Origin of the sequence: Ferroacidibacillus organovorans (assembly GCF_001642725.1) — a bacterium.
Lineage (GTDB): Bacteria > Bacillota > Bacilli > Alicyclobacillales > SLC66 > Ferroacidibacillus > Ferroacidibacillus organovorans.
Map to the genome: position 1 here is coordinate 1 of NZ_LSUQ01000002.1, position 115,343 is coordinate 115,343.

Genomic DNA, 115,343 nt, shown 5'->3' on the forward strand with positions numbered 1-115,343 from the left:
AGCCTCAAATGCGATTCGTGTACCTCAGGTCGAGGGTTTGCCTAAAGCTTCCTTCAGATTCCACCTCGCGATGGACACCCTTGCTCTTGGCTAACGGTAGGTCTGTCGCCAACCCCCGTTCGGGACTTGCACCCTAAAGATTCCGCCCATGCCGGGCGTACATCAAAAATGGATCTTGTGTGTCTTCACAAGATCCTTACAAAATCTACAAGATAGCGTGACGTAGCTTCTATAAAATAAGGGATATCTTAGTTTATCTTCCATAGCTTGCCCAGTCTTTCAAACCATACTGGAGATGATTTTTCTTCATGCCACTTCTACAAACATCTGTCGGAATTTCAAACCTGACGCGCCTCGGAATTCGTCACGCATTGGATCGCACGCATTCCAACGCAACCACTCGCCCAGACGCGGTTGGATACCTCGAAATCAGCGAGTTTTCTACGTTTGAACTTCGGCATGGACGTGTACGGACGGATGAATTCTTGAAAGAATGGACCAAACAACTCTGCAACTCATTTTCAAACGGTGATCGGGATTGCCGTGTCACGGTTTACCAAGCGCTAGATGACGGAATGTATGTCTATCTTCAAGATAGTGCTGGAGATCGCCAAACCCTAGAACAAACCTTCTATGCCGCGATTCTAAAAATCGAGCAGTCGCTCAATACCTTTTTAAAGCAATCTGAACTTCCAGAATGTCACCTGCGTTACGCCCTGGCGTTTCACGATGATTTCGTGAAAACTCACACTGCTTCAACAACCTCCGCTCCCTTTGAAGGGTTTCAGGAAGAGCTATTTCAATGGATGATCCAGGCTTACCGAGCAGCAAAGCGTCAGTCTACACCCATTCACCCGTTGGAACACGTCGAATTGTTACAAATTCTCGAACAAGGAACCATTCGGATTTTTGAGCAACCTATTCTAAACTTGCGTACTTTAGATCCGCTCGGGCATGAGTGTCTCATGAGGGGCCCGTCATTTTCACGGCTAGAGGCGCCCCTCACACTGCTTTCGATCGCCGAAAAGGCGGGGGTCATGTTGCATCTCGAAAGAATGATCCGCCAGCGCGCCATTCACAATGCAAAAGTGGATGATCGCATGAAACTGTTTATCAACATATCTCCCGCCATCATCTCAGACGCCTCTTTTCGCGCGGGAGAGACACTCCGCGAGCTCAAAAAAACCCAACTGCGACCTGACCAGATCGTTTTCGAGATCACGGAGCATCACGCGATTGCAGAGTACAGTTCCTTTCTTCACCTTGTGTCCCACTACCGTTCACAAGGATTTCAGATCGCGATTGATGATGTGGGCGCAGGTCACTCTGGGCTTGTCACACTGATGCAAGTGAAACCTGACTATGTAAAAGTAGATATGGAACTCATTCGCGACATCCACCTTGACCCCGTAAGGCAAGAAATCGCCAAGGCAATTCGCCAAATTAGCGACCGCTTCGGTGGAATCGTGATTGCAGAAGGCATTGAAACACGTGAAGAACTGAACTGCCTGCACGAGTGCGGGATTGAATACGGCCAGGGATTTTTACTCGGACGCCCATTTCCCCGTGAAAAAGAGGGTGAGTATAACGAACAAGAACGGTTTGCGATTCCAATGTGAGCGGATTTTTCTCGCCTTTTCACCCACTTCGCAAAGCCTGAAATCAACTGCCGTTCAAGCATTAGAGAGTCCTAACGAAATTATTAGAAAAAACTAACGATAATCTCATCGTTGCCTCACTCTAACGCGCTACGCTTTTTACAAATCGAAACGGGAGGTAAAGAGCACATGAGACACTCCGTTCAGCGCGGTTCTCGAAAATGGATGCGCACTTGGACCGGCGCCGCTGCGATTGTAATCGCTGGCGCTTTCACGATTCCTGCCATGGCTCAGACAGCAATTTCCGCACAACAAGCAGACCAGATTGCGCAAAATGCGGTATCTGGCAGCACGTTGATTCACACATCCGCCGATCACATGGGCAATACGCCTGTTTGGGACATCCACGTCGCGCGTGGCACACAGGTTTGGGATATCAAGGTCGATACGCAGTCAGGCGCCATATTGCTAAAACGTCTGTCATCGGAACATCATCCCACTAGCCGGGTCACCGGATCCACAGAGTTACCCTCCGCGCGTGAACACCAGCAGAGCCATGACGCACAAGATAACAAGCAACCACAGAACGGCGCAGGCTTCACACCGCTGTCTGGCACAATGGTATTCAATCAAAAGCTGACGGTTGTTCCTGCGGTGTATCAGTCCTATGTAACTCACGCTCTCAATTCCGTAGGCGGAACTCTGAAATGGGTCAAATTCAGCCGTCAAGCGGGCGGAAACATCCAAATGAACATCAAGATTCGCAAACTGGGCGGAGGTACGACCAAAGTTAAGGACACTTTCAACCATGCCGGACAGCTGGTGCTAAAAAACACTTCAGCGGACAACTGACCCACCTTGTGAAAAGGCCGCCGCAGACTGATCTGCGGCGGCCTTTTCACAAGGTGGAGATACCGGCTCTCTACAACGGCGACTCTCGTCTATCCCCTATCCATCGTATGGCGTACGCACTGCGATTCCGGCACAGTAGCGGCAATTCATGTATAATTTCAGGATGGAAGGAGTCCTTATTTTCACATGGTCATTTTAAAATCACAGAGTCAAATTGAAAAGATGGCGAAGGCAGGTCAAATTCTAGCGGCGTGTCACAAAGAGCTTGCAAAACGAATCGCTCCAGGCGTCACAACGCTTGAAATCGACCGTTTTGTGGAAGGCTACTTGGCAAAAAACGAGTGCACAGCAGAGCAAAAAGGATATAACGGTTATCCATTCGCAACATGCGCGTCCGTCAACGACGTGATTTGCCATGGTTTCCCTTCGCGCGCATCCCTCAAAAATGGTGATCTTGTGACGATCGACATGGTCGTCAACCATAAGGGATGGCTGGCAGACTCCGCGTGGACATACGAGGTGGGCACGGTTGCGCCAGAAGTTCATCGCCTGATCAGCGTTACAAAAGAAGCGCTCTACATCGGCATCGAAAATGCGGTGATCGGAAACCGGCTCGGCGATATCGGTTTTGCGATTCAATCGCACGCCGAGGCACAAGGGTTCGCCGTTGTTCGCGACTATACTGGGCATGGGATCGGCCAAAAAATGCACGAATCCCCGACCGTGCTGCACTATGGCGAGCCCGGCAAAGGGCTGCGTTTAAAAGAAGGCATGGTCATCACAATCGAACCGATGATCAATGGCGGGACGTATAAAGCAAAAACGGACGCAGATGGATGGACCGTGCGAACCGTCGACGGCTCTCTCTCTGCGCAATTCGAGCACACGGTCGCCATAACAAGCGAAGGGCCGATGATACTCACTGAGCAGTAAGTATCATCGGCAGAATTTCGTTCAAGACGCCTCACGGATGACCCTTTATTTCTTTTGCTGTTGCTTGAAATAGGCGTCGATCACCTGTTGCGCCATCGGAGCTGCGGCTCGGAAACCTTCACCGGTGACATTTGGAATCACCGCGGCGATTGCAATCTGCGGATTGTTGTAAGGCGCGTAACCGACAAAGACTGAGTTGTTGCGCCCAGGAATACCACTCTCCGCAGTTCCCGTCTTTCCTGCCACATTGACAGGGTCTGATCCGAAAAAGTACGTTGCAGTACCAAGCGTTCCGTGGGTTGCCATCTCCAAACCCTTTTGAATGATCTTTAGATAGGCTGGATTTACCTTCACTTTATCAATCACGTGCGGTTTGAACACTTTTAAGACGCGCCCTGTCGGCGACGTGATTTCATGAACCATTTGAGGCTGTACACGGTACCCGCCGTTTGCAATCGCCGCGATATACGTGGCGAGACCGATCGGAGAATACGCCTCTTCCTGCCCAATGGCGGCGGCAGGCAAGTCGTAGAGTGTCGGTGGATTCGCAAAGGTGACATACCCGGGCGCTTCGCCAGGGAGATCAACGCCGGTCAAGCTCGTCAATCCAAACTGCTTGCCCATGGCATTGATGGAGCGAAGCGCAGCCACGCGCGGGCCATTCAGCCACGCACTAATATTAGCGGGTGGATTGTTGATGTTATAGTGCCCCATGTCAAGACCTACTTGATAAAAGTAGGTGTCATCCGATACTTCGAGCGCCTCGTCGAGACCAATTGGGCCAAACCCCGCCTGGTTCCAACTGCGCATATAATACGTCCCAATCTGCAGTCCGCCCGTGTCATTAACGATCAGATTCGGCGAGATGGTATGGTTTTGCAAAGCGGTTAGTGCCGTGAGCATCTTTTGCGTGGAACCAGGCATATACAGCCCACTGACCGCTCGATTAAAACCAGCATTGCCGTTTAAATAAGACTGGTAATTCGCGGATGAAATGCCGCCGATCCACCAGTTTGGATTGTAGGAAGGGTAGCTCGCCATCGCCAACACGGCGCCGGTGTGCACATTCATCACGACGATCGCACCGGAGTGGACATTGTGCTCGCCGAGCCCGCGCAGATATGCGATACGACTCACCAGCGCCTGTTCAGCAACTTTTTCCAGTGGACCGTCCAGATTCAAGACGACATTGTTACCGGTTTTTGGCGACTGAGAGATTGTTCCTCCAGGCAATGGCACGCCTGCCGGGTTTACTGGAATCCTCTTGACTCCATTTTGTCCGCGTAGAACGGACTCATATTGCTGCTCAATGCCAGATAAACCCACTTGTGCAGACGGATAATACCCTTGCGCCTGATACGCCTGCGCCTGATTTGCAGGAATGGCTCCCGTGTAACCGATCACGTGAGCGGCGAAGCTGCCCATGGGGTAAGCGCGTTCCGGCGTTTGAATAATCTCGATCCCAGGAAGTGATTGTTTGTGCTCTTCCACGTAGGAAATTTGAAGGGGTGTCGCTTGCCGAACGAGCGTCGTGTACGCATTCCAAGAGTTTGTCTGGGTCATTTCTTTGATCAGGGCAGCCTCCGACTGACCAAGTGGATAGGCTAACCGTTTGGCGACGCCTCCAATCTTCGCGTTGTCATTCGGATAGCGAATATAAATGATGCGAAAAACCGGTTGATTTGTTGCGAGCACAGCACCTTGGCGATCCAGAATTTGTCCGCGCGGCGCTGGAATGGTAAGTGAGTCGAAGTTTTGCGCTTTGACATCCGTCGTGAATTGACTCGCCATCGCGATTTGCAGATATCCGAGCCTTAGAATAAGCAGCGCACTTCCTAAAACAATAAATGCGTAGATCCCCGCAATTCTTCTCCGAGCGATAAGCCAACTGCGCCGTTCTGAATGTTTTTTCATAAAGCATCCTCTCCCAAGTACTGAACCTTAGTATAGCGAAATTCGTTTGATATGGCTTGTGAAATTTCTTAGAGAGATGATCGATCGATAGAAAACGGTCATCCATTGGTGCGGAATGGACTGTACTTCGCATAAAAAAAGTGGGACTCTCGCACAAAACACGAGAATACCCACATCAGCTACGCTAAACACTCCTTTGGTTTCTCACTCCTTGTCCGCACGCTGATCCGCCCACTTGCGCAACCGATACTGCAAACTCTGCCGACTCACGCCGAGTTCCCGCGCCGCCGCAGAAATGTTTCCCGCGTGGATCGCGAGTACGCGCTGCACATAGACGCGCTCATACTCCGCCAACTGTCGATGCAAATCACGCGCTTTATCATCCGCCTCCACATAGAGCGCTGTTTCTCCAGCGCGTTCCCGTTCACCTTCCGCGCCACTTCGCCTTCGTCGCATGTGCAGCGGAAGATGAGACATCTCGATTTCACGCGCATCCGTAACCAGATTGAGCGCCCCTTCAATCGTGTGCTCAAGCTCGCGAACGTTGCCAGGCCAGGGATAGGACATAAAAAACGACATGACCTCCGCAGAGACGCCAAGCACACTCATGCGAAAGAGCTCGTTATACTTGTGGATAAAATAGGATGTCAGTTGCGGGATGTCCCCCGACCGCTCCCGCAGTGGAGGTAAAAACAGCGTCACCACGCTCAATCGATAATAGAGATCCTTGCGCAGATGCCCCTCTGTGATCGCGTCCAGCGGATCCTCACTGATCGTCGCAAGAATTCGCACGTCAATCTCGCGATCCACCGAATCGCCAAGTCGCCGAATCGTCTTCTCTTGGATCGCCCGCAACAACTTCGCCTGGAGCGAAAGCCCTAGTACGTTTAGTTCGTCTAAGAGAATTGTCCCGCCATCCGCCTGCTCCAAAAGCCCCGCGCGATCAAGTGCCCCCGAAAACGCCCCCTGCGTCGTGCCAAAAAGAATGCCTTCAATCAGTGTTTCTGGAAGCGCGGCGCAATTCTGCGAGACAAAAGGGCCTGCCGAACGCGGGCTCGCGTGGTGGATACTCTGCGCGAACAGCTCCTTGCCCGTCCCCGTTTCCCCGACAATCAAAATCGAAGAGTGCGTGCGCGCCGCCCGCTTTGCATCCTCGGTCACCTCGATAATCGCCGCGCTTTCACCGATCAGACTGGCAAACGTGTACCGCGTCTCGCTCCGACGCAAGATGGTCTGCTGCATTTGCTCAAGTTTGGTGATCTCACGCGCAATTTCCAGCGCTCCGATAATTTTTCCATCCTTTAAGATAGGCATCGTGCTGTTGATCGTCGTGATGACCTCACCGCGCAGATTAAAAAATGTCTGCTTGACGTTCGGTTTCGGTTCACCCGTTCGCAGCGCGCGCAAGAGCGTGCTATACCCTTCTTCTGGAAATGTAAATACGTCGAGCACCGAGCGACCCAGAACATCCTGCGGCTCCATAAACTCCATCTCCGCCATCTTGCGGTTATATATTACCGTTTTTCCAGCCGTGTCTACGACATGAATGCCCTCCTCTACTTGATCGAGAAGAAACGCATACATCGAAAGCAGATCCGTCCGATTCACAGTCACCCGAATCCCTTCCATTCTTTACGCCCTGTCACACATGTTCCTTAATCCTGAGGAATGCGCTACCATCGTACACGACTGCCCTTCCTTGTGCAAAATAATTTTGCATATGCAACAAAGATCGGCAGTTGTATTCCGCAAATGAATTTTGCACAATAGATGATGAATGATCCTATATAAATCGTTCTCACATCGACATGTACACAACCATCTTTTCATTCTAGAGGAGGCTTTTTCATGAAATCGTATGCGCCAGAACCCTTTGTCAACTTTGCGGATGAAACCGTCCGCACCCAGTTTGATCACGAACTGCAACACGTTCTTCAAAAGCTCGATCGGACGTATCCGCTAGTCATCGGTGGCCGCGAGATTTACACTGATGCACAGTGTGTGTCCTACAATCCAGCAAACCTGTCGCAAGTGATTGGCCGCGTCTCTCAAGCGACACGCGCGCACGTCGATGAGGCATTTCAAAATGCGGCAGAGACATTCAAAACCTGGTCGCGCAAGAGCGCCGAGCAGCGCGCTTTATACCTCTTTAAAGCAGCCGCGATCATCCGTCGCCGCAAGCACGAGTTCTCTTCATGGCTGCTGCTTGAAGCGGGCAAGACGCGTCCCGAGGCGGATGCAGACACGGCGGAGTGCATCGACTTTCTTGAATACTATGGTCGGCAGATCCTCACCCTCGCAGAACGTGGAAAAGAGACACTCGTCCCTTATGCCGGTGAAGACAACCAACTGCACTACATTCCACTCGGCGTCGGCGTGGTGATTCCGCCCTGGAACTTCCCACTCGCCATCATGGCCGGTATGACTGCCGCATCGATCGTCGCAGGAAACACGGTGCTCCTAAAACCGGCCAGCCAGACACCTGTCATCGCCTATAAGTTTCTTGAGGTGCTAAAAGAAGCTGGACTTCCTGACGGTGTCGTCAACTTTGTTCCAGGCGACGTGCTTGAGATCGGCGACTACCTCGTCGACCACAAGATGACTCGTTTTATCTCATTCACCGGATCACAGCGCATTGGCATGCGCATCTACGAGCGTGCGTCAAAAGTGCATGACGGTCAGATCTGGCTGAAACGCGTAATCGCCGAAATGGGCGGAAAAGACGCGATCATTGTCGATGCAGACGCAGACCTTGACGCGGCAGCCCAAGCGATCGTCGCCTCCGCGTTTAATTTCAGCGGGCAAAAATGCTCCGCGTGCTCGCGCGCCATCGTGCACGAGGCGGTCTACGACGACGTTCTCGCCCGCGTCATCGAGCGCACGAAAAACCTGAGCGTTGGCAATCCGGGTGATCCTGCCTCGATCGTCGGTCCCGTGATCGACCAAAAAGCATACGATAAGATCCAAAGCTACATTGAATTGGGCAAGACAGAAGGTCGGCTCGTATGCGGCGGAACACAAACCGCGACACCTGGCTACTTCGTAAACCCGACGATCTTTGCAGATGTTGCGCCAAATGCGCGAATTTCCCGCGAAGAGGTGTTCGGCCCCTTTCTCGCATTCACCAAAGCGAGCAGTTTCACAGAAGCGATTGAATTTGCGAATCAGACGGAGTTTGGGTTGACTGGATCTGTCTTTACACGCAACCGTGACCACATCGAAGAGGCGCGCGCAACCTTTCACGTCGGCAATCTCTATTTTAACCGCAAGTCCACAGGCGCACTCGTCGGCGTTCACCCGTTTGGCGGGTTCAACATGTCTGGCACTGACTCAAAAGCAGGCGGCCCAGACTATCTGATGCTCTTTACACAACCGAAACTCAGCTCCGAAGTGCTATAAACGAACGGCGATCGTATATGCGCGATGTGCAAAAAGGAGGAATGAGAATGTCGGCGACGCTCAATGACACGAATCACGAAGCGATGCATCTCGAAGAGACGTACGGCGCAACCAACTACCACCCGCTTCCGATTGTTCTTGCAAAAGGCGAAGGCGTTTGGGTGGAAGATCCGGATGGCAACCGCTATATGGATATGCTGAGCGCCTACTCCGCGCTCAATCAAGGTCACAGGCACCCGAAGATCATTCAAGCGCTCAAAGATCAAGCGGATAAAATTACGCTGACATCCCGTGCGTTCCACAATGACCAGTTGGGTCTCCTCTTCGAGCAACTCGCGAAGATTACCAAGAAAAACATGATTCTTCCGATGAACACGGGCGCAGAAGCGGTAGAAACGGCCGTCAAAGCGATTCGCCGATGGGCATACGACGTTAAAAAGGTGCCTGATCAGCAGGCGGAAATTATCGTCGCCTCAGGCAACTTTCACGGGCGCACGACGACGATCATCTCGTTTAGCTCAGATGAAGCGTACCAGCGCGGCTTCGGTCCACTCACTCCCGGATTTCGGATTGTGCCTTACGGCGATCTTGACGCGCTGCGCGCCGCGATCACGCCGAATACGGCGGCGTTTCTCGTCGAGCCCATCCAAGGTGAAGCGGGTATCGTCATTCCTCCGAACGGCTATCTTCAAGCAGCGTTTGAACTCTGTAAGGAAAACAGCGTACTCTTTGCCGCCGATGAGATCCAAACAGGGCTTGGTCGCACAGGCAAGATGTTCGCGTGCGATTGGGAGAATGTCATCCCTGATCTCTACATCATCGGCAAGGCACTCGGAGGAGGCGTTTTCCCCGTCTCCGCCGTGGCTGCCAACCGCGATATTCTTGGCGTTTTTGAACCCGGTTCACACGGCTCGACATTTGGCGGAAACCCGCTCGGCAGCGCGGTTGCGGTCGCTGCGCTACGCGTGATCGAAGAAGAAGGCTTGGCCGAGCGCTCACAGACGCTCGGGGCATACTTCCTGGAGAAGCTGAAGACACTGGGCAACCCGCTGATTAAAGAAGTCCGTGGTCGCGGTCTATTTGTCGGCATGGAGTTGACAGAAAAAGCGCGCCCGTACTGTGAGAAACTAAAAGAACGCGGACTGCTCTGTAAAGAGACGCACGACAACACAATCCGCTTTGCACCGCCGCTTGTCATCACAAAAGAAGAGTTGGACTGGGCATTTACCCAGATTCAATCCGTGTTTAACCCTTCGTAATGCATGCCCTTCCTCGCGACTGCAGCACTGTCGCGAGGAATTTTTATACATAGGATCAGAGCGCTTCTTACCTGACCCTTTTTGTGTGCTCGCTTAAAATAGATTCCAAGGAGTTGTCACTTCACCATGAAAGAATTGCGCATCATTGGTGTCCCGTCTGATCTTGGTCAAGGCCGACGCGGTGTCGACATGGGGCCGAGCGCCATCCGCTACGCGGGACTCTCCACCGCCCTCGAACAGCTCGGATACACAGTAAAAGATCTCGGCAACATCAATGTTCCGACACCTGAGATGAACGAGTTAAACCGCAATAGCAAATTGCGCTACCTCCACGAAGTCAAGGAAGTCGCCGAGAATTTGAGCGCGATCATACGCAGCGTAACGGAAAACGGCCACCTCCCGATCGTACTCGGCGGCGACCACAGCATCGCGATCGGCAGTCTTGCCGGCATGGCACAGTCGAGTCAAAACTATGGGGTCATCTGGTTTGACGCGCATGGCGACATGAATACGGCGGACACCACGCCGTCTGGCAACATCCACGGCATGCCACTCGCCGTCAGTCTCGGCTATGGCGATCCGTCGCTCGTTGCGCTTGGCGGTTTGACACAAAAAGTCCAAGCAAAAAACGTCGTCCTCGTCGGCATCCGCTCGATTGATTCGGACGAAGCAAACCTGATACGCGAGGCGGGCATCCGCTGCTACACGATGGCCGAGATTGATCGCCGGGGCATGGCAGAAGTCATGGCAGAAGCAATCCAGATTGCGACGGACGGCACCGATGGCATTCACCTCAGCCTCGATCTTGACGCGCTCGATCCAATGTTTGCACCGGGTGTTGGCACTCCTGTGAACGGCGGCGTCACCTACCGCGAGGGGCATCTCGCCATGGAGATGCTCGCAGCGTCTGGCGCACTTGTCTCCGTCGATGTGGTTGAGGTTAATCCGATTCTCGATGACGGAAACCGCACAGCGCAAATGGCGGTCGAACTCGTGGAGTCACTCTTTGGAAAAACGGTCTTGTGATGTCTTCTTAGAGGAGATCTGCGGGCACAGCGCGAATATTTTATAAAGCACACCATCCCGTATGGTAACGTTTCGATTGTGGGTGTTATCACTGAATCACTATAAAGGCGTGGCGATGGTACTTTTCGCCACCGTTTTCTGGGGCGTTTCTGGCACCGCCGCGCAAGTTTTGTTTCAGCAGGATCACGTGAGCCCGTATTGGCTTGTCACCGTGCGCATGAGCGTATCCGGCTTTCTCCTGCTTTTACTCGCACTCTCCCGGTTTGGCTTCGGCTCCGTTTTTTCCGTCTGGAAAAACAGGCAGGATGTTGTTCGACTCGTGCTACTCGGCTTTTTTGGACTGCTCGGCGTTCAGTATACCTATTTTGCCTCCATTCAGTACGGAAACGCGGCAACATCAACCCTTTTACAATATGTCGGCCCCATTTTCATCACCCTCTATGTCGCTTTTCGCAATCGCCGCATGCCGCGCGTGCGCGAGCTCACAGCCATCGCCTTCGCACTATTCGGCGTCTTTTTGCTCGTCACAAACGGCAACACGCGCCATTTTGAGGTCGCACCGCTCGCCGTTGTGTGGGGTCTTTTGTCAGCGCTCACTGTCGCCTTCTACACGCTGTACCCCCAAACTCTGCTCAAACGCTACGACCCGGCCATCCTGATCGGCTGGGGGATGCTCCTTGGCGGACTCGGACTCGGACTCGGCGAAAACCCGTTTCGCATGCCGATCCACACTACGCCGCTGCTTTGGTTACTTGTCAGTTTTGTCGTCATTTTTGGTACACTGATCGCATTCTATATGTATATCTCAAGCCTGAACCATATCTCCGCATCCGTCGCGAGTCTGCTCGCCTGTGGAGAACCGCTCTCGGCCGCCGTGATCGCGGTGACACTCTTGCACGTACGCATGGGTCTTCCCTCTCTTCTCGGCGCCGTCTGCATCCTGATCACTGTCACGCTTTTGGCGCAAAAAGAACGCGTGACAGAGTCACCGCCAAATATCGCCACGCCACGTTAACGCTCCTTCTTTGTATAGATTAAAGCATACCTATGCATACTTCCTATGTATTCCAAAGGAGGTGTGCGTGTGGGCAAAGGAGCTTCCGAGCAAACCGACGCGAAGGACGCTTCATCTTCCAAAGGCGACGCGCGACCACACACTTCAGAAGGATTTCTCCACTCCGAAAAATACCGTGAACATCCCATTTTTAAAGACATTGACATCAACGAAAAACTACTGCGCAAACAATTCGAAAAATGTTCCGATGTCGTTTTTAGGCCTTTTGCTCTTCTCGGCGCGCGCAAGGCGCTCATCGTCTACGTCGATGGACTCGTCGATTCAAAGGAACTTGAAGCAAACATTCTAAAGCCCCTCACCACGGCGCAGGGGGCGACTGCCTACGGCCGCGACGCGACACTCTCCACTGTCGAGAAATACATCCTGCCCATCGCAAACATCGAACCCATACAGACGCTGTCGCGCACTGTGACGATCATTTTGCGCTGGCAGGTCATGCTGTTTGTCGATGGTGAAGAAAAGGCGCTCGCGCTCAGCGTCAGCAAGTGGCCACAGCGCTCCGTCACCGAGCCAGAAACTGAAGCGGTGATTCGCGGCCCGCGCGAAGGATTCACCGAGAATGTGCGAACGTCCACCGCACTGATCAGGCGGCGCATTCACACGCCTGAACTCAAGACAGAGAGCATGCAAATTGGCCGATTGACGCAGACCCAAGTGGTGCTTTGCTACATCCAGGGGCTGATCGATGACAAGGTGGTTGAAGAAGTGAAAACAAGGCTCAAGCGCATCGAGATCGACAGCGTTCTTGAGTCGGGGTACATCGAAGAATTGATTGAAGATACACCGTGGTCGCCCTTCCCACAGATTCAAAACACTGAAAAACCGGATGTTGTCACCGCGCTTTTGCTCGAGGGTCGCTTCGCCCTCTTGATCGACGGCACACCCTTCGCACTCGTCGCGCCGATCAATCTGTGGGGAGCGCTCGCCTCCCCTGAGGATTACTATGAACGCTATTTGATCTCCACGATGATTCGCTGGCTGCGCTACACTTTCGGGCTCATCGCGCTTTTTTTGCCCGCGCTGTACGTGGCGATCACCACGTTTCACCAAGAATTTTTGCCATTCTCTCTCTTACTGTCTGTGGCGGCGGCGCGCGAGAATACCCCTTATCCAGCCGTCGTTGAGGCGCTGATCATGGAATTTACGTTTGAGGCGATTCGCGAGGCGGGCGTCCGCATGCCAAAGGCAATCGGCTCCGCGATCAGTATTGTCGGCGCTCTCGTTATCGGGCAAGCGGCCGTGCAGGCAGGGATCGTCTCGGCGCCGATGGTGATCATCGTCGCCATCACCGGGATCGCTTCCTTCACCATTCCGAGGTTTAATTTTGCGATCGCGCTGCGCATGTTGCGTTTTCCAATCATCATACTCGCAGGGCTTTTCGGTATCTTCGGTATTCTTTTTGCAACCATTTGTATCGTGCTTCACATCTGCAGCCTGCGCTCGTTTGGCATGCCCTACACCTCACCGATAACGCCCTTGTCCATTCCCAATTTGAAAGATACATTGTTTCGCGCGCCGTGGTGGGCGATGCGTCAACGTCCTTATCAATCGAGTAAAGCGAATCTCACAAGGCAGTCAACCGCCGCATCGCCCACCCATCGCATACCCGGTTTTAAGAAACAAAAAGAGGGGTCCGAATAGCATGACGTGGCGAAGCTTTCAAACTGGATTCGTTGGCATGGTTATCCTCTCCTTCTTTTGTACAGGGTGTTGGGATGCTACGGAGATCAACGAGCTTGGCATTGTCGTGGCGAGCGGCGCCGATCTCGTAAAACCGTCTGATCCACACTCAAACATAAAAGCTTACGTACAGGTCGCACTGCCAAGCCAACTCGCCGGCGGCGCGACAGGCGGCCCCAGCCCTTCGGGCAGTCAGAAAACGTTTGTGCTCGAGGAGGGCGAAGGGCCGACCGCCGCATCTGCACTCACGTCCATTCAGCAAAGAATGTCTAGACGCTTCTTTTTGCGTGACCGTCGAGTGATCATCGTGGGAGAAGCGTACGCAAAACGCGGGCTGTCTGACCTGCTCGATGAGATGATACGCAACCCAGACGCGCGACTGCGCTCCTACATACTCGTGGCGCATGGGGTCACACCAAATAAGCTCCTGAAACTCGCCTACCCACTCACGCGCCTTCCCGCCGACGCGATAGTCGAACTCGAGCAGAGCCACCAAGCGATCACGATCAACGTGGTGCAATTCGTCAAGGTGTTGACAGGAAAGAGCGATCCGTACGCGATGGGCATTCGCATGCTGAATACGTCCTCAGGCAAGCAGGGTAGGATTTTTGAATTGAATGACGTCGCCGTATTTAAAAAAGACAAGATGGTTGGCTGGCTACGTGGTGAGGCGTCTAGGGGATTTTTCTGGTTGCAGCCACAGTCCATGCAACTGCGTAGAAATTCAATGGCGGTTCCCGTTCCTGGTGGGGGGTGGGTCACATCGCAACTGGTCATCTTAAACCATGTCATTCTTCCGTCGTGGGGAAAAGCCGGTCCGCGTTTTTCGGTCAACGTAGAGATCTCCGATGACATTCTCGAGAATATGAGCCGTTTAAAGCTCGACCAGTCGCATGATGTGAAAATCGCAGAGCACGCAATCGAGCAAAGCATTCTAAACCAAATCGTAGCCCTTCTCACCACATTGAAACAGACGTATCACGCGGATATCGTTGGGTTTGGCGATCTTTTATTCGCTCGCTATCCGAAGCAGTGGAGAACGATTGAGTCACACTGGGATCAGGTGTATAGCCGCATGCCTATTCAAATCAACGTCAAGGTTCACATCGTCCGCAGCGGTCTAATTGGGGACTCTGTTCTCAACAAATCTACGTCTCAAGGAAGGTGATCTCGTGGGAATGCTCATTGTGCTACTCTTGTTTTTTGTTCTGCTGGCACTTCTCATCGATACACGCCAACTGCTGGAGACCAGATCGGTTAAGATATGGGCCGTTTATAGCCTCTTGATGCTGATCGGCGTCACCCTCGTGATCCTCTCACTGACCCCGATTCACCAAGTCAATCTGTTTTTTCCAATTGAACGGGTCATGCGTCCCGTGAGTCAGTGGGTGTTTCAACTTTGAAGACAAGCAATCGCACGGTGATCTCCAATCTTCAATACTTTTCACTGCTCGTCGGGGGAACGATCGCATTCGCCCATTTTATCTATTCCCATATCGTGATCGCTTACGCTGGGCGAGACGGGTGGCTGTCCGTCCTTTTTTTTGGCGTTCTCTGTCAGGTCATGGCGTTTGCCTTTACAAAGTTAGGCGTACTCCAAGGTGAACGTTCTCTCGTGCAACACATCACATACGTGTGGGGGAAATGGATTGGTTTGTTTCTCTCCACGCTCTACATCGTCTACTTTATCTTCATAGCGTCCCTCACGCTACACCTGTTTGCCTCCTTTCTCGGGATCATCTATCCGCGTACACCCACCGTGATTTGGCTCTTTTTCCTCACCATCGCAATCGTCTGGGCGATGTACAGCGGACTCGAAGTGATGGCGCGAAGCGTCGAGATGATCCTGCCGTTCCTATTATTCTTGGGAATCCTTGCAACCATTCTCGCGATGCCCGATCGCGACTATTCGCAACTCATGCCAATCCTCAACAACGGCCTGCTTCCGGTGTGGCGCGGTTCCCTGATTCTCGTCACAATGGTCAGTGAGATGGTCGTTTTTAATATGATTGCACCGGATGTTCAAAACCAAAAAAACCTTGTCAAGCAAGGTTTTATCATGGCATTCGTGTTAATGATTATGATGTTAGGACCGATCACGGGGCCAGTGATGATCTTTGGTGAAAAAATCGCTCAGATTCTCGCCTACCCAACCTTTGCAGAGCTTCAGTATCTCGACGCCAAACCGCTGCTTGAGCGACTCGACCTGTTTGGCGTCGTGCTTTGGACATTCGGCGCCTATTTTCGCGTCTCCATTTTCGGCATCTGTGCGATGCGCGCCGTTTCTGAAACGACAAAAACGAAGCGCTACAACGCGTATAGCATCCCAATTTCACTTGTAATTGTTGGTTTAGGCCTGGTCATGCCGATCGATCGCGCAGACGATTTTGGTTTCCTCTCAGCGACCTATCCGGTCATCTCGATCATCATGGGTCTCCTGATTCCGAGCCTTCTGCTCGTCTCGACATGGATCAAAAACGCAGTAGCGAAGCGAAAACAAATGGGGAGAAAACGCGCGCAACCGGATCCCGCATAGATGATTACCGCGCCTCATTTCATGCTACACTGATCCATCATCCTGAGAATCTACCTCGCGGATGTCGACGGCAAACGTGGCGGTCAACCTCTGCAAGTCGGCAGAAAGCCGTTCGAGCTGCGACGTTTGGCGATTCACTTGTTGAATCCACGCCAGTTGCCCGTTTGCCGTCGCGCGAACAGTGCGCAACGCCTCACTCAGCGTCTCAACGCGCAGCGCCATCCGTTCCGCCCCTTGCAACCAAACCTCGACATCCTGTTCCAATTGATGGAAGGAAATCTGATTCCCCACCCCATCCACACGAAAGAGAAGCTGCCGGCTCATCGTCACCAACTCGTCTGCCGACTGTCTGTGCGCCGTAAGCGCTTTCTCCATGTGATCCATCACGTCTGAGACATGAAGTGCGCCGCGCACCGTGGCGTCGCCGCCCGCGACGAGCGTATGAAACGCCAGCTTGAGTTGATCAGATGTCTGAATGATCCCCGACAAGATCCCCTCAAGGTGACCCGCCATCGTCTGAAAGGTCCTAGCGAGCATCCCGATCTCGTCGCCCCTTCGATCAAACGGCGCGAGATCGACCGCGAGGTTCCCTTGCGCAATATCGTTTGCCGCCGCCGTGATCAGCAGGAGTGGCCGCGATAACATTCGGCGTGCGAACACGCCGATCAACAACGCCGCAATCCCAATACCAAGAAGCCCGATGATGAGATATTTGAGCAGCAGTTGATCAATCGTCGAGAGATCGCGAACGATCGAATAGGTCACCGCAGTGCTGTAGAGTGTCACTCCGTTTACGAGAATGGGCGCGACGACGTAGAGATCATTCCCTGACAGCTTCGTCACCGTTTTTCCTTGCGTCATGATCCGCTCTACATTTTTAGGCGCGACAGAGCCAATTTTCTGCGGATTTGTAGAAGCGATGTCATAGAAATAGCCGTTTAACTTATAGATATCAAAGGCTTTGAAGTCTTGGTTTTGTTGACTGAGATGAAGTAAGATGGTCTCAAAGTCGAAATTGGACGCACCTGACTGTAAATAAGAATTGATGGTTTGGATGAGGAGCACTGTTTTTTGTTCTGCCTGCCCAATCATCAACGCACGGCTTTGCGTGTAGACAATGCCAAGCGTCGATCCCAACACGATAAACATGACGAGTAGGAAAAGTGCCATTAGTTTCTTGTATAAAGACATAGGAAAACCTCACCTCGTCATGAATGCGCAATTCTGCCGGCTCTCTCATGGTGACACGCGCGATTTCGTGATACATTGATTGAAACTCATCATATCATATCTACTTTATATTCTCGGTTTGTGTTCTTTGGCGAGGTGACTCCTGATGAAGCTCAATGTTGATGCGCCTGCGATGAGAAGGATCAATCGCGCCACCGTCCTTCATATCATTCGCAATCAACGAACAACATCGCGGATTGATCTCGCCCAAATCACGGGTCTGAATAAAGCGACTGTCTCCTATATTGTGGATGAATTGATCGAAGAACAGTGGGTTCAAGAGATCGGATACGGTTCGTCAACTGGCGGTAGAAAGCCAATTCTTCTGCGCTTTAACGCAAATGCGGCGTATGCGATTGGCATGGATCTTGAACTTCCGTTTCTAAAAACGGTCGTCTGCAATACGCGCGGTGAAGTGGTCTATAAGCAGGAGCGTATGCTTGACGCTTTGACAAATGCGGACACCGCGACTGCGGTCCTCGACGCGATCATGGAGGAGGTGCAGGCTGCCCAGGCCGCGGCACCGAAGAGCTCACACGGTTTGGTCGGTATCGGTCTCGCGCTTCCCGGTCTGATCAATGCGAAGACAGGCGCCTCCCACCACCTGCGCGGCATTACCGAGAGTGACTGGGATCTGCGCGCTGAACTCGCCGAACGCACCACACTGCCCGTCTTCATTGACAACAACGCAAACTGCGGCGCGTGGTCAGAGCTTTTGAAAAGCGCATCGCGCAAAGAAAACCTTGTGTATATCCATGCGGGATCGAGTATCAATACCGGGATCGTGATCCACGGTGAGCTTTATAAAGGCCGCTCTGGCGCGGCGGGTGAATTTGGACACATGACCATCTCCCCCATGGGACAGCGCTGCGTCTGCGGAAACTACGGGTGTTGGGAACAGTATGCTTCTGAGCGCAGCCTCCTGCAATACATCAACGAAGCGGGTGGAAACCATGCAGCGATCGACTTGCGCCGAGGGCTTATGGAGCAGATCCTGGATGGCGCTTATGCGGACAATCGCGCGTATATCCGTGCGCTAAACACGCTTGGACAGCACCTCGGCATAGGAATCGCAAACATCGTAAATGCTCTCAGCCCCGACCGGATCAGCTTGGGCGGGACGATCTCTCAGGCTTCCACTTTTATTCTCCCGGAGATTGAACGCGTTTTGCAGTATCGACTGATCGGCGCGAACAAAAACATCCCGATCTCAATCGCATCCGCACACGCCATCGCCGTCGGCGCGGCGACGCATGTGATGAATCAGACCATCTTCCTCGACGAAACGGTTACCCCTTGACCGAACCCGCCAGCAAACCGCGTACAAAAAACTTGCCAAGTAAAATGTAGACAAGCAGCGTCGGCACCGAAACGAGAAGCGCGCTCGCCATCTGCACGTTCCACTGCACAGTCTGGCTACCCGCGATATTGACGAGCGCGACTGTGACAGGTTGATCGGGCGGATTCGTGAGCGACACGGCAAACAGGAAGTTGTTCCAAATCTGCGTGAATTGCCATATGCCTGCAACGACAAACCCGGACACGGAGAGTGGCAATATGATATAGCGAAAGATCCCCCAGTATCCCGTTCCGTCGATTTTCCCCGCTTCGATCATCTCAAGCGGAATAGACGTGTAGTAATTGCGGAAGATAAGCGTCGCAATCGGAATCCCGTAGACGACATGAACAAGGATGAGACCGGCGATCGTGTTGTAGAGGCCGATGACGTCAAGCACCTTTAAAAGCGGGATCAGCACGCTCTGGTACGGGATGAACATGCCAAAAAGAATGAAGAAATAGACGACAGACGAGCCTTTAAAACGCCACTTTGAAAGCGCGTATCCATTGAGTGCGCCGATGAGCGATGAGATCAGCGTCGCCGGAATCGCCAATTCAAAACTGTTGATAAAATTGGGACCGAGTTGTGCCCACGCACTTGCAATGCTTGAAAAACTGAACACGTTTGGAAAGTTCCACATCTGCGCGAGGCTGACGGACGCGTTCGACTTTAGGCTGGTCACGACAACGACGTAGACGGGCACAAGATAAAGCGCCGCCAAGAGAATGAGAACAACGTAGAGAAGCGTTCGTGAGACACGGCGAAGTGCGAGCGTATTCATGCGTCATCCCCCTGGCGCAGCGTAACGATAAGGTATGGAACGATAAAAATGGCGATCATGAGAAGAAGGACGATCGCGATTGCGGCGCCCTGCGCGAATTGGTCGCCTTGAAAGGTCGTCTGGAACATGTTGAGACTCGGCATATCCGTGAGAAACTGTTGACCGGGACCTGTCATCGCGTAGATCAGGCCAAAGATTTTGAGTGAAGCGGCCGTCAGAATGATAATGATCGTGGTCGTCGTGCCGCGCAGTTGCGGCAGGATGATCGAGAAAAACATGCGAAAGACGCCTGAACCGTCGATGCGCGCAGCCTCTTTGATCTCGTCGGAGATGCCGCGTAGTCCAGCGAGATAAACGGCCATCGCGAAGCCTGACATTTGCCAGACGGCCGCGATCAAGACGGCGAGCAGCGCCACCGGAATGCCGATCTGAATCTGGCCGAAAGGCCAATTCGGCCAAATGGTTGTACTAAGAAACCAACTCGGCAGACTTTTCCACCCAAACGCCTTCAAGATCAGGTTGACACCTGTGCTCGGATTTAAAATCCACGACCAGACGACGCCTGTCACGACAAACGAGATCGCCATTGGAAAGAGGAAGATGCTGCGAAAGAAACCTTCCGCCTTGATTTTCTGGTCAATGAGAAGCGCCAAAAAGAGCCCGACAATCAGGCAGGCAATGATGAAAAACGCGGTGAAGACGACAATGTTTCGAAGATCCGATTGAAAGCGATAGGACGAGAAGATGATGGAGTAGTTCAAGAATCCCGCAGAATTAAAGTTTGGAATGAGACTATTCCACTGTGAAAAGGATACATACGTCGTCCAACCAATAAATCCGTAGACAAAAACGCCGAGCAAAATCAGCGAAGGAATCAATGTCGCGACGGAGGAAAACATGTCCCAGGAGAACTTTTTTCTCTTTGACGCTGGCATTTTGGGGATTGATTTTGCATTCAACTCGGTTGCCGTTTTCACGCGACACCTCCAAACTGTGAAGAGTACTTACAGAAAAGACGCGCACAGCCGAGTGCATCAGGCTGTGCGCGCACGATTGAATCGACGCTCTCGATTAGCTGAGCGGATTAGACTGCGCGGCGCTCACGATCGCGCTCACGAAATTGTTGACATTGTGATTGCTTACGAAGATTTCCATCGCATTGTTAAAGTTGTTCGTGAACCCTGGGTTGACTGCACCTTGACCAATGATCAGGACGAGTCGGTCGCGCTTGTAAGACATCATCGCAGAGCGTGAGTAGGCGTTATATTTCGCCATATTGGAGTCAAGCCGCGGCGAGAAGGTGCCTTTGAGCGGGTTGAACGTATCCTGACCCACTTTGGAACCCAGCACTTTCAAGAAGTTGATCGTCGGCGTATCGTTTTTCAGTTTTGACGGAAGTCCAAAGACGTCCGAGACTGCGCCAAACACGCCGTGGGTTTGCGGGGTCGCTGCCCAACCGAAACCAACACCTGGTTTGAGGTGCAACGCAGTCGAGAAGTAGCCTTGCGCCCAGTCGCCCATGACGTTCATGGCCGCTTTGCCTTGAGCCACAGCTTGATCCGCCTGTTGCCAGTGAAGCGCAGTGTAGTCCTTGTTCGCGTAACCGAGCATTCTTACGAACGTGTTCGCGGCTGCTTTTACGCCAGGAATGTTCCAGGAGGCGTGTCCTGTCAGCAGTTGGTCGTATTTCACTGGACCAACTGTGCCCAAGAGAACGTCACTGAAAAGAAGCGTTGCTTCCCAGTTGCCGTGGTTCGCGAGCTCCAGCGGCGTGATGCCGTGGCTTTTTAGAACCGCCGCGTCGTGGAAGAACTGCGGGAATGTTTTTGGCGCGGTGAGATGGTACTTTTTAAAGATCGTCGGATTGTACCAGAGGACGTTCGCGCGCTGCATGTCAACCGGAACACCGTAGATCTTCCCGTTAAACGTCATCAAGTTCAGAAGCGAGCGAGGGAACACTTTGTACCAACCCTCAGACTTATACAGTGCGTTGAGCGGTTTCATATCCCCCGCCTGCACCCAACTAAGAAGCGAACCGCCACCTGCGTGCACTTGGAAGGTGCCCGGTGGGTTGCCCGCCTCCATGCGTCCCGCGAGAACGGCTTTCGCGTTTGAACCAGCGCCACCCGCGACAGCGTCATTCGTGACTGTGGAACCTTTGTACTGGTGCTCATAAATCGTCATGAGTGACTTCAGTGCCTTGCTGCTGGCGACTCCCGTCCACCAACTAAAAATCTGAAGATCCGATTTGGCTGGCGCCGCCGCGAATGCAGGCAATGCGCTCCCCGCCATCGTCAGTGTCAAAAGCGCTGCTGAACTAAGTGCAATCAGACGGTTGCGTTTCATGAATAATCCCCCTTGTCGATTGTTCGTGATAACTCTTGTGAACGCTTTCAAAATTAAGTGAAAATCCATGCGCTTTAGACAAACGCCCCATGCCACGGATGTATGTAAAACCAATCAACCAAGATAACAAAATATGGGTTGATCCGGTCTAATTTCACCTATTTTGCGTCCATCAGAGATCTTACTTTGGATATTAAACTATGTATCTATGGATTGCAATCCTTTTGTAATCTTTTTCGCACGGACAATGCCAAATTTTTGCCTTTCGTCTCACCTTTTACATAAGCAAGATGACTTTGGACACCCTCTTTAGTGAATGCAGATGTACAGGAGGAGTGCTCGCTTGAAAAAAACAAATCAATTTATGTACTCTGTGTTGCTCTGTACAGCCCTTCAGCTTCCCATTGCTGTCAATACGTTCGCCGCGACACCTTCGGACGAGTACAAGGGACCTCCGAACGGCGAGATCGAGTTTCGCGTTGGCTCTCCAAAAACCACAGTCATCGCGGGCGCTCGCGTGATCGTCATCAATCCTGACGGCAAGATCCTAACGACCGGTCTGACCGATTCAACTGGAACGTTTCGCGCGAACGTCCCTTTTTATATCACAGAGTGGAATGAAAATCTGAAAACGAAGGGTATCGTTACGGCGATTGCTGTGGCAACCGGCTTCAACGGTCAGGTTGTGTTCATCGTCCCGATCACCAACCACACGGTGCAACCCATCATCTTGCAGCCAATTACTCCGAACGCGCGCAATTTTCCATCCGCGTCACTCGGCAATATCCACCAGCAAGACTTGCGCGGGTTTGTCGCGCACTATGCCGAGGAATTGAAGCTAAAACAGCAGCCGGCCATTCCGGGTGACCCTGGTTACCTGCCGTGGAGCCCAGAGCAAAAGAAATCTGGGGCAGCCAAACCATGAAGAGAGCGAAAAACACGCTTCTCGCGGGATTCATCGCAATGGGTAGCCTGTGTGTTGCCAGTCCTAGACCCGCGTCGGCACAAATGCAATCCGTCTACAACACATCGTACCCATCCGTCATTCGCGTCGCCATTCGCGCGTATAACAACCCGGTCAGCCCAATTCTCTATGTGCAAACGGTCGGCTTTGAGGAATATTGCAAAGACGTCCTGCCCAATGAGTGGTATCCAACCTGGAGTCCCGAGGCGCTCAAAGCGGGGGCCATCGCCGTCAAAATGTTCGCCTGGTATCACACGCTTCACCCCGTCACGCAGAGTGGTTTCACCTATGATGTCGACAACACGACCAATTTCCAGCAGTTCAGATATTTGAGCGGCCAAACCGTGACCGATCAGGCGGTGCAAGACACGTGGAATTATGTTTATGCGCCGTCAACGGGAGAGATCATGGAATTATCGTATCGCGCCGGGTTTCCGAATCGCGAAAATCGCGGATTTATCGGAACGAACATCATGGCGCAGTGGGGATCAGAATACTTTGGCCAAATCGCCAAAATGCTGTTCCCAAACATCCTCAATCTGTACTATCCGAGCTATCTGCTCAAATTTGTGTAAAGCAACGTCCCACGCCACGCCTCTTCGCGCTGCTAGCGATCACGGGTGTGGTATGGGATTGTCGACACGACAACATCCTGATTGCGCAAAAACCATGCCTGAATGACGAAATTCCTCTGATTGTGAAGCCCAAACTGCCACCACACGCTCGGCACCAACTGTGGCAAAAGAATATGAATATGGTCTGGCTCTCTCCCTTCACGCGTCTGCAATCGCTTGACAAGACGCGTTAACGGTTGAAGGACAGACCGATACTCATTCTTAAAGGCGAGCAGTCGGCACGGCTCTCCCCAGGCTTTCCACTTTGCTTCCACAGCGGCGATCGACTCATCATCAAATCCTATGTACACAGCGATCAAATCCTGTGCGATGCTCTTTGCAAACGAGACCGATTGCAGGGCGATGCGATCAATATCAGACAGGAGCAGCACAGAGATCACGTGGTGCTCTTCTGCCAGTTCTGTCTGCACATCAAGCGCAAGCTCACGCTCAAGCCGCGCATAGTGACGCCTGATCATGAGCGCCAAACTCACCATCAGCGGGATGGCAAAAAGCACAATCCATGCGCCTTGTGAAAATTTTGTCGCCGAAAAGACGATCGTAACAAGCGCCGTGACGACAGCGCCAACCGCATTGACAAATGCCTTCCCCTGCCAACGCTTCGTTCTAAGCTTCATCCAGCGTTTCATCATGCCGATTTGGGCGATCGTAAACGACATAAACACGCCGATGGCAAAAAGCGGAATCAGTGCATTGGTTTGCGCCTGAAAGACCACGAGCAAGACAGAGGACAGCAGTGCGAGCACCATCAAGCCGTTTGAAAACCCGAGTCGGTCACCGCGCAAACTGAGCGCTTCCGGCAAAAACTTATCCCTCGCAACCAGCGCCATGAGTTGCGGAAACCCAGTAAACGTGGAGTTTGCCGCGATGATCAAAACAAGAAATGTGCTCCACGTGATGATCTGATAGATTGGACCGTGACCGAAGTAGACGGCAGTCAGTTGGGAGAGCATCGTATTGTTCGGTTTTACGGTGATTCCTTTGACATACAACTGGTAACCAATACCGACAAGCGTGATGCCTGTGACGATCGTCATCGTGACATAGGCCTTGATTGCGCCCATTTGCTTTGGCTCCCGAAAAATGGGAACTGCATTCGAGATGGTTTCGATCCCTGTCAACGACGAACAGGCTGAACTGAATGCCTTCAATATCAGCAGCAGCGTAAAACCCTTAGGCAACACGCCAAAAGGTGGGGTTTGCGGCTGGACAAATCCGTGAGACACGTCATTCGTCACGCCCCAACCGATGAGAAAGAGCATGCATGCGGCAAATAAAAAGTTGGGCCACGAAAACAGGGTGGCTGACTCCGACACACCGCGCAGATTGACAAGCGCAATCAACGCGACGCAAATGACCGACAAGACGGTCTCATCAGGCACGAGCGCAGGATAGGCCGATGCGATCGCCAGAATCCCCGCCGAGACAGACACCGCGACGGTCAGCACGTAGTCGATCATGAGGGCGCTTGCCGCGACGAGTGAGATCCACGGTGACTTGAAGTTGTCGCGCGCAATCGAGTACCCCCCGCCTCCGTTCGGATAGGCGAGAATCCCCATGATGTAAGAGAGCACGATGATGAGAAGAAGCAATACGGTGGCGCCGACAATTGGCAGGATGAGCCACTCTGCACCTCGTCCCAAGCCGACAAGCTCCGTGGCGCCCGCCTCAGGACCATACGCGACAGACGAGTAGAGATCCGCAGACAAAATCGGTAGCGCCAGATACCAGACTAAATGTTGCTGGGCCTGGCCAAGTTCTCTCGTTTTAAGCGGTCTTCCGACGAGCAGTCGTTTGACCATGCGAAACCCCGTGATTCTCCCCACAATAAAAAGGGTGGCGATCAGAAGGAGCGCAATGAGTTGCCAAATGGGTACTCCGATATCATTCACCCCAACTGCCTGTATCGTGAAATCGCACGTGCGAGATGAGAAAAAATGCCTGCTGTATCGCGGGCATTTTTCTCACTCACACCATCTGACTCAACTATGCAGCGCTTTGTAAAGCGCCAAATTGAGTTCCAAAACGTTGATACGTGTACGTCCAAAAAGTCCCATGCTTGGTCCTAAGGTATTATTTTTAACCAATCCCGTCAAGAACGACTCACTCAAATGCGTGTATTTAGCGACGCGTGGGATCTGAATGAGCGCGGATTGCACGCTGATGTCAGGATCAAGTCCCGATCCGGAGCTCTCCACCAAACTGACAGGGATTTGACCTGTCGTCAAGCCAGGCGTCGTTTTTAGCAAATAAGCGATACGCTGCTTAATATCCGAAATCAGCGCAGAACTTGTCGGTCCATTATTGCTTGGCGCAGAGGCAAACGCGTTATACGGTTTTGCTTTACCTGTTGAAACGGACAGCGTGGCAGATGGCCTTCCCCAAAAGTAATCGGGACTCGGTTGGAAATTCTGTCCGACATGCGCCGCGCCCACCAAAACGCCGTTAACATACACGGGACTTCCCTGCGCCTGATACGGCATCACGAGATTGCTGACCCCGGTCATCACCAAGGGGAAGAGTAACCCCAACAAAACCCAAAGCAAAAGCGTGACGCCGATCATCGGTCTGAACATTCTTACCATCGATCTTCCTCCTATCTCCTCGTGATCCTTGCGCGTTACGCGAGACCAAAGATGCCAAGGACTCGATCAATCACCCATATACCCGCAAACGGAATGATGACGCCAAGCACTCCCCAATTGAAGATGTTGCGGGCGAGCATCCGATCCGCCGATTCTGCGCGATACTTGACACCGCGAACCGCAAACGGAATCAGCGCTGGGATGATCAACGCGTTAAAGATCAGAGCCGACAAGATGGCGCCGTGCGGGGTCTTTAGCCCCATGATGTTCAGCGCGCCAAGCACGTGAAGAAGAGGCACGGACGCAAACATGGCAGGAATGATCGCGAAATACTTTGCGACGTCATTCGCAATCGAAAACGTCGTCAGCGCGCCGCGCGTGATCAGGAGTTGCTTGCCGACCATCACCACTTCCAGAAGCTTGGTCGGATTTGAGTCGAGATCGATCATGTTGCCCGCCTCTTTGGCGGCCATCGTCCCGGAATTCATCGCGAGCCCTACGTCCGCTTGGGCGAGCGCCGGAGCGTCGTTCGTGCCGTCGCCCGTCATGGCAACCAATTTTCCTTCCGCCTGTTCACGGCGAATCAACTCGATTTTGTCTTCCGGTTTTGCCTCTGCGATGAAGTCGTCAACGCCCGCCTCTTCCGCGATGACCGCCGCCGTGATGCGGTTGTCGCCTGTCGCCATCACCGTGCGGATCCCCATTTCGCGAAAATCGCGAAACTTTTCTTTTAGGCCTGGTTTGACCACGTCTTTTAAACAGATGATTCCAAGCGCCCGACCATCCACGGAACAGCCAAGGGGTGTCGCACCCTGACGTGCAACGTGCTCTGCGTATTGATCGAGTTCATCTTGCGCGCCCGCGACGATCTCTTTGATGGCGCTCACCGCGCCTTTGCGAATCTGCCGACCATCGACGAGGTCGATGCCGCTCATCCGCGTGTGCGCCGAGAACGGGATCGGTTCGCCGTCCGCCTTCGGTAGCAGTTGAAGATTCAACATGCGCTGCGAAAGCTCGACCACCGAACGCCCTTCAGGCGTCGTGTCCGCAAGCGAAGACAAAAGCGCTGCGTCTGCCAGTTCCGCAAGCGTCACGCCAGAGACTGGAAAGAATTCTGTCGCCATGCGATTGCCAATGGTAATCGTTCCCGTTTTATCGAGAATGATCGTATCGATATCGCCCGCCGCTTCTACGGCGCGTCCACTCTTTGCAACGACATTCACTTGCGATACGCGGTTCATCCCAGCGATCCCAATCGCCGACAAGAGCGCGCCAATGGTCGTTGGAATGAGACACACCAGCAGCGCGACGAGTGTCGTCGTGTCCGTCGCCCCCGATCCGTAATACCCGGCAATTGGTGCCAGTGTCACGACCACGAGCACAAAGATCAGCGTGAGCACGCCGAGTAGCGCAGAGAGCGCGATCTCGTTCGGTGTCTTTTGTCGCTTGGCGCCTTCGACCAGCGCGATCATGCGATCGAGGAACGACTCGCCCGGATGCGTCGTGATCTCGATGACCAAGCGATCGGACATAAGCGTCGTCCCGCCTGTCACACTGTCTTCGACCGTTTTCACGACAGGCGCCGATTCACCTGTGATCGCTGACTCGTCGATCGACCCGATTCCCTCGATAACCATGCCATCTCCCGGAATGACATCCCCGGCTTCGACGAGACAGCGCGTTCCCTTCTCAAGGCTCGCCGATTCGACGAGATCAAAGCCGCCGTCCGCGCGCAGAATCTTCGCCTTTGTCGAAGACTTCGTCTTGCGCAAAAAATCCGCCTGGGCGCGTCCGCGCGCCTCAGCATACGCCTCGGCAAACGTCGCAAACAGGATGGTGAAAAACAGGATAACTGTCACCAATCCATTATAGAAGCGCGTTCCCGGCGTTGACGCCTGGATGGTGAACCAGAGGGTGACAAGCGTCCCGATCTCAACGACCATCATCACCGGATTACGCACCATTTCCACTGGATTCAGCTTACGAAAGGTGTCTTTTAGCACTTGCATATTGTACCCTTTGGCCAACCGCAAGTCGTTTGTCTTTGCCATGTGACTCGTTTCCCTCCCCTTTCAATCAGAACAAGTGATGGGCCAACATCAAGTACTGCTCCGCCAAGGGGCCCAGCGCCATGATCGGAAAAAAGGTCAGTGCATTCAGAATGATGATTGCCCCGAACAAAATGCCCGCAAAGAGTGGCGTGTCGGTGTGCATCGTTCCTGAAGTCTCCGGGACGGTCTTTTTCTTGAGCAGCGATTGCCCCAAGAGAAGCATGGCCATAACGGACGCATAGCGCCCAATGATCACCACAATGCCGAGCGCAATCTCATAGAACGGAAGCGCCGCGCCAAGGCCGCCAAACGCAGACCCGTTGTTGGCGGCCGCAGAGGTAAACCCGTAGAGGATCTCACCCAACCCTTGTGGCCCTCCGTTGTAGACCCCTTTGAGCCCCGCGGGCGAGTGAATCGCAATCGCCGTCCCCACCAAGATCAACAACGGGTGAATCAGAAACGCGATTGACGCCAGCGTCACTTCTTTGGTTTCAATCTTCTTGCCAAGAAACTCCGGCGTGCGCCCAACCATCAAGCCCATCAAGAAGATCGTGATGATGACAAACATGATCATGTTGAGAAAGCCGACGCCCTTGCCGCCAAACACCATGTTGAGAAACATCCCGATAAAGAAACTCAGGGATGAGAGTGGCAAAAAGCTGTCATGCGCACTGGCGACCGACCCTGTCGTAAACGCCATCGTCGCCGTCTCAAAGATCGAGGTGCCACCCATGCCAAAACGCAGCTCTTTACCGACCATGTTGCCGTGCGTCGCGAGTCCCAGACTGTTGACAATCGGGTTGCCCGCCACCTCTGGGAAGTACGCAAGCGCAAGCATGATCATAAAGAGGGATCCGGCGACTGCGGTTAATGTCCAGGCAAGTTTTCTTCTGCCCGTCATTACGCCAAAGAAATAGAAGAAACCGATCGGCAAAAGACCCATTGAAATTGTTTCGATGATGTTTGAAAACGCGCTCGGATTCTCCAGCGGATTCGCGCTGTTGGCGTTTGTAAACCCACCACCGTTTTGCCCGAGGTGTTCAATCGCTTCCCAACTCGCGATCGGCCCGCGCGGAATCAACTGTGTCTGACCACCCAAGGTGTGCGCCTGAAAGTAGGCGCCAAGCGTTTCCGGTACGCCCTGCCCGACGAGAATGAGCGTGACGACAATCGCCAAAGGAAGCAGGAGTCGCGTGCAGACAAGCGTGAGATCGACAAAGAAGTTGCCGAGTTTGCGTCCAGAGAGCGCGCGTACGACCGCGATGCCAACGGCGCCACCCGCCGCGGGAGTTACAAATTGAAGGTAAGAGAGCACGCCAAACTGCGAGAAATAAGACATCGTGTTCTCTCCCGAATACGCCTGCCAGTTCGTATTCGTCGTAAAACTGGCTGCCGTGTTAAACGCGAGCAACGGGTTGAGCCCGCTCATGTGCTGCGGATTGAACGGCAAGATATTCTGAATGCGCAGCAAGAAATAGGCGAGCAACACCCAAACCAGATTCGTGCCCACAAACGCGATGCCGTATTGTTTGGCCGTCATGTCACTTTCACGCGACACGCCGATCACACGAAAAATGCCATTTTCCAGCCAGCCGAAGGGACGATCTAAAAACGTTGGCTGATACGTAAAAACTTTCGCCATGTATTGTCCAATCGGCTTGATTGTGATTAAAAACACCGCGAGAACCACAATCCATGTCAAAACCGTCGAGAGGGACACCCGCATTCAACTCCTTATCCTGCTAAAATTTCTCTGGTCGAACGATGACAAAAACGAGATAAAGCATGACCACAATCGAAAGCGTCAATAATACCCAGTTCTCCACGTCCACTCCCCCGTTCACAGCTTGTCGAGATAGCGCATCAGCGCTAGGGAAAAGCCAAATCCAATCAGTAACAATGCGATCATGTAGAGATCGGACATAAAGCGCGACCCCCTCCCTAAATTTACAAGTCGCTTGTGCCTCACGTATTGTACCTCCCACCTCGTAAATAACTTGCTAGATAGACGGCACACAAACGTGAAAAAAAAATAAAAACGTGAACCTTTTTGGGGGTTCACGCTGTGTATCAAACTTGTGAATGGTATTTTCTTCATATCCTTCACGATTTATTCATCGTGGGCGGAAGCGTAGAGGATGTACCCGATTCCCGCAATCGTCACGAGATAGACGGGACGTTTGGGGTTAGGTTCAAGGTAAGAGCGTAGGCGGCGTACATACACCCGCAAATACTCATGCTGATCCTGATACTCTGGTCCCCAGATCTTGCCGAGCAGATGTTCGTGCGTGAGCACCTTTCCCGCGTGCTGCACCAACTCTTTCAAAAGGTTCCACTCGGTCGGCGTCAGCCTTGTCCGCTGTTCGAACGCTTCGACCTCACGCGTCTCATGCAGAAGGCGAAACGGTCCGCACGTCAGTTCCTCCTCAATGAGCAGGCTCTGACTTCTGCGCAGCAATGCGCGAATCCTCGCCATCAGTTCTTGGAGCGAGAATGGTTTTGTCATATAATCATCCGCGCCAAAATCAAGCGCGTGAATCAGATCAGACTCCGTGTTGAGCGCTGTCAGCGCCAAAATCGGAACGGACGTTATCTTCCTGAGTCGCTTGCAAAGCTCGAATCCATCCATCTCAGGCATCCGCATGTCGAGCACGACGAGACTTGGCTCTCGCTCAAACACCTGCTCAAGCGCCGCGTGGCCGTCACCGACTGCCGTCACGCGGTACCCTTCGAGTTCGAGATTCATCGAGAGCAAGCGACGGTATCTCTCTTCGTCCTCCACAATCAAGATCGACTCTGCCTGCTGCACCATTTTCTCCACCTTTTACACCATGGGTATTTCAAAGCCGACTTCAAAGCCGCTCTTCGTATTTTGCGCAAAGACCCGACCGTTGTGTGCCTCAATAATCTCTTTGACAATGCTAAGCCCTAGCCCCGATCCGCGAATCTCAGAGCGGGCATGCTCATCGCCGCGATAAAAACGCTCAAAGATTCGCTCAAGGTCTTTACCCTGAACGCCTTTTCCGCAGTCCCGCACGCGGACGCGCAGGGTATCCGGGCGCATTTCAATGAAAAGATCAATGTGATCCGCCGAGTATTTCAGTGCGTTATCAAGCAGGTTAAACGTTGCGTCCATCAATTCATCCGGGTCGCCCAAGAGGAATTCCCCGTGTTCATCGCAAAGGTGCAACGCGACACGCGTTTGCGTCGAGAGTCTCTTTTGGATGCGTTTGATCCACTCGGCGCCGAGAAACGGACGTTTTTGAAGATGCGCGCCCGTCGCTTTCCACGTGGAGACTTTCAAGAGTTTATCAATCTGATTCTCTAATTGTACACTCTCATCTACGATGAATTGCGCAAACTCTGCATGCTGGTCTTCAGACAGCCGTTTTCCGCGATACACGAGCGTCTCCGCATACCCTTGGATCAACCCGAGGGGCGTCCGCAGTTCGTGCGAGACGTTTGCGAGCAAATCCGATCGCAGACGGTCCATCTCGCGATAGCGCGCAACATTCGCCGCATCCTCTTCCATCGCTCCATAGGTGAGAAGCACCGCGATCTCACGCGCAATAATCGCGAGCAAATCCGAGAGTTGAGCGTTCCACTGGCCCCCGTGCCCGCGCAAAACCAAGACACCGCGCGCGCGGTCGCGATCGATGAGCGGGTACACTGCCGTGTTGGGAATGCGAATTCCCGGCAGGATGGTGCCCACCTCAGCGTAGACTCCACTGTACCAGACCCTTCGCGTGCGCATGACTTCGTTGATCGCGCCTGCCTCGACATGCAAAAGCGCGTTTGGGATCTCGCGAATCGAGTCAGAAATAAGTGGACCACTTCTGCAGTATGAGCGCAGAGACACCCCGTCCTCCCCTTGAACCTGCTGTAACACCTCCGCAGAAGAGAGATCCGTGTAGATGGTCACCTGCTCAAGGATGTGTGTCATCACTTCTTTGACGCTGCCCGGTTTTACCGTCGCCAGCATCCAGCCGCCCGAGATGGCCAGTAGCTTATCGCGAAGCAACTCCTGCTCGCGGATCAGTCGCGTAAGTTTCTTCTCTTTTACGATGTAAACCATCAGCACAAGGAAAATCGCGATCATCCAACTAGCCTGCTCTGCAATTACGGCGCTGGGCGACGCGATCGCTCCCGCTTGCGCGATGGCGATGCGCTCCAAGGATGAAACATCATAGGTTAACGGCCCGCGAAAGGACGCGCCAAGCGCCTGGTTTGCCGCGCGCAACAGGTGCGTCACAAGCGCTGGATGGTGAAGTTCGCGCTGTCTCATCGCTTCAAACAGGCAGAGGAGTGCAAAATGGGATGCCCGCAGTCGCTCTGTCGCCACACTCCACGCGTCAGAAATCTTCCAGACGATGATGGATACGGTGACGACAAGCGCCAAGGTCATCCATATACGCTGCGTTCCTTGTTTCGACATTCTTCTTACCTCTTGGCGATTGTGATATGATTTCATGATATCACGGTGCAAGGACAAGGCAATCTTGACGTTGATGGAAAGCGGATGTTCAAAAAGGAGACGTCGCGATGTCGAGTGACCCCTTCCGGAGAAAATCACATGCAGAAATCATGGAGGAGATGTCCTTTCTTAAGAAGGGACACCTTAAAATCTACTTAGGCGCGGGTAGTAAAACGGGCAAAACCTACACGATGCTTCATGACGGATACGATCTGCTCGCATCCGGAATGAATGTGGTACTCTCTGGCGTCAGTGAAGAGCATCCACTTGAGGAATTTGTGAATGAAGCGCCCCTCTCCTCGATCCCGATCATCAAGGCAACAGCCCATGAGGCATCCGCAGATCTCGACGTTCAGGCGATTCTTGCGCACAAGCCAGATCTCCTGCTTGTTGATGATCTGGCGCACGCAAATCAACCGAGTGCGCGTTTCCCGACGCGTCTTGATGATGTAACCTTTTTGCTAGAGCATGGCATCCATGTGATGACGACCTTGAATATCTATGACATTGAAGAATTGCGACAAAACATCAAAAAATTGACAGGCATTGAAGTCAGGCATACGGTGCCGCTGTCCGCAGTGGCAGGCGCACACGAGATCAAACTGATCGATGTCGACCCCGAAGCGGTCCTCAAACGGCTGGAAAAAGAAAAAAAGGGCGACGCGCGCCTCACACCCGAGTTGAGCCAGGATGCGCTCTCGATTCTGCGAGAGTTTGCGCTGCGGCTTATCGCGGACGATGTGAATGAACGATTAGAACAGTACCGCAAGACGCACGCCCTGCAAAACGCATCGCCTGCGGCCGAGAAGATTCTCGTCGCACTCAGCTATAACTCGAATGGCACCCTTCTGATAAGACGCGGCCAGCAACTCGCCAATCGCTTGAATGGTGAACTTCACATCATGACAGTCACCGAAGAAAAGCAAAAGAAAACGACGGAAGAAATCGCGTTTAAAGACGCGATTCTAAAACTGGCGGATAAAGTGGACGCGACATTCCACGAAGCATTGCGCACACCCGCAGCGTCGATCTCAAGGATCATTGTGGACTATGCGTTGGCGCACGCGATATCGCGGATCGTCATCGGGCAGTCACGCCGCAGCCGCTTTGAAGAGTGGAGAAAAGGGTCAATCCTCAATGAACTGCTGGAGCAGGCCAAGCAAATCGATCTGATGGTGATCGCAGATCGCCACTCCACGCACGGTGAGCGGCTCTTGACGTATCGTCAACGCAGCAGAAATGCGCACCCCTACGCAGCGATAAAGCAGGGCGATCTCTCGCATGTGCTACAGAAATTGCGACGCGGGCGCTTCAAGATCTATATTGGCGCGGCGCCCGGCGTCGGCAAGACGTTCATGATGCTCGAAGAGGCGTACGATCTGAAGCGGCGGCACATCGACGTCGTCGGCGGCCTGATCGAGACGCACAAACGTAAAGGAACCGAGGCGCAGATCCGGGATCTTGATGTGCTGCCTAGAAAGTCACTTGATTACCGTGGAACGATGTTTGAAGAAATGGATCTGGAGGGAATCCTGCGGCGGAATCCAGAAGTCGTCCTGATCGATGAACTCGCGCACACGAATATCGTGGGGAGCAAACACCAGAAGCGCTACGAGGATGTGGAAGAGATTCTCGAAGCGGGAATTTCAGTCATATCGACGGTCAACGTGCAACACCTGGAGAGCTTGCGCGACACCATTTTTCAGATTACGGGTGTCAGGGTCCGCGAGACAATCCCTGACTTCATTTTGCGCATGGCCGATGAGGTGGTGCTGATCGACGTTCCACCCGAGACCTTACAGCAGCGGATGCGGGAAGGGAAAATTTATACGCTCGACAAGGCGGAACAGGCGCTCGCAAACTTTTTTCGGCAAGGCAACCTGATTGCACTGCGTGAACTGGCGCTGCGCGAAGTGGCCGATCACATTGACGATCGGCTCGAAGCGCACGACGATCGAAGCGCACTGCGCGGGCCGTGGCGCAGGATGGAAGTCGTCTATGTGTGTGTCAATGCGTCGCATAAAGCGGAGTTTCTCATTCGCCGCGGATTTCGCACCGCGCACCGTATGAAGGCGACCATGTTTGTGAGTTTCGTCCAAGTGGGAACTACGCATAGCGATGAGGAACGATCCTGCTTGGAGAGTCTGCGCGCACTGACGGAACGTCTCGGGGGAACGTTCATCCTTTTGCACGCGCAAACCGCGCGGGAGATTCCGCTGACACTCGTCAATGACATGGAGGAGAAACTCGCCACGCAAGTGGTGCTTGGCCACTCGTCGCGCTCGCGCATGGAGATCAAGCGGCGTGGCAACACCCTGCGCACGCTGCTTCGCTCGATTCGAAGTGTCGACGTGGTTGTACTCGCACTCGCGCCGTGAGTCTGCGCGCCAACAGGCGACCGCGATCCGGCTCACGCGCGAAACAGCGCGGGTAACATGGGGATTACCTCCATGAGAATGACTGGAGGTAGCGCACGCCATTTAGACACCCCGTTGAATACACTTACTGCAACGGTAAAAACATACACCTGCCAGATCGAAAATACCCCAATGCTGCTAAGTAAGGTCGACCATTTAGAATTACTTGATACAAACATGCCAAGCGTCAAAAAGTGAAGTTGATTACCGCTACTAAAAAACTCCACCAGTAAGATGATGACAAAATTCAAAAATGAGATCAGCGATGCGTGAATCACGATCCTCATACATTGCTTATAGGTGAGTGAAAGGCGAAACATTTTCAAACTGAGCCACATCCAAAACCCCTGGACGATGATGTAAATTGTGAAAATCAACAAACTAACGATTGGTCCAACTAGAAAAGTAAACAGTCCCAAGACACTTTTAAGGTTGGCCGCACCAAATCGATTGCCTCCAAAATAAATCAAAAAGGAAATCATCAAGGCATACCCAATCCATTGAATGACAAACGTTCTTCGCCACGCCGGATGCTCTCTCAGAGACGTGAAATACTGCCCGGGATGGCGCAAAAATTGAAAATAGTCATGCCATGCTTCGCTCAAATCGATCTGTTCCTTTCTGGATGCGCAACGTATGGTTCTGTTTCCTGTTGTACCATGCGCCGTAACGATCCTTTCTAGTCATCTTTGACTTGTAAAAAAAGCCCGCGTATCAAGCATGATGCTCGACACGCGGGCTGAAGCTTTGCGGGTTGAATTTTTATAAAAGATGTTTAAAACTGTGCGGTATCACCCGTGAATGAGCAACGAACCTAGAAGTCCAATTCCATATGAAACGATACCGACAATGACGCCGGCTGCCGTCATTTCAAGCCCACTCGTCCACCAGCGGCGAACAGTAATCAAGCTCTTTGCCGCGCCCACGGCAAAGTGCGCAACGATGCTCACAATCGCAGCGAGCACAATCGCTGTGACGCCACCCGTAAAGAAAAACGGAATAAGTGGAAGAATCCCGCCCACAAATGTTGAAAGACTGCCAATGCCGGCAGACGTCCACGGATTGCCGCCTTCATCCGTGATGCCAAGCTCCTCTTGGCTCATCGCCTTTAGAAACTGCTCGGGATCCTTTGACAAGCGTTCCGTAATCTCTACCGCCTCATTCTCTGTAAAACCTTTCAATTGATACAAAAGGCGCAACTCTTCCTTTTCAAGCTCCGGGTTCTCCCTGATCTCTTTGCGCTCGAAATGCAGCTCACTATGCGCCAATTCGTTCTTTGAGCGCGTCGAGAGCCACGCCCCTACCCCCATCGACAAGGTGCTTGCAATCGCGCCAAACAAACCGCTGACGAGCACCGTATGTCCGTTTGCCGTGTATCCGGCAACCCCTGAAATGATCCCAAAGATCGCGCCAAGGCCGTCGTTCACACCATAGATCGCGTCGCCGACCCACCCTCCAGCCGACTGTTTGTGCCAGCGCTCAGCCCCCCACAAACTGCTCAAACGCTCGCCAATATGCGCTGTTGGCGCCGCAAACAGTCCGCGAACACTGCTGTCGTGGTTCGATTCATCCTCATCGATCTGGTCGATGATTTGCAGAATCTCAGGATCCTCAAACACATGCTTTAAAGATTCATACCACGCCGCGTTGCTGTGCTCGAGTGCATCCAGTCGCTTTAGCAACTGCTCACTTGAAGCGTGTTCCACTGGCGGCGCTTGATACGCTGACGCGGGCGCCTGCTCTCCAATTTCCTTCAACTTTCGCGCCCACATCTCTGCGTGCGTCTGCTCAATCTTCGAAAGCTGCAAAAGGATGGACTTGCGACCCGAATCCTTTTCAAGCGCTGCGGCCTGCGCGTAGAGACGCGTCGCATCCATCTCGCGTCGCCAACTCTCGAGCAACGTCTTTTTAACCATCCGGTCCTGCATTCCAAGACTCAAGAAGCGCTTCCTCCACTTTCATTTTTTCATTGCAACATCAATCAAGTTCCATGAGATCATGACGTCTTTCGAGCAACAGCAAGGCATCGCTCCACATCATACTGCAACGTGATCTGACTGCCTGTCGCCCACTCCACAGGCGACCAGCACTCCAGCATCTGACCTGACCCATCTGTCGCGAGTTCTAGACGATACTGCCACTGTGCGCCGTGGTAGGCGCGCTGGCGAACGATCACTGGCAACCCGCGCGCCTCATCGCAATCCGTCATTACCATATCCTGCGGGCGGATGACAAGCGTCACCTCATCGCCAAGATCCTGCTCTTCCGTCCCTTCCATCGTTACCCCGTGACAGGAAATCGCCACGCGCCCTGCCGTCCGTCGAATCACTCGTCCTGACAACAAATTCGCCGCGCCAAGAAATGTCGCGGTAAACGCCGTGTGCGGCCGCTTATACATTGGCTCCGGCGCCCCTTGTTGCTCCACAACACCATTATGCATGAGTACGATATGATCGGCCATACTCAACGCCTCTGTTTGGTCGTGTGTAACATAAATGGTGGTGATCTGCGCCTCTTGCGTGATCCGCCGAAGCTCCCAGCGCATCTGTTCGCGCAGTCCCGCATCAAGCGAACTGAGCGGCTCATCCATCAGCATGAGCGCCGGACCAGGAGCAAGTGCGCGGGCGATGGCCACGCGCTGTTTTTGACCACCTGACAGCTGATGCGGAAACAGTTTCTCATACCCCGGAAGCGCCACTTGCTCGAGCACTTCTTCGACACGCTTTACAATCGCCGCCTTGTTCATCTTGCGAACGCGTAACCCGAAAGCGATGTTATCAAACACCGTCAAATGTGGCCAGAGCGCAAAATCCTGAAACACCATTCCAATCTTGCGCTCTTCAGGCGGCAGCGTGAAACTCGCGCTTGACACCACGTTACCGCCGATTGAAATCTGGCCTTCCTCAATCGGAACGAGTCCTGCGATCGCGCTGAGCATGGTCGTTTTCCCGCATCCTGACGGTCCGAGCAATGCGACAAACTGTCCCTCCTCAATCTCAAGCGACACCCGTGAAAGCACGTTTCGCGCGCCGTACTTCTTCACAACATCGTTTAATACAACGTGAGTATTTGCCATTTAAGAACCCTCCACACGCATCGACGAGACACGTTTTTCAACCCGCAAGGCCACGCGCCATGTTCTGATTCGCCACGCGCGGATTCTCACGATCAGTTGGCCAAGTCCATACACGGCGATCAAAATCGTCATGCCAAGCAGTGTGAGCGCCGACCCCTGTGACCATAGAAACGCGTTAAACTTTGCGGCGATCAAGACGGGAAACGGCGGCTGACCGGGCGGATAGAGCAAGGAGGATGCGGGCAGTTCAAAAAAGGTCCCGATGAACGCCAACAACCACGTCGAGAGCACCGTTCCCCGAATGAGTGGAAAAACGATGACGCGAAGCAGGCGCAGACGTTTTGCACCCAACACCTGCGCGGCGCGCAGAAGGTTGACCGAAACTTGACTGAGCGCGCCCATCTGCAGGCGTATCGAGTACGGCAGCGACCCCGCGATATAGGCAAGCGAGAGGCACACTGGCGTTCCGTAGAGTACGAGATGCAGCGGGATCAACCACACGCCATTCCACGCGAGCACAAAACCCGCCGCCATGACGACGCCTGGAACTGCGATCGAACCAATGATGATGATACTGAGAACGCGATTCAGCGCAGTTTTTACGAATGACATTTGAAAAGAAATCAAAAGCCCCAATCCAGCAGCGGCGAAACCGCTGATGAGCGCATATGCGACCGAGTTTCCGAGCGCCGCCATCCCACCGCCCGTGATGAGCGCGTGGTTAAAATGTTGGAATGTCCAGTTGTTGCTCGCAATCCCACTCGTCATGTTTTTCCAGAGCGCGGCACAGAGCGTCGCGCCCATCGGCAAGATCAAGGAACCAAGAGCGATCCCATATGCGAGAACGACCCACAGCTTGCCGCCGGCCATGCGAACGCTTGGCCGCTGCGAGGTTGAGATGGTGGCGAATCCTCGCCTTGACAAGATAAAAAACTGAAGCCACAGCGCCATGCCTGTGACGACAAGCAGCACGAGAGACAAGACAGCAGCGGCTGAAAAATTGACGGGCGCCTGACTGAGTGCCGCATAGATCTGATACGAGAGAAGGGGAATCTGCATCTGCGGCGTGATCGCGGCGGCAAACCCAAAATCGCCGAAGCCTTCTGCGAAGGCGATCGAAGTCCCTGCCAGAAGCGCCGGAAGCAACAGGGGAAGAATCACGCTGCGCAACACGCGAGCAGGTTTCCCGCCGCTAAGCCGCGCTGCATCGACCAATTCGCCGCCGATGTTTGCAATCGCCTGCTCCACTGCAAAGTGAACAAATGGAAAATAGCGAAAGCCCATGACGACCACCAGTCCAGTCGGCGAAAAGAACCAGCCGGAAAAACCGTTTGGCATGTGAAAGAGTTGCGCCAGAATCCCGTTATCTTGCATCAGGATGACCCACCCCTGAGCGATGATGTACGATGGCGCAAAAAAGACGACCCAAATGCAGACGCGAAGGATCGTTCGCGCGATGCCCCTTGTACGCGCTAATCCGATGGCTGTTATCACGCCCAAGATGCTGGCAAGGAGCGCAGAGAGAACGCCAAACAACAGGCTGTTCACAATCGCGCTCGCGTTTCCTGGGTCGGAAAAGGTACCAGAGAATGCGCTCAGTGAGAAGCGAAAGGAAGGCGTCATGTCAAACGCGTGGGGGAACGCTACCAGTAGCAGTAGCGTCCCCATGGGATAGATCATCAAAATGAAGAGGATGAGAAGACTTGGCGTCGCCCCGACGGCGCGCAGGCGGCGCGCAATTCTCTCATAGCGCGCGCGATTATTGGACAATGTTGTCATGGAACCATGTCTTGATCTGATTTTCAGTCGCGGCAGCGCGCACCGGGTTTACGCGAACCCAGTGAATGCCTGCCTGTTGCCGCTGCGGATCGGGCTTCAATCCCTTGATGATCGGATTAAAATACGAATCGCCGCCGCCGTTGGCTGGATTCAACATGATCTTTTGCCCCTGTGGTGAGAGGACAAACTGGACAAACGCTTTGGCGGCCGCCATATCCGGCGCGTTTTTGTCAATCGCCATCACGCCTGGCAGCATCGCAACGCCAGTCGATGGATACACGATGCGGATCGGTTCACCAGACGCTTTTGCTTTCGTCAGTGCGGAGTCTTGAATCATGATCACCTTGACTTGGCCAGTCAAAAGGGCATTGAGCGTCACGCCGTTTGTCGGGAAAACCTTCAGTCCATTTGCTTTGAGCGCTTTAAAGTAAGCTTCTCCACCTTTGACGCCGCGCTGCTGCATGATGCCTGCGACGAATGGATAGGTCGGACCAGAAATGCTTGGATCATTCATCGCCACTTGACCTTTGAAACGCGGTGAGAGCAAATCATTCCACGAGGTAGGCGCCTGTTTTGGCGAGAGATATTTTGTGTTATAGGCGATCGCCGCCGCCGCAGTTACGGATGCCGGAAAATAGGCGTGATCCTTCGGGAGCAAGGAGTGCCCGAGCGGCGTATAGTTTGACATATCGGATGGAGTAAAACCTTTTAGGAGCATGCCTTGGTTGGCGAGGGATTGCATGGTGGAGTCGCCGTCAAACCATGCGATGTCCCAGTGCGGATTGGTGCGCTCTGCCTCCATGCGGGCTACGATGTTTCCTGTCGAGTCATCCACGAGGTTCACTTGAATGCCCGTCTTCTTTTGAAACGCCGCCGCCATCGCCGCATCGTAGCCTTGCGCTGAGTACAGCACCAGATGACCCTTGGCTGCGGAAGCGCGCTTGGCGCTCGACGCGTGCGGTTGTTGTGCGTTTGCAGGCACGCTTGTCGTAGATGCGTGGAGTGCAAAAGGAACAATCACAAGCGTTGCGAGTACGCCTGCTCCAAGCGTTATCCCCGTACGTGTTTTCAACATAAATCCCCCTCGTGTCTGATTCGTGATTGCGTTCTATCATTCTCTTAACCTTCACGCGTCTAAGCATACGGTCGCTTTGTAAACCTAACGTGTGGGGAGTATCTACATCAGGTAAATATTCGGTATAGAATGCCTTGGCAGATCGTTACATTTACAAAACCTTTACACATTGATTATCCTTTCTTCACGAAAGAGCGATAAACTTACGTTGTATTCATCAAGTGCGGTTGAAGACACAGCCGCGTGCTATAAAACCTATTTTTTAAAGGAGCGTACATTCAGTGGCAACAAACTCAGGGGTCTTACATGCGTTCGATGAGAGTGGGCTGCAAAAATTCCACTGGAAAACCATGTTTACCACGGGAATGGGTTTCTTTACAGATGCATACGATCTCTTTATTATCGGTACCGTAACTGCAATCCTTACTCCTCTATGGCATTTGAGCACGACCGAATTGGCCATTCTAAACAGCACATCCTTAGCGGCGGCGGCACTCGGCGCACTTTTTTTTGGCAAACTGATGGATGTCCTTGGCCGCAAAGCCATGTATGGCATCGAAGTGATCCTCTTGACGCTCGGTGCTGTATTATCCGCGTTCGCGCCTTCCTTTGGCTGGCTCGTCCTCTTTCGCTTCCTTGTAGGTCTTGGCGTAGGCGGTGACTATCCTACCAGTTCTGTCATTATGAGTGAATACTCCAATCGCAAAAATCGCGGTTTACTTGTCACCATGGTGTTCTCGATGCAAGGCCTCGGCCTTTTGGCAGGTCCATTGATCGCGTCCATTCTCCTCTCGACAGGAATGTCTCACGCAATCGCATGGCGCGTCATGCTTGGCCTCGGCGCCATCCCTGCCGCTTCTGTCATTTATCTGCGCAGAAAATTGTCCGAAACACCGCGCTATCTCGTTTCTGTAAAACAGGATCAAGCCAAAGCGGCAGAGATCGTGAGTGGACTGACTGGCGCGACGGTTTCGGCTGTAGAAAGCACGCCGCAAGCAACGCAAAAGCCTACCTTCTTAACGCGTAAAAATATTGTCCGCCTCATCGGAACAGCGGGTAGCTGGTTTCTGATCGACGTGGCATTCTATGGCAATGGCGTTTCTTCGCAGCTTATCTTAAAGGCTCTGTTACCAAATGCATCACTTGTCACGACCACGCTCGTGGCCGCCGCAATCTTCCTGGTCGCCGCGGTTCCCGGATACTTTGTCGCCGCAAAATACATGGATCGCATCGGTCGCAAAGTGATTCAAAGCGTTGGCTTTGGCGTTATGGCGCTCGCATACCTCTCTTTGTTCCTGGTGCCCGCCATCGCAAAGCTTCCCATTCTGTTTTTAATCATCTATGGTGTCAGCTACTTCTTCATTGAATTTGGCCCGAACACAACGACCTTCTTAGTCCCATCCGAAGTCTTCCCGACCCGCTTGCGCGGCACGGGCCACGGCATGTCCGCCGCAGGCGGAAAGATCGGCGCCTTCCTTGGCGCCTTCGTGCTCCCAGGCATTCTAAAATCAGCAGGTCTTAGCAGCACCATGGGACTTCTGGCTGGCGTGTCAGCACTCGGTATTCTACTCACCTTGATCACACTGCCAGAAATGAAGCAACGCTCCCTGGAAGAAAACGAGTTACCGATCGCCCAACAGCCTTCTGCAGCAAAAAGCCTGTCTGTAACCTACTCTTAATACGACACAAAAAACACCTGACGTTTTGCTCGAGCGACGAGCGACGTCAGGTGTTTTTTGTGTTCACGCTCCATAACAGAACAGACTACATGTGATTGATCCCGATGCCAAGCGCCTCATGCTCCCACCCTTTGACGGGCGCGCCGATCGTGCCATAAAAAGCGACGGCGATCCACTCCCCTTCGTCAGGCGACGCATAGGGCCTCCCACGCACAATCGAAAAGCGCAGCCCCACCGTTCGCAACTGTGCCCCAAACGAGACGACGCCGCGCCCCACACCCAGTAACGCTTCCATAATCGCGTGATACAGCGCGTGTTCCTCGCGATACCGCTCTGAACTGATGATTCCATTTTTCTTCGCCGCCGTCTCCACTGCCGCAACAATCTTTTGCGAATCCATCGTGCCCACTCTACCCAGGGCCACCGTAAAGCCGCTCTCATCAAGCGCTTTGAGCAGGCGATCCTGCTCCTCTCCCTCACCGGAGAGTACGAGTAGCATCGCCGCTTTACCGATTTGATTTTTAGGAAACATCGCGCCCACCCCACTTGTCAATCCAAATCACGCCTATAGCTTACCACGAAGCGTCGCAGCGACGTTCCCTGCAGTTTTCTCATGTGACAATGATCCTCAGACAAACGATTGGCTGATCCAGTGGGCAAGACGCTCAATGTCTTCGGAATAGGCGCGATCCTGATCGATAAAAGGGACGCTCGCGCGAATCTGCTGATGCAGTTTGCGCGTTTTTGGCGCCAGTCGATCGACGCCGCGAAGATCGGCCGCCTGCGCGGCGCAAATTCCCTCGATGGCGAGCACCCGCCGAACATTATGGATGATCTGATGCGCGTGGCGTGCGCCGATCGTTCCCATACTCACGTGATCCTCCTGATTGGCCGAAGAGGGGATGGAATCCACGCTCGCCGGATGCGCCAACGTCTTGTTTTCTGATACCAACGATGCGGCAGCGTACTGTGTGATCATCAGTCCCGATTGAAGGCCTGGCTGTGGACTCAAAAAGGCTGGCAGATCATTTAGCTGCGGATTGACCAGACGCTCAATCCGGCGCTCGGAAATGTTGGCGAGCTCTGCCATCGCGATTCCGAGGAAATCCATCGCAAACGCGATGGGCTGCCCGTGGAAATTACCTCCGGATATCACGCGTCCAGTGTCTGAGAAAATGAGCGGGTTGTCGGTTGCAGCATTCATCTCAATGAGTAATTTCTCCTTGACATAAGTAAGTACCTGACGGATCGCTCCGTGCACCTGCGGAATACAGCGCAGCGAGTACGCATCCTGTACGCGAATCTCTCCCTGTCTTGTCGTCAACTGGCTCCCTTCCACATATGAAAGCACCCGATCGGCAACCTCGCGCTGCTCAGGATAGGGGCGAACATCCTGCGCTTCTGGCGCGAACGCGTCAACGACACCGCGCAACGCCTCTAAAGTGAGCGCGGCGACGCCATCCGCAAATTCCGCCAGGCGCTCCGCCTCAAGGTAGGCGATCACGCCCACCGCGGTCATCGCCTGCGTGCCATTGATCAGCGCCAAACCTTCTTTTGCCTGCAGGCGAATCGGCGTCAGTCCCGCTTGCGAGAGCGCCTCCCCACCGCTCATCACTCTCCCGTCATAGTGCGCCTTGCCTTCGCCGATCAGCACGAGCGCCAAGTGAGCAAGCGGCGCCAGATCGCCACTCGCGCCGAGCGACCCTTGGCTCGGAATCACCGGATGGATTTGCTGGTTCAGGCAATCCACCAAGCGCTGCAATGTCTCTTTGCGACAGCCCGAGTAGCCTTTGGCAAGCGCGTTTGCGCGCAACAGCAGCATGGCGCGGCTGACTCTTTCTGAAAACGGATCGCCGATGCCACACGCGTGACTGCGGATCAGATTCAGTTGCAGCGCTTCAACGTCACCGACTGGAATCACAACGTCACTGAATTTGCCAAACCCTGTCGTGACACCATAGATCACGTTCCCCTCCGCGAGATTGCGCTCGACAACCGCTCTACTTTTCTCGATGTTTTGCCAGGCGTTCGGGTGAATCTCAACGGATTCAAAGTCGTACAGAACACGCGCCACCTGATCGAGGGTGAGTCCGTTTCCATCCAAATAAATCGTCATCTCGTCAACTCCTATTGGAATACCGTTCCGAAACAGCGCGCGTGCTATGCGTAAAAAGATAGAGAGGACTAGAGCAAGAAACCGAAGTTTCCTACCCTAGCCCCCTACTCACACATCGCTATGGGCTGTTTTATCTCATCGCGTTCATTTCACTCATGACTTGTGACTACCTACCTTGTTAAAACCTATGCCGCGCGCGGCGAATTGTCAAACGTTCGCACCTTTTGCGAGTGATTTTCCCGCTAAAAACGCCAAAAGGAGGTTTGTCGCCACACGCGTCGTAAAATCCCGCACGTCCTGCGCAGGATCGGCGCACACAAAATCAACGGCTTGAACGTTCGATTTTGCCCCGAGCCACTCCAGTGCCTCGAGCGCATCCCAGACCGTGAGACCACCCGGCCCCGGCGCCGGAACACCTGGCACGAAGCTCTGATCGAGCACATCCATGTCAAAGCTCACATACACGCCATCCGTCTCTTTGCTCACGTGAGCATACGCTTCTTCGAGCACCTGTGCGAGCCCCGTCCGAAACACCTGCCGCGCCGTCACAACCGTGACGCCTTCCTGCACAACATACGCGTGATACGCCTTTGCGTTCACGTAGTCGCGGATGCCGATTTGCACCACGTGTCTCCCGGCAATCGCGCCTGAGTCGAGCAATGTCCGAAACGGTGTGCCGTTGGAACGTCCGCCATCCTCCAGATTCCGCACGTCATGGTGCGCGTCAAAGTGAATGACCCCATACGTCCGCTTGGTGGCGCGCGTCAGTCCGAGCAGCGCAGCGCCTGTGATCGAGTGGTCACCGCCAAGTAGCACGAGCGGCTGTGCATGCGTCTCGCCATAAGAGTACACCGCATCTTCGATCCACTTCTGGCACAGTGCGAGATCCGTAAGATGCATCTGCACATTTCCGAGATCCGCAACGCGCAGTCGCTCGCTCAGATCCATTTGGTGATGGACACTGTACGGGCTGTAGCTGTGAAACAGCGCACGAATCGCGTCCGGAAGCCGGAAAGCGGCTGAGTGGCTGATCGATGTCTTACTGAGCGGCGCCCCGAGCAAGGCGATGTCAAACCTGCTCGCGCTGTCATACGGAAACACCCAATCCGCGACCTTCGGGTCAAGGCGATCGCGAAATCGCGAAAATGGAGGTTCAACACGTTGTATCAAAAGGGTACCACCTTTCCATCTGTGACGACGATTCTCCCTTTTTTCACCACCGTATCGACGTGATTGATCCCAAAGTGATACGGAAGGTAGGCGAGATTTGGCGCGTGATAAAGGACAAGATCCGCCTGCTTGCCAACTTCCAGGCTGCCAATCTGATCCGCCCGTCCGATCGCGTGCGCCGCGTTGATTGTAAGCGCCGTGATTACCTCTTCTGGCGTCATCCGCAGATGAAGACACGCCAAGGTCATCACAAGTTGGAGTGACTCCGTCGGCGAACTCCCCGGGTTATAGTCGGTCGAAAGTGCGACTGACACGCCCATCTCAATCATCGCGCGCGCCCGCGCGTGATTGGCCACACGCAGGTTAAACGAGGTGGCCGGCAGACAGACGGCGACGACACCCGCGCGCGCCATCGCGTTCAGTCCTTCGTCAGTCGCCGCCAGCAGGTGTTCCGCAGAGATACAACCAAGCTCCGCCGCCAGTTCCGCGCCGCCCATCGATTCAATCTCGTCTGCGTGGATTTTCAGCCCGAACCCAAGCGTGCGCGCCGCGCGCAGGATCGCACGTGACTGCTCCACGGTGAACACGCCGTGCTCGCAAAACACGTCACAAAACTCCGCGAGGCCAAGCCGTTTGATCTCGGGAAGCATCGTGTCGATCACGGTCGACACATACGCGTCCGCGCGCTCCTTGTACTCAGTAGGCACCGCGTGCGCGCCCATGAATGTTGACACCACGTCGACCGCGTGCGTCTCTTGCAAACGCTTTGCGACGCGCAGTTGTTTCAGTTCATCCTCGAGCGTGAGGCCATACCCACTTTTCGCCTCGACCGTCGTCGCGCCATAAAGCAGCATCGTGTCAAGACTCTTTTTTGCCTTCACATAGAGTTCATCCTCTGTCGCCGCGCGCGTCATTTCCACCGTGCTAAGGATTCCTCCGCCTTGCGCCAGAATCTCTAAGTAGGTTACACCCCGTAACTTTAGCGCAAGCTCGTGCTCCCGCGATCCGCCGTGCACGAGGTGTGTGTGCGGATCGATAAGACCTGGCGTCACCAGCCGCCCCTGCGCGTCCAGTTCTTGCAAAATCGCGCGCCCTGCGATCTGATCGCGCACATCCTCCTCGCGCCCTGCCGCGAGGATCAAGCCATCGCCAATCGCCACGGCGCCGCCTGCGACCGCGCCGATTTCTGCCATGCTCGCACCTGAGCGCGGACCTGGCCCTCCGCGCATCGTGATCAGCGTCCCGACATTGTGCACCAGCAGGTCCACTGCGCCTTCTGCCACGTTCTTCCCTCCCGTCTCAGATCCCAAGCATTGGAACGCGCACCCCACGCTCCTTTGCCACGTCGATCGCCTTCTCGTACCCAGCGTCCGCATGCCGGATGATCCCCATGCCAGGGTCTGTCGTCAACACGCGCGACAATCGTTCGTCCGCCTCATCGGTTCCATCGGCCACGACCACCATTCCGGCGTGCAGCGAATAACCCATCCCGACGCCCCCGCCGTGGTGAAACGAGACCCAACTCGCGCCAGAAGCGGTGTTCACAAGTGCGTTCAAAACGGCCCAGTCGGCCACCGCGTCGCTGCCATCCTTCATCGCCTCTGTTTCACGATTGGGCGAGGCGACCGATCCGCAGTCCAGATGGTCGCGGCCAATCACGATCGGGGCCAGCAACTCGCCATTTCGCACCATCTCGTTGATCGCGAGACCAAACTTCATCCGCTCGCCATAGCCAAGCCAGCAGATTCGGGCTGGCAGTCCCTGAAACGCCACTTTTTCACGAGCGAGCTTGATCCAACGGTGAAGCGCCTCATTCTCAGGAAAGAGCTTTAGCACCAATTCATCCGTTTTTTCGATATCGCGCGGGTCGCCAGAAAGTGCCGCCCAACGAAACGGCCCTTTGCCCTCGCAAAAAAGCGGTCGAATGTACGCGGGAACAAAGCCTGGAAAAGAAAACGCGTCCTGCACGCCTTCGTCAAACGCCACCTGCCGGATGTTATTGCCATAGTCAAAAACGACCGAACCCATCCTCTTGAAATCAAGCATCGCCTGCACGTGCGTTGCCATCGCCTTTTTCGCGAGCGCCACATATGCTTTTGGGTCGCTTTTGCGAAGTTCTGCCGCCGCGTCAAGCGTATATCCGACAGGAATGTAGCCGTTGAGTGGATCGTGCGCCGACGTTTGATCTGTCACAAAATCCGGCACAATACCGCGGCGAACCATCTCCGGCAAAACTTCAGCCGCGTTGCCGACAAGTCCGATTGAGAGCGGCTCCCCTCTCTCCTGTGCGGCGCGCGCGCGCGAAAGCGCCTCATCCAGATCATGCACAAGCACGTCACAGTAGCGCGTCTCGACACGACGCTTGATGCGCGACGGGTCGATCTCAACCCCGATGAACACACCTTCATTCATGGTGACGGCAAGCGGTTGCGCGCCGCCCATTCCGCCAAGTCCGGCGCTCAGCGTAAGCGTCCCTCTAAGCGTGCCCCCGCTGTGCTGGCGCGCCGCTTCCGCGAATGTCTCGTAAGTGCCTTGGAGGATGCCTTGACTACCAATATAGATCCAGCTTCCCGCGGTCATCTGGCCGAACATGATGAGTCCCTTTTGATCCAATTCGTGAAACGTCTCCCAGTTCGCGAATGCCGGCACCAACACGGAATTCGAAAGGAGCACGCGCGGCGCGTGGCGGTGCGTGCGAAAGACGCCCACCGGTTTCCCAGATTGGATCAAGAGGGTTTCATCCGCCTCAAGATCGCGCAGGCACTCCACAATCTTGTCAAAGCTTGCCCAGTTTCGCGCGGCTTTTCCAATTCCGCCGTACACGACGAGATCTTCGGGGCGTTCCGCCACCTCCGGGTCAAGGTTGTTCATCAGCATCCGCAATACCGCCTCTTGCTGCCAGCCTTTTGCGCTGATCTCCGTTCCGCGCGGCGCTCGAATGACGCGCGCTGTCGATGTCAATCCATCACTCATGTCTTCCGTCTCCTTTGCCATGCGAACGTATAATCCCATCGTACGCGGAAACGCTTACACAAAAACGGTCGCGGATTGTTCTTTCCTAGCACAATCTTGCGGTCGTTCACGTCTCAGACCGCGTGCGCAGCCCGATACGCTTTGGGCGTACAGCCGTATTCCTTTTTGAACATCCTGCCAAAATAGTTTGCGTCAGAAAACCCCGCAAGCGTTGCGATCTGTTGCAGGGAGAGGGTCGAGGAGGTGAGATAAAAAGCGGCTTTTTCAAGTCGAATGCGGCGAACGTAGTCCATCACGCTAAGGCCTACCTCCTGCTTGAAGCGATGGCTGAGATGATACTTGCTAAGACACGCCACCTTTGCAATCTGATCAAGGGTCAAGGGGTCCTGGTGGTGGTGATGGATATACTGAAGCGCATCGCGAATCACTGGCGAACACGCCGACATTCGCGAAGTGTCAACACGTGACGTAAGCCACTGCGCATACGCCAGGACATGGCCGACAAACGTGTCGTAGCGAATGGTCTGATAGAGGTCGTGGACAAACCGGGCATTCTTTGAGAGGATTTCCGCCGCGCTGATCCCCGCGTTAACGACCTCTCGCGACATCTGCATCAGCAGATCAATGACTTCCGATTTGAAGCCCTCAACCTTCCTCTGGCAATCCTCCGCCAGTCGCAAAAGGATCATCGGCACCAAGACGCTGACGCCGCGCACATCCCCAAGCTTTACGCGCGCGATCAATTCGAGCTTTTCTTCCGCGCGCAATGGATTTGGCACAACGCCAACATCCTGTACGTCGCACGCGCGGTAAAGCTGCTGATTGCCCTGAAAGAATCGCCCGCTCATCGCGCGCAGCGCTTCTTGATACGCGCGACGCAATTGAAGTGGCTCCGCGCAGAGCGCGCTGATGCCGATTGACACAGCGAGATCACGCGCTGCAAGCGCATGCTGAAGTAGCTTTGCAGTCTGTGTCACGCGTGCCTCGGTATGAAGGAGCTGCGATCCGCACGCGTGATCCATCTGAAAAAGCACCACGAGCACGCCTTCTTCTGTCCAGATGCAGGTGGTTGGCACGCCTTCGCGCGCCATGGTGTTAGCAACCGTCTCGCGCAGCGCGTGACCGACCTCTTTAGGCCACGAAGGCGGATACTCGTTGACTCGCTGTGGGTAGCGGTCGATCGACACGATGAAGATCCCGTTTGGGCAAAGCGAGATGCCACACGCTTCTTGCAGCTTTGCGAAGTCCCCTTCGTGAACAAACGTTCCTGAGATCAACCCGTGCGCAAACGCAATCTCCGCGTGACGCATCTCCACGTTTCAACACCTCTGCTGTTCGACCTATTCGCGGCGCAAGCGTTTGCCTTCAATCCCCCTTTTTCTGCGGCGGCTGGTATGTTCCCGGCAGGGCGCCTGTCGCGATGGACAAACGATTCCAACTGTTGATCGTGTTGATCGCCATGACGAGCTGGATGTACTGTTTCTCGCTAAAGTGTTCGCGCACGCGCGCAAAGAGTTCATCCGACACGTGATGCGTCGAGATCTGCGTGAGCGTTTCCGTCAGTTCCAGCGCTGCCCGCTCGGCGTCGGAGTAAAACGGGGATTCGCGCCAGGCGTTTAGCAGATAGAGGCGCTGCTCGGTCTCTTCCCCCGCGCGCGCATCGATCGTGTGCATGTCGATGCAAAACGCGCAGCCATTGATTTGAGAGGCGCGAATTTTGACCAGTTCGAGCATCTTGGGATCAAGCCCGCTCTGGCGGACATAACGTTCCAGATGCATCATGGCGTTCCTGACGTCCGGATCAACCTGTGCATAATTCATGCGTGGTTCCATGGCAAAGACCCCCCCGTGCGAATTTGGTATGATAGACAGCGCAACCGTCACGCGAAAAGGGCGCTCGGCGCCGTTTCGCGAAGTATCATCCTATTATGACACAACCATAATGACACTGTACCATCGATCAGGGGGAATGAACCGTGGAGAATCAGCGCTCGGCGCTGCTCGTGATGGACCTGCAAAACGGAATTGTTTCGCGTTTTGCGCAGAGTGACGAAGTGTTGGCACCGTTTGCAAAAGCTGTCGCAGCCGCGCGGCAGGCAAAGATGCCTGTCATCTACGTGCGCGTAGCGTTTCGCGAAGGCTATCCAGAGGTGAGTGCGCGCAACAAGTCGTTCGCGGCGATTGCGGGCCACGGTGGAATGACCGAAGGGGATGCGGCAACACAGATCCATGCGTCAGTTGCGCCGCGCCAGGATGAACCGATCGTCACAAAACGACGCGTGAGCGCGTTTGCCGGAAGTGATCTCGATGTGATCTTGCGCGCGCGACGGATTGACACGCTTGTCCTGTGCGGGATCGCCACGAGCGGCGTCGTCCTCTCCACCGTGCGAGAGGCGGCAGATATGGACTTCGGGCTGATCGTACTCTCTGACGCGTGCCTCGACGCCGACCCTGAGGTGCATCGTGTTCTCGTGGAAAAGGTGTTTCCGCGACAGGCGGACGTCTTGTGTGTCGACGAGTGGATCGCGACGCTTACCTAAGCGACTCTTCTTCGAGCCATGTGCGCATCATGGCGCGATAGTGAACGGTGGGACCGTCTGAGCGGACGTGCGCCTCACGGTGCAGATCATAAGGCGGCGCCACGGGCCGGATGCTCTCGATGATCGCCTGATCTTGCCCCATCACAAAGCGTGTGTGGCTTAGATGAAACTCGTCAAGGAGTGGCGAGTCCATGTCAAAATTGCGCGCGACCGCTCCAAAGATCTCGGTCGTTTGCGTATCGCACGGCGTAAACGTGAGGAACGTGCACATCGCATTTCCATCCCCCATTGGGGTGCGGATGATCCAGAGGTTTGGCGCGCGCAGTTCGATTTCTGTGCGCTCATCTTCTGTTTCAACGGCTTCCACAGGTTCCATCGGATGGACAGGGGCAAACGGTTTGGGGTGAATGAGGATGCGGTTAGACGTCAACGCGTACTCAGGGCCATCCACCTCTGGGTTCACACCTGCGCCTGTCGTTTGCGGGTGGACAAACGGCAGATGGGAGACATCGAGAACGCTTTCCACGACCCGCACGAAATGCGCATGCCACGTCGCCCGAAACGGCGTGCGCGTCCAGTTATCCGAACACAGTTCCGGAAACAAGTCAGGCTCCGTTGAAGCGTCCATATCCACACGTTTCGGCGCTGTGTAAAGCCACACCCATTCCGCTTTCTCGCACGCTTCGTAGGTCGCGCGCGCCGCATTTTTCGGCACATCCCAAACACCACGATTCGCAGGCACGCGCGTGCAGCGTCCGTCGCGGTCAAAGCGCCAGCCGTGAAAAGGGCAGATGAGTTCGGCGCCTTCCACCGTCCCCAGCGACAGGTCACACCCGCGATGCGGGCAGTAGGCATCCCCGGCGCAGACCATCCCCTTCTCATCCCGGTAGAGAACATAATCCTGCCCGTGAATTGTCACCTTCATCGGTTTTGTTGTCAGGTTTTCTCGCTGCGTCACAGCGTACCAGGCACCTCGAATCACATCGCTCACCCCGCAAGATCACTCAGCCAAATCCTTTCTTTATCGTATGGCGAGTACGCGATAAACTCCCGCGGCAAGTACCCATTGCAACCACAAAACGCTGAGATCAATCAACTTGTGCCATTGCGTTTCGATGGAAGCGAACCGAAAGCCAACGCGCGGTTAGCACGACAAACAAGAGGACAAGCAATCTGGATGCCACGCTTAGAAGAATGATATGATTTGGAGATTCGAGTGGTGGGGGATTCTTGAATAGTAGATCATGGAAAGTTCGCCACAGTAAAAATTTCACTGTATCTCGCACCACAGGCCACACGCTTATCGCAATAGAGTAAATCAAAGGTACGGCGCTGCTCCACACATTTTTTGTCCAGCCAAATAAGACTAAACCAAATCCATAAAGCGTGATCAAACCAAAGAAACTCTCGTAAACAACTCTGAAGTAAGGTGAGGTATACAAAAACCAACTCGGCAATAAAATATTTCCCAAAATGGATGGTTGATTGGTAGATGCTGACGGTTCCATAAGCGCAAAAATGGATCGATCATGGGATTGAAGATAAGCAATACAAAAGGGTATCAAGCCAACGTACAACGCCCATCGATCTTTACGTTTTCTCGTAGTACTAAACATGATTGACAATATAGCAAGACAGAGCATAAGCGAAGGAGAAAACAGTGGCACGCGCGGCGTGAGAATTACAAAAATAAAGAATAATACAACAAAGAGGCTCGCAATTCGCACAATCCAAGCACTGGACATGCCAAACGCACTCGCCGTCAATTGTCTGCGAAGTTTTGAAGGATTTCCACACTGTTGGATGGCTATCTCCAACGCATCTGGTTGGCTGAAACCTCGCGACATAAAATCTTCTACGGTTTCTTCAAGATGTACCCTCAACTCATCCGCTCGATCCTGCCGCTCGCGTTTGCTGAAGAAACTCCAATAAAAAACTCGCTCAAGATAATCATCAATTTTCACAAGGAATAATCCTCCTTCAAAAAGGTATGAATAACGCGGTAATTCTTGCTCCACGATGCTTTTATTCGTTGTAATTCGTCCTTACCATTTTGTGTGATGTGATAATATCGCCTTCGTGCGCCCTGTTCGTGTGTAGCCCATTTTCCCACAATTAAGCCTTCTGCTTCTAAACGCCGCAAGGCAGGATACAATGTCCCTTCCTTGATTTCCAACTGCCTATCGGTGCGTTCCTGAACCGTCTTCATCATATCGTAGCCATACGACTCTCTTTCGGATAGAATCGAGAGCAAAATTCCATCAATAAAACCCTTTAACATTTGACCTTCCAAGATGATTGAACCCCCAAAATCAATTTGCATATATATCGATATACACAGTATATAGCTACGCAAGATAATTATGCAAGTTTCTCATTTCTTTGTATAAAGAAAAATAAAGAACCGTATTGATTGGATTTGCAGCCAACGCATAAATACGGCACGCGCAGGGAAAACGATGGAAGATCAATCCAAAACCTTACGGAGGATGCCGCGTGACCAAAACTTCTGGCGCTACAATGCTTCCACAAACATCCCAATCGTACTGGCGAGACTCTGTCGAACTGCCAGCCTTCCCATCGCTTGATCGCGACATCACTGTCGACGTCACCGTCGTCGGTGGCGGTATCACGGGCATCACCGCCGCCTATCTCCTGTGTAAGGAAGGCTTGCGCGTCGCGCTGCTCGAGGCGGATCACCTGTTAAACGGCACGACGGGGCACACCACGGCAAAGATCAGCGCGCAGCACGATCTGATTTATGATGAGTTGATCCACCATATGGGCCGGGAAAAAGCGAAACTCTACTATGAGGCGACAACCAGCGCAAGCCGTTTTATCGAGAACATCGTCCGCGAGCAATCCATCTCCTGCCAACTCGACAGTGAAGACGCCTATATTTACGCAACGACCGATACCACGGCAAGAAAGCTGGAGCGAGAGTACGACGCGTATCAGAAACTCGGCATCGAGGGCTTTCTCACCGACACGCTACCGTTTGATTTTTCCATTCAGCGCGCGCTGTGCATGAAGGGGCAGGCACAGTTTCATCCACTGGAGTATCTCGCACACCTCACTCGCGAGATCGCAAACATGAGTGGGCAAATTTTCGAGCAAACCGTCGCCGTGGATGTCGAGGATGGAGAGCGTCCAACCGTCGTCACGCGCGAAGGGCATCGCGTATCGACAAACCACGTCCTCGCCTGCTCTCACTTCCCCTTTTATGACGGACTCGGTTTCTACTTTGCGCGGATGCACGCCGAGCGATCGTATGTCATCGCGGCAAAAACAGATAAACGCTATCCAGGCGGCGTGTATGTAAACGTCGATGCACCCTATCAGTCCCTACGCTCTGTAAATATCGGCCGCGAAGACGCCGTGCTGATTGGCGGTGGCAATCACATCACAGGACAAGGGAAAGACACCCTCACCTACTACGAAGACCTCGCAACCTTCGGACAGAGCGTTTTCGGTCTGCGCGATGTGCTCTATCGCTGGTCAGCCCAAGACCTCGTGACACTGGATAAGGTTGCATACATCGGAGAGATCACATCAGGCAACCCTAGCGTATTGGTGGCAACCGGGTATCGAAAGTGGGGAATGACTACAGGGACGGCTGCTGCGCTTCTCTTGAGGGACATCGTGATGAACCGTGACAATCCCTACCGCGATCTTTACACGCCTTCGCGCATGTACGTCGACCCGAGCCTGAAGCGATTTTTTGCGCAGAATGCAAACGTGACTGCCCATCTCATCAAAGGGAAATTTGAACTACCGCTTCGGCAAATCGGCGACTTGGCAAACGGCGAAGGGGATTTGGTCACCTATGAGGGGAGGCGCGCAGGCGCCTTTCGCGACGAGAACGGGGTTGTCCATCTCGTCGATACGACATGCACTCATCTCGGATGCGAAGTCTCATGGAATCACGGCGATCGCACCTGGGACTGTCCTTGCCACGGCTCTCGATTTTCCGTGGACGGCGGCGTGATCGAAGGGCCTGCACAAAAACCGCTCGAAACCCTGAACTGCCACTGAGGAAGGATTTTATCTCAACGTTGACAAACACAAGGCCCGCTCGGTCACTTGCGTAGACGTCGCGAACGAGCATCGATGGGTAGGTTTACTTCTCTTCGACAAACTCCAGGCGATTCCCGAACGGGTCAAATGCGTGGCAACGACGCACCCCAGGAAGCGGATCTTCGATCGTTTCAAAGCCTTGATCTGAGAGCTCTTTTCGCACCTTATCAAGATCCTTCACGCGAAACGCCGGGTGCGCCTTTTTGGCTGGGGCAAATTCTGTCTCGACACCGATATGGAGTTGCTGTGCGCCGCAAAGAAACCAGACACCACCGCGAGTCCTTAACTTCTCCGGTTTTTCTATTTCCACCAAGCCTAGAAGATCGCTAAAAAAATGCCGCGCCTGCGCCTCACACCCCGCAGGAGCCGCGAGTTGGACATGATCAATACCAAGGACGAAAGGTTCCATTCGAGTGACCTCCGCGCTCCATCGATTCGTGATTTCAGTTTACACCACATGTAGGGCTGCGTCACTCAATACGAAGATTAGACCTGCCACGGCCACGGTCCTTTCGCCCACGCAAAGCCCGCTCCCCCCTTGCCCTCACCGTAGTGATACAGTGGCCCGTGGCGATGTTCAAACTGTGCGACGAGATTCTTTTTGCCGCGTTGAAACAGCTCAAACTGCGCCAATGCGTTCGCGTCCGCAGGGTGCGTGTCAAGATACAGCGTGAGTTCGACGAGGACAAAGTCGATCGCCTGGAGCTCATGCAAATCCTGATAGTACGATTCGGAGATAAATTGTGCCATCGTCTATCCCCTCCAATCGCCGTGATCATACGGACTGTAGAGCACGGGCCACAGCGTCCCTAATTGAAGTGCCTGCATTGGTGTGCACTGCGGCAGATTTTCGGGTTGAAAAACGATGTATTGATTCGGTGGAACAATGAATCGCTTCGGCTCAAGCGGCGGACACGGGTCGTACGGACTGCGATACGTCTCATAGAATCTCCACTGCGTCTGATCCATGATGGACACGCGCCTTTCTCAGTCAGTGTGGCAATCGATGATCAAAACCCTCTCAAAAAGCGTCAAAACACGCGCTGTGTATCGTTGTACTCCTTGAGAATCTCCACCGCCTCGCGAAAACGTATCGCGTGGATCACCTCGCGCTGACGCAAAAATTTCAGACTGTCTTGTAGGTCCACGTCATCCGTCATCTCGATCAGCCACTGATAGGTCGCGCGCGCCTTTTCTTCTGCCGCGATGTCTTCATACAAATCGGTGATTGGATCTCCCTTCGCCGCAAAATAGGGCGCCATGAAAGGCGTACCCGCCGCATTGTGCGGATACAGATCATAACCGTGATCCGCAAAATGACCGCCAAGCCCCGCCTCTCTGAGCTGCATCGGCGTCACATCTTTCGTCAACTTGTAAACCATCGTCGCAATCATCTCTAGATGTGCAAACTCTTCGGTGCCGATGTCGGTCAAGAGGCCGATGACCCTGTCAGGAAGCGTGTACCGCTGATTCAGGTAGCGGAGCGCTGCGGCGAGTTCCCCGTCGGCGCCGCCGTACTGCTCGATCAGCAACTTGGCCATTTGCGGGTCACACTTGCTGACGCGCACCGGATACTGCAACTTTTTTTCATACACCCACATGTTTCAATCACCTCCGTCGCACGTGCCTGTAGGGATGGGTATGCGGCGAGGGATTGTACCTATTCGACGAGGCGGCAACCCACAAGAACCCATTCAGACTAAAAACGTCCAACCACGCTGAAAAATCGGATATAATGCAAATATAGAAGGGTAGTGATTCACGGTGGAGATTTGTGAGCTATGTGGTGCCGTTCTGGATTCCTTTGCTTCAAACGCAAGAGAGCCCAAGGTATGTAAACGTCATCTACCTCCACCCCACATCATCAACCACATTTCGCCCATCGTTCGGACATGGGGACTCGACGCAAAGGAATACGCCGTTATCCACGACTCCCCCAGAGTGGATTTTGGAGTTTTGCGGCGAAATGAACGTATATCAAACTGCGGGTAGATACCCAAGTGAGCGCTCAAAAGTGGCTAGCGTAACGACAGACGAATTTGTGATCTCTGCATTACAAAAGACAGAGGAGGTGTTGTCATGGTTGGCAACACAGATGAAATAGTCCGAACAGGACAAGAGTATTCAAAACTCCTACAAGAAATCATGCAAATCAACTCCATTTGGATATTTGGATCAAGAATCGCGGGAACCGAAAAATCCGATAGCGATTTAGACATCGCTGTTGTGTCTAATGAATTTGAAACCGATTTTCTTACGGCATTTAGGAAGGCAAATCGAGTGCTATATAACTTGGAAACGCCCTTCGACATCGAAATTCATGGGTTCTATCCGCGAGAGTTTGAACAAGATTCGGGTATGGCTCAAAATATTCAAAAGCATGGATTGCAGGTATCGTGAAAAAGGGACGGTCAGCATTGATTTGTCTGGAAAATACGAGAAGGGGGAGAAATCAACCTGAAACACACTCAACACAATCTGTATTATTGAATTCCACTGACCCCGTTCAGCAAGGATGCAAACTGCGCCGCGCGCCAGCCTGTCGCGTAAAGCGCATAGGTCGCATCATACGTATGCAGCACCACTTGTGACGGGGCGTCTGGGCCATACCCGAAGATGCCAAAACCTGTTGCGCCTGATAGAAAGTGCAGATGCGCCAGCCGTGCGACTTGCGCGCTCGCATCCGCCAGCGGATGAACCGAACGCCAACTCGACGGCGGAATGATCCACGTCAGCCCATCCTGCCGCCACGCGACACCCTCCACTTTTGTTCCTTGATATACACCCGTCCAGACTGTGCCGACAACGCCTGCACCAAGCTGGACACGCGACGCGCGACTCCCGGGAAAAGACGCATGTGCGGGCCAACGCATCCCTTGCGGCAGAGCCGATCCGGCGGGCACACCCACCAGCGAATAGAGCATCTCAGCGTTTCCCGCGTTGATCTTTGGCGAGTTTGCCGGAAGCTTCGGCCCAAAGGAAACGGTCACTGAATACCCATCAAGCACCTGACCGCCATTCACCTGATCCTGCACATTGAAATAGGCCCCACGCGGAGGATTCAGTCCACCTGCTGCTTGCCCTTTTGCCACATCCTGCGGAAGCAACACAGGAATCGTCGAACGCGTGCCAAGAAGCGCACCGACCGATTGCGCGAACTCCGAATAGGAAGAAAAACGAGCGGGCAGCGGCGGTGCGCCGAGGTTTAACACACTCGCTCGTATCGGCCAGTACACGTTCTGTTTCACCACATACCCCGGCAACGAAAGCGGCGCGTGACCCGCAAACGCCTTGCGCTCACCCGCATAAGTGTTTTCCACAGGCGACCACGCGTAACCGTTCAATCGACTGGTGAGCAGTGCCATCATCGAGCTTTCCAACCGCGTGCGCTCTTGATCCTGAACACTACCGCGCACAAACGGATACTCCATCGCCCACGTGAGTGCGGCAGGCAGTGCATCGTGATTGAAGACGACTGGATCAGTGTTCCACGAAACAGGCGCCTGCCCATTGCAATAAAACGGCATGCCAGGAACCCGTTTGCCCATGATGCTGTTCCAGTAGGCAGCCAAACTGTTGATCTCCTGCCAGTCGAGCATTTTCAAGTCCATTAGCGCCTCACTCCCGCGCCGTGCGAGGCTCGCCTTTGGCGCCGCAACAAGAATGGGGGAAGCGGTCGAAGCGGATGAAACCGCGCCTGGATCTGCCGGAAAGATTCCGATCCAGGAACCCACCGAAATGGCCACCTGAGAACCGAGACTCGCAAAAGCTGGCACAGCCACACCCCATGAACTTTGATACAGCGAGTAGGTTTGCGGAAGGGTGAACCATCGGTAGGCGCCCGTGTGCACATTGAGCGCGACAAGCCGATTCCAGTGGCGAAAGCCAAAGATGAGTGGGCCTTGTTTCGGATACAGCGGCGGAAACTGCGGACCTTTCAGTGCGACCCAAAGCCAGGCACCACTTTGTCCGATAATTTGATTATCAAGCGATCCGGGCGCTGCGCTCTGTGGATTCTGTGCAGATCCGTAGAGCGGGATCGCTTTTGGCCATGCGACAACCGGGCGTGACGCCGACTTTGTCCCTTGTACAATCTTGACCGATTGAACATTGAACTGCATGGGGAATGTCGCAGGAAACACGAGTTGGATCGGACCATGGTATCCTTTGGGGGCATCTTTCGTCGCGACAGGAGCAGAGAAAGAGTCACTCTTTTCCTTCCAGAGGGCTGTTCGATACGTCGTGATCAAAGAGCCATTGCCCGAAACGGCATGGTGACTCACCGTCACCTGGAGTTCCCCGCGCACGTTCGCAAGTCCTGCAAAGGACGCATCCGCGCCGAATTGCGGCGTGAGTGGCGCATAGCGCCAACCTGTCTGTAGAGGACGCGCGACGGCACGATGCGCCACACTTTTCGACATCTTCGCGAAAGAGACCGCTGAAGGCAATACTCCGACGCATAGTGCGAGGGCGATCAACGCCACCCTTTTTTTCTTTTCATTCGTGAACATCCCATGATAACCTCGATTCTTTCAAACCATCCAAGCATAAGACGAACGACAAGCCAATTCGGTTACACCATCAAGGTGTCTCATCCGCTTCCATCGTCAGCCAGCCGCAGCGCGCCGCAGCGACGACCGCCTGCGTTCGATCAGATACGCAAAGCTTTCTCAAGATGTTACTCACGTGAACCTTGACCGTCTTATCTGTGATGCGTAGTTTTGCGGCGATCTCCTTATTGGACAGCCCCTTGCCCATGGCGTCTAACACCTCGGTCTCACGATGCGTCAGGGATTCAAACGCGGGATCTTTTTGTTTCTCGGTTTTTCGGAACGCGTCAAACACTCGCGTCTCGATCAGCATTCGACCTTGAACCGACTGACGGATGGCGAATAACAGTTCTTCAGGAGAGACGTCTTTATGCAAAAAACCGCTCGCCCCCAGTTGAATGGCGGTTTGGGATTTGCCGTAACTCGCATACGAAGTGAGCGCGATCACGCGAATCCCGTCGCGAAACGCGAGAATTTTGCGCATGGCTTCAACACCGTCGAGTGGTCCTGGCATGACGAGATCCATGAGGATCACGTCAATCGCTTCCGTTTGACAGATCTGTACAGCCTCGACGCCAGAAGACGCCTCCGCCACAACATCCATATCCTCTGCCAGTTGCAAGAAAGCGCGCAACCCTTCACGCACCATCGGATGATCGTCGACAATCGCGATTCGAATGCGTCGGCCACACTGCGACGGGACGTTCACCTGATCCATGCCTTACACCTTCTTCGCCTCAAGAAAATTCAAGCTGATTTGCGCAACAATCGTCGTGCCACAGTCCGCGTGACTCTGAATGAGCAATTGCCCATCCACACTCTGCATCCGTTCCGTCATGGTCACCAGCCCATAGCGTCGATGGGTGTCCTGCGCATCACGCGCGGGCAGACCCACACCGTCATCCGCCACCGTCAGACACAGCCTATCCAATATGAACTGAACACTCACCCTAACCGTTTTCGCTTGGGCATGCCTCAGTGCATTGTGCAGCGCCTCATCTGCGACATGCAGCAGCGCCTTTTCAACCAACAGCGGGAGATGCTTTGGAACCTGTGGAGCGATGGATAGCGTCACGCGCGGGGAAGATTGATGCATCAGCGGCTCGATACGATCGCCTAGCTGTTCAAGCCACGTACGTTCCTCATCCGGGTGCAGCGCGTCAATCCACAGGCGCATTTCGTGTTGGCTCTGCACAATGAGCTTTTGCACGCGCGCCGTGACCCGCGCGACCTCACTCATGCTTTCTTCGTCGCTCTTTGCCGCAAGCATCCCGGCCGTTTGCGCGAGAAGACTCGCAGAAAACAGCCGCTGGCTCACAGAGTCATGCAAATCCGCAGCCAACTGCCGTCTCTCTGCCCATTTGGCGTTTGCAACTGCGTATTCGTGCAGGCGTATCGTCTCGTCAGCCGCGTGCAGCAGCCAGGCAAACGCAGTGAGAAGCTCCACGTCTGTCTCGTGAAACGAGTGAGCGAGTGAGCTCTCAACGCGGACATGCACATTCGAGTGCCCAATCGGTTGAGTCAGCGCGCTGCGCGCATCCGACAAGAAGAGTCGCTCGCTCTCCGGCAAGAGAGGAGCGGGGGATTTCGAGTCGTACGCGTATTCTGATCTCCCACTCTTTTTGTCGACGACAAAAACGAGCGTGCGCGGCGGCTGATCTTCATCCGCACGCACCGTGACACCAGCCGCTTCATATCCGAGCTTATGGATGAATCCCTCAATCGCGATTTGATGCAGTCGATGCTGATCAAACTCCCCGACCAGCACACCTGCCAATTCAGAGAGCGCGCGAAACCTTTTGCTACGCATCCGCTCTTCAAACAAAATGGCGGCCCGGTCAATGGCGATGGCCACCTGATGGCCGACGGTCATCAAAAGTTCCAGCGCTTCAGGTGTAAACGCGTCAATCCCTGAAGACGCGACATTAAGAATGCCGAGCGGCTTCCCTTTGCTGCGCAGCGGAATGCTCGCGTGAAACAAAAGTCCCTGTGTATCCCCGACGGCGTCGCGCAATCGGCTACAGCGCACAAGGTTAATCGCCCGATCGAGTTCCCCTTGGATAAACTGATTCTGACACTCGCACCAACCTGTTTTCAGCGCAGCCTCATCATCCCATGCCAAAGCAGGAGGTAAGCCGCTCGCACCAACCTCGACAAATGCGTGGTAGTTCTCGTCATACCGAAAGACCCACGCCGTTTGCAATCCAAGTTCCTGCGCCAAGCGCGAAAGAATCGCCTCCATGGCGGATGGAATATCGCTCGTGTCATTCAATGCTTCTGCAGTATCTTTGAGCAGTTCAATCTGGGACGCTTTTTTTAGATACGCATCCCCGGCAAACGCGTTGTCCATTTCGCTCAAGCCCCGTTCGCAGTTTCTTTTAAAAGTGTAGCAGAAATCACCGCGCAAGAGATACGTTTGCGCGAAGTCCTACGTCCAATGGCGTATGGAGAATCTGCGATTCCTGCGTTATGGTCAATGGAGAGAGACAAAACGAGAGTTAGAAAATGGAGGCTTTGAAACATGCATCAAACCTATCCGTGGAACCCAAAAACGCTTGAACGTCTGTGTGAAATCGAAGACCTTTCTCCCCATTCCATCCTCCCGTGGATTCGCGCCATGCGGGCCGACGAATGGTCTGACAGCGACATCCACCGTTTGCTTGCGCTCGCCTCTGCGCGCTCGATTGATCATCACGGTCCATTCATCGGTCACGGCACGTTTAACGGCGGCCCCGTGCTGCGCGCATCGTCCATCCTCTCCCCACACTTCAAAGACTTGGCCCTCTTGCAAACGGCTGTCTACGTCGTTGAACTCTTCAATCACCCGAACTACGGCCCGTATCGACTGATGGCGATGAACCCTGTCATGGAAGAAACGCTCGATCGCTCAAAGCAGGCATGGATGGAAGATGTCGAATCTGGCCAAAGGCCCCTGCAATCTGAACATCGCGTGGTCGGCTTGTTCAAAGCCATGGGAAAGCAGATTCGCTGGCTGTTGACAGAAGCCGCGCTTCGCCAATACCCTGAGAACGAACACCGCTTGCTCATGGTCCATCGCGCCTGTCAACTGCTTGACGACACCAACGGATGGAACGAAGCCGAACCACTTCTGCGCGCAGCCGTGCAGTATCTCGCCTCGCGCCCGAATACCCAGTTCACGTCTGAAAAACTCAGCTTCCTTCCACAGTGGCCAGAAGCAGGAAGGGCTGACGCGACGCTCGTGGCGCGCGCCATCGAACAACTCGCCGAGGTGGCGTACGGTCAAGAGGTGGATGTCCTTTTAGAACTGATCGCATCCGGCGCGAGTGGCACCTCTCTCCATGAAGCGATCGCTTTGACATCATCCGATTGGCTGCGGCGGACGCACTTTGACGCACACGCTGTCACCGGTGTGCACTGTGCGCTTGATCTCTTGTCCGATAAGGAAACGCCGGCAAATCTGCGCGCATTGGCGGGAACCCTCGCCCTGTCGAGTTCACGCGCGCGACGACAAAAGGAAAACAGGGATGCGTGGCGCATACCCTTACCCGTAGAGGGAAAGGCGATCCTTCTCGACGAGGTCAGAACCATTGTGCTGAGTGACCCTGAGGGACAGCGGGCGGCACAGGCGGCAGGAAACTTTGTCCGCTCAGGCGGCGACGCCACTTCTCTCGCGCGCAGCCTGATGGAAATCGCACTGACCACATCCGGGCCGTTTGACGCGATTCACAATGTAAAGATGCTCTGGGGGCTCCTCCTTGAGACACAGCGTTCAACACTGCCACAACAGGCGTGGGTGCATCTTGCGGCTGGCGCAAGAGTAGTGGCAGAGACAGCCGCTGCCGAAAAAGAGAAAGCCGCGCCGATTCTCACGCAGTGGAAGGAGTCATTGGACTGGAACACGCCCGACATCTAACATCACCTACTCGCATCGCATTCACGCTCGCCGTCAGCCGAGGCTTCTCTGCGCTCGGCGGGCAGATCGCGCTCACCATTTTGCCTGTGATCGTCTATCTCATCAGCCACTCGCTGGCACAAGCCGGGCTGGTGCTTGGAGCTCGCCTGCTGATCTCTACGATCTCAACGCCGATTTCCGGCGTGTTCGCCGATCGCATGAACCAAAAAACGCTGATGCTCGCGTCAAACAGCGCGCGCATCGCGCTTTTTGCCTTGATGGCGCAGCTTCACTCGATTCCCCTGCTCGCAATTCTCATCGCGATAACGGCCGTCGGCGGCATGCTTGAGGCTACATCCGTCGCGAGCCTTACGCCAAAGATTGTGCGTGCAGCCGAACTTCCGCGCGCCAACGCCATCCTCAGTTCAGCGCTCAATCTCGCGTTTATTGGCGGGCCCCTGCTAAGCGGAGTCATTGTCGCGCGACTCTCTGCCCATTGGGGATTTTACGCCGCGGCACTCACTCAGGTCATCGCGCTCCTCGCCACGATGACCCTGCCGACGCATCCGCGCGATGAGACCGTTTCTGCGCAAACAAAAAACGTCACCTCTCAACTGTTCGATGGGTTGACGTTTGTGTTTCAAGACCGCTTTCTCACGCTCATGCTCACGGTGTACAGCGTGTTTATCCTCGGATTGACGGCATTCAACGTTCTCGCCGTCGGTCTTTCCTACCACTTTCACATGAGCGGCTACGGTTACGGGATTCTCATCGCGGCGCAAGGGGCTGGCATGCTCATCGTCACCTTTTTGTCCGCCAAGTGGATCAAGACGTCCTCGATCGTACCGCTGTTCTTGATCAACATGCCCATCCAGGGACTGTCGATTCTCGCCATCGCCTTATCCAAGTCGTTTCTGCTCTGCGCATTCTTCGCCTTTATCCAAGGCGTCGGCTGGGGCATGGAGCAGGCGAGTGTCATGACCGTGCTGCAACTGCGCATTCCCTTAGCGTTGCAGGGGCGCACCATCGGCCTCTTTTTCTCTGCGCTCAGCATCGCAGAAACGGTCGGCGTCATTCTTTTTGGCTGGCTCGGCGGCCAGATCGGAGATGCGGCGGCACTCGCGACCGCAGGCCTTCTCTCCACCGTTTTTGCGATTCTTGCGATCTTTTTGCTGCGACCACACTTGCGCGACGTAAATGTTGACGCGGCGCACTAAACCCGCGTGGGAAGCGAACGCACTAGATCCGTGTCGATAGCGATCGCGCAAAAGAAACAGTCTCAGCATGCAAGTCAATCCCGGTGTGAATGCCCATTTTATCCAGCATGGCAAGCACGTCCTCCGTTGCGACATTGCCGGTCGCTCCCGGCGAAAAGGGGCAGCCCCCGAGGCCGCCTGTCGACGCGTCGAAACGGTCGATTCCCGCAAGCAGCGCCGCGTACACATTGGCGAGTGCGAGTTTTGACGTGTCGTGAAAGTGTCCGACAAACGGCATCTCCGGATAGGCTTCCTTCAGCGACTGACACCTCTCAAACACCTCTTGCGGATGTGCTTGGCCGTTTGTGTCTCCAAGATCGATCTCATCCGCGCCAAGATCGACAAACCGCTTCACCACGTGATCGACCTCATCATAAGAAACCGATCCCTGATAAGGACAGTGCCACACCGTCGAGACGTACGCGCGGACGAACACCCCGCGCTGTTTGGCGCGCGCGAATAACGGTTCGCATTCGGCCAGGGATTCGTCCGTCGTGCGATTCACATTCTTTTGATTGAACGCGTTACTCGCGCCGATGAACACGGCAATCTGCGGCACGTCCGCCGCGAGCGCGCGCTCCAATGCCTTAAGGTTTGGCGTGAGCGTGATATACGTGATGCCCAGTTGGTTGCAGTACGAAACGATCGCTTCCGCATCCGCCATTTGCGGCACCCATTTCGGGTGAACGAAGGACGTCGTCTCGATGCGCCGAAAGCCGGCCTTTGACAGGCGCAAAATGAGCTCTTTCTTCTTATCCACCGAAACGAGCACCGGTTCGTTCTGAAGCCCGTCACGCGGCGACACATCGATCATCTCCACCTGACGCGGCAACGGCGTGCCATTGTCACGCACGGGAATCGTTGGCCTCATGTTTTTTCACCTCTTCGCCGAAAGCTTGGACGTTTTTATGGCGGTTTCTCTTTAAACCCTCTTCGTCGTGAGCTGAATGAACGAGACGCTTGCGGCAAGCGGACCCTCGTAGATTTCAATGGAAGAATTCCCTTTGGGCAGCGTCACATCCATCTCGAGCACGCTGTATTGATTCGCAAGCGGTTGCGTCTTGTCCGTCTGTGGAAAGGAGAGCGGCAATTGCGGCTGACCGTTGATCACAAGGTTTTGCATTGTACTCGCACCTGTGATGTTCCGATAGCGCACAAACATCCCATACGTTCCGGCGCTTGCCACATGCACACGGAATATGGCCGTCGTCTTTTTCTGCTTCACAGGCACATACGTCACTCGGTTCGGCTTTTCACCCTGCGGAAGCGCAAGCGCCGTACCGAGTGGATCTGGTTTTCCAAAGTCCGGTGTCCCATTTTTATTCCAGGTGAACGGCTGCGCGCGAATGGTTCGATCCCACCCTGATTGATCATAGCGCGCCGCATGGTAAATCATCCAATTCTGTTTTCCATTCTCACTCACAACAAACGAGGCGCGCCCGGGTCCGTATACACCGTTTGCAGAAGAAAACACAGGACTTGGATTTTTGACCCAATCCCTTGGATTCAGCGAATTGCTCCCGCGCAGTGTAAGCATCCCGAGGTTATACCCATTCTTCCAACTCGCATTTGCCGAGTAGATGATGAACGTCTTCCCGCCGTGTTGAAGGGACACGGGACCTTCATTAATCGGCGCGACACTTTTTTCCCACGCATACGTCGGTGAAGAAATGACCACACCAGAGCCACTTATTTCCGTAGGTGATCGCATCGGTGCAATAAACAATCGCTGCACTTGATTCCTTGGATTCAGCCAACCAGACCACAAAAAATACAGCTTCCCGTGTAAATCCAGGATATTCGGATCAATCATCCACTGATTGGCCGGATCATGCACCTCACCGACAAAGCGGTATGATCCAAGTGGGTTTGACGTATTACTCTCCAAAACGTAGTCCCTGTGTGTCGCGTTATTTCCTTGCACATCCGCCGCAAAATAAATGTACCAGTGTCCCCCAAAGCGATACAACTCCGGCGACCAGATATCCGTTAAATTGCTTTGCGCCCCACTCGGCGACCAAACGATCGCTTGCGACCCAGCGGCAATGTTTGTGATGCTGCTCGATTTCCAAAGCGTCACATTGCTTCCCGTCGTTGCAGTTAGAATATAGGACCCTTCCCACTTCATCATGAAAGGATCCGCATTTCCATCCATGATCGGATTGTAAAATGATTTGGATAACACTCCTGAATGTAGCGCGTTTGCAGCAGAACCACGTCGCTGAACGCTTGCATCCACCCCGTTTGCGCCCATCGCGAATGTAGCCATCGTAATCAGCATTGCAGATCCGGCGATTCGAGAAACGTAGCGAGTAGAGATACGCAACAAATGTCCACCTCCAACTGCGTGCTTCAGATTCACCCTCTGCTCAAAGGTCCGCAGGGATACCTCGCCCTTCCGTGATCGCGCGGATCGTTTCAAGCGGCACCTTTGGCTTGCGATCATACGTCAAAAGACCGTTGATCTCCTGCTCTACATCAGTCAACTGTGTATAGCAAAAACCTTGTATGACAGGAGACTCAATCATCGCAGAGACGACTGCCGCGTAACGCTGGATAAAATCATCGTCAGACTTGGCAGAGGAATAGCCCCAACCGTTCCAGTCGCTTTTTTTAAACGAAATGCCACCCATCTCCGTGACCATGATCGGTTCACCGCGGTAGTGATACCCGGGAGAATACACCAACCGCTGTCCTGGCGTAGAGGACACGGCGACGTCAGACGATGCATAGCGCGTTTGCAGCACCTGTTTTTCACTCTCATAATCGTGAATCGTACAAAGATCTGAAACTGTGTGTTCCCAGCCATCGTTTGAGATGACCAACCGCGTCGTGTCAAGCGCTTTGGTCAGGTGATACAGCGATGTAAGATACGCCCGTTGTCGATGATCCGCAAGGAGTCCTGGTACGCCCCAGCTTTCATTCAACGGAACCCACGCAACGATACACGGATGGTTGTAATCCCGCTCCACAGCCTGTTGCCACTCTGCAACGAGCCGCTTTACAGCCACCTCTGAATAAACGTACGTATTTGCCATTTCACCCCATACGGTCAGACCCAACTTGTCACACCAGTAGAGGTAGCGGGGATCTTCAATCTTTTGGTGCTTTCGCGCGCCGTTAAATCCCATCGCCTTGGTCAATTCAATGTCCTGACGAATCGCCTCATCACTCGGTGGCGTCAATATACCATCGGGAAAGTACCCCTGATCGAGCACCATGCGCATGAAGTATGGCCGATTATTGAGCATGACTTTCCCATTTTCGACCGCGATCTTGCGCAGTCCAAAGTATCCCTTGACTTGATCTACCACGCGTCCATCCGCGACAAGTGAGTAGGTGATATCATACAGGTGCGGCTGTTCAGGACTCCACGCGTGCACCGAATGATGAGCTCCCGCACTTAAACTGACACGCAAGGTGGAAGCCTCATTCGTCAGGAGGGAACGACCATGCGCGATCCGCTCTTCCCCAAAGTCAATCTCCACATGCAGTTCATAAGCAGATGTCGCAACAGTACCAAACCCTCCCAATGTCACGTTTAGGTCGATCGCCTTCTCATCGAGAAGTGGCGTGATCTTCACGCGCTCAAGATGCAGAATGGACCGTGCCTCAAGCCACACCGTTTGCCAGATGCCTGTCGTCCGTGTGTAAAAAATACTTGTCGAATGCTCTTCCCAATACTGTTTTCCGCGCGGTTGCGCGAGATCACGACTATTGTCATGCGCGCGCACGACAACTGCATTCTGCTCTGTGCGCAGCAATTCGGTGATATCCGCTGAAAATGGAGTGTGTCCACCTTCGTGCACCGCAGCGACCTCCCCATTCACCCAGACCGTCGCAGCATAATCGACCGCCCCAAAGTGCAGGATAATCCGCTTACCCGCAAAAGAGGAAGGCACCTCAACGCTTCGCCTGTACCAAACGATATCGTGAAATGAAGATTCACCGATGCCGCTTAAACGGCTTTGAAACGCAAACGGGACGGTGATTCTCTGAGAAAAAGTATGCTCGCGATGCCACCGTTCTTGTAGACCGCGATTTTCATCATCAAACTCAAACTCCCACACGCCATTCAGATTGAGATACTCTTGTCTATAAAACTGAGGATTCGGATGTTCTGATCTTGGCATATCACTCTCAGTTAAATGCATTTCTGAGTTTCTCATCGTGGATGTCTCTGGCATGATGCTTCTCTCCTCAATCCATCATTCTCATACAATACAGAATCACAAAGACTCACAAATTGATCCCTGTTGTTGCGATTCCCTGCGTCAGCTGTTTTTGAGCAAATAAAAATGCGAGCAACATCGGGATGACAGAGCATAGTGTCAGCGCCATAAGTAAAGAGTAGTTCGTGTTGTATTGGCCGACCGCCATGAGTTGAACTCCGACCGTCATGGTTCGCATGTCCTGCGATGTTGTTGAGACCAGCGGCCAAAAGAAATCATTGTAGACATTCATAAACGTGAGCAAACCAAGCGTGGCGCTCGCCGGAATACTGAGTGGCACGGCAATGCGCCACCAAAGTTGAAACTTGTTTACCCCATCCATCACAGCCGCCTCTTCCAACTCTTTAGGAATGCTCAAAAAAAACTGGTAGAGAAGAAATACGCCGAACGCATTGGCTGTATAGGGAAGAATGAGCACCCAATACGTATCTAGCATGTTGGCGCCCGCAAACTCAAGATAGAGCGGAATCAGCAAGGCAATGAACGGTACAACGAGCGAAGCGACGACGATGTAAAAGATCACACGGCGACCAAAAAATTTCAGCCTTGCCAATGCAAACGCCGCCATGGAATCGATGATCATGACCAATACAGCGACTGTGACGCCGACAAACAGGGAGTTTACGAGCCAGCGCAAGACAGACGCGCCTGATCCAGATGAAAAGATCGCCGAAAAATTGGCCAACGTGATGTGCGTTGGAATGAGGTGCCCGTCGAATGCATCCACCTGAGGCTTAAACGCGGTCGATACCATCCACACCAGCGGAAAGAGCATGAAGAGTGCACCGACAGACAAGAGGATGACTGCCAGCCACCGCGTGATTCGAGTTTTTGGATTCACGACGCTCGCTCCCTCGTCAAGTGGTATTGAACGAATGAGATCGCAGCCAAGATGATCGCCATGAGGTACGCCATCGCAGCCGCAGACCCCATATGCATGGCGTTGAAGCTCTGGTTATAGATCACCATGGTCAAAGGTTCCGTTGAAGATCCTGGTCCGCCTCCCGTCATTAAGAGGGACTGCGCGAAGAGGTTAAAGGAAGAGATGGTGCTTGTCACGATGATGAATGCCAGCACATGCCTAACCTGAGGCAATGCGATGGACAAAAACGTTCGCACTGCTCCCGCCCCGTCAAGCGCCGCCGCTTCCAAGGTGCTCTGCGGCAACTGCGTAAACCCCGCATATACGATGATCAGATTAAATCCAAGCGTCCGCCACACGGTTGCCATATCAATCGATAACCACGCCCACGGTTGTTCCACCAGCCACGGAATATGCGCGTGAAGAAAGTTGTTGACAGCACCACCTTGCGTCTGCAGCAACCATGTCCATAGACTCGTCACTGCGGTTACGGACAATACCGTCGGCAAAAAGTAGATGGAGCGAAAGAGTGTTTTGAAAGGGGAGCGATAGATAAGATACGCAAGCACGGTTGGGAGGACCAACAAAACTGGGACACTGATGATCACAAAAGTCACTGTGTTTTTAAGGCCAAGCCAAAATTGCTGAGCCGCCAATGTGTTCATGTTGAATAACGTCGCATACTGACTCCACCCGGCAAATCCCAGCGGCCCCGCAAGTGGATTCCAGTGATTCAGACTGACGATAAATCCAAACACGATCGGATACCCGACAAAGAGGCAGAAGGCAATCAAAAATGGCACGACAAAGAGAAATGAAGTGAATTGATCCACGATGATGCGAACCATGGATCCCGACCTTCTTGATTTTCCCCTTTGCACCACCTTCTCAGGAGCCGTTTGCACTCTGAGTGCCATCGTACAACCTCCTTTTTGCTCTGATGCATAGGAGAAGGCGTCTCAGAACTGAGGAGACGCCCCTGAGTCGTTGATTAACCGAGAAGCGTTGCCATTTCCTGTTGCATCTTTTGTGCTGCGTCTTTCAATGCTGCCACAGGTGTCATCTTGTGAAGAAGCGCCAAATCAATGTCCTGATACAGATAGGTGCTTGACGTCGTTCCCCAGTTTGGAATCAACGGATTGAGAACGCCACTGTTGAGCGCGAGCGATTCTTGATACATCGCCGGAAGCTTCTTCAATGCTGCACTCTTCAACGTCGGCTCCCAAGTGGGAAGAATTCCGGCGCGGGCAATCTCCATACTATGGCCATAATAGAATTTCAGGAATAATCCAATTCCTCTTTCCTTTGCTGTTGTCATGCTGGGATTGCGAAAAACCCATACGTAGTTTTGTCCGAGAAAATTCGCCTCTTTATTCCCAATGACAGGCAGCAGAGAAACGCCCAAGTTTTTTCCAAACCTTTGAAGGAAGGGTGGATATTGATACGCCCCATCCATCACCATCGCATTTTTTCCAGACATAAAAAGGTTGTAGTTCTCATTCGCTGATGCATTCACGGGCGAGATCTTCCATTTGTAGATTGTGTTATACTCAAACGTAAGTGCATTCACGCCTGCTTGTGTATCGAAGAGTACCTTTCTTGTCGCTGGATTTGCCTCTTTTCCCCCGAATTGAGCCAAAAGCGATGGATATACGAAAGGATTCGGCCAAGCAGGCTCTTGTACATAACCCCACTGACCTTGTTTTGCGTTAGTTAAAACCTGCGCGTCGTGAACAAACTGCGCCTGCGTGTGCGGCGGCATGTTTGGATTTAATCCAGCCTTTTTAAACAGTGCTTTATTCCAGAAAAACAGAGTAGGAAGACCTGCTACCGGTACAACATAGTGAACGCCCTGTACTTTTGTTCCATGCCACATGGAGGCAGGAAATTCCGTATTCGGATTGATTCCTCCCATTTGCAAGATCGGTTGAATCGGCATTTCCAGATGTTCAAAGGCGTATGGCGCCGAAGGTGTCAACGACTCTTCCAACATATCTGGGCCTTTATGCGCGGCAAGCGCGGAGTTTACAATTTCCGTTTCGTTGTTATACGGAAATGTGCGAAATACGACGTTGTACTTTCCTTGGTACATCTTGTTGAACTGGCTGATCACCGCTGTCATGCCCTGCGTTGGACCAGAACTCCAGAAGTTGATGACAATACCAGCAGATGCAGTGCGCTTTGCAGACGCGGCAGCAAACGACGGTGCAACAAGACTTGCAGAAAGCGTCAGTGCGACAGCGAGAGCCGCGGATTTTTGCAGATTATTCATTCTGAGTTACCCCCTTTAGTGATTCAATGTGATGCAATACGCCAATGCTTCCATTTTCTTTTGCAGGCATTCCCCCTTTAACGTAAAGCGTTTTCAACCGCGCTCCATATAACCGATACGCATCATCAAATCCGTTTCATAGTTGCCAAACTGCCGACCAAAAAGGTTAATACCTCCCTCATTGAGCGCACCGGGCTTAACACCGATCCGCACTGGGATAAACGGAGATTTGTTTAAGTTCAAATCGGAGAGTGTGACTTCAGAGATTTGCCGACCGTCAATAAATGAGCCTGTTTCTGCGACACGCCAAGTCTTCAAAAGGCCAAACTGAGTGTGGTGAACCCCCCACCAGTCAGGCGTCAAGTACCCACGCTCACCACCAAAATCCCCAGGACTGGTCCACGTGCCAATCTCGCAATCATTGATCCAGACGGTAATATCGGATGGCCAATCATTATTGAATAGGGGGGCCTCAGAACAAATTTCCATCGTCAGCTCAATGCTTTGTAATTTTGCGTTGCCGGGTATGCGATTCGGGAATCGATACTCGACATACCCTGTTTTAAACCACAAAAGCTGTGCTGAACTGCGCTCCGGTTCATAGAATGACGCTGGATGATCCAGTTCTCCTATGATTCCAGTCGCACTCACCATTCCGCAGGTAGGGGTTACACTGCAATCCACAAACTGTCCCACAGGCATGAGAATCTCAATGCAATTCGCGTCCGTTTTGACGGGTTCCCCCGCATCCAAGATGATCCGGTTAATCACCGCGGCGCATAACTTTTGAGTTCCGCGCGTTCCCGGTACCATCTCCGTGATGATCAAGCCAGCATCTTCTAGTTTTTTGATATTGACAGCCGCCGTCGACACAGGCAGTTCAAAACGTTCCGCGATTTCTGCAACATTCATTGGCCCTTGAAGGAGTTGGCGAAACATATCCATGCGCAACTGGGTAGAAAGCGCGCGAGCAATGATCAAGAAATCATCAAAACTAGCGCTCAAAACGCGGTTTACAGACAGTTTATCAGAGCGGTCCAGCATCATCTGCGCGATGGATTGCTCACTCCTATTCCTATAACACATTTTATTTGTTACGATAAAAACGGTATGAAAGCGACTTCATCCTAACATCGCAACAGAGAACAAGTCAATAGATTTGCACTAGTTTGCGTAAAATGTTTGTTGATCCTTCATCGCCTTGCAGAGGCAAGATAGAATTAGGTCGTATGTAAGATTTGACCCAACTTACAAACCTATATGAAGTTCGCGGATGAACGGAAGAAGTCCTGACCCGATTGTGGAAATGAATGCGCGACGAAGAAATGGATGTATTGTGCTCTCTACGCGGGCGAACTTTTCGCGGCTAACTGGCGAACGCGATCATCCCATTGTCAATATATCGGAGTATGTCGTCAAATCAGAAGATACGATCCTCGTCAACGATCACGAGAATAAATTTCTGACACATACGGGACTATGAGCTAATCGGCATATCAAAGATCGTGGGGTGATCTATGAACGCCTTGAAATTCTCGCGTTAAATCCATGATTGTTTTTAGCATAGTCATCGATATTTTCAGGTTTATAAAAATAAAAACCACGAGTAAACGATTTCGTGGTTTTTCTGGGCCAGTGTGAATCGTAAAGTGCATATTTACAATTTTTCACTGCGAGATTCCCCTTCTACTTACCTTTATGCGAGTTGCGTAATAACGAGGTGTGCTGAAACAGGCCTTGTCCCTCCAGCGAGAGGAGTGATCGTTAGTGCCGTTGAATTGCCAGCAGGATTTCGTACAGTGAGTATTGAGTTGGTGACTGTCGTCTGCACAAGAGTCATTTCTACAATTTGAGAAGTACCCGTTGCTCGCCCAACCACCGTATAGGCCAGATCAGCGCCATTGAGAGTTAGGATCAATTGCCCCGCTTCAGATACACTCACCTGAAATAAAATTTGATAAGTGCCAATCGCAGACAAGTTAAATGTGCTAGGACCAGTGCGGGCAATCGTGGTTCCACTCGTGGGCCCATTTTGCGGAAAACTCACATCTGTACCAGGCGCAACGGTTGCTGCATTATCCGGTGGCATCAATGCATAAAAGTCTGCGAAGCTTAACACTCTTCCTGTTGCTCCCGTAGCGCCTGTTGCTCCCGTAGCGCCTGTTGCTCCCCCAGAAGGCCCTGTTGCCCCCGTGGCGCCTGTTGCCCCCGTAGCGCCTGTTGCCCCCGTAGCGCCTGTCGCTCCAACTGGACCAACTGGTCCAGTTGGTCCTCTGATTCCTTTTACGATGACCTTAACTTCTTGCTTTACTACACACGGACAATTCCTATGTCCACAATGATACATACGTTCCTTTTTGCATCGGCAAATCCTGTATCCGCAACGATTGCAGCGTTCCTTTTTGCATCGGCAAATCCTGTATCCGCAACGATTGCAGCATTCAGAAGACATAAATCTACCCCTCTCATTTGAATGCTATAGTGATATGGGGCATTTTCAAATGTGAAACGGCATTTGTCCTATGCGTATGTCTAGTGAAAATCGACATGGCTTGTGGATTGGCTCTATGAGTGACATCTAAAAGGAGTATGGAATATGAAATAAGGAGATGAATATAAAGAATTGCGAGGTGCTCAGATGATTACGATCAGCCTCTGTATGATTGTAAAGAACGAGTCACAAGTCATATGCCGATGCCTGGACTCTGCGAAGGACATCGTAGATGAAATCATACTTGTTGATACAGGTTCTACCGACCATACCAAAACAATTCTCATGCGATACACTCCCAACGTTTTCGATTTTGAATGGATAAATAACTTTGCATCTGCCCGAAATTTTGCATTCAGCCATGCAACGATGAACTACATCTTGTGGATCGATGCAGATGATGTATTGCTGGAACCAGACAGACAAAAATTCCTCCAGTTGAAACACACCCTTGATCCCTCTGTCGATGCAGTCTCTATGCATTATCATCTAGCATTTGATGCAGATGGAGATGTCACTTCCAGTTTACGTCGTAATCGTTTGGTGAAACGACTTAAGGAATTTCAATGGCATGGCGCTGTACACGAGTATTTAGCCGTGGATGGTCATATTCTCAACAGTGACATCGCCATCACTCACCAACCAATAAAACACGACTCCGAACGTAACCTTCGCATCTATGAACAACGATTGGCCGCAGGTGAGACATTTACCCCGCGCGACCTTTTTTATTACGCAAATGAGTGTCTTGATCACCAAAACTATGTACAGGCTATAAAATATTACTTAATTTTTCTAGATTCAAAACAAGGGTGGATTGAAGATTGCATTTCAGCGTGCGCAAAATTAGCAGATTGCTATACTCATTTAGGGGATTATGAACTAGCACAAAACTATACACTAAAATCATTCGAGTATGATCTTCCACGTGCAGAATTTTGCTGTCGACTTGGATATAGATTTATGCAGAAATCCGAATGGCAGAAAGCAATTTTCTGGTATAAACTCGCCACCCAGCTTAAAAAACCAAAAGACAGTTGGGGATTTTTCATCGAGTGCTGCTGGACGTGGCTCCCCCATTTACAGCTCTGTGTTTGCTATGATCAACTAGGTGAATACAAACTCGCCTATGAACATAACGAAATCGCGCACAACTATCGACCAATGGATGAAAAAATGCTTTACAACAAAACATATCTAGAGTCTGTGATCAACCAATAGGCACCATTGATGTTCTCTTATTTATTTTTTGTATTGTTATGAATATAATTGATACAACACGCAAGCATAAACCAAAGGGGGGACGATAATGCAAAAAATAAAACCAAACGGATTAAAGCAAGTACTTGGAATGAAGCAAGTGCTCGCCATCGCGATCGCAGCGATTTCTCCAACAACCTCCATTTTCCTTGTCTATGGAGCGGGCCTCTCATCTGCTGGAACGGGTGTATTCTGGGCATTCTTAATCGGCGCGTGCATCGCGATCTCCATGGCGTTTTGTTACGCTGAATTAGGCTCTGTGTTTCCTGGTGCGGGTGGAGCGTACACCATCGTATACCGTTCATTAGGGAAACCATTCGGTTTCATTACAGCACTTCTCTTTCTTGTTCTTGGAGTCGTCATTACGGCAAGTATACTCGTGGCTGCCGCAACCTATTTAAATTCACTGGTTCCCTCCATCCCTGTTAACTGGGCCGCTGTCGTCATGATGATTCTTGTGACGTGGTTCTCACTAGAACGAATAGGCGCAACGAGTTGGGTCGCTATGGTCATGCTGATCGTTGAACTCGTCGTCATCTTTGTCTTCATCATCATGACGTTCGTACATTCCCATCATCCTATTTCCTTCATTCTGACCCCTACTACGGTAAATGCCCACAATCATTATGAAGGAGTCGGCATAACTGGACTGCTCGCGGCTGTTGTACCGGCACTCTTCGCATTCAACGGATATGACTGGCCGCTCTACTTCGCCGAAGAAACGCGAGAACCGCGCAGAGTTCTTCCGCGCGCCGTCATGACTGCAGTCCTTGCATCCATCGTGATCGAAGTGCTCGCCGTCACATCCGCAACTCTCGCCATTCCTAGTCTCCCATACGCCATCTCATCAAGCGCGCCACTCACATACATTGCCCAGTCAAGCGCTGGTCACATCGGCGCAACCATTCTCATCATCGGGGTCATCATCGCCATGTTTGACACCGGGCTCAGCGGCAACCTCGCCTACGCCCGAATCTATCTCGACACAGCCCGAGACAAGAGTTGGCCGACTCCCATTAACCGTTTATTTTCAAGCATCAACCGTCACAATGTACCAAAATGGGGATTCGTTTTTCTTGGAGCAGGAAACGTCATCCTCTGCTACTTTACATCACTCAATAACCTCATCACCTTTACAGGAGTCATGATCGTCGTCATTTACCTGCTCATCGCTCTTTCCGCCATAGTCAATCGACTCAAGAATCGAGCTTCAAATCCGTCCTTTCGCATGCCATTGTGGCCGTTTCCACCGATCATCGCGATCGGTGGGGTCATCCTCGCTCTCACTCAGCAGGCAATGGGAGATTTGATCAAGACAGCTGCAATTGTGCTCGTGGCCGTTGTATACTGGTTTGCTTACCTAAGAATGAAAAAAGTGGACGAATCCCCCTGTCCCTAGTTCATAAACTATTTTTGTATGAGATAGACGAACGGAGAGGATTCTTTTTTAGAAAACGCCTCATACATTGAATTTGGAATTCCTGCAGGAATCCGATCATTCAATGGGGAGTGTGTCGATTTGAAGAAATTGGCTTTAGGTTCTCTGGCAGTTCTCGCAACCAGTTTGTGCTTGACATCCGTATCCTTCGCGAGCACAGCGGGCCCTACCCGTGCAATTTCCCATGCACCGCGAATCTCGCTGCGGTTGCCAAAAGCTACAAAAAGCAGCACAACGAGCTTTGGATGGGCGTCAAGCAACTGGTCGGGCTACGCGATTACCGGCGGACCTTACAACAGCATCACGGGGTCCTGGACCGTTCCAACGGTTCAACCAAGTTCCAGATCAACGTACTCCTCAAGCTGGATTGGCATTGACGGCTTTAACAACAGCAGCCTGATTCAAACAGGAACCGAGCAAGACTATTACAACGGGAAAGCTCACTACAACGCCTGGTGGGAAATCCTGCCTGCGGCGGAAACGGTGATCACCCCATCCTCCTATCCCGTTAATCCGGGGGATCAAATGTACGCTGACATTCAAAATCTAGGCGGGGGAACCTGGTCGATCGAGATTCAAGACAAAACCCAAGGGTGGACGTTTACGACAAATCAGGCGTATTCAGGTCCGCAAACGTCGGCGGAGTGGATTCAAGAAGCGCCAACGGTTGGTGGTACTGTGGCGAAACTCGCCAACTATGGGCAGACCACGTTTAATCCAGGTACGGTAAACGGTGTCAATCCAGGTTTGGTAACAGCAGACGGCGGTGTCATGATTCAGCACAACATCCAAGTCTCAACACCATCCGTGCCCGACAGCGACACAGACGGTTTTAACGTTGCCTATGGGTCGACATCTCCAGCGGCGCCCGCTTCTTAAACGATTGAAAACGAAGACCACCTCGCCGCACACCGTTCGCGGGCGGGGTGGTCTTCCCGCTTCTGCTGCGCGCTGCCCTCAACCATTTACAATCACACCGCCGTTGATGTGCAGCACCTGACCTGACATATACGATGAATCATCCGACGCCAAATACACATAGGCGGCCGCCAATTCATACGGCTGACCCGCACGCTTCATCGGCGTATCTGTCCCAAACTGGGCGACATCCTGCTCCGTGAACGTTGACGGAATGAGTGGCGTCCAAATCGGGCCTGGCGCCACCGCATTCACGCGTATGCCAGCGCAAACGAGCGACTCCGAAAGCGAGCGCGTAAATGAGACGATCGCTCCTTTGGTCGATGAATAATCAAGAAGGTCCTTGTGGCCCTTATACGCAGTAATCGATGTCGTGTTGATGATGGCGCTACCCGGTTTCAGGTGCGGAAGTGCCGCTTGCGTCATGAAAAAGAAGGAAAAAATGTTCGTGCGAAACGTGCGCTCCAATTGCTTTTCTGTAATGTCCAAGATGCTCTTTTGAGGATGCTGCTCTGCAGAATTATTGACGAGAATATCGAGGCGGCCGAATGCTGTCACTGTATTTTCGATCACCTTTTTGCAAAATTCTACGTCCCCAAGATCGCCTGCCATTAGAATGCAACGTCTCCCAAGCGATTCGACGCGCTCCTTTACAAATTTGGCGTCATCGTTTTCATTAAAATAGACGATCACAAGATCCGCTTCCTCTTTGGCGTACGCCACCGCCACAGCGCGACCAATTCCGCTGTCACCACCTGTAATCAATGCGACTTTTCCTTGCAACTTTCCAGTTTGATGCCAAGCACGCTCAAACTGCGGAAGTGGCGTCATCTCCGACTCGATGCCAGGTTGCTGATTCTGATGTTGAGGGGGAAACGCGTTTTGTGATTGATTCTCCATAGGGACAAATCCAACTCCTCGTGACCATTTACAGGTAACTTAACCGAATGCGACATTCCACATCCCATCTCTCCCCTTTTCTAAAGAAGGTCGCTACCGCAATCGATTGCTCGATCAAGTTGAGAGATTGCGCCGTATCCTGTATCGTGAACATGTAAATCGCATGATACAGGAAGGGATCCTTCATGATTTTTGGATTCGGCTTTGGCAATCCGCTCGTCAGTTTGCTCATGCTCGTTGGAACCAGTTTGCTCAGCTATCTCATTTATCGCGCCACGCAGAAAAACAACCGTGAGCGAAGTCGCCCCACGCGCGCCGAATTGCGCAATTTTTATTATGAGCAGCGAAGACGCGCCAGGGAGTTATCTACAGAGTTCGACCTTACCGATGATGAGATCGAACAAAAATTGGATCGCGAGATTGGACCGCCCGCTCCCCCTCGCGGCTAGCCCTTTCCGCTAGACTCATGTTCACACTCCCATCATGTAAACTTCACGGTTCGCGCAGGTCCGAAAGGAAGTCATCCCGTGTCCATGCTCACGCCCACAAGCGCTCCACAACAAGACAAAAAACGCTGGCTCATTCTGATTTCCGTCGGATTAGCCACGCTGCTCTCGAGCCTGAACAACAGCATCGTCAACACCATTCTCCCCTTGATCGGAAAAGAGCTTCACATCTCGCTCGGAGAATCGGAGTGGATCGTTCTCATCTATCTCCTTGTCCTCAGCTTGCTCTTATTGCCGATGGGTAGATTTTCGGATCTGCTCGGTCGCAGACGCATCTTCCTGTTCGGATTTGTCAGTTTCATCGTCGCATCCGCCATCTGCGGTCTCGCACCCTCTTACGGGCTCTTGGTTGTCGGACGCGGTCTGCTCGGCATCGCAGGCGCCATGCTGTTATCGGTTGGCCCGGCACTGCTCACCACGACATTCCCGCCCGAGCAAAGGGGCCAAGCGCTCGGACTTCAAGCCTTGATGACCTATCTCGGACTAGCGCTCGGCCCTGGCGTGGGAGGATGGCTCGCCGATACGCTCGGTTGGCATTCCGTATTCTACAGCGCCATTCCCGTTGCGCTCATCGCGCTCACACTTGCCCTTCTCTCCATCCCGCGACAGACGCGCGGCAATCAGGCCATCCCAGCGTGGCCAAACACACTCAGCTTCATGGTTTCGATCAGCGCGCTCGTCATCCTGCTCAATCCAGGTGTCATCCACGCACACAAGCTACTGTTCTTGATCGCTTTTTTCATCCTTCTCGTCATTGCGGGTGGTTTGTTCGTCATCCTGCAAAGAACATCCACTCGTCCACTGATCGATCTGCGACTGTTTCACGTCCGCAATTTCCGGTACGGAAACACGGCTACGATCCTCAACTATTTGTGCTTTTTTCTCGCACTCTTTTTGCTGCCATTCTATATGACCGAAGTACTCGCTTTCTCAGCCACACAAATTGGCCTGTGGTTAACCCTCATGCCCATTCTCATGATGATCAGCGCACCTCTCGCCGGCGCCTGGTCAGACAAAATCGGATCACGCGTACTCGCCTCCGCCGGAATGATCTGCAGCACACTCGGACTGCTCGCATTCGCCCTACTCGGCATCCTAGCGCCGCATACCATGCTGAATCGAATCGATCTTGCGCTCGGTCTCACCCTCTCAGGACTTGGCACAGGTCTGTTCGCCGCGCCTAACAATGCGGCGATTCTGCGCTCTGCCCCTCAGGCACAACAAGGCATGGCGTCAGGTACGCTCGCAACATGCCGCTATCTCGGCATGATGGGTGGAATCACCGTTGGCGGGTCGCTCTTTGACGCAATTGACCTGTACCTAAACGGCACAGGCCAATCGTTTGCGAATTCATTTTTGCACGCTTTCATCATCGTCATGGGCATCGGCGCGCTCTTTGGCATTTTGGGCTGGATCGCAAGCATGATGATGCGTGAACCAACCGCGCAGCCTCGTTAACGCAGTGCGCCGTGCGCCAACATGGCGTGAACGCCCTTAACACCATTCACGATTTGTGTGACCTGCAAATCGACAACCAAGCTCGCCAGTGCCAAAGCTTCGGCGCGACTGTAGCCGAACTGCTCTTGCATCAGATCGAGCATCCCATCGAGTGCCATCATCGTCGCCTCGTTCAGATCTTCGTGAAACCCAAACGAGATCCAGTGCGTCGGCGTCTTTGCGCGCGGCATCGACAGTCGCATCTCATCATGCACGATAAACGTCAAATCAACCTCGTCCATCGGGCACTCCAGCGCCGGCACCGCCACCTCGCCATTCCCCTGCACGCCGTGCCCATCTCCGACGGAAAAGAGTCCTCCGGCGACCGCAATCGGGAGAAACAAAGAACTGCCCGCGATCAACTCCTTGCAATCGATATTTCCACCGCAAAAACGGGGCGGATGCGTTGGATGCTTCCCCACCTCTGCCGGTGGCATCCCCATAAGCCCCATAAAAGGGCGCAGCGCCACCCTGTGACCAAACTGACTTGTCGCCATCATCCGCTCCGGGTCAATCGTCCAGTTCAAGAGGCACGTCGCAGCGTCTACAAGCCCTAAGCGACGATTGACAGGGTGATCAAATCCGCCAGCACGTGTATACCCCCACAGCCCCGGCCGGATATGATTGACGCGCACCTCAAGCGTTTTTCCAGGCTCAGCGCCCTCAATCGCCACAGGCCCGCACAGCGCGTGACCTAGTTCATTTGGTTCAAAGCGCCGACGCGTCCCATCTTCCGAAAATGGTTCAAGTCCGAAACCCGCATCAAGCGTCTTAAACCGTACCGTGTCGCCTGACGAAATCGTTAAAACAGGCGGAAGATCCACCGAAAAATGCCCGTGCACCGTGCCCTGCTTTGGTTCGAGCGTGTGAATGGTCATCCGAGCTCCTCTTCCGTCTCTCGCACGGCGCGCGCAATCACCTGCAGTCCCTGTTGCAGCGTCTCGTCCGAGATCACCAGCGGGGATAACAGGCGAATGATATTGCTGTACACACCAGCCTTCACCGTAATGAGTCCATATTCCAGGCACTTTTTCGTGACAAGCGCCGTCGCTTCCGCGTGCGGTTCTTTCGTCGCTCGATCCTTGACCAGCTCAATTGCGATCATCGCACCCTGACCGCGCACATCGCCGATAATCGTGCTCTTCTGCTGTAATTCGCGCAGAAATGAAACACTCTTCTGCCCAATGTGTTCCGCGCGCGCGGGAAGCTGTTCGCGCTCCATCACTTCGATCACCTTGAGCGCGGCCGCGGCCGCCAGCGGATTTCCGCCATACGTTCCGCCTAGAGAGCCGACTTGCGGCGCATCCATCACGTCCGCTTTACCGACAACTGCCGCAATCGGAAGCCCCGCACCCAGCGACTTTGCCACGAGAATGAGATCCGGATCGAGCGCGTCGTAGTGCTCCGCGGCAAACATTTTTCCCGTTCGCGCGAAGCCAGACTGAACCTCATCAAGAATAAACACGATTCCACGTTCGCGACAGACGTTTCGCAGCAGCGGAAGATAATTGGTGGGAGGCACAACAAAACCGCCCTCACCCTGCACAGGTTCAACGATGAGCGCCGCCACTTGATTGGCCTCCACATACGTTTCAAACGCTCGAACAACCGTCTCCACGGCTTGTTCCCCTAACGTCTCTTCATCCAGTTCGCTGCGATATGGATTGGGAAAAGGCATGCGATAGATTTCCGGCACAAACGGTCCAAACCCTGTCTTATAGGGAGTCACCTTACTGGTCAGCGACATGCCGAGCATCGTGCGCCCGTGAAACGCTCCTTCAAACGCAATGACAGCTGGGCGACCCGTGAAACTACGCGCAATCTTGACCGCATTTTCAACCGCTTCGGCGCCCGTGTTGACAAGAAGCGCTTTCTTCTCTCCCACAATCGGAGCAATGCGGCAGAGTTGTTCCGCCAATTGAAGATAAGGCTCGTTCAGCGTCACGTGAATGCACGTGTGAAAGAGCTTATCTGCCTGCTCTTTCACAGCTGCGATCACCTCGGGATGGCTGTGTCCAACGTTCATGACACCAATGCCTCCGGCAAAGTCGATGTATTCCCTGCCCTCCTCATCCCACAGTTTCGCACCTTCTGCGCGCACGACCGCAATCGGGTTCTGCACTGAGACACTCTTTGTGACATAGCGCTCACGAAGCAACGCATTCGCTTCTCTCTTCGTTTTCATCATCGTCGGTTGTGTCACTCACGATTCCCCCAAAGTTAATAAATTGTTGTCCTGAATTCCAATAATTTATATGAGTTTCAAGACATCTTGTATGCAATCTATCAGATAATTGATTATAAATAAACAGCCAACAACGGTGAGATGTTGAGAATAACCCATGAATATGCAACAATTCAGTAGAAACCAGGACAGACGGGAGACAGAAACCATGAGAACCATGAAACTTAGCACCAGCACTTTAGAGGTTCCTGTCGTAGCGATAGGGTGCATGCGAATCAACGCATTGGACAAGAAACAAGCGGAAACATTCGTGCAGACTTCACTCGAAGAGGGCGCAAATTTCTTCGATCACGCGGACATCTACGGCAGCGGAACATGCGAAGAGATTTTTGCCGATGCGATCCGAATGAGTGACGATGTGCGCGAAAAGATCATTCTCCAATCCAAAGTCGGCATTCGCAAAGGATCCTTCGACTTTTCAAAAGAACATATTCTCGAAGCGGTCAACGGCAGTCTGAAACGTCTCAAAACGGACTATTTGGATGTGTTACTCCTTCATCGACCGGATGCGTTAGTGGAACCCGAAGAGGTGGCGGAGGCGTTCGATCTGCTCGAGCGCTCCGGCAAAGTGCGCCATTTTGGCGTCTCCAACCAAAAACCGATGCAAATCGAATTACTTAAGAAACATGTCAAGCAACCCCTCGTGGCGAACCAGTTACAACTGAGCATTACGAATGCGACGATGATTTCAAACGGAATCAATGTAAACATGGAGAATGACGCCGCGCTCGACCGAGACGGCAGCATCCTCGACTATTGCAGGCTTCATGACATCACGGTTCAACCATGGTCGCCCTTCCAATACGGATTTTTCGAGGGCGTTTTCCTAGGTAGCGACAAGTTCCCAGAACTGAATCGCATCATCGATGCTGTCGCGGCAAAATACGGAGTCAGCAACACGACGATTGCCATCGCGTGGCTTCTCCGCCACCCGGCGAAAATGCAACCGATTACCGGCACGATGAATCTGGAGCGTTTAAAAGACTGCTGCAAAGCGAGCGATATTACGCTTACGCGCGAAGATTGGTACGAGATTTACCGCGCGGCTGGCAACATTCTTCCCTAAGCAAGCTGGTCTGCAAAAACAGCCTCCCCCTGCCAAGAGGTTGAGGCTGTTTTTCAATTTGCAAGAACCGGACGGGTCACACTTTGGCGCGCATTATTCCTTCAATACGTCGCAGAAGAAACGGCCATGTGGAACGCCTGAAACGTATGTCGCACGCTGTAAACGTTGTACACGTCACGACCAAACGTCCAATACAAATGGGAATACCGCCCCACAGGCGTATTTTTCACCCACATGTACCCGTTTGTTTCAGGTAACAGATGCGTATGCAAATAGGCGACCATTCGTTTCGCCAGCGCAAGATCAGATGATGCGGAACCCGCCTCCACATCAAACGTCCACAGCCCCTCGTGCCAGCGCACGATTCCGAGGTCACTGTAGATTTTTCCAACAATACCGTTGCCAAGCGATACAACGCGCGACGTCATTCCGACGAAATTCGGTGGCGCGGACATTTGTTTGATGAACTGCAGCGCAGTCGGATTTCCCATAAAGCGCTGTACCCCAAATGACGCGATTGGATTTGCGTAACCGAGATGGGATGCGAAGGGAGACAGAGTGATTGTATACTGATCCTTCTGTGCCTGTGTCTGCACCTGTGCTGCGGACATTTCCTTTGCTGTCATGAGAAAGTCAGTCGGCGCGAAAAGGGGGAGATTTACCGTCGGAGTTTGTTGTAGCGACGTTAACGCGCGCGAGATGGGGGCTGGAAAGACCGCTTCGGGTGCACCATGATAAGGCGTCATGCTCACCGCCATCCTCGCGGCGGACAGCGCGTGGTGGTAATCCCAGTCGTTGTAGACCACGTTGCCCACCGCATAAGAGAGGTACGTATGCTGTCCATCACCCGCATTGTCCATCATAAGCATGCCGTGCGTTTCGGGCAGTAGATGCGTATGCAAATAACGTACAAGTTGCATCGCTGCGCCTTTCGCGGAATTCATCTGCATATCATGCACTTGAAAAAACCATTCCCCTTCACGCCAATCAATCAAAACCGTGTTACGGCCCGTATAGACGGAACTCCAGATACCAAGCCCCAGGTTCATGCGCGATGATTTTAGATGTTGCGCTCTGGGATTAATGTAACCGAATCCATAAGAGGTTGTGGACTGTGGCGTCACCTCAACCTGCCTTAATGCCTGGGTAGCGGTTTTAAACTCCGTCGCGCCAAATCCTCCAATCACCGCGGCAAGGCCAGTATTTGACGGTTGATAGAGCACTGGGCTGTTGAGACCGGCTCGGGTTGTGGACAATTGCAGACTGACATGATACTGATTTGCCGTCGCAGAGGCCGTCGCTGCGAGATAGGATCGGCCGAGAGCCCCGTTTCCGTTCCCCGCGAACAACGGCGCCACGAGGGGAATGTCGCTCCGTTTTTTCACGTATTGCATGGCTTGCGTAACGACCGGATTGAATGCGGGCCTGTTGATCGCTCGCTTCGACGCAGCGAATGCGTCAGAACTCGGCATAAGTACGGAAGTACAAGCAAGCGTCGTGATGAGCAGTGAAGGTAGGATCCGCAAGAATTTCATGATTACAAATATCCCCCGTCATCTATTTTCTTCGTGCAAGTTATAGACGATCAGGAATATCTGCAGGTTTCATCCATAATTCTCCTTCGCCAGTCAAGCCTAAAACCAGATCGGCCACGGTTACTCCTTGAATCAAGGCTATACCCATCCATGCTTGATTCGATAAATTTTCCTTGGTCTCCCTTTCGCAGTCGGCGTCTCTTGCCCAATTACTTCAGCCAATTCACTGTGATGCAAGGAAGACAATATTTTCCTCGCATTCCGTTCTGACATCCCCAAAATCTCAGAAACAGAAGAAGCTGTGATGTATTTTTGTGCAGAAGCTTCCTGCGTAGAAAGCATTCTGTCATACGTTACGATGTTGATCTTTGCGTGATGGAGTTTATCCGAGAGTTCTTTGTCGTCGGTGCGAAACTTCATTTTTCTCCCGCTCGACTCTCGAAGAGGACCGTGAATGACTCCCATTTCATCCACGAGGTAGATACCTATATCGTGAGCTATCTTTTCGGCGTGATTTAAAGCGAGCCGCGCGTTTTTTTCAGCTTCTAATGCTGTGGTTCCATAACCCATTCCGATATTTGCGGCAAGCTTTGTAAGTCACGTGATTTGATGCAAAAGATGAATCGCGCGGTCGATTTGTTTTTCAACGATGCCACGTGTTGAAAAAATCATAAACCGACCATTACCGATCGAAACAAACGTCCCCAAAACCTGCTCCGTATAATCGAGAAGAAGCCCTTGTGTTTTTAAATAGGTGCGATAGATATCATAAAAAACATGATCTTGATCCATCAATGTATTGAAATTTGAAACCTGTACAATCTGTATTGCAATTTGACTATGTTTGAACTGTTCTGATTTGATTTCACTCACAACGGAGATCATCATGCGACTCGTCGCTGTTTCGCGATAAGGCAATAATAATGTCGGTATTTTTTGTCGCTGTAGCGATTCAAAGACGAGATGGTTCCCTGTGACGCATAGCTTCACACGACCTTCCTGATAGTGAACTTTATGAAAAGAGAGGAGATCTTCGAAAGCGTTCGATGCAATTTCCAAACGTCCTTGATAGCGATAGACGTTCTTGACGAAACGAAGTGCCACAATGGCGTCCTGCACCTCTTCTTCACTCATGTTATCAATACTGAAATGATCCGCTAAACCATCGCTCTCTTGTTCAAACGGTGCAATCGCCCTTATCAACGCTAAAGCATCACGCGACACAACGCGGGATTTTTGAAACACTGCTTGCATTGTGGCAACATCGTGCGCCAATTGGTCCGAAAAAATCCAGGCATCTATTCTTTCTCGCGTTTCACACACCACATTTGCAATATCCTCAAGTCGATCATATTTATATTCATGCAGAATAAACTCATCCGTAGGTAGTCCATGCGAAAGCGTTCCCAATATCGTTTTAAGTAATACTAGAAAGTCGTTTGATCCAAGGACTGCAAGTTGAATCTTCATGATTTGCCTCCGCGTCCATCCATACTTCATCCATCAAGCAAATGTCAAACGTTCACAACAACCACTATACCATTCACGATTCGTATTCATAGCATAAGCGGAATACATGCAAAAAATGGATTGACAGATTACGCGACAAGGCTGTAGTTTTAATTAACGGGCGTATTACGGTATAATTCCGAAAATGACACTGGAATTGCCTTAACACACGTTCGTTTCTTGATAGCTACATAACCATCGATTTTGAAGGGGGATTTTAGTGAACGAAGACAGATTGTTAAAAAAGCGACTCGGTATTTGGTCGCTATCTGCCGCGTCACTTGGAGGCGTGATTGGATCCGGGTGGCTGTTTGGCGCAATGTACGCCGCCAAAGCGGCTGGACCGGAATCCATCGTGGCCTGGATTGTCGGAGCGATCGCCTTTGGCTTGGTTGCCCTCGTATTTAGCGAACTGGCCATCGTCAAACCCGAGTCGGGCGGATTGGTACGCTATCCGATGTACACCAATGGTTCACTTGTCGCATCCTTGGTCGGTTGGGGAATTTGGCTCGGATATGCAGGCAACCCGCCAACAGAAGCGTCCGGAATCGTGCAATACGTATCGACCTTTATCCCTGGAGTCTATAACGGTTCCACATTGACCCCTACCGGAATCTTGCTCGCTGTGGTATTAATGATTGTATTTGTGCTCGTAAACTACTTTGGCGTACACATTTTCGCAAAAGTGAATCTCGTTGTCACAATCATCAAGTTCGTCGTGCCAACGCTTACACTGATCGCGTTTTTTATGTCAGGATTCCATCCGCAAAACTTTACATCCTACGGTGGATTCGCGCCGTATGGTTGGTCCGCAGGTCTGAGTTCTATTGCCACAGCAGGTATTGTGTTTGCCTATACCGGATTTCGCGCTGCAGTCGATCTATCCGGTGAAGCTGTAAATCCGCGAAAAGATATCCCGCGGGCCGTTCTGCTCGCCATTTTCGTTGCAATGATCCTCTACATCGGTTTGCAAGTCGTGTTCATCGGGACCGTCCCCACATCTTCCCTCGCAACAGGGTGGCACGGTGTCAATTTTAATTCACCTTTTGCACAAATCGCGATGTCCTTAAACCTCATGTGGCTGTACTGGATGCTTATGGCGGACTCAATGATCTCCCCAGCCGGTTCGAGTCTTGTCTATACTGCATCCAATTCCCGTGTCGTGTTTGGTCTTGCAAAGAATCGATTTTTCCCTCGCTACTTTGCAAAAATCAATGAAAAATACGGCACTCCCACGCGAGCGCTCATCCTGAACTTCATCGTCGGACTATTGTACCTTTTCCCGCTCAAGAGTTGGCATAACATCATTTCAACAACAGGTGCGCTCGGCATTTTTACCTATTCAGCGGGCGCCGTTTCCGTCTTGGTGTTTCGCAGAATGGGGATCACACAAGCAGACCAACGCATGAAGGCGATGAACCTTGTTGCGCCACTCGGATTTGTCGTCGGATCTCTCATCATCTATTGGGCGAGTTGGGGTACGCTTCAGACGACGATCTCGCTCTTGTTCATCGGCCTCGTTCTCTATGCCATCTCGTTTTTCATTAACAAGCAAGGAAAACGTGAACTGATCGGCGGAACTTGGCTCATCATTTATCTCATCGCGATCTTCACCCTCTCCAAATTGGGGAGTTTTGGCGGACTAAACGTAATTCCCGCCCCGCTTGATTCGGTTGTCGTCGCGATGGTTTCACTTCTCTGCTACTACTGGGCGGTTTCCTCCGGAACAAAATTCATGAATACAAAAGAGACGGGCATTTCCGATACGCAAGAATTCATTTCCGAAGTCTGACCAGAATCGCAAAGAAGCCGTGGAGACACCTGCCTGACGGTAATCTCCACGGCTTCTCTCTTGCCCTAGCCACCTGAAATTGCCTTTAAGATCCACACCTCGGATCCGTCCGCCACTTCTTCTGAGACGTGCGCACATGTCGGAAGTCGACGGCCAGAAACAAACACGCTGAGATGCACACGAAAACGTCCATCCGGCTCCGCCAACCACGATGCCATTCCAGGATACTGAAGGTTGAGCATTTCCAGAATCCCTGCACATGATCGTGCCTGAACCGTCACCACAGAATCGGCGTGAAATTCGTCAGCGAGATCGAACGGCAAGTGTACCGTAATCATTCTTCCTCGACCGCGACGACAGAATAAATTCGCGGCAAATGCTCCGCCAAAAGACGCCAATTCTCCCCTTCATCCATCGAACCATAGACGGCTCCCGAAGTCGTTCCGAAGTACAGACCGAGCGGTTCTCTGCCATCTCCGGTAAATGCGTCCCTCAGAATCCCAGTGAATGCCTGTGGAAGTCCGCGCTGAAGCGACTCCCATTGTCGTCCGCCATCCCGGGTACGGTATACCGCAAGGGCGTGATCTGGTGACCAGCGCGGCCAGCGTTGAAGTGGCAAGACATAGGCGCGTTCAGGATCGAGTGGATGACCAACAATTGGAAAACCGAAATCAGAAGGTAATTGTGCACCGACAGACACCCAATGATCACCGCCATCGTCCGAGCGATAGACCCCTCCATGATTTTGCAGCCAAATCCGTCCCTCGAGGGTTGGTGAGAGCCAAAACTTGTGAACGCATTGTCCCGATTCGGGAAACTGCTGATCTTCGGGCATAAATTCCGCCTGAATCCCCTGATTGATCGGTTGCCAATGCTCACCCTCATCATCCGAGCGATAGATTCCCCCTGAAGAACAGGCAATGTAGAGACGATGGGGCAGGAATGGATCTATGGCAATCGTGTGCAAACACTTTCCGCCATACCCAGGCCCCCATGTCTCGTGCGTCGGGTGTTGGCGCAGTGCGCGCACCTCGGTCCACGTGTCACCACCGTCTGTTGAGCGAAATAGACCGCTCGCCTCAACCCCCGCATACAAGGTTTTTTCTCCAACCCAGCGGATAGACCAAACACGCGTCACGCGTTCCGGGTCCTCTGCGTCATATTGCAGCCCGCTGCCACCTGTATCCCATGTTTCACCCCAATCCAGCGATCTGCGGATGGATGGGCCGTAAAACTCCGAATTTACACCTGCGTAAATCGTTCCAGTCTTCGGGTCAAACGCACTGGTATACACAGGATCACCCAACAACACCGGTTCAAGCGCGCGCCACTCTTCTCGATGATCCGTCTTGAATCGAAAGAGTCCTTTCGCGGTTCCCACCAAAAGATACACACTGCCACATCCCTTCACTCTGCGTGTCGTGTCAATTCTACCAGATGATTTCGATACTTCCATTATCAATACTCGATGATTGCGGACAAATCCGATGGTTCATTGCAACAAGTCCTTATTCAAGACGACTTGCAGGGAGCGTAAACCCAAACGTCGATCCTTCACCCTGAATGCTCTTTACAAAAACAGAACCGCCATGCTGCTCAACAATCTCTTTCACAATCGCCAGACCCAGACCAGATCCCCCGGTGTCCCTACAGCGCGAATGGTCCACGCGATAAAACCGTTCAAAGAGATAAGGCAAATGTTCTGCCGCGATTCCCAGCCCCTGATCCCGAATCGCGATCTGTATTCCGCCCCCTCTGTCACGATTTTTCCTCAAATGCCACTCAATTCGTCCACCATCCGGTGTGAATTTCATCGCATTCGTCATCAAATTCACAAGAACCTGGGTCACCCTTCTGCGATCGATCAAAGACCATTCAGAATCCAACTCCGAATCAATCGTACAGGTAATTCCGCGCACCTTGCAGTCCACTTGATAGATCTCCCTCATATTTACAAGGAGTTCAACAAGATCAACCCGTGAAACATTTAATTTGAGTACACCTGCCTGCGCATCACTCAACTGTTGCAAATCGCTTAACACCGTTCCCATGCGAATCATCTCATCATACAGCACTGTGAGCTGTTCATCCTTCAATTCACTGATCCCTAATTGCACAGATTCGATTTGATTCGCTATAATTGTGATAGGGGTTCTCAACTCATGCATGACATCCGCCAACAATCGTTCCCTCGCCTCTTGCACCATCGTTAAGTGAGTCTGCATCATGCGAAAAGCATTCAGCACCTCTGCAACTTCGCGATCTTCTCCAACTGGTATGGGAAGATCAAAGATGTGCTGCGTAATCCCTTTTGCGGCAACTGTCAATTGTTCCAAAGGTTGAAGAACGCGTCGGAGCACCTGGATGGCAATCAAGGTTGAGAGTGTGATGGCTACAATAATACAAAAACCCTGTAACAGAGAGAAAAAACTGAATAATTGATGACTCAATTGCGCGAGAGGCGGCGAGACGGTCGGCCGGACAAAAAGCGTTCCGATCGATTGATCCATCACGACGATCGGACTTGTTAACCAGGTAGACTGTGGTTTCACATTCTCGGGATAGGAGATCAACACCTTATGATTCGAGAGGATACGATACTGCGTATGTCCGAGTACAAGTCCATCAATGGGGAAAAGGGATTTCGGCGAGCGAATCAACGCCAGAAATGTCCATGAGTCACCATGCTCCACATATAAGGCAGAAAGCACCCTTGCCCAATCATCAATCTGATCTTGGCGCACATGTTCCGTATAGACACTCAGTTCTTGCTGGATCACGAGTTGCGACCCAGCAAAATCGATAAGCCCAATAAAAATTGCCAGCAATCCAAATAAAAAAAGCAACCGCCGACGCAGCGAATGGAATCCTATCCGCTGCATTAGTTACGGTCCTCTGACGTAAGGCAAACGATTTTATATCCCACACTGTGAATCGTTTTTAAAAAACATAAAGAATCGATTTGAGCTAACTTTTTCCGCAGATGGCTCATATGAGAGGTTACTTTATGCGACGTGGCATCATCCAAAGATTCCCCTGACGCGATCAGTCCAGCCGCATTAGCCAGTTCAACTTTGCTGCACACAGCCCCAAATCTTGAGAAGAGGAGCTCCAGCATCTGACTCTCCGTTACGGTCAGGATCACCTCGTGAATCCCTGACCGTAAGGAAAGCGCTGACGTTTCGAGCAAACAGTTGCCGACGCGGATCAGCGAATTTATATTTTCCGAAGTTTCACTACGTCTCTCTCGCTCCATGACCAATCGATTTACTCGAGCGAGCAGTTCACGCAAACTGAATGGCTTTACAACGTAATCATCTGCGCCTCGCTCCAATCCGTCGATACGATCTTGTTCACCCGCTTTGGCTGTGATCAAAATGACATACACGACACGCTGTGACTTTACCGTTTGGCAAATTTTCAAACCGTCAATGCCAGGTAACATTTGATCTAAAAGAAGGACGTCATAGGATTCCGTCAACGCTCTTCCAAGCCCGGCGTGACCATCGTGCGAGATGCTGCATGTGTGTCCATTCTGCTCCAAAAATAGTCTCAGGATCTCTGCAGTTTTTGGCTCATCTTCGACAATCAGCACATTCGCCATGGAGGTCGCTCCTCATTTACAGCCATGCAATTGAAGCATATGGAACAGTCTAATTAGAAGATTACCTTGTCAGTGTAAGCGTTTCGTGAATAATCGTAAAAGAAATGGTAATGATCCCCTCGCACCACTGAACCGATTAAACCCACAGCGTTTTTTTCTCCCAACTTGTTCGCCTTCGAGGCACCTGACGTTGTTCGGAATAGCCTAGATAAATCGCCGCGACAAACGACGCCTCATCACCTACGTTCAAAAATGATTTTACGTGAGACCCTTCGAAATACTCTGCCGTGCGCCAGATCGCTCCCAGTCCTAGATCATGCGCACAGAGAAGGAAATTTTGTACAGCCGCCGCTGTCGCAGAGAGATTTTCACGCGATACAACTGCGTCCTTTCCCTGATCTGAATAGACACAAACGATCACAGGCGCGCTTAATAGCTTTTTACGTATCTTCTCGATCTCCATCGATTGGCGAACATCCCCGAACATCCTTCGTGGGTACGTTACGCGTTCCCGAATCAACTCCCTGCGTTCTTCGGGTGACGATTCATGAACGTAACCAGATGCCCCAGACATTTGCTCGGCAATCGCCTCTGACAAACGAATGCGAGACTCACCAGCCAAAACACGAAATTGCCATGGTTCGGTCATGCGATGATTGGGCGCCCACGTCGCTGACTCCAAACACTTCTCTAATAACTCTCTAGCAACGATCGCATCAGAAAATTTCTTGATGCTTGACCGCGATTGAATGGCGAAAAATGTTTCCATGCTACATCTCCCTCCGATAAAAATTCTTATTGCTGCTCAGCACGCAGACACAAACGCTCTCTTTCTCGCTGCGTCTGCGTGCAAGCGTCATAAAACACACCTAATTTGTAATGGACTCTAAAAGATTAGAGTTGAGCACTTCCGCTTAAATAGGCATCGGCCTGCTGTTGAAGCTGAGTCAGCGCCATTTTTACGCTTGTTTGTCCTGTCACTGCCTTGTAGAAGTATGCGTCAAGCACAGACTGGACTTCATTGTAGGCCGTTGGAACGGGACGAGGGATGGTATACGGCGACGCCAATTCTGAAATCGCTACTCTCGTACCTGGATGAGTGGCCATGTAAGAGGATGGGATCCGCACGGAAGCAGATCTTGTTTCTGGCGGAAACCCAGAGTGCTCGCCCCAATAAATCTGCGGACCCTCACTAAACCACCATTTGATGAAGGTTGCGGCCCCAGCGTTCTGTGCTTTGGTGTGATCGATCATCATCACAAACCCAAGTCCTTGAACCAAATTTGCAGTATGGCCAGAAGACCCCTTGGGATACGCGAAAACGCCCACTGGAAAGCGCCCATGAACTGCCTCGAGGATCTTTTCGTATCCTGCGGATGTCCCATCCGCCACAGCAATTTTCCCCGCGCCAAAATCGGATCGGATATTCGCGCCATGCGCAAAAATCATCTCATGCTTGGCGTACAACGTTCGGAAGTAATTAAAGGTTTCATAAGCCGCAGGAGAAAGGAAGTCAGTTTTGTGCTGGTTTGAACCCGGTAGAAAAAGTTGGCCTCCGTTGGCGAGAAAAGGCGGAAGAATATGCGCAGAAGAATCTTTATAGGCTAAAGGAACCACAGTAGGAAACTTTCTTTTAATAATCGCAAGATCTGCCGCTAATTGTGTCCACGTCTGTGGGACCGATTTAATCCCAGCTTGCTTAAACAATTTTATGTTGTACGTTAATTGCGAGACTTTAGCATCCGCCATGATGCGATAGTGCTGACTTCCCACTTCCCCGTTTGTCCACACACTTGGATAGGTCGCTCCCTCACTCAAGCCACCCTTTCCCATCACATAGGGATTAAGGGATAACAGCGCATGAGCGTTTAAAAATGATCCGTCATAGTGACTGATTTCGGCCAATACCGGCGGGTTTCCCGCAGCCAATGCGCCTAAGGCCTTTGTGCTCGCTTTGGTGACGTCGATCGTCACATGAATACCTGGATGTGTCCGGTTAAACCAATTCACGAGATACGTCATCGAGTCTGCAACAGGTCCCCCATTGTGTGATTCCCAAAGCGTAACTTGCTGAACAGGCTTTGTTTGTGCCTGTACGCCACCCGTCAGTAAACTCGTAACACAATAAAGACCAACGGCTCCGGTTCCCATCAAGGCCATCCATTTCGCATTCATCAAATGCCACCTCCATCAATTTTAACAATCTACAAAAGCGCAATCCTTATCCATCCATCCTTTATTACAGTGATCCCCCCTCTCAAAACTCGGTTTTTCTGACTCATTCTTTAGAACCTTGCTCACCTCCGGCAACCGCCGCAACGATGTGGTTTTGAGTAAACAGAAAAACGATAATAATCGGCACGAGCGCCAGCAGAGCGGCAGACGCGAGCTCTCTCCAATTCGCCTGGTACGTCTGCATATAACGGGTCAGAGCCAACTCGATTGGATCGATCGCTGTGGTATCCGTCATAATCAGCGGCCATTGAAATTGATTCCACGAGGATATGAATGTAAGCAATGTGACCGTGGCAACCGCAGGACGAGCAAGCGGAACCGCTACACGCCGTATGTACGTCCACGAGTTCACATTCTCCACACGCGCAATCTCTCGATAACTGCGCGGAAGTTTCATGAAATACTGACGAAACAGGAAAATACCTGACGTATTCGCTGTAAATGGTAGAATCAACCCAGCGTACGAATTTAGTAGGTGTAAGTGAAACATGACCACATATTGCGGCACCAACAGCGCCTGCCCAGGAAGCATCATTACACCGAGAAACAGATAGAAAATCGCGTTTTTTCCAGGCATGTTTATTTCTGCGAGTGCGTAACCCGCAAGCGCACTACTCACAAGGACGCATCCGATGGTCAGAGACGTAATCAATATGCTATTGAGGAGATAGCGCATCCAACTTGTTTGCGTCAATACCACCCATAGGGCGTGAAAGTGAAACGCGGGTAAGAAGACAGGCGGTAAACTGTACGCCGCACCGCGCGCGCCCGTGGCAATGACAAGTGTCCAATAAATAGGCGCAATAAAGAGGATTGCGATGAAAATTCGAATGACCATAGGCCAACGATTCGACATGATGTACCTCCTCTCACCGATAAAAAACGAGTCTATCGGCAATCCACTTCTGTAAAAGTGTTAACGCTAAAATGAGGATGAAGAGAATCAAACTCATTGCAGACGCGAGCGAGAAATGTTGGTAAATAAACGCGGTTTGATAAATCAGAATCGAATCTGTCGTTGTGGCAAACGCCGGCCCGCCTGCTCCACCGTGTGGACCACCGGTTAACGTATAGATCTGCGAGAAGGTCTGCAGCGCATTAATTGTGGCGAGTACGACCACAAAAAAGGTTACAGGGCTCACAAGTGGCCAGATGATTCGACGGAAGAGATACCAGGATCTGGCGTTATCCAGTTGCGCCGCCTCCATGACCCCGCGCGGAAGCGTTGAGAGCGCCCCGAGAAACAGCACCGTATAGAGTCCTAAAGAGTGCCATAGACTGAAGATCATCACTGCCGGCATAGCCCAGTGAGTACTCCCCAACCATCCCGGTTGCGGCAGATGGAAAAATCCCAAGACGGCGTTGATGAGTCCAAATTGTGGATCAAACAACCAGATCCAGATAATGGAGGTCGCTACAACCGGAGTCACATGCGGTAAAAACACCATGGATCGTATCGCAGACCCACCTTTTGATCGAATTCCCCCACGCAAGAGTAGTGCGAGGCCGAGCGCTAGCATGGTCACCGATGGGACAATCACTGCTGTATAGTACAAACTGTTCGCCAGTGACTGCCAAAAGAGGGGCTGGTGAATGAGAATGATAAAGTTTTCAAATCCGACAAACGCACTCCGGGATGTGAAGATATTCCAGTGAAAAAAGGAGATGTACACCAGAAACACTGCAGGAGCATAAAAAAACACAAGAAAGATGAGCATGCTTGGCAACAAGAGTCCAAACCCAAACAACGTTTCTACATGCCGGCGTAGGGTTAACCTGGAACGCTCAATCATCACTGACATTGGTTTACGCCTCCGAGCCATTCACGGCAGTCAGAATTCGCCTTGATCGTTGTGGAGACAGGTGCGTTTGCTCAGAGAGATCGATGTCGAGTCGTTGCTGATGTTCATCAAACCAGTGAAATGCTTCGTAAGGCACCGTAATCCATACCCGCTCATTGCGCTTTGGCGCACACTCACCGTGTTCAATGAAATAGACAAGCGCATCCTTCCCCCACGTAGCATGAACATGCGTGCGTGCGCCGAGCGTTTCGAGGTGTGTTACCGTGACAAGGATTTGAATTCCTTCTCCCCGCAAAACTTTTATAACTTCTGGTCGAAATCCTAGCCAAAATGTGCTGCCGTTTTGCGGCAATCGATCGATTCCTAACTCCGTGGGCAGTAAAACCGGGATGGTATCATCGTGATTGATCGAACCTAATTCAACTCGGCCTGACCGAACAAGAATCGTGACATTCAAGACATTCATTGGGGGCGAACCAAAAAAACGGCCTACAAAGAGTGTGGCCGGACGGTGGTACACCTCGTGTGGTGTACCGATTTGCTCGATTCTCCCTTTCTGCATAACGAGAATGCGGTCAGACATGGTCATCGCTTCGACTTGGTCATGTGTGACATAGATGGTTGCTACGCGCGACAATTCGTGCAAGTGGCGTAAATCCACACGCATTTTCTCACGCAGGACAGCATCAAGGTTTGAGAGCGGCTCATCCATTAAAAACAGATCGGGTTGTCGAACTAGCGCTCTTCCCAGAGCTACGCGTTGCTTTTGTCCGCCTGAAAGTGCACCAGGTCGTTTGGTGAGCATTTCCTCCAGTTCAAGAAGTTTTGCAACTTCTTCGACACGCTTGCGAATCAACATCTTTTGCATACGAGTGGCACGCAACGGAAACGCTAGATTTTCAAACACGGTTAAGTGAGGATACAATGCGTAGTTCTGAAAGACCATTCCTATCTTTCTTTCACCAGGTGTTGTATCTTTGGCATTCAGACCTGCAATTTGAATGGTTCCTGATGTGGGTTGTTCTAATCCGGCGATCATGCGTAAAATGCTTGATTTCCCGCATCCGGACGGTCCAACAATCACAAGGAATTCATTTGCTTGTACCGTGAAGGTAACCTCTTGAAGTGCCCACTGAGTACCATACTGTTTCGTTACATCATAAAAATGAACTGCATCCACCGCGTTTTTCCTCCCCCACATCACTCTTCATAGAGAGTCTACCAACGCGATGTTGCTGTTCCTCATACAAAGTATCCGATTTGAATTAAAGAATAGAAAATGATTTCCCCTAATTTATACGCGAATTGTAAATAAGATGAGAAGAAGTTAAAACGTTGTCGAACGAAGATAAAAAATAGCCGGCTGCTTAGAACGGCTCAGCACGGCTAGATCAAACACATGGTAGAACAAATCTATGAAAATGGATCACTTCAATTTTTTCATTTTTAATTTTAGTTGATGCTCTACAGATACAACCAGTGAAACAATCAAACCTCCCCATATGAGAACTGCCCCCAAGAAAAATTCTCGCAAAACAAGCGAAGAAATTGCGGATAAAAGGAGTGCGATCATAAGAATAGATGCCAATCTTCGATCGTCGACAAGCAATCCCCATAACGTTTGCAAAACCCTCACAAAATCACTCCTAAGCTAATTTCTGAAAATCTGAGCCTTGATTTGTGGATTTTAAAACGGATTTACAACGCTGTATAATAAAATAGGAGACAAGTAGCAGTGTTACAGCTAAATACAGAATAGAGACATCTTTTTGTGGCCAATGAACCCGCAAGCCCTCTCCCAGCCAAAATGAACCAAAACTAGTCAGCATAATTCCAACAACAAATTTCATGGTGTTCTCTGGCACCTTTGTCAATGGATTCCGTAGAAGAACGCCAGCAAGGATTGTAACAACCGTGGCGATGACTGCGCCGTCAATCGAATACTGCATGTGATTCGTGCTTAGCCCAATGGTAATGACAATAAAAATTGCCTCAAGACCTTCCAAAAATGTACCGCTAAACGCGGTGATAAATGCAAATTGGTCAATCCCGGATTTTACGTATCCAGCCTTGCGTTGACGATCCATCTCCTCATTGTAGCTTTCCGCCTCATCATGCAATGACTTTAATCCAGCGTATCGCAAAATGGCTTTACGCAACCAGCGAATGCCGAACAACAACATGAATAACCCAATGATGAGTGCCACCCAAGGCGTCTGAATCACACGGACAAGCGGGGCACCAATGATGACGACAAGCGCAGCCAATACCAAAACTGCGGTTGCCGCTCCGTATAAGGCGCTTTTCCAGCCACGTATGACACCGACCGCTAAAACAATGGTTAACGCCTCTACAAATTCAACACCGGTACCAAGAAAGCTTGCGAACGAAGCATACAAATCAAACAGATTCAATGCTTTTTCACTCCTCGCAGATTAGATTTCCATCGGTATGTCTACAATTTTGTACGTTGCCATTTAACCACTCAGGTTTATGTCCAGCCTTTCAGAAAGTAGGGATTCCAATTCCCTCAATTTATCTTCTGCATCGCTCCGATTGGAGCATTGAAAATAGTCCCGCGCAGTTAACTTTCGAAACCACTTTCGCAGTCGGTAAAATTTGATGACCCAATCTTCAATGGATCCATGCAGCGTGGGTTCCTTGTACGTGGACACTTCACGAATGAAGCGGACACATTCATCTCTGAATTCTATAAATTCAGCCGAACGCTCCAGGTTCATCAATTCGATCATATGGGTCTGGGTGTTCTCAGAAAACTGGTCGACGTCAAGCCAATGAACATTGCCGCCAGCTTCTTCAATAAAGAACTTGAGTTTGTTCAATTTTTTAATCACTTCGGTTCTAGCCGGTACAATATAGACAGACTGTTGTAGCGAAGCCGCACCAATTCTACGTAAAATACGCCAAGCTCTTACACGTAACGTAGATGTATCTGTTGTGACACGATACGTAAGAATGATCCATCTAGATTGATCTTCGATCAGTATGGCATCACTCTCTCCATAGAACTTCTATTATCCCTACTCAACATATCACAAAATCATAAAAACGCAACCATTGTTTCACTTTTTCGATCCGCTTCACTCGGAAACATTTTATCAGCCAAGTACACCAACTTTATGGTTTCTTTACATCATCTCCATCGCTGAATCACATAGGTCAACTACAATGAAATCATCCCTCAACCATTGGGAGGCAGACCATGACAGTCCCTTGGCTCATTGCAATCGACCTTGACGGCACTCTTTTGCACCCAGATCACACCATCAGCGCGATGAGCAAAGAAACCCTTTCTCACGCGATCGCAAGCGGTCACACCATCGTATTGGCAACAGGAAGACCCCCGCGTGCAGCGCTCCCGTATCACCGTGAACTTCTTCTTACGACACCGCTGATCGCGCTTAACGGCGCAATCCTGTGGGACGAAGCCCAGCAAGAAATCATCACAAAAAAGACCATTTCAAAGTCATCGGCAAACGATCTTATTGACTTGTCGTACGCACTCGGCGGACGTATGGCAGTCGCTGAGATCGGGTTTGAATGCTACTTGCTTCACAGTTTCGGAGAATTGGGATGGACGGACAGCATGACATCCTTTTTTCAGAAAGCCGTCCTTGGTTCCGATCCGAAACGCCAACCGAGGGAAATCCGTCGCGACGATGGATTGCCCGACAGCCCCTGTTCACTTCTCCTGCATGTTCCCCGCAACCAACATGAACGATTTATAAAAGAAGCCAGCCAGCGTCCCACGCTCGATGTACATTTCCGTTCGTGGCGAGACCCCTATGAAGTGATTGAGATCTCTCCATCCGGCGTATCAAAAGCGACTGCCGTCAGGGACGTTAAAAACCGACTAGGGCTTTCCCTTGCGAAAACGCTTGCGTTTGGCGACGAAATGAATGACGCCGATCTCTTGCGCTATGCCGACATCGGGATCGCAATGGCAAACGCCAATCCACAGTTGATTCCTTACGCCGACCAATTCACGGCCAGCAATGATCAGGATGGCGTAGCGCAATACCTCAACACATACCTCCTTGAAAAAACCCGTGAAGCTTAAAATCGCTTCACGGGATTCTTTTGCAGTAAATCGCCCACATCATACTGCATACCCCAGATCGAAAATCAACCGATATCCATCATGTGCGAGTTCAATGATCGTGCCGCCGATCGTCGTACATCCGCCATAAAACGTTAACTTCGTACCCACACAGATCCGCTCCCACACACCTGATCGTAATAATGCTCAGCCTTGAATGCCTTCGCCGCGAGAGATCCCGCGAATGATGTAGCGCTGGAGGAGAAGAAACAGAAGGATGACAGGCATCGTCGTGAAAAGCGAGGCCGCCGAAAGACGCCGCCAATCCACCGAGTTGTTATCAAGAAAGTGGGCAAGCGCCACCTCGACGGGCTGCACATTGTGGCTCTGCGTGACCATGAGAGGCCACATGAGCGAATTCCAGGAGCCGATGAAAATATACAGTGAGACCGTGAAGAGAATGGGCCTACTCAGCGGCAAGGCAACCGACCAGAGATAGCGCAGATGACCGCAGCCATCGATGCGCGCCGCATCCCAGTAATCCTTGGGCAGTGAGAGAAAAAACTGGCGCAATAAAAAGATTCCAAAAACAGATGCGCCGTAAGGCAAGATCTGCGCCCAGTAGGTGTCTATCAAGTTCATCATCGCTAAAATTACGAAATTCGGAATCAGGTGCGCTTCACTCGGGATCATCATCACGACCAAGATCAGCGAAAACACCCACTCGCGACCGCGAAACTCGATGAAACTGAGCGCATACGCAGCCAGCACGGATGTAGCTAGCGCAATCAAGATGGTCACAAAAGCAATAAAGAGCGTATTGCCGAAGTACATCATCCAAGGAAACATGTTCCACGCGCGCACATAGACACCGAGCCGACCATCGAGCGTGAGGTGCGGTGGAAACTGAAACACGTCCGCCTTTGTGTCCAACGAAGTGACGAGTGCGATATAGAGCGGGAATAAAAAGGAAAGCCCGATCCCGAGCGAAATCAACGCGCGTACGTATCGCCGACCTAACCGAAACATCTTGTCAGCCCCTGGCATTTTATTGATAAAACACAGATCGTTTTCCGATATAGCGTTGGATGAGCGTCAACACGAGGATGACAAAAACGAGAATCACAGCCATAGCCGACGCATAAGAGTAGTGATTGTAAACAAATGCCGTCTCATAAATCAGGAAAAGACTCGTTGTCGTTGCGTACTCTGGCCCGCCGGTGCCACCCGTCAATGCATAGATCTGTGCAAAACTCTGCAGCGCGCCAAGCGTTGTGACGACGACAAGAAAGAAAATGGTGGGGGAAATCAGCGGCAAGGTGACTTGCCAGAATCTCCGCCACGCGCCTGCCCCATCCATCGCTGCCGCTTCAAGGACGGATTTTGGCAAACCAGCAATGGCTGACATGACAATCACCACATCAAAACCGACACCGTGCCACAATGAATAGATGGCGATAGAAGGCATGGCCATACTTGGCGACTGCAGCCAACCGGACTCCGGCAATCCCAATCCGTGCAGCACACCGTTTGCCATCCCATACGTGGGATCAAAGATCCATAACCACCCGATCGCCGTCCCCACGGCTGGCGTTGCGTATGGCAGCAAAATGAGTGTGCGAATGACACCGTAATAGCGCGACGCTTTTTGGATTAACAAAGCGATGGACACGGACAGAATGAGGGTTCCCGGCACCATCAAAGCGGCAAAATAGAATGTGTTCCACAGCGACTGCTGGAAAAGGTTAAACTGTAGCGCATCCGTAAAATTAGAAATTCCCGCCCATGTCGTATGAACACCCAGCAAATGATAGTGCCAAAACGCAAGACCAAACGCCATCACGGAAGGGACATACACAAAAACGGTCAAAAACAAGAGGGACGGGAGCAGAAACAAAACAGCCGTCCACAGATCTTTTCGCGTGCGACGACGTTTGGCTCGCCGCTTTGTTTCACCAGATCCGACGCGAGCCAAACGCATTTCATTGATCATCGCCATGCACTACAGCCTCTGTTGGCCGTTCATGTATTGGTTGCCGCTGGCCGTCATATTTTTCAGCGCAGTGATTATCGATTCCTGTCCCAGCAGTCCTTTCATAAAGTCATTCATCATCGCCGATTTTGCGGCGCTGTACGTCGCATAGGGCGGCTTGATTACCCAGAACTTCGGATTGCTATAAGAAGCGTCCCAGGCAGGTTTCTTTGCGTAAAACTCTTTCATCTGTTCCAGGCCCGCAGGACCGAGTGGCAAATAATTCGTATGTTCGTTCCAGTACGTGTTATTTTGTGGGCTGGACATGAACTTTACAAACTCAAAAGAGGCTTGCTGCTGTGCTTTCGTCCCATCATTAAACATGGCAAGCGAAGCGCCATTGATGTAGTTGTAATTTCTCCCTGAAGGTCCAAAGGGAGCGGGCGCGGCCAGCATGGGAAACTTCCCGCCCACCGAGCTGAGATCGTAGGTGTATCCAGCGGATGCATCGATCAGCATGCCAACCTTGCCCGTTCCAAAATCCAATTGGTAGTTGTAGCCTTGCGTTGGAATAAGGATCTTTTTCGCAACCATGTCACGCAACATCGATAAAGCCTTTTCAGCGCCCGGATTCACCAAATTGAAGTGATTACGCACAGGGTTGCTCCAGACCGTGCCGCCAAAATCCATCGTCATCGTAAAGAACTGGCGAACGGACGGAGTCCATTCAATTCCGTGATCATTTGGACTCAGTTTTGTAATCTTCGTGGCGTCTGCGACAACCTGCGCCCAAGTACGCGGTGCGCCAGACAAGTGAGCCTGTTTGAAAAGATCTGCATTATAGTAAAGAACGACGGCCGATTTTTTCTCGAGCGGCATAATGTACTGTTTTCCATTCGCGGATTGCATGTCTTTCCATACAGCCGGAAAATAATCATTCTTAATTTGCGCAGGTGTCAATCCACTCTTGCTCAAAAGAAACGGCTTCAAGTTTAAAAGTGCGCCGGCATTGATGAAATTCTGTGCAGCGTCTGTTGCAATCATCGCCACATTCGGCGCCTTGCCTGCGAGAAAGGCGGCAACGCCTTTGCTGCTTGCGTGCACCACTTGCGCATCAACATGAATCCCAGGATGTGTCTCGTTGAATCGCTTTACTTCCGCTTGATCCGCGAGAAGAAGCTGCCCAGAAGAGTGACCAAACCAAAACACGATGTGCACAACAGGTGAAGCAGGCGCATGTTTCTCCTTTGCGTAAGAAAGGCCTCCACTTGCGACCGATGCCAACAAAGCAATTGAAGCGGTAGTCACGAATGCTTTTTTCATACGAGAGCCAACATGGATTGACAACCTTTTTACCCCCAGTCAGATTCAAATGATCTACCTGAAGTGTAAACAACGGTTGTAAAGTATTAATTTCGTAAGAGTATATGGATTGTTAATGTTTCGAAAAAATAACGTGCGACAAATCAACTTTTACGTTAGCCCGTACTAACAACATTTTATAGTCCGTTGTAACCTTTTTTGTCGCAATTGACTAACCGTAAAATCATAGTGAATAATGTTCCCCAGAATCAAATTTCGGGGTGATTAACATGTCAACAGCTTCCGTAACATCAAGGCTAGACGATTTGCTCGGCAAACAAAAAAAGGTTTCTACGCCAGACTGGGTAGGGGACGCCGTCTATGGTGCTAATGATGGCCTTGGTGCAATCTTTGGCATCATCGCCGGGGTGGCAGGCTACACGGCAGCCGGACAAACGATTTTGATTTCCGGTCTATTCGGCGCGCTTGCAAGTACACTGTCCATGGCCGCCGGCGCATGGCTGGCGACAAAATCCGAGAACGAAATGATGGAGAGTGGATTTCGGAAGGCGAAAGAAGATATCACACGCAATCCACACAACGAACGTGAAATTCTTTCTCTCACGTATCAGTCAAAGGGCTTCGAGGAAGGATTGTCAGAGGCAATCATCTCAACCATTGTCGCAGATGAAACGAAATTCGTAGAGGCAGTTGCACAGGAAAAATATGGTGTTCACGAATCCCAGCGGGGAAATCCTTGGTCCTCGTCTCTGTATGGCGGCGTATCCACCTTGGTGGGTGGCATCATTCCATTAATTCCCTTCTTTTTTCTGCAAGGTCACCTCGCATTAATTGTCGCTGCCGTCATCAGCATTTTAGCGCATTTTCTCGTCGGCGCCGCAAAAAGTGTGGTCACTGTCCGCACTTGGTGGTCCAGTGGGCTGGAGATGACGGTTGTGGGCATCTTGGTGGGAACCGTTTCCTATGGATTGGGACTGCTCGGAAGTACCCTGATTGGGTAATTCTCTCGCCGAAGCCAAATCCCCCCGATCTGCGGGGGGACTTCTTCAGTAAAAGAGACTAGACACTCTTGAACAGCTTCCCAGGATTAAGGATTCCATTCGGATCAAACAGTTTTTTCATCGCTTTCATATACGGTAACGTGTCTGCGTGTTCATCTGCGAGATAAGCCATCTTGCCAAGGCCAACCCCGTGTTCTCCCGTGCATGTCCCCCCGCGTTCGAGTGCGTAGCGGACAATCTGCCGATTGACTTCTTCGGCCACGCGCATCTCTTCTGCGTCTTCCGGGTTTACCATAAAGATCACATGGTAATTCCCGTCCCCGACATGCCCTAAAATGGCGCCATAGATCCCATACGCATCGATCGTCGCGCGCGCCGCGCGAATCGCCTGCGGCATTTCAGAAAGCGGGACACAAACGTCTGTGACCTTCATCTTTTTTTGCGGAGCGGTCTGAATCACGGCGAGCGCAGCGTCATGTCTGGCGTCCCACAATTGATTGCGCGCCTCAGTCTCTGTCTCAAACACAAAATCGACACACCCAAAATCATTACAAACCTCTTTGGCGATCGCCAGATCAGTCTGTACAGCTAAGGTACCCCCGTGAAATTCAAGAAACAATGTTGGATGCAAATCATAGCTTGTTCCTTTTGCTCGATTAACTGCGTCCATCGTAAGTTCATCCACAAGCTCGATTCGCCCAATGACAACTCCTGAGTTCATCATGTGAAACGCCGCGTCACTCGCCGCCAAAAGATGGGGAAAGACAGCTCTCACCGCAACCGTCGTCTCCGGGATGGCGTACACGCGCAGCGTAAGCTCAGTAATGACACAAAGCGTTCCCTCGCTGCCTACAAAAAGACCCGTCAAGTGATACCCTGCCGACGACTTGAGTGAGAGACCACCGGTGCGGATGATCTCACCATTTGCGAGCACCACCTCAAGATCTAGCACCTGAGATCGCATCACACCGTAGCGCACGGCAGTCGTCCCGCTCGCGTTGGTCGCAGCCATGCCGCCAAGCGTTGCGTCAGCACCAGGATCAAGCGGAAACTGCAAGCCATGGGATTTTAGTGCTTTATTCAATTGCGTACGTGTAACACCCGGTTGAACGCGCACCAAAAAATCCCGCGGACGAATCTCAAGAATCTGGTTCATCTGCGTCAAATCGAGGCTCACACCGCCCTCAACAGGAATGACGTGACCTTCGAGGCTCGTTCGCACACCGCACGGCGTGACGGGTAGACGGTGCGAATCTGCAAACATCAACACCCGTCTCACATCTTCTCTCGATCTGGCGAAAACGACGACATCCGGTGATTGTGGCGCGGAGCAACTCAAATCTCGCCCGTAATGATCACGAATCGAGGCTCCCACGCTCACCTGTTCGGGATCTGAAACGAGTGCTGACAACGCGGATTGCAGTTCCAAGTGGAAACCTCCATTCTCACTTCCCGAATAACCCACTAGATATCGCAGACAATGTCGAAGTCATTCAACTACGGGCATGCTCACTCTCACTTAAGCCCTGATAGGTATCGCGAAGTTCTCGCTTGAGGATCTTGCCACTCGGATTTTTCGGCAGCGCCTCCGCCAGAACGACATGCTTGGGAACTTTGAACTTGGACAAGTTGTCTTTGCAGGCCCCGAAGATCGCGTCCGTGTCCAGGAACGCGCCCGTCTTTGGTACAATGACCGCAGTCACCGCCTCAATCCAGTACGGGTCTGGAACCCCAATGACGGCCACCTCGGACACCCCTTCGATGGTGTACAGAAACTCTTCCACTTCCCGGCTTGAAACGTTGACGCCGCCGGTCTTGATCATGTCCTTTTTGCGATCGACGACCGTGATATACCCTTCTTCATCCATCACTCCGAGATCCCCGCTATGAAACCAACCACCTTGAAACGCCTCCTCGGTTTTCTCCGGATTGTAGAGATACCCAAGCATCGCGTGACTTGTTCGATGGACGATTTCCCCTATCGTTCCGCGTGGCACCTCTTTCCCCCCTTCATCGACAATTCGGGTCTCCACGTTCAAGGCTGGTTTCCCAGCAGACCCAAGCTTTCGCATTTGGTCTTCGGGTTGCAATACGGTGGCAAGCGGAGCTACTTCCGTCTGTCCATAAAAATTCCAGAATTTTGCCTGTGGCAAGCGGATGGACAACTCTTTCATAACCTCTCTCGGCATCATGGCGGCGCCGTAATAGCACTTTTCCAGGGAGGACAAATCGCGTTTCGCAAAATCGGGGTGACGCAACAAGGCAATCCATACCGTTGGTGGGCAAAATAACTGAGTCACCTTCTCTTGCTCTATCGTTTCCAATATGACGTCAGGTGCTGCTCCAGGCAGAATTACACCGGATGATCCGATATAAACCCCTGGCCCCAGAAAACAGTGTAACTGTGCACTGTGATACAACGGCAATGCATGAATGGCAACATCACGTGCCTCCATCCCCCCATCAATTAGCGTACTTACGTATTCCCCCACCAAGTTGGCGTGCGTCAACATAACCCCTTTGGGCTTCGATTCTGTTCCGCTTGTGTAAAGGATGTGTGCAACATCTTCGTCTGACACATTTGATTCAAACAAGTCAGTTGGCATTTGCTCTCGACGGGCACCCAAGGAGTTCCAATGGGACAAGTTGGAAGGTGCAATTTGTGTATCCATCAAGTAACGATTTGAAATGGAGATATCCGCAAGTTGACTGGCTTGATCGAGTAACTCAGCAAACTCAGTCGAAGCCAAGGAAACCTGTACTTTTGAGTGCTGAAGAATAAAAGCCAGATCGGGCACCGTGAGCATGTAGTTCATGGGAACCATGACCGCGCCAAGCCGTGCTAAAGCGAAGTTGACTACGGCAAAATCCATACTATTGCGAGATAGCACGGCTGTCACTGTTCTGTATCCCACCCCATCCTCAGACAATGCCCATGCAGTCTGGTTCACCCGGTCGTCAAACTCTACATAAGACAGTCTTTCGCCCTTATACACCAAGGCTAAGCGATCAGGCGCCCTCATTCGACTACGACGAAGCAAATCTGATAGGGTGTTGCGGCGCGCCCTGCGAATAGATGCGGTTACGTCATTCGTTAAACTCATGGTGTGCACCCTCCCCCGGTTCTATTTCTACCATTACTTTACATACTATTTCTTCTATTACATCGATTATAATCGGTATTTGCAATCGTCGAAATGCCCCGTTTCTACCATCACGGGTCCATATCAAGAGTCTGTACGACGCCCTCGAACAATGGGCGGCAGACGAGTTGCGCAGCGTCAATGCGATCTGTCAATCAAGCAGGTGCCAGTCTTCGTAAAAAAGGAAAGGCTGCCGAGATTTTCTCGACAGCCTGAAGGCTCAGACAAACTCTACCGGAACCTGGTTTGAGTTAGTCTTTACGATGCGCGCAAACGAAATGGTTGTTACTGAAGATGGTGACTGAGCAGCGTGATGATGGTAGTAAATAAGTTACTCATTTGCGCTCTAAGGTGAGAGAGTGAATTGGAAATCTCTGTAAGCATTTGACTGATCACATCCAGGTGCGACTGCTGTTGTGACAATATTCCGCCGTTTTGAGTCACTGTCGATTGAACATGGGACAAAGCGCCGCTGACGCTAGTCATCCATGTTGCCACGATCATCACCACACAGACGATCAGGGCAGAAATCAACCAAAAAAGGGTGTGACGTTTGCGAACAGCGTTCGTGCCGCGCACGATGATAATCTGTGACGATGCTGGTGACCCCTTCCCTCGAGTCACCTTTTGCGTAGACACGGGGTCTTGTTCTGTCTTTTGAGTTGATTGGAACATGGACTCATCCATCTTTCCTTTCCCTCCTCCAGAAGACATAGTCAAAGTATTCGATGGAGTCGGCCATTTTGTGTCCGTCAGTATCGATATCCTCAAGCGCGGTGGACGAACACCTATTTCTTGTGCTTAGATGGAAGTATAGAAGACCATGAGTTTATGAAGATGGAGAGAGGGCGGACGACATGCGGTTGTGGCATCAGAAATTGATTGGTGTCCTACCGCGTCAGCAACTGCTCGGTCAGCACCGTGAGTGCTGCGCGTTGCGTGGGGCAGGATGGATGAGACCCCACGCGACGGTTAACTATGTGTTTGCACACCCGATCACGGATTTGGTGAGATATCATTGGTTGGTCATCGATGAGATGGAACACCGTGGCTATCACGTGGAGACCAGGTGGCGAGAAGTGGGATATCGCGGACAAAAGGTTCCCCCGGAGACTTTGGAAGTCGCTCTCCTCGCGTCGGATCAAATGATTTACCCGGAACATGACGAGGCGTATCTACAGGAGTGCTTAGAGAATCTAGCGCGTAAAGGCGTTTTTCTATCCTCTCGATTTTGAAATGTGCTAAGGTACGCCATGGAGTAAGGTTCGCTCCATGGCCACCAGGTCCCTTTTTTCCAGATGTGTACTGTCGGACACGTCAAGCACACTTCATGAAGGTGTGATCACACAGACTGTGACAGCTTTTGTAAGCAAAATAGTCGACGCTCCCTTTGCCATCGATATTTTTCGGCTCTTTTCAACGGAATATGCGTGTTATTCTCCATAAAACTACAACACCTTACTCCCTACTTATGAACGTCTTATTATAGGGGTGATCCATATGGCTTCTCTCTCTTCGATGATTACATTTAAACGGTTGTCTGTAGAGAAACGCATTCTGAGTCTGATTACAACCATCATCCTCGTCTTGCTTGTGATAGGTGCTTCCGTTTTTTATCGTAGCGTACAAGTTGTCGCAGCGCAAAAGGAAGTTTCAAACGATACCCATGTCATCGTGGACCTAGACCAGGTGCTGATTAGTTTACTTGACATGGAGACAGGGCAACGTGGATTCCTTCTCACAGGGAATCCGGATTATCTTGCCCCATACCTTAGCGGTAAGCGCGTCATCGCAAAGAATATCGCCAATTTACGATTACGCCTCCAACAAAACAGCACATCTCCATCCCTTCTTACATCGTTGAATCAACACATCGCCAACAAAGAACGCGAACTAAAAACAACGATTCTTCTGCGGAAAAAACACGGGTTTTCGTCTTCCATACGGATTGTTGACACAAACTATGGTATCCAACAAATGAATGAAATCCGTAAGGATCTCTCCATTTTAAGATCGATCTACTTACAACGCGTAACACAGGCACAAACCATAAGTCGTCAAGAAATGCACATTACGCTCTGGCTCATGATCATTGGAACTGTCGTATTCACATTTTTTCTATGGTTTGCGTATCGCCAAATCATCCTTGATTTACGTGCAAAACGATTGTTAACGGAACGACTGGAACTAGAATCTAGTCATGATTCCTTGACACAGCTTCCTAATCGACGTTTTTTTCTGGATCGACTTCGCTATAGTCTCGATCTAGCCAAACGCGAAGGAGACAAACTTGCTCTGCTTTATATCGATCTCGATGGATTTAAGCCACTCAACGATGTTTTAGGTCACGCCTTTGGTGATCAGGCGCTCGTACTGGTATCCAAACTCTTCCTTGGAGTAAAACGAGAAGGGGATGTTTTATCGCGATTAGGAGGCGACGAGTTTGCTATTCTCGCTCCACACGTAAACGATGAAAGTGAGATCACGGTGTTCGCCCAACGCTTGCTTGACGCTTTTTCTGATCCAGATATTCAACGCCTTTCTGTACGTTTGGGTGCCAGCATCGGAATCTCCTTTTTCCCTTCTGACGCGCATCGCGTTGACGATCTACTCCATGCGGCGGATGAAGCGATGTACCGTGCAAAACGATCAGGCGGACGTCAGTTCCAATTTTATCGTACCCAACTGACAGAAGAGCTAACTCGTGAACAGCGGCTGCGAAACGACTTACCCTCTGCACTAGAAAAAGGGGAAATTCAGGTATGGTACCAACCCTTTGTCAAAGCTTCAAATCAATGCATTACAGGTGCGGAGGCTCTCATTCGATGGCAACACCCGGATTTCGGTTTACTTTTACCCGGTGATTTCCTCCCGCAGGCCGAGAAAGCGGGATTACTGCCACGCATTGCTCAAGAAGTGATTCGAGTAAGCATAGCGGAACTTAAAACCTGGATTACGCTCAATCCAGATCTAACTCTTTCAATAAATTTGAGTGCGCAGGATTGCCTCTCGCCTGGTGTCATTCTATCAGCGCTTGAAACAGCACTTATCGAACATCACATTTCAGCACACCATGTAGAAATTGAGTTAACTGAGAGTTCTTTGATACGTCCAGAAGCGGATTATGTCATCCATGAGTTGCATCGTTTTGGCGTGCGACTTGCTATCGATGATTTTGGAACTGGATACGCATCACTTGAGTATTTAAGTCGGTTCCCGGTACAGAAAATTAAAATTGATCGGAGCTTTGTAAAACACTTACCTGATGACCCGTATCATCAAAAATTGGTGCCAGCTATGGTAACAATGGCACACAGCCTCGAACTTGACGTTACAGCGGAAGGTATCGAAACCTTCGATCAGGAACAGTTCATGCAAGAGATTCAATGCGACTACTTGCAAGGCTATCGCTATGGCCGCCCCATGCAATCGACTGACTTTGTGAAAATGATCCAAACTTATCTTCCGAAGTCGTAACTGTCTTTATCATTGAAATTCCAATCATCTCAAAAGTGCTGTATTCCATCACCCAAGATGATATTAAAGTTGCCACAATGGGTAGTTTAAAAAAATATTTTTATGTAAAGCGTTTTAGTATGACACAGACCTTAATTCGAAACGAAGCGTGAAGGAATGCTTTTATTACTAAATAAGCAGGAAAATTGTCGATTTATGGCGAATATAGTCGATATAAGAATGGAAACTATTCATTGGTAAAACTACGGAAACGTAGTGGCGCAAAGCTAGAGAGGCTTCGGCAATCACGATTGTCATGCCAGCCAGTTGCCGAATATCTAGGCGCCTGTTCAGCAAATTAGACAGGTGACTTTTTCTATCCTTGAAATTTAGGAGGATGCACAAGGTATGCTTGATTTGATCGTGACTGAACGTCTACGAAATGCTTCTTCCCAAATGCTTACTCTTTTGATTCAAACGGTCGATATGAACACACTGTTTGTGGCAATCAATGACACAAAAATTAACCGAATCATCACGGTATACAATCGCTCAACAGAGCTTTTAAAAGAAGGATCGTCTCCTTTTATTGAAAGCTACTGCAGCCATGTATGCAAACAAGATAAGAACGTTTTGATCATCCCTGATACAAAGGTCAATGCTTTAACAGCAAAAATGACCATCACGAAGGATCTTGGATCGACGACCTTTATTGGCGTACCAATTGCGTTGAAAGATGGTACTAAAGTGGGGACCGTATGTGGAATAACAAAGGAAATGCACCCGTTTAGTGACACAGAAATCAATGCTCTACACGTAGCGGCTACGTTTCTTGGATATGTTTTGGAATTAGAATATACAAATTATGTTGATGAGGTTACCGGTGCGTATACACGCAGATATTTACAAGTAGTATTTGACGAAAACGTCACTAAGCAGCCTTCGATCAGCCTCCTCTATTTCGATCTTGATAATTTCAAAATGATTAACGATCACTATGGACATGATTGGGGAGATGGTGTATTACACTCCGTAGTCGCCCGGGTAAAGGGATTCCTCCAAAATAGGGGATTACTTTTTCGATTAGGCGGAGATGAATTTGCGGTTCTCTTGCTTGATTTTTCAACCTTTGAAGAGGTGATTCCATTTGCACACGATCTCCTTCATCAATTTGATTCTCCGTTCTCTGTCAGATCTTTAGAATTCTCGATAACTCCCAGTCTTGGTATTGCACAATATCCGTATTGCAGTAACAACCTAAAGGAACTTTTAGGGCATGCTGATCAGGCCATGTATGCTGCGAAAAAAGACGGGGGAAATAGGGTTCGGTGGTACAATCCTGAAGAAGAAACAAAGCTTCAGGAAAAACTGTTTTTGCAAACGCGTTTACGGGAAGCACTTGAAAATGATATGCTGGAACTTTTTTACCAACCGAAAATTCAGATTCAAAATGGATCGATTCGATCCATGGAAGCACTTGCAAGGTGGAAGGATCAAGACGGGCTATGGATTTCTCCGGAACGTTTTATTCCAATTGCTGAAGAGAACGAACTAATCGGGATTTTGGGGAAATGGGTATTACGAACCGCTTGTCGGCAACAAATCGAGTGGATCAAAAAAGGGCATCCGCCAATTGTGGTCTCTGTAAATGTTTCTCCTAAGCAATTTCAAATCTGCAGTATGGTGCAGATTATTCGCGATGCCATTTCTGAAACAGGTATTGATCCGAGCCATTTAGCAATTGAAATTACCGAAGGTCTACTCGTAAAAAACTCCATAGACGTTGCCGAAGAACTTAGACAGATTCGATCCTTAGGTGTAAAGATCGCGATTGATGATTTTGGTAAGGGGTATTCCTCTTTGTCATACCTGCGGTTATTCGAACCAACACATTTGAAAATTGATCAGTCGTTCATCAAGGATATGTTGGACGATACGGGACAAATGTGCATTGTATCCGGCATCATCAACCTTGCGCACAATTTGGGAATGAAAGTCGTTGCAGAAGGCGTGGAACGTTTGGAGCAATTGGTACGTCTCGCTGAGGAGGGTTGTGATTTAATCCAGGGATACCTTATATCTCCCCCTCTACCTGTACATGAAATCGAAAGAATATCGGAGTGGCACTGGCCGTTCCCTGAAAGCAAGTCACTCGGGAATGTAAGCTAATGCAATATTTTTAGCCACATTCGTAATAATCCGGTTTTTATACGGTATATCCTTTCGTCTTTTGCAAGTAATATCCGCAAATGTAAGGCTACCATAAACTCAAAGCATGATTATCCGATCCATGACAATCGGTTAATAAAACGTTTATTGTTGAACCTCCTGAACATGTGTACTTTTCAACGAAGGAAACTTGGTTATTTGTTGCGAGTGTGAGGAATTTGTACAGACGAAAAATTGTTGAATGATCTGCCGCGGATTAAGTGATGATAGAGCTTATGCTTCGGGCCCTCGATTAAGCGTATGCACAACAAAGTCCAAAAGAATCTGTTATGCACCCTTCGGAATGAGGAGCAGTACATGTAGAATATCAGAAAAGAATCGAGAAAATACAATATGTTGGGAAGCGTGAGATGCAAAGACACCAGATATGATAACGCGTGCATCGAATCATTTCATAACACACTAAAACACGAATGTGTATATTTAAACACAAGTCAAACCTGAAAAGTCGCCCATTAAATATTTTTAAAATACAAAAATATTTTTACAATCGTCAGTGAACATTTTCTACAATCGGCTATGCATTACCGAATTACGATGAGAAAGTAGACGCGTGACCATTGACCGTATTGAGATCCATCCATTTGTGCTCATAATGAAGACTTTCGGATCGTAATTCATCGTGCAGAATCGGCAACACGAGCGATGATCCTCCGCTAGTGAGCATTAGATCTGGTGCGAAATCTTAAAGATAACTATTGCAAGAGGTATGAATATTTAGTATTCTGTGATCAAT

At 51.8% G+C, this 115,343-nt stretch carries 101 protein-coding genes and 1 riboswitch; of the genes, 33 read left to right on the forward strand and 68 right to left on the reverse strand.

Features of this window, described 5'->3' with window-relative positions; all coding sequences use genetic code 11:
- Positions 1 to 308: 308 nt before the first annotated feature.
- The 3 genes from AYW79_RS00685 to map all read left to right on the forward strand — a co-directional run bounded on the left by AYW79_RS00685 (position 309) and on the right by map (position 3,383).
- Positions 309 to 1,619, forward strand: coding sequence for an EAL domain-containing protein (locus AYW79_RS00685; RefSeq protein ID WP_067560521.1), 1,311 nt, complete (start codon positions 309 to 311; stop codon positions 1,617 to 1,619).
- Positions 1,620 to 1,787: 168 nt separating this feature from the next.
- Positions 1,788 to 2,450 carry a PepSY domain-containing protein gene (locus AYW79_RS00690; protein ID WP_067560522.1) on the forward strand — a complete coding sequence of 221 codons (663 nt, stop codon included), beginning with the start codon at positions 1,788 to 1,790 and terminating at the stop codon, positions 2,448 to 2,450.
- Between the two features lie 186 nt (positions 2,451 to 2,636).
- The gene (map, locus tag AYW79_RS00695) at positions 2,637 to 3,383 is read left to right on the forward strand and encodes a type I methionyl aminopeptidase (protein WP_067560523.1); all 747 of its coding nucleotides are present in this window, start codon (positions 2,637 to 2,639) and stop codon (positions 3,381 to 3,383) included.
- 45 nt (positions 3,384 to 3,428) lie between these two features.
- Here map and AYW79_RS00700 read toward each other — a convergent pair whose 3' ends face one another.
- Positions 3,429 to 5,297, reverse strand: a complete 1,869-nt coding sequence (locus AYW79_RS00700; protein ID WP_067560524.1) for a peptidoglycan D,D-transpeptidase FtsI family protein — start codon at positions 5,295 to 5,297, stop codon at positions 3,429 to 3,431.
- Positions 5,298 to 5,501: 204 nt separating this feature from the next.
- Entirely contained in the window at positions 5,502 to 6,926 is a 1,425-nt protein-coding gene (locus AYW79_RS00705; RefSeq protein ID WP_067560525.1) for a sigma-54 interaction domain-containing protein, read from the reverse strand.
- A 219-nt stretch (positions 6,927 to 7,145) separates the two neighbouring features.
- Between AYW79_RS00705 and pruA the strand changes: the two genes are divergently transcribed.
- From pruA to AYW79_RS00745, 8 genes are all read left to right on the forward strand, one after another.
- Positions 7,146 to 8,696: an L-glutamate gamma-semialdehyde dehydrogenase gene (pruA, locus tag AYW79_RS00710; protein ID WP_067560526.1), complete on the forward strand. Its 1,551-nt coding sequence runs from the start codon at positions 7,146 to 7,148 to the stop codon at positions 8,694 to 8,696.
- 47 nt (positions 8,697 to 8,743) lie between these two features.
- On the forward strand, positions 8,744 to 9,955 hold the full coding sequence (locus AYW79_RS00715; protein ID WP_067560527.1) for an ornithine--oxo-acid transaminase: 1,212 nt from the start codon (positions 8,744 to 8,746) through the stop codon (positions 9,953 to 9,955).
- A 126-nt stretch (positions 9,956 to 10,081) separates the two neighbouring features.
- Complete coding sequence (rocF, locus tag AYW79_RS00720; RefSeq protein ID WP_067560528.1) at positions 10,082 to 10,981, forward strand: arginase; 900 nt, start codon at positions 10,082 to 10,084, stop codon at positions 10,979 to 10,981.
- Positions 10,982 to 11,042: 61 nt separating this feature from the next.
- Positions 11,043 to 11,996 carry a DMT family transporter gene (locus AYW79_RS00725; RefSeq protein ID WP_067560529.1) on the forward strand — a complete coding sequence of 318 codons (954 nt, stop codon included), beginning with the start codon at positions 11,043 to 11,045 and terminating at the stop codon, positions 11,994 to 11,996.
- Positions 11,997 to 12,065: 69 nt separating this feature from the next.
- Positions 12,066 to 13,697 (forward strand): spore germination protein, encoded by a 1,632-nt coding sequence (locus tag AYW79_RS00730; protein WP_067560530.1) that lies wholly within the window; start codon positions 12,066 to 12,068, stop codon positions 13,695 to 13,697.
- A gap of 1 nt (position 13,698) precedes the next feature.
- Positions 13,699 to 14,904 carry a Ger(x)C family spore germination protein gene (locus tag AYW79_RS00735; RefSeq protein ID WP_067560531.1) on the forward strand — a complete coding sequence of 402 codons (1,206 nt, stop codon included), beginning with the start codon at positions 13,699 to 13,701 and terminating at the stop codon, positions 14,902 to 14,904.
- A 4-nt stretch (positions 14,905 to 14,908) separates the two neighbouring features.
- Positions 14,909 to 15,139: a hypothetical protein gene (locus AYW79_RS00740; protein WP_067560532.1), complete on the forward strand. Its 231-nt coding sequence runs from the start codon at positions 14,909 to 14,911 to the stop codon at positions 15,137 to 15,139.
- On the forward strand, positions 15,136 to 16,272 hold the full coding sequence (locus AYW79_RS00745; protein ID WP_067560533.1) for a GerAB/ArcD/ProY family transporter: 1,137 nt from the start codon (positions 15,136 to 15,138) through the stop codon (positions 16,270 to 16,272). The genes AYW79_RS00740 and AYW79_RS00745 overlap by 4 nt, the downstream gene beginning before the upstream one ends.
- A gap of 24 nt (positions 16,273 to 16,296) precedes the next feature.
- Here the strand turns inward: AYW79_RS00745 and AYW79_RS00750 are convergent, their stop codons facing one another.
- Positions 16,297 to 17,463, reverse strand: a complete 1,167-nt coding sequence (locus AYW79_RS00750; RefSeq protein WP_067560534.1) for a HAMP domain-containing protein — start codon at positions 17,461 to 17,463, stop codon at positions 16,297 to 16,299.
- 145 nt (positions 17,464 to 17,608) lie between these two features.
- Here AYW79_RS00750 and AYW79_RS00755 point away from each other — a divergent pair, with 145 nt between their 5' ends.
- Entirely contained in the window at positions 17,609 to 18,802 is a 1,194-nt protein-coding gene (locus AYW79_RS00755) for an ROK family transcriptional regulator (RefSeq protein ID WP_067560535.1), read from the forward strand.
- On the opposite strand, the gene AYW79_RS00760 is transcribed toward AYW79_RS00755, so the two are convergent.
- The 3 genes from AYW79_RS00760 to AYW79_RS00770 all read right to left on the reverse strand — a co-directional run bounded on the left by AYW79_RS00760 (position 18,792) and on the right by AYW79_RS00770 (position 21,968).
- Complete coding sequence (locus tag AYW79_RS00760) at positions 18,792 to 19,622, reverse strand: carbohydrate ABC transporter permease (protein WP_067560536.1); 831 nt, start codon at positions 19,620 to 19,622, stop codon at positions 18,792 to 18,794. The two genes, AYW79_RS00755 and AYW79_RS00760, sit on opposite strands and share 11 nt — an antisense overlap.
- Entirely contained in the window at positions 19,619 to 20,599 is a 981-nt protein-coding gene (locus AYW79_RS00765) for a carbohydrate ABC transporter permease (RefSeq protein WP_418251477.1), read from the reverse strand. Before AYW79_RS00765 ends, AYW79_RS00760 begins: the two co-directional genes overlap by 4 nt.
- A gap of 94 nt (positions 20,600 to 20,693) precedes the next feature.
- On the reverse strand, positions 20,694 to 21,968 hold the full coding sequence (locus AYW79_RS00770; RefSeq protein WP_067560537.1) for an ABC transporter substrate-binding protein: 1,275 nt from the start codon (positions 21,966 to 21,968) through the stop codon (positions 20,694 to 20,696).
- A 343-nt stretch (positions 21,969 to 22,311) separates the two neighbouring features.
- Here AYW79_RS00770 and AYW79_RS00775 point away from each other — a divergent pair, with 343 nt between their 5' ends.
- Entirely contained in the window at positions 22,312 to 22,893 is a 582-nt protein-coding gene (locus AYW79_RS00775; RefSeq protein WP_067560538.1) for a carboxypeptidase-like regulatory domain-containing protein, read from the forward strand.
- Complete coding sequence (locus AYW79_RS00780) at positions 22,890 to 23,507, forward strand: SpoIID/LytB domain-containing protein (RefSeq protein WP_156481956.1); 618 nt, start codon at positions 22,890 to 22,892, stop codon at positions 23,505 to 23,507. The genes AYW79_RS00775 and AYW79_RS00780 overlap by 4 nt, the downstream gene beginning before the upstream one ends.
- A gap of 32 nt (positions 23,508 to 23,539) precedes the next feature.
- On the opposite strand, the gene AYW79_RS00785 is transcribed toward AYW79_RS00780, so the two are convergent.
- The 8 genes from AYW79_RS00785 to AYW79_RS00810 form a co-directional block, all read right to left on the reverse strand.
- Positions 23,540 to 25,459, reverse strand: coding sequence for an APC family permease (locus AYW79_RS00785; protein WP_231877928.1), 1,920 nt, complete (start codon positions 25,457 to 25,459; stop codon positions 23,540 to 23,542).
- Positions 25,460 to 25,549: 90 nt separating this feature from the next.
- Entirely contained in the window at positions 25,550 to 26,152 is a 603-nt protein-coding gene (gene kdpC, locus AYW79_RS00790) for a potassium-transporting ATPase subunit KdpC (RefSeq protein WP_067560539.1), read from the reverse strand.
- Positions 26,153 to 26,187: 35 nt separating this feature from the next.
- Complete coding sequence (gene kdpB / locus AYW79_RS00795) at positions 26,188 to 28,203, reverse strand: potassium-transporting ATPase subunit KdpB (RefSeq protein WP_067560540.1); 2,016 nt, start codon at positions 28,201 to 28,203, stop codon at positions 26,188 to 26,190.
- A gap of 25 nt (positions 28,204 to 28,228) precedes the next feature.
- Positions 28,229 to 29,923, reverse strand: a complete 1,695-nt coding sequence (gene kdpA, locus AYW79_RS00800; protein WP_067953449.1) for a potassium-transporting ATPase subunit KdpA — start codon at positions 29,921 to 29,923, stop codon at positions 28,229 to 28,231.
- Positions 29,924 to 29,945: 22 nt separating this feature from the next.
- Complete coding sequence (locus AYW79_RS16320; RefSeq protein ID WP_418251478.1) at positions 29,946 to 30,047, reverse strand: potassium-transporting ATPase subunit F; 102 nt, start codon at positions 30,045 to 30,047, stop codon at positions 29,946 to 29,948.
- Positions 30,044 to 30,172 carry a hypothetical protein gene (locus AYW79_RS16235; protein ID WP_269449095.1) on the reverse strand — a complete coding sequence of 43 codons (129 nt, stop codon included), beginning with the start codon at positions 30,170 to 30,172 and terminating at the stop codon, positions 30,044 to 30,046. The genes AYW79_RS16320 and AYW79_RS16235 overlap by 4 nt, the downstream gene beginning before the upstream one ends.
- 141 nt (positions 30,173 to 30,313) lie before the next feature.
- Positions 30,314 to 31,012 (reverse strand): response regulator transcription factor, encoded by a 699-nt coding sequence (locus AYW79_RS00805; RefSeq protein ID WP_197461054.1) that lies wholly within the window; start codon positions 31,010 to 31,012, stop codon positions 30,314 to 30,316.
- A 15-nt stretch (positions 31,013 to 31,027) separates the two neighbouring features.
- Positions 31,028 to 32,638, reverse strand: coding sequence for a sensor histidine kinase (locus AYW79_RS00810; RefSeq protein ID WP_067560544.1), 1,611 nt, complete (start codon positions 32,636 to 32,638; stop codon positions 31,028 to 31,030).
- Between the two features lie 158 nt (positions 32,639 to 32,796).
- Between AYW79_RS00810 and AYW79_RS00815 the strand changes: the two genes are divergently transcribed.
- Positions 32,797 to 35,055: a universal stress protein gene (locus tag AYW79_RS00815; RefSeq protein ID WP_179122991.1), complete on the forward strand. Its 2,259-nt coding sequence runs from the start codon at positions 32,797 to 32,799 to the stop codon at positions 35,053 to 35,055.
- 32 nt (positions 35,056 to 35,087) lie between these two features.
- Here the strand turns inward: AYW79_RS00815 and AYW79_RS00820 are convergent, their stop codons facing one another.
- From AYW79_RS00820 to AYW79_RS00840, 5 genes are all read right to left on the reverse strand, one after another.
- Complete coding sequence (locus AYW79_RS00820) at positions 35,088 to 35,699, reverse strand: YIP1 family protein (protein WP_067560548.1); 612 nt, start codon at positions 35,697 to 35,699, stop codon at positions 35,088 to 35,090.
- 186 nt (positions 35,700 to 35,885) lie between these two features.
- The gene (locus AYW79_RS00825) at positions 35,886 to 37,034 is read right to left on the reverse strand and encodes a VIT1/CCC1 transporter family protein (RefSeq protein WP_082806848.1); all 1,149 of its coding nucleotides are present in this window, start codon (positions 37,032 to 37,034) and stop codon (positions 35,886 to 35,888) included.
- 56 nt (positions 37,035 to 37,090) lie between these two features.
- On the reverse strand, positions 37,091 to 38,170 hold the full coding sequence (locus AYW79_RS00830) for an ABC transporter ATP-binding protein (protein ID WP_067560550.1): 1,080 nt from the start codon (positions 38,168 to 38,170) through the stop codon (positions 37,091 to 37,093).
- Positions 38,171 to 39,949, reverse strand: a complete 1,779-nt coding sequence (locus tag AYW79_RS00835) for an ABC transporter permease (protein ID WP_082806847.1) — start codon at positions 39,947 to 39,949, stop codon at positions 38,171 to 38,173.
- The gene (locus tag AYW79_RS00840; protein WP_197461053.1) at positions 39,930 to 41,021 is read right to left on the reverse strand and encodes an ABC transporter substrate-binding protein; all 1,092 of its coding nucleotides are present in this window, start codon (positions 41,019 to 41,021) and stop codon (positions 39,930 to 39,932) included. The genes AYW79_RS00835 and AYW79_RS00840 overlap by 20 nt, the downstream gene beginning before the upstream one ends.
- Before the next feature lie 284 nt (positions 41,022 to 41,305).
- Between AYW79_RS00840 and AYW79_RS00845 the strand changes: the two genes are divergently transcribed.
- A complete protein-coding gene (locus tag AYW79_RS00845) occupies positions 41,306 to 42,703 on the forward strand; it encodes an MFS transporter (protein ID WP_067560556.1) in 1,398 nt (465 codons plus the stop codon).
- An 85-nt stretch (positions 42,704 to 42,788) separates the two neighbouring features.
- Here the strand turns inward: AYW79_RS00845 and hutP are convergent, their stop codons facing one another.
- From hutP to AYW79_RS00880, 7 genes are all read right to left on the reverse strand, one after another.
- Complete coding sequence (gene hutP, locus AYW79_RS00850) at positions 42,789 to 43,235, reverse strand: hut operon transcriptional regulator HutP (protein ID WP_067560558.1); 447 nt, start codon at positions 43,233 to 43,235, stop codon at positions 42,789 to 42,791.
- 96 nt (positions 43,236 to 43,331) lie between these two features.
- Positions 43,332 to 44,819 carry a histidine ammonia-lyase gene (hutH, locus tag AYW79_RS00855; protein WP_067560560.1) on the reverse strand — a complete coding sequence of 496 codons (1,488 nt, stop codon included), beginning with the start codon at positions 44,817 to 44,819 and terminating at the stop codon, positions 43,332 to 43,334.
- Positions 44,820 to 45,026: 207 nt separating this feature from the next.
- Positions 45,027 to 45,989: an agmatinase family protein gene (locus AYW79_RS00860; RefSeq protein WP_067560562.1), complete on the reverse strand. Its 963-nt coding sequence runs from the start codon at positions 45,987 to 45,989 to the stop codon at positions 45,027 to 45,029.
- Positions 45,986 to 47,218 (reverse strand): imidazolonepropionase, encoded by a 1,233-nt coding sequence (gene hutI, locus AYW79_RS00865; protein WP_067560722.1) that lies wholly within the window; start codon positions 47,216 to 47,218, stop codon positions 45,986 to 45,988. Before hutI ends, AYW79_RS00860 begins: the two co-directional genes overlap by 4 nt.
- A 70-nt stretch (positions 47,219 to 47,288) precedes the next feature.
- Positions 47,289 to 48,962 carry a urocanate hydratase gene (gene hutU, locus AYW79_RS00870; RefSeq protein ID WP_067560564.1) on the reverse strand — a complete coding sequence of 558 codons (1,674 nt, stop codon included), beginning with the start codon at positions 48,960 to 48,962 and terminating at the stop codon, positions 47,289 to 47,291.
- Positions 48,963 to 49,075: 113 nt separating this feature from the next.
- Positions 49,076 to 50,272, reverse strand: a complete 1,197-nt coding sequence (locus tag AYW79_RS00875) for a helix-turn-helix domain-containing protein (protein WP_067560724.1) — start codon at positions 50,270 to 50,272, stop codon at positions 49,076 to 49,078.
- A 55-nt stretch (positions 50,273 to 50,327) separates the two neighbouring features.
- A complete protein-coding gene (locus AYW79_RS00880; RefSeq protein ID WP_067560566.1) occupies positions 50,328 to 50,795 on the reverse strand; it encodes a carboxymuconolactone decarboxylase family protein in 468 nt (155 codons plus the stop codon).
- 143 nt (positions 50,796 to 50,938) lie between these two features.
- On the opposite strand from AYW79_RS00880, the gene AYW79_RS00885 reads away from it, so the two are divergent.
- Positions 50,939 to 51,502, forward strand: a complete 564-nt coding sequence (locus AYW79_RS00885) for a cysteine hydrolase family protein (RefSeq protein WP_067560568.1) — start codon at positions 50,939 to 50,941, stop codon at positions 51,500 to 51,502.
- Here the strand turns inward: AYW79_RS00885 and AYW79_RS00890 are convergent.
- From AYW79_RS00890 to AYW79_RS00900, 3 genes are all read right to left on the reverse strand, one after another.
- On the reverse strand, positions 51,495 to 52,493 hold the full coding sequence (locus AYW79_RS00890; protein ID WP_231877927.1) for a Rieske 2Fe-2S domain-containing protein: 999 nt from the start codon (positions 52,491 to 52,493) through the stop codon (positions 51,495 to 51,497). The two genes, AYW79_RS00885 and AYW79_RS00890, sit on opposite strands and share 8 nt — an antisense overlap.
- A 97-nt stretch (positions 52,494 to 52,590) precedes the next feature.
- Positions 52,591 to 53,466 (reverse strand): permease prefix domain 1-containing protein, encoded by an 876-nt coding sequence (locus AYW79_RS00895; RefSeq protein WP_067560572.1) that lies wholly within the window; start codon positions 53,464 to 53,466, stop codon positions 52,591 to 52,593.
- Positions 53,463 to 53,795, reverse strand: a complete 333-nt coding sequence (locus AYW79_RS00900) for a PadR family transcriptional regulator (protein WP_156481954.1) — start codon at positions 53,793 to 53,795, stop codon at positions 53,463 to 53,465. The genes AYW79_RS00895 and AYW79_RS00900 overlap by 4 nt, the downstream gene beginning before the upstream one ends.
- A gap of 227 nt (positions 53,796 to 54,022) precedes the next feature.
- Between AYW79_RS00900 and AYW79_RS00905 the strand changes: the two genes are divergently transcribed.
- Entirely contained in the window at positions 54,023 to 55,537 is a 1,515-nt protein-coding gene (locus tag AYW79_RS00905; RefSeq protein ID WP_156481959.1) for an FAD-dependent oxidoreductase, read from the forward strand.
- An 85-nt stretch (positions 55,538 to 55,622) separates the two neighbouring features.
- Here AYW79_RS00905 and AYW79_RS00910 read toward each other — a convergent pair whose 3' ends face one another.
- From AYW79_RS00910 to AYW79_RS00925, 4 genes are all read right to left on the reverse strand, one after another.
- Positions 55,623 to 55,988 (reverse strand): VOC family protein, encoded by a 366-nt coding sequence (locus tag AYW79_RS00910; protein WP_067560576.1) that lies wholly within the window; start codon positions 55,986 to 55,988, stop codon positions 55,623 to 55,625.
- 77 nt (positions 55,989 to 56,065) lie between these two features.
- The gene (locus tag AYW79_RS00915; protein WP_067560578.1) at positions 56,066 to 56,329 is read right to left on the reverse strand and encodes a spore coat protein CotJB; all 264 of its coding nucleotides are present in this window, start codon (positions 56,327 to 56,329) and stop codon (positions 56,066 to 56,068) included.
- Between the two features lie 3 nt (positions 56,330 to 56,332).
- Positions 56,333 to 56,548, reverse strand: a complete 216-nt coding sequence (locus AYW79_RS00920) for a spore coat associated protein CotJA (RefSeq protein ID WP_067560580.1) — start codon at positions 56,546 to 56,548, stop codon at positions 56,333 to 56,335.
- A gap of 62 nt (positions 56,549 to 56,610) precedes the next feature.
- Entirely contained in the window at positions 56,611 to 57,180 is a 570-nt protein-coding gene (locus AYW79_RS00925) for a manganese catalase family protein (protein WP_067560585.1), read from the reverse strand.
- A gap of 478 nt (positions 57,181 to 57,658) precedes the next feature.
- Between AYW79_RS00925 and AYW79_RS00930 the strand changes: the two genes are divergently transcribed.
- Positions 57,659 to 57,979, forward strand: a complete 321-nt coding sequence (locus AYW79_RS00930) for a nucleotidyltransferase domain-containing protein (protein WP_067560587.1) — start codon at positions 57,659 to 57,661, stop codon at positions 57,977 to 57,979.
- 83 nt (positions 57,980 to 58,062) lie between these two features.
- On the opposite strand, the gene AYW79_RS00935 is transcribed toward AYW79_RS00930, so the two are convergent.
- From AYW79_RS00935 to AYW79_RS00945, 3 genes are all read right to left on the reverse strand, one after another.
- Positions 58,063 to 59,988 carry a hypothetical protein gene (locus AYW79_RS00935; RefSeq protein ID WP_156481953.1) on the reverse strand — a complete coding sequence of 642 codons (1,926 nt, stop codon included), beginning with the start codon at positions 59,986 to 59,988 and terminating at the stop codon, positions 58,063 to 58,065.
- Positions 59,989 to 60,160: 172 nt separating this feature from the next.
- Complete coding sequence (locus tag AYW79_RS00940; protein ID WP_067560591.1) at positions 60,161 to 60,847, reverse strand: response regulator; 687 nt, start codon at positions 60,845 to 60,847, stop codon at positions 60,161 to 60,163.
- 3 nt (positions 60,848 to 60,850) lie between these two features.
- Complete coding sequence (locus AYW79_RS00945) at positions 60,851 to 62,479, reverse strand: GAF domain-containing sensor histidine kinase (RefSeq protein ID WP_067560593.1); 1,629 nt, start codon at positions 62,477 to 62,479, stop codon at positions 60,851 to 60,853.
- A gap of 171 nt (positions 62,480 to 62,650) precedes the next feature.
- On the opposite strand from AYW79_RS00945, the gene AYW79_RS15720 reads away from it, so the two are divergent.
- On the forward strand, positions 62,651 to 64,024 hold the full coding sequence (locus tag AYW79_RS15720) for a hypothetical protein (RefSeq protein ID WP_067560595.1): 1,374 nt from the start codon (positions 62,651 to 62,653) through the stop codon (positions 64,022 to 64,024).
- Positions 63,985 to 65,220 carry an MFS transporter gene (locus AYW79_RS00955; RefSeq protein ID WP_067560597.1) on the forward strand — a complete coding sequence of 412 codons (1,236 nt, stop codon included), beginning with the start codon at positions 63,985 to 63,987 and terminating at the stop codon, positions 65,218 to 65,220. Before AYW79_RS15720 ends, AYW79_RS00955 begins: the two co-directional genes overlap by 40 nt.
- A gap of 22 nt (positions 65,221 to 65,242) precedes the next feature.
- Here the strand turns inward: AYW79_RS00955 and AYW79_RS00960 are convergent, their stop codons facing one another.
- The 9 genes from AYW79_RS00960 to AYW79_RS16000 all read right to left on the reverse strand — a co-directional run bounded on the left by AYW79_RS00960 (position 65,243) and on the right by AYW79_RS16000 (position 74,881).
- A complete protein-coding gene (locus tag AYW79_RS00960; RefSeq protein ID WP_067560599.1) occupies positions 65,243 to 66,130 on the reverse strand; it encodes a hydroxymethylglutaryl-CoA lyase in 888 nt (295 codons plus the stop codon).
- A gap of 51 nt (positions 66,131 to 66,181) precedes the next feature.
- Entirely contained in the window at positions 66,182 to 67,588 is a 1,407-nt protein-coding gene (locus tag AYW79_RS00965; protein ID WP_197461052.1) for a family 43 glycosylhydrolase, read from the reverse strand.
- 40 nt (positions 67,589 to 67,628) lie between these two features.
- The gene (locus tag AYW79_RS00970) at positions 67,629 to 69,446 is read right to left on the reverse strand and encodes a glycoside hydrolase family 2 protein (protein WP_231877926.1); all 1,818 of its coding nucleotides are present in this window, start codon (positions 69,444 to 69,446) and stop codon (positions 67,629 to 67,631) included.
- 52 nt (positions 69,447 to 69,498) lie between these two features.
- Positions 69,499 to 70,332: a carbohydrate ABC transporter permease gene (locus tag AYW79_RS00975; RefSeq protein ID WP_067953445.1), complete on the reverse strand. Its 834-nt coding sequence runs from the start codon at positions 70,330 to 70,332 to the stop codon at positions 69,499 to 69,501.
- Entirely contained in the window at positions 70,329 to 71,270 is a 942-nt protein-coding gene (locus AYW79_RS00980; protein WP_082806843.1) for a carbohydrate ABC transporter permease, read from the reverse strand. Before AYW79_RS00980 ends, AYW79_RS00975 begins: the two co-directional genes overlap by 4 nt.
- A gap of 74 nt (positions 71,271 to 71,344) precedes the next feature.
- Complete coding sequence (locus tag AYW79_RS00985; RefSeq protein ID WP_067560603.1) at positions 71,345 to 72,625, reverse strand: extracellular solute-binding protein; 1,281 nt, start codon at positions 72,623 to 72,625, stop codon at positions 71,345 to 71,347.
- A 93-nt stretch (positions 72,626 to 72,718) separates the two neighbouring features.
- Positions 72,719 to 73,672: an ArsR/SmtB family transcription factor gene (locus AYW79_RS00990; RefSeq protein WP_067560605.1), complete on the reverse strand. Its 954-nt coding sequence runs from the start codon at positions 73,670 to 73,672 to the stop codon at positions 72,719 to 72,721.
- Between the two features lie 649 nt (positions 73,673 to 74,321).
- Positions 74,322 to 74,744 carry a hypothetical protein gene (locus AYW79_RS15995; RefSeq protein WP_231877925.1) on the reverse strand — a complete coding sequence of 141 codons (423 nt, stop codon included), beginning with the start codon at positions 74,742 to 74,744 and terminating at the stop codon, positions 74,322 to 74,324.
- Entirely contained in the window at positions 74,738 to 74,881 is a 144-nt protein-coding gene (locus AYW79_RS16000; protein WP_231877924.1) for a hypothetical protein, read from the reverse strand. The genes AYW79_RS15995 and AYW79_RS16000 overlap by 7 nt, the downstream gene beginning before the upstream one ends.
- Before the next feature lie 382 nt (positions 74,882 to 75,263).
- Between AYW79_RS16000 and AYW79_RS01005 the strand changes: the two genes are divergently transcribed.
- The 3 genes from AYW79_RS01005 to AYW79_RS01015 all read left to right on the forward strand — a co-directional run bounded on the left by AYW79_RS01005 (position 75,264) and on the right by AYW79_RS01015 (position 78,693).
- Positions 75,264 to 76,337, forward strand: coding sequence for a tetratricopeptide repeat-containing glycosyltransferase family 2 protein (locus tag AYW79_RS01005; protein ID WP_067560736.1), 1,074 nt, complete (start codon positions 75,264 to 75,266; stop codon positions 76,335 to 76,337).
- A gap of 88 nt (positions 76,338 to 76,425) precedes the next feature.
- A complete protein-coding gene (locus tag AYW79_RS01010) occupies positions 76,426 to 77,775 on the forward strand; it encodes an APC family permease (RefSeq protein WP_067560610.1) in 1,350 nt (449 codons plus the stop codon).
- Positions 77,776 to 77,895: 120 nt separating this feature from the next.
- Entirely contained in the window at positions 77,896 to 78,693 is a 798-nt protein-coding gene (locus AYW79_RS01015; protein WP_067560611.1) for a G1 family glutamic endopeptidase, read from the forward strand.
- 78 nt (positions 78,694 to 78,771) lie between these two features.
- Here the strand turns inward: AYW79_RS01015 and AYW79_RS01020 are convergent, their stop codons facing one another.
- The gene (locus AYW79_RS01020) at positions 78,772 to 79,632 is read right to left on the reverse strand and encodes an SDR family oxidoreductase (protein ID WP_067560613.1); all 861 of its coding nucleotides are present in this window, start codon (positions 79,630 to 79,632) and stop codon (positions 78,772 to 78,774) included.
- Positions 79,633 to 79,817: 185 nt separating this feature from the next.
- On the opposite strand from AYW79_RS01020, the gene AYW79_RS01025 reads away from it, so the two are divergent.
- The gene (locus AYW79_RS01025; protein WP_067560615.1) at positions 79,818 to 80,081 is read left to right on the forward strand and encodes a hypothetical protein; all 264 of its coding nucleotides are present in this window, start codon (positions 79,818 to 79,820) and stop codon (positions 80,079 to 80,081) included.
- A gap of 84 nt (positions 80,082 to 80,165) precedes the next feature.
- Positions 80,166 to 81,596: an MFS transporter gene (locus tag AYW79_RS01030; RefSeq protein WP_231877929.1), complete on the forward strand. Its 1,431-nt coding sequence runs from the start codon at positions 80,166 to 80,168 to the stop codon at positions 81,594 to 81,596.
- Here the strand turns inward: AYW79_RS01030 and AYW79_RS01035 are convergent.
- Complete coding sequence (locus tag AYW79_RS01035; protein WP_067560620.1) at positions 81,593 to 82,513, reverse strand: acetamidase/formamidase family protein; 921 nt, start codon at positions 82,511 to 82,513, stop codon at positions 81,593 to 81,595. The two genes, AYW79_RS01030 and AYW79_RS01035, sit on opposite strands and share 4 nt — an antisense overlap.
- Positions 82,510 to 83,838 carry a 4-aminobutyrate--2-oxoglutarate transaminase gene (gene gabT / locus AYW79_RS01040; protein WP_231877923.1) on the reverse strand — a complete coding sequence of 443 codons (1,329 nt, stop codon included), beginning with the start codon at positions 83,836 to 83,838 and terminating at the stop codon, positions 82,510 to 82,512. The genes AYW79_RS01035 and gabT overlap by 4 nt, the downstream gene beginning before the upstream one ends.
- 190 nt (positions 83,839 to 84,028) lie before the next feature.
- On the opposite strand from gabT, the gene AYW79_RS01045 reads away from it, so the two are divergent.
- Positions 84,029 to 84,946 carry an aldo/keto reductase gene (locus AYW79_RS01045; RefSeq protein WP_067560622.1) on the forward strand — a complete coding sequence of 306 codons (918 nt, stop codon included), beginning with the start codon at positions 84,029 to 84,031 and terminating at the stop codon, positions 84,944 to 84,946.
- A gap of 101 nt (positions 84,947 to 85,047) precedes the next feature.
- On the opposite strand, the gene AYW79_RS01050 is transcribed toward AYW79_RS01045, so the two are convergent.
- The 3 genes from AYW79_RS01050 to AYW79_RS01060 all read right to left on the reverse strand — a co-directional run bounded on the left by AYW79_RS01050 (position 85,048) and on the right by AYW79_RS01060 (position 87,951).
- Positions 85,048 to 86,481, reverse strand: a complete 1,434-nt coding sequence (locus AYW79_RS01050; RefSeq protein WP_067560624.1) for a hypothetical protein — start codon at positions 86,479 to 86,481, stop codon at positions 85,048 to 85,050.
- Positions 86,482 to 86,619: 138 nt separating this feature from the next.
- On the reverse strand, positions 86,620 to 86,901 hold the full coding sequence (locus tag AYW79_RS01055) for a helix-turn-helix domain-containing protein (RefSeq protein ID WP_156481952.1): 282 nt from the start codon (positions 86,899 to 86,901) through the stop codon (positions 86,620 to 86,622).
- A 177-nt stretch (positions 86,902 to 87,078) separates the two neighbouring features.
- Positions 87,079 to 87,951 carry a hypothetical protein gene (locus AYW79_RS01060; RefSeq protein ID WP_067560628.1) on the reverse strand — a complete coding sequence of 291 codons (873 nt, stop codon included), beginning with the start codon at positions 87,949 to 87,951 and terminating at the stop codon, positions 87,079 to 87,081.
- 259 nt (positions 87,952 to 88,210) lie between these two features.
- On the opposite strand from AYW79_RS01060, the gene AYW79_RS01065 reads away from it, so the two are divergent.
- Entirely contained in the window at positions 88,211 to 89,782 is a 1,572-nt protein-coding gene (locus AYW79_RS01065; protein ID WP_067560630.1) for an APC family permease, read from the forward strand.
- A gap of 65 nt (positions 89,783 to 89,847) precedes the next feature.
- Here AYW79_RS01065 and AYW79_RS01070 read toward each other — a convergent pair whose 3' ends face one another.
- The 11 genes from AYW79_RS01070 to AYW79_RS01125 all read right to left on the reverse strand — a co-directional run bounded on the left by AYW79_RS01070 (position 89,848) and on the right by AYW79_RS01125 (position 100,431).
- A complete protein-coding gene (locus tag AYW79_RS01070; protein ID WP_067560633.1) occupies positions 89,848 to 90,120 on the reverse strand; it encodes a MoaD/ThiS family protein in 273 nt (90 codons plus the stop codon).
- Positions 90,117 to 91,175, reverse strand: a complete 1,059-nt coding sequence (locus AYW79_RS01075; RefSeq protein WP_067560635.1) for a WD40/YVTN/BNR-like repeat-containing protein — start codon at positions 91,173 to 91,175, stop codon at positions 90,117 to 90,119. Before AYW79_RS01075 ends, AYW79_RS01070 begins: the two co-directional genes overlap by 4 nt.
- Positions 91,176 to 91,290: 115 nt before the next feature.
- The gene (locus AYW79_RS01080) at positions 91,291 to 92,664 is read right to left on the reverse strand and encodes a sensor histidine kinase (protein ID WP_067560637.1); all 1,374 of its coding nucleotides are present in this window, start codon (positions 92,662 to 92,664) and stop codon (positions 91,291 to 91,293) included.
- The gene (locus AYW79_RS01085) at positions 92,664 to 93,386 is read right to left on the reverse strand and encodes a response regulator transcription factor (protein WP_067560639.1); all 723 of its coding nucleotides are present in this window, start codon (positions 93,384 to 93,386) and stop codon (positions 92,664 to 92,666) included. Before AYW79_RS01085 ends, AYW79_RS01080 begins: the two co-directional genes overlap by 1 nt.
- Before the next feature lie 136 nt (positions 93,387 to 93,522).
- Positions 93,523 to 94,155 (reverse strand): nitroreductase family protein, encoded by a 633-nt coding sequence (locus AYW79_RS01090; RefSeq protein ID WP_067560642.1) that lies wholly within the window; start codon positions 94,153 to 94,155, stop codon positions 93,523 to 93,525.
- A gap of 125 nt (positions 94,156 to 94,280) precedes the next feature.
- Positions 94,281 to 95,561: an extracellular solute-binding protein gene (locus tag AYW79_RS01095; RefSeq protein ID WP_067560644.1), complete on the reverse strand. Its 1,281-nt coding sequence runs from the start codon at positions 95,559 to 95,561 to the stop codon at positions 94,281 to 94,283.
- 103 nt (positions 95,562 to 95,664) lie between these two features.
- Positions 95,665 to 96,477, reverse strand: coding sequence for a carbohydrate ABC transporter permease (locus tag AYW79_RS01100; RefSeq protein WP_067560645.1), 813 nt, complete (start codon positions 96,475 to 96,477; stop codon positions 95,665 to 95,667).
- Between the two features lie 13 nt (positions 96,478 to 96,490).
- Positions 96,491 to 97,423, reverse strand: coding sequence for a carbohydrate ABC transporter permease (locus AYW79_RS01105; protein ID WP_067952809.1), 933 nt, complete (start codon positions 97,421 to 97,423; stop codon positions 96,491 to 96,493).
- Positions 97,424 to 97,427: 4 nt separating this feature from the next.
- Positions 97,428 to 98,603 (reverse strand): ABC transporter ATP-binding protein, encoded by a 1,176-nt coding sequence (locus AYW79_RS16240; RefSeq protein WP_067560650.1) that lies wholly within the window; start codon positions 98,601 to 98,603, stop codon positions 97,428 to 97,430.
- Positions 98,604 to 99,069: 466 nt separating this feature from the next.
- Positions 99,070 to 99,837, reverse strand: coding sequence for a COG4280 domain-containing protein (locus tag AYW79_RS01120; protein WP_067560653.1), 768 nt, complete (start codon positions 99,835 to 99,837; stop codon positions 99,070 to 99,072).
- A 63-nt stretch (positions 99,838 to 99,900) separates the two neighbouring features.
- Positions 99,901 to 100,431 carry a Chromate resistance protein ChrB gene (locus AYW79_RS01125; RefSeq protein ID WP_335583208.1) on the reverse strand — a complete coding sequence of 177 codons (531 nt, stop codon included), beginning with the start codon at positions 100,429 to 100,431 and terminating at the stop codon, positions 99,901 to 99,903.
- Positions 100,432 to 100,646: 215 nt separating this feature from the next.
- Between AYW79_RS01125 and AYW79_RS01130 the strand changes: the two genes are divergently transcribed.
- Positions 100,647 to 101,504: a Cof-type HAD-IIB family hydrolase gene (locus tag AYW79_RS01130; protein ID WP_067560657.1), complete on the forward strand. Its 858-nt coding sequence runs from the start codon at positions 100,647 to 100,649 to the stop codon at positions 101,502 to 101,504.
- 186 nt (positions 101,505 to 101,690) lie between these two features.
- Here the strand turns inward: AYW79_RS01130 and AYW79_RS01135 are convergent, their stop codons facing one another.
- The 3 genes from AYW79_RS01135 to AYW79_RS01145 are packed head-to-tail and all read right to left on the reverse strand — an operon-like array spanning position 101,691 to position 104,778.
- Positions 101,691 to 102,512: a carbohydrate ABC transporter permease gene (locus tag AYW79_RS01135; protein ID WP_067560659.1), complete on the reverse strand. Its 822-nt coding sequence runs from the start codon at positions 102,510 to 102,512 to the stop codon at positions 101,691 to 101,693.
- A gap of 19 nt (positions 102,513 to 102,531) precedes the next feature.
- Entirely contained in the window at positions 102,532 to 103,482 is a 951-nt protein-coding gene (locus tag AYW79_RS01140; protein ID WP_067952807.1) for a carbohydrate ABC transporter permease, read from the reverse strand.
- Positions 103,483 to 103,485: 3 nt separating this feature from the next.
- Complete coding sequence (locus AYW79_RS01145) at positions 103,486 to 104,778, reverse strand: extracellular solute-binding protein (RefSeq protein WP_067560661.1); 1,293 nt, start codon at positions 104,776 to 104,778, stop codon at positions 103,486 to 103,488.
- 269 nt (positions 104,779 to 105,047) lie between these two features.
- Here AYW79_RS01145 and AYW79_RS01150 point away from each other — a divergent pair, with 269 nt between their 5' ends.
- Positions 105,048 to 105,779: a VIT1/CCC1 transporter family protein gene (locus AYW79_RS01150; RefSeq protein ID WP_067560663.1), complete on the forward strand. Its 732-nt coding sequence runs from the start codon at positions 105,048 to 105,050 to the stop codon at positions 105,777 to 105,779.
- A 58-nt stretch (positions 105,780 to 105,837) separates the two neighbouring features.
- Here AYW79_RS01150 and AYW79_RS01155 read toward each other — a convergent pair whose 3' ends face one another.
- From AYW79_RS01155 to AYW79_RS01165, 3 genes are all read right to left on the reverse strand, one after another.
- Positions 105,838 to 107,208 carry an FAD-binding oxidoreductase gene (locus AYW79_RS01155; RefSeq protein WP_067560670.1) on the reverse strand — a complete coding sequence of 457 codons (1,371 nt, stop codon included), beginning with the start codon at positions 107,206 to 107,208 and terminating at the stop codon, positions 105,838 to 105,840.
- A 64-nt stretch (positions 107,209 to 107,272) separates the two neighbouring features.
- Positions 107,273 to 108,883: a fatty acyl-CoA synthetase gene (locus tag AYW79_RS01160; RefSeq protein ID WP_067560672.1), complete on the reverse strand. Its 1,611-nt coding sequence runs from the start codon at positions 108,881 to 108,883 to the stop codon at positions 107,273 to 107,275.
- A 324-nt stretch (positions 108,884 to 109,207) separates the two neighbouring features.
- A complete protein-coding gene (locus AYW79_RS01165; protein ID WP_067560674.1) occupies positions 109,208 to 109,609 on the reverse strand; it encodes a hypothetical protein in 402 nt (133 codons plus the stop codon).
- Between the two features lie 170 nt (positions 109,610 to 109,779).
- On the opposite strand from AYW79_RS01165, the gene AYW79_RS01170 reads away from it, so the two are divergent.
- From AYW79_RS01170 to AYW79_RS01180, 3 genes are all read left to right on the forward strand, one after another.
- On the forward strand, positions 109,780 to 110,157 hold the full coding sequence (locus tag AYW79_RS01170; protein WP_067560676.1) for a TIGR02328 family protein: 378 nt from the start codon (positions 109,780 to 109,782) through the stop codon (positions 110,155 to 110,157).
- Positions 110,158 to 110,440: 283 nt separating this feature from the next.
- Positions 110,441 to 112,399 carry an EAL domain-containing protein gene (locus AYW79_RS01175; protein ID WP_231877779.1) on the forward strand — a complete coding sequence of 653 codons (1,959 nt, stop codon included), beginning with the start codon at positions 110,441 to 110,443 and terminating at the stop codon, positions 112,397 to 112,399.
- Between the two features lie 225 nt (positions 112,400 to 112,624).
- A riboswitch (cyclic di-GMP riboswitch) is annotated at positions 112,625 to 112,713 on the forward strand.
- Positions 112,714 to 112,786: 73 nt separating this feature from the next.
- Positions 112,787 to 114,547 (forward strand): bifunctional diguanylate cyclase/phosphodiesterase, encoded by a 1,761-nt coding sequence (locus tag AYW79_RS01180; protein ID WP_067560680.1) that lies wholly within the window; start codon positions 112,787 to 112,789, stop codon positions 114,545 to 114,547.
- Positions 114,548 to 115,343: the final 796 nt, after the last annotated feature.

Bases quoted from the DNA above. Each gene is read 5' to 3' on its own strand.
- kdpC (WP_067560539.1), bottom strand. From the start codon at position 26,152: ATGGTAAGAATGTTCAGACCGATGATCGGCGTCACGCTTTTGCTTTGG.
- AYW79_RS00735 (WP_067560531.1), top strand. From the start codon at position 13,699: ATGACGTGGCGAAGCTTTCAAACTGGATTCGTTGGCATGGTTATCCTC.
- AYW79_RS01135 (WP_067560659.1), bottom strand. From the start codon at position 102,512: ATGTTTCGGTTAGGTCGGCGATACGTACGCGCGTTGATTTCGCTCGGG.
- AYW79_RS00755 (WP_067560535.1), top strand. From the start codon at position 17,609: ATGAAGCTCAATGTTGATGCGCCTGCGATGAGAAGGATCAATCGCGCC.
- AYW79_RS00945 (WP_067560593.1), bottom strand. From the start codon at position 62,479: ATGGACAACGCGTTTGCCGGGGATGCGTATCTAAAAAAAGCGTCCCAG.
- AYW79_RS01175 (WP_231877779.1), top strand. From the start codon at position 110,441: ATGATTACATTTAAACGGTTGTCTGTAGAGAAACGCATTCTGAGTCTG.
- AYW79_RS00990 (WP_067560605.1), bottom strand. From the start codon at position 73,672: ATGATGCTGGACCGCTCTGATAAACTGTCTGTAAACCGCGTTTTGAGC.
- AYW79_RS00915 (WP_067560578.1), bottom strand. From the start codon at position 56,329: ATGGCACAATTTATCTCCGAATCGTACTATCAGGATTTGCATGAGCTC.
- AYW79_RS00980 (WP_082806843.1), bottom strand. From the start codon at position 71,270: ATGGCACTCAGAGTGCAAACGGCTCCTGAGAAGGTGGTGCAAAGGGGA.
- AYW79_RS01150 (WP_067560663.1), top strand. From the start codon at position 105,048: ATGTCAACAGCTTCCGTAACATCAAGGCTAGACGATTTGCTCGGCAAA.
- AYW79_RS00875 (WP_067560724.1), bottom strand. From the start codon at position 50,272: ATGCGTCACGCGGAGATTGCGTTTGCGCACGGGTTGATCTCAGGAACG.
- AYW79_RS00760 (WP_067560536.1), bottom strand. From the start codon at position 19,622: ATGAATACGCTCGCACTTCGCCGTGTCTCACGAACGCTTCTCTACGTT.
- AYW79_RS01080 (WP_067560637.1), bottom strand. From the start codon at position 92,664: ATGCAGCGGATAGGATTCCATTCGCTGCGTCGGCGGTTGCTTTTTTTA.
- pruA (WP_067560526.1), top strand. From the start codon at position 7,146: ATGAAATCGTATGCGCCAGAACCCTTTGTCAACTTTGCGGATGAAACC.
- AYW79_RS01025 (WP_067560615.1), top strand. From the start codon at position 79,818: ATGATTTTTGGATTCGGCTTTGGCAATCCGCTCGTCAGTTTGCTCATG.
- AYW79_RS01170 (WP_067560676.1), top strand. From the start codon at position 109,780: ATGCGGTTGTGGCATCAGAAATTGATTGGTGTCCTACCGCGTCAGCAA.
- AYW79_RS01005 (WP_067560736.1), top strand. From the start codon at position 75,264: ATGATTACGATCAGCCTCTGTATGATTGTAAAGAACGAGTCACAAGTC.
- AYW79_RS00880 (WP_067560566.1), bottom strand. From the start codon at position 50,795: ATGGAACCACGCATGAATTATGCACAGGTTGATCCGGACGTCAGGAAC.
- hutP (WP_067560558.1), bottom strand. From the start codon at position 43,235: ATGTTTCCTAAAAATCAAATCGGTAAAGCGGCGATGCTACTCGTACTC.
- AYW79_RS01095 (WP_067560644.1), bottom strand. From the start codon at position 95,561: ATGAATGCGAAATGGATGGCCTTGATGGGAACCGGAGCCGTTGGTCTT.
- AYW79_RS01030 (WP_231877929.1), top strand. From the start codon at position 80,166: ATGCTCACGCCCACAAGCGCTCCACAACAAGACAAAAAACGCTGGCTC.
- AYW79_RS00960 (WP_067560599.1), bottom strand. From the start codon at position 66,130: ATGAGGCCAACGATTCCCGTGCGTGACAATGGCACGCCGTTGCCGCGT.
- AYW79_RS00690 (WP_067560522.1), top strand. From the start codon at position 1,788: ATGAGACACTCCGTTCAGCGCGGTTCTCGAAAATGGATGCGCACTTGG.
- AYW79_RS00910 (WP_067560576.1), bottom strand. From the start codon at position 55,988: ATGGAACCTTTCGTCCTTGGTATTGATCATGTCCAACTCGCGGCTCCT.
- AYW79_RS00940 (WP_067560591.1), bottom strand. From the start codon at position 60,847: ATGGATCAGGTGAACGTCCCGTCGCAGTGTGGCCGACGCATTCGAATC.
- AYW79_RS00830 (WP_067560550.1), bottom strand. From the start codon at position 38,170: ATGGCAAATACTCACGTTGTATTAAACGATGTTGTGAAGAAGTACGGC.
- AYW79_RS00700 (WP_067560524.1), bottom strand. From the start codon at position 5,297: ATGAAAAAACATTCAGAACGGCGCAGTTGGCTTATCGCTCGGAGAAGA.
- AYW79_RS01020 (WP_067560613.1), bottom strand. From the start codon at position 79,632: ATGGAGAATCAATCACAAAACGCGTTTCCCCCTCAACATCAGAATCAG.
- AYW79_RS01045 (WP_067560622.1), top strand. From the start codon at position 84,029: ATGAGAACCATGAAACTTAGCACCAGCACTTTAGAGGTTCCTGTCGTA.
- AYW79_RS01105 (WP_067952809.1), bottom strand. From the start codon at position 97,423: ATGTCAGTGATGATTGAGCGTTCCAGGTTAACCCTACGCCGGCATGTA.
- AYW79_RS01010 (WP_067560610.1), top strand. From the start codon at position 76,426: ATGCAAAAAATAAAACCAAACGGATTAAAGCAAGTACTTGGAATGAAG.
- hutH (WP_067560560.1), bottom strand. From the start codon at position 44,819: ATGACGATTTATTTGGATGGAAACGGACTCACCCTCGATCAGGTGGCG.
- AYW79_RS01180 (WP_067560680.1), top strand. From the start codon at position 112,787: ATGCTTGATTTGATCGTGACTGAACGTCTACGAAATGCTTCTTCCCAA.
- AYW79_RS00715 (WP_067560527.1), top strand. From the start codon at position 8,744: ATGTCGGCGACGCTCAATGACACGAATCACGAAGCGATGCATCTCGAA.
- AYW79_RS00750 (WP_067560534.1), bottom strand. From the start codon at position 17,463: ATGTCTTTATACAAGAAACTAATGGCACTTTTCCTACTCGTCATGTTT.
- hutI (WP_067560722.1), bottom strand. From the start codon at position 47,218: ATGCGCGGAGGGCCAGGTCCGCGCTCAGGTGCGAGCATGGCAGAAATC.
- AYW79_RS00970 (WP_231877926.1), bottom strand. From the start codon at position 69,446: ATGCCAGAGACATCCACGATGAGAAACTCAGAAATGCATTTAACTGAG.
- AYW79_RS00780 (WP_156481956.1), top strand. From the start codon at position 22,890: ATGAAGAGAGCGAAAAACACGCTTCTCGCGGGATTCATCGCAATGGGT.
- AYW79_RS01060 (WP_067560628.1), bottom strand. From the start codon at position 87,951: ATGAAGATTCAACTTGCAGTCCTTGGATCAAACGACTTTCTAGTATTA.
- AYW79_RS01100 (WP_067560645.1), bottom strand. From the start codon at position 96,477: ATGTCGAATCGTTGGCCTATGGTCATTCGAATTTTCATCGCAATCCTC.
- AYW79_RS01140 (WP_067952807.1), bottom strand. From the start codon at position 103,482: ATGGCGATGATCAATGAAATGCGTTTGGCTCGCGTCGGATCTGGTGAA.
- AYW79_RS00705 (WP_067560525.1), bottom strand. From the start codon at position 6,926: ATGGAAGGGATTCGGGTGACTGTGAATCGGACGGATCTGCTTTCGATG.
- AYW79_RS01130 (WP_067560657.1), top strand. From the start codon at position 100,647: ATGACAGTCCCTTGGCTCATTGCAATCGACCTTGACGGCACTCTTTTG.
- AYW79_RS01145 (WP_067560661.1), bottom strand. From the start codon at position 104,778: ATGAAAAAAGCATTCGTGACTACCGCTTCAATTGCTTTGTTGGCATCG.
- AYW79_RS00925 (WP_067560585.1), bottom strand. From the start codon at position 57,180: ATGTGGGTGTATGAAAAAAAGTTGCAGTATCCGGTGCGCGTCAGCAAG.
- AYW79_RS01050 (WP_067560624.1), bottom strand. From the start codon at position 86,481: ATGAAATTCTTGCGGATCCTACCTTCACTGCTCATCACGACGCTTGCT.
- AYW79_RS15720 (WP_067560595.1), top strand. From the start codon at position 62,651: ATGCATCAAACCTATCCGTGGAACCCAAAAACGCTTGAACGTCTGTGT.
- AYW79_RS00810 (WP_067560544.1), bottom strand. From the start codon at position 32,638: ATGTCGAAACAAGGAACGCAGCGTATATGGATGACCTTGGCGCTTGTC.
- AYW79_RS01165 (WP_067560674.1), bottom strand. From the start codon at position 109,609: ATGGATGAGTCCATGTTCCAATCAACTCAAAAGACAGAACAAGACCCC.
- AYW79_RS00815 (WP_179122991.1), top strand. From the start codon at position 32,797: ATGTCCTTTCTTAAGAAGGGACACCTTAAAATCTACTTAGGCGCGGGT.
- AYW79_RS00685 (WP_067560521.1), top strand. From the start codon at position 309: ATGCCACTTCTACAAACATCTGTCGGAATTTCAAACCTGACGCGCCTC.
- AYW79_RS00725 (WP_067560529.1), top strand. From the start codon at position 11,043: ATGGTAACGTTTCGATTGTGGGTGTTATCACTGAATCACTATAAAGGC.
- AYW79_RS00930 (WP_067560587.1), top strand. From the start codon at position 57,659: ATGGTTGGCAACACAGATGAAATAGTCCGAACAGGACAAGAGTATTCA.
- hutU (WP_067560564.1), bottom strand. From the start codon at position 48,962: ATGAGTGATGGATTGACATCGACAGCGCGCGTCATTCGAGCGCCGCGC.
- AYW79_RS00985 (WP_067560603.1), bottom strand. From the start codon at position 72,625: ATGAATAATCTGCAAAAATCCGCGGCTCTCGCTGTCGCACTGACGCTT.
- AYW79_RS01090 (WP_067560642.1), bottom strand. From the start codon at position 94,155: ATGGAAACATTTTTCGCCATTCAATCGCGGTCAAGCATCAAGAAATTT.
- rocF (WP_067560528.1), top strand. From the start codon at position 10,082: ATGAAAGAATTGCGCATCATTGGTGTCCCGTCTGATCTTGGTCAAGGC.
- AYW79_RS00835 (WP_082806847.1), bottom strand. From the start codon at position 39,949: ATGACAACATTGTCCAATAATCGCGCGCGCTATGAGAGAATTGCGCGC.
- AYW79_RS01160 (WP_067560672.1), bottom strand. From the start codon at position 108,883: ATGAGTTTAACGAATGACGTAACCGCATCTATTCGCAGGGCGCGCCGC.
- AYW79_RS00905 (WP_156481959.1), top strand. From the start codon at position 54,023: ATGCTTCCACAAACATCCCAATCGTACTGGCGAGACTCTGTCGAACTG.
- kdpB (WP_067560540.1), bottom strand. From the start codon at position 28,203: ATGGCAAAGACAAACGACTTGCGGTTGGCCAAAGGGTACAATATGCAA.
- AYW79_RS01070 (WP_067560633.1), bottom strand. From the start codon at position 90,120: ATGATTACGGTACACTTGCCGTTCGATCTCGCTGACGAATTTCACGCC.
- AYW79_RS01035 (WP_067560620.1), bottom strand. From the start codon at position 82,513: ATGACCATTCACACGCTCGAACCAAAGCAGGGCACGGTGCACGGGCAT.
- AYW79_RS01055 (WP_156481952.1), bottom strand. From the start codon at position 86,901: ATGAAGTTTCGCACCGACGACAAAGAACTCTCGGATAAACTCCATCAC.
- AYW79_RS00920 (WP_067560580.1), bottom strand. From the start codon at position 56,548: ATGGATCAGACGCAGTGGAGATTCTATGAGACGTATCGCAGTCCGTAC.
- map (WP_067560523.1), top strand. From the start codon at position 2,637: ATGGTCATTTTAAAATCACAGAGTCAAATTGAAAAGATGGCGAAGGCA.
- AYW79_RS00770 (WP_067560537.1), bottom strand. From the start codon at position 21,968: ATGAAACGCAACCGTCTGATTGCACTTAGTTCAGCAGCGCTTTTGACA.
- AYW79_RS01085 (WP_067560639.1), bottom strand. From the start codon at position 93,386: ATGGCGAATGTGCTGATTGTCGAAGATGAGCCAAAAACTGCAGAGATC.